The organism is Actinoplanes sp. NPDC051851, assembly GCF_040681165.1.
Lineage (GTDB): Bacteria > Actinomycetota > Actinomycetes > Mycobacteriales > Micromonosporaceae > Actinoplanes.
Window position 1 is genome coordinate 1 of sequence record NZ_JBFAYF010000038.1, and the last position, 99,470, is coordinate 99,470.

Consider the following 99,470-nt stretch of genomic DNA (forward strand, 5'->3'; position numbering starts at 1 on the left):
CGACCAGGTGCACCTACAGGTCACCTGCGACCCGCAATACGGCATCCACCGGCTGGTCAAGCAGATCAAGGGCCGTTCCTCCCGCCTGCTGCGCAGCGAGTTCCCGCACCTCAAATCGCGGATGCCGACCCTGTGGACCAACTCGTACTTCGTCGCCACCGTCGGCGGCGCAACCCTGGAGATCGTGAAGAGATATGTGGAGAACCAGCGCAACGTCTGACCAGACACCCAACCGCCTTGACGGCGAATGGGCTGCCCCTGACCTGCTCGGCAGGGAATCCGATTCCTCCCCACGGCTAAAGCCGGGGGTTTCCACGGAGGCTTCTCGATGAACGTGTTGGAGCAGGCGGCCGCGGCCCGGATCGCCGCCATCGACCTGGCCGGTGCGACCCGCGCGGAGAAGGATCGGGCGCTCCTGCTGATGGCGGACCGGCTGGTCGAGCGGGCCGACGACATCGTCGCCGCGAACGAGGTGGACGTCCGCAACGCCCGGGAGAACGGCATCACCGAAGCGATGATCGACCGGCTGGCCCTGACGCCCGCGCGGATCGCCGCGATGGCCGACGGGCTGCGCCAGCTCGCCGCCCTGCCCGACCCGATCGGCGACGTGGTGCGCGGCTCGACGCTCGCCAACGGGCTGGAGCTGCGCCAGGTCCGGGTGCCGTTCGGCGTGGTCGGCATGATCTACGAGGGCCGGCCGAACGTGACCGCCGACGCCGCCGGCATCTGCCTGAAGTCCGGTAACGCGGCCCTGCTGCGCGGCTCCGGCTCGGCGTTCTCGTCGAACGCGGCGATCGTGTCGGTGCTGCGCAAGGCGGTCGCCGACGCCGATCTGCCCGCCGACACGATCCAACTGCTCGACGCCACCACCCGCGATTCGGTCAAGGAGCTGATGCGGGCCCGCGGCCTGGTCGACGTGCTGATCCCGCGCGGCGGCGCCGACCTGATCAAGACGGTGGTCGAGCAGTCCACGGTCCCGGTGATCGAGACCGGCGTGGGCAACTGCCACGTGTACGTGGACGCGGCCGCCGACCTGGAGAAGGCGCTCGCCATCACGGTCAACGCGAAGACCCAGCGCAACTCGGTCTGCAACGCCGCCGAGTCGCTGCTGGTGCACGCCGAGGTGGCCGAGACGTTCCTGCCGCTGGTCCTCTCCGCGCTGGGCGATGCCGGGGTCACCGTGCACGGGGACGCCCGGGTGGCCGGGTACGCCGACGAGGTGGTCGCCGCGACCGAGGAGGACTGGGGCACCGAGTACCTCTCCGCCGACATCTCGGTGGCCGTGGTCGACTCGCTGGACGACGCTCTCGACCACATCCGGCGCTTCGGCACCGGGCACACCGAGGCGATCGTCAGCGAGTCGGTGACCGCGACCCGCCGGTTCGTCGCCGGGGTCGACGCGGCCGCCGTGATGGTGAACGCCTCCACCCGGTTCACCGACGGCGGCGAGTTCGGGTTCGGGGCCGAGATCGGCATCAGCACCCAGAAGCTGCACGCCCGGGGGCCGATGGGCCTGCCCGAGCTGACCTCAACCAAGTACGTGGTGACCGGAAACGGCCACATCCGGGACTGATCCGCGGGTGTTGACCTTTCGGGGTGACCACGCACGCGGGTCGCCCCGGAGGGTCTCGCGCTCTGGACGCGTCAGCGGCCAGCGAGACCCGCAGGGGCCCTCGGCGGGAGCGACGGTCTGTACCCCGCAGCTAGATGCGACAAAAGGCTCTTAGCCCGCGTTTCGGAACCCGGGCTAACGACAGGCTCGAAGAGCCGTCAGGGTGATGTTGACGTCGAAGACCGGGCCCTCGTTGGAGTCCCAGCCGCCGTCGGTGCGCTGGGTCTCGGCCAGGCGCTTGCGGGCGTTGCGCAGCAGCCAGTCGTCGCCCAGATTGACCCGGCGCAGCGCGGCCGCCATCGAGGCGACGTCGGCCGGCGCCATGTCGGGCAGGCGCTCGCCCAGCACCTGCTGCACGCGGGCCGACTCGTAGAAGTACTGCTGCTGGTGGAGCAGGCCGGCGGCGTGCCAGCCGGCGGCCAGGAAGGACGGCCAGGTGCCGTCCGGCCGCAGCTGGGAGACGACGAAGCCGGCCGCGTTGGCGAGCACCTCGCCGTAGGAGGAACGTGTCTGATAGGGATCAGACTCGACGGCCGCCGCGGTCAGCCAGAAGCCGGCCACCGAGGTCAGGTAGAGGGTCGCCTCGGGATCGCCGGGCATCGCCCAGGCCGGGGCCTGATCCTTCAGCGCCTCGTGCTCCTGCCAGGTGCCGTCCGCGCGCTGGGCACCGGCCAGCCAGTTCAGCGCGCTCTCCACCACCGGGCCCTGGAGGCTGCCCAGGTCGTCGAGCTCGGCGAGCCGGAAACAGGTGGCGTCGACGGACGGGACCTCGCCCTCCGCCGAGGCCGGCCAGCCACCCTCCGGCATCTGCCCCTCGGCGATGCGCTCGACCGTCTCCTGAGACGCCGGCTGACCGGTCCGGAGGTAGGAGAGCCGGGCGCGTTCCACCGGGTCTCCGTGGGCCACCACGTACCCGATCGCCGCATCGATATCGACCACGGTGGAGACGCTACCTGCGAAAGCTGTGTCGCGCGCGGCCGTTCGGCCATCTGTCGCAATGGTCCGATTCAGTCACGCCACTGTCACACTGAGGAGCCAAGATCGCGACTCCCCAGTGTGAACGTGTCCGTCAGAATCCCTTACTCAGTACGACGGATATCCCTTACTCAGTACGACGGATTCAGTACGACGGCAGCGACTCAGTACGACGGCAGCGACGGGTCGACCGTGTTGACCCAGGAGACGATGCCGCCCTGGACGTGCACGGCGTCCTTGAAGCCCGCCGCCTTGAGAGCGGCCAGCGCCTCGGCCGAGCGCACGCCCGACTTGCAGTGCAGGACGATCTGACGGTCCTGCGGGAACTGCGCCAGCGCCGAGCCGTTGAGGATCTCGCCCTTGGGGATCAGGGTCGCACCCGGAATCCGGTTGATCTCCCACTCGGCCTGCTCGCGGACGTCGACCAGGAAGATGTCCTTGCCGGAGTCCTGCCAGTCCTTCAGCTCGCGGGCCGTGATGGTCGCGTTGAGGGTGGCCTCCTGCGCCTCCTCGGAGACCGCGCCGCAGAAGTCCTCGTAGTCGTCCATCAGGTCGGTGAGGGTCGGGTTGTCCCCGCAGAGCACGCAGTTCGGGTCCTTGCGAACCTTGATCTTGCGGTACTCCATCTCCAGGGCGTCGTAAACCATCAGCCGGCCGACGAGCGGCTCACCGATGCCGGTGATCAGCTTGATCGCCTCGTTGACCTGGATCGAGCCGATCGACGCGCAGAGCACGCCGAGGACGCCGCCCTCGGCGCAGCTCGGGACCATGCCGGGCGGCGGGGGCTCCGGGTAGAGGCAGCGGTAGCAGGGACCGTGCTCCTCCCAGAAGACCGAGGCCTGGCCGTCGAAGCGGTAGATCGAACCCCACACGTACGGCTTGCCGAGCAGCACGGCGGCGTCGTTCACCATGTACCGCGTGGCGAAGTTGTCGGTGCCGTCGACGATCAGGTCGTACTGGCTGAAGATCTCCTTGACGTTGTCGCGGTCCAGCGCGGTGTTGTGGATGACCACGTTCACCAGCGGGTTGACCTCGGCGATGCTCCGGGCCGCCGACTCCGCCTTGGGCGTGCCGATGTCCGAGACACCGTGGATGATCTGGCGCTGCAGGTTGGACTCGTCGACCGTGTCGAAGTCGATGATGCCGAGCGTGCCCACCCCGGCCGCGGCCAGGTAGAGCAGCGTCGGCGAGCCGAGGCCGCCCGCGCCGACCGCGAGCACCTTGGCGTTCTTCAGCCGCTTCTGCCCGTCCATCCCGACGTCGGGGATGATCAGGTGACGCGAATAGCGGCGGATCTCGTCGATGCTCAGCTCGGCGGCCGGCTCGACGAGCGGGGGCAGAGCCACATTCACTCCCCGGGTTAGGTGGTAAGGATCGCCGCCTATTCTCGCTCGTTCGGCGTACGAATGCCCATGACGTCGGACACCGGCCCGACATGCGGGATCAGGAATAACTCACGAGACCGGCTCTCCCTGGTACCGCTTCCCGTCCCGGAAGGGCCACGAGTTCGGGGTGCACTCCTCGAGCCCGTACGTCTGCTGCATCATCACCGGCGCCGGCCTACCCTTGCCGGGGCAGGTCTCGTGACCGTGCCCGAGCTGGTGACCGACCTCGTGGTTGATCGCGTACCGCCGGTAGTCGTCGAGCTTGCCGTCGTAGTCCGGGATCGCGTCCGCCCAGCGCTCGGCGTTGATCACCACCTTGCCCGGCACCCGGCACGAGGTGAAGCCCTCGGTCTGCAGGCCACCGGCGGCGCACATCCGCTCGGAGGTGGCCGCGCTGGCGAGGTAGACGGTGAACTCCGCGTTGGACGCCCCGTCCGGCACCCGCCGCAGCTCCAGCCGCCCGCCGTGGATCCAGCTCCGCTGATCCCCGAGGGTGTCGTCGATCATGTCGGCGAAGTCGGCGGGCTTGACGTCGGGCACGGTCTCCTCGACCGCCACCTTGAACCGGTGCAGGCTTCCGGCGGTGCCGAGCAGGGGGCCGCGGGACTTGGCGTACCGGAACTCGCCCGCCTCGCCGGTCTCCTCCTGTTCGACGCCCTCCGCCTTGCCGATCTTCTCGTCGTCGGGCTGTTCCGCCGCGGGCTGCTCGGCGATCGGCTGCTCGGGCTGCGCGGGTTGCGCGGCCCGCTGGGCGGCCTGGCGGTCCGCCGCGGTCGGCCGCTGCTGCTGTTCGCGCAGCTGGTGGCCGACGACCAGGACCAGGGCGACGATCATCAGGTACGCCATCACCGTGGTCCGCCGCCGCTGCCGCAGGGTACGGCGCTTCTTGGTCTCGGGCTCCGGCTCGAACTCGAAGGAGTCGTCCTCCTCGGGCTCGGTCGCCACGGACTGCTCGGGACGGATCAGCTCGATGCCGGCCGGGCGGTACGCGGACGCCCCGGCGCGGGCCTGGGCGTGCGCGAACCGTTCCGCCAGGGGGAGGCCGTAGTCCTCGCTCCGCACCGGTTCCTCGGCGACCGGCAGCGGCTCCGGAATCCGCGGCGCCTCCTGAACCGGAAGGGCTTCCCGGATCGGCGGCTCCTCCTGGATCGGTGGGGCCTCCTGGATCGGCGGCTCCTCCTGGATCGGCGGGGCCTCTATCGCGATCGGCTCGGGATGGACCGGTGCGTGCACCGGCACCGCGAGCACGGGCTCCTCCATGGCCGGGTGCCAGCGGTCGTCGGGCAGGCCGGTCGGGAGCCGCAGCGTCGCCGGGAGGCCGGCCACCTGGCGCTCCCCCGGCGTCCAGAACCAGTTGTCCGGGGCCTCGGGGACCTCCTCGATCTCCGGGTCTGCCTCCGGTCGGGCCGAGGGCTCGGCCGCCCTCGGCAGCTCGGCCGGGGACTCGGTCACCCTCGGCAGCTCGGCGGTCCGTGCCGCGGGCTCCTCCTGCCAGGCCGACGGTGCCGGCACCACCTGGGTGACCTCGGCCGGTGCCACTCGCCGCGGTTCCAGCTCGGTGCCGCGCCGGGGCCGGGTCTCCTTCCCGGCCAGCCGGTTCAGCTCGGTACCCCAGACCGCCCCGACACTCTCCCGGCGCGGCTCCTCCACGGTCTGCTGCCGGTCGGCCCCGGCACCGAGCCATCCGGCCACGGCATCGCGCCCGGCCCGGCGTTCCGGTTCGGCCTCCGCTCCGGACAGCCAGCCCGCCTCGTTCTCCACCGCCGTCCCGCCGTCCCATCCCCGGGGCGGCACCTCTCCGACCGACATCTCTTCGACAGGCGGCGCCTCGTCGACAGGCGCGTCATCGACCCAGCCGGCGTTCGCCTGCGCCTCTTCCGTCCACTCGGCGTAGTTCTGCGGTTCGGCGCTCCACTCGGCGTAGTTCTGCGGTTCGGCGTCCCACCCGGCGTAGGTCTGTGCTCCGTCGTCCCACTCGGCGGCGGGTGGTGCCGGTTCGGCGACGTGGGCCACGTGTTCGGCGCCTGCGGACCGTGCGGCCCGCGGCCGCCTGCGGATCTCCCGCGCGGGCTCGATCTCGGCGACCGGTTCGGGCTCCGGGATCGGTTCCTCTTCCACTTCCCGGGTACGCGCAATCGCCGCGGCCGCCAACCTCTCCGCCGCGAGTTCGAGGATGCCCCGGGTCATCCCCAGCGGCAGCCCGGTGTTCTCATCGATCTCGGTCGGCGCGGTGTAGACCCGCTCCTCGACCGGGTACCGGTGCGCCGGCGAGATCATCATCGGATCCACGGCCTGATGCGCCGGCGCCGCGCCGGTGTCGGCCCGATGCCGCGCCGCCTCACCGATCTCCGGTCCTCCCGGTCGACGGTGCTTCCCCGCAGCGCCGCCCGGAATGGCCGCCTCAGCACTCCGCCGATGCCGCCCCCGGTTCACCGTCTCCTGATCAACGGCGGACAACACGGCCTTCCGCGGACGCTCCGCCACCGAAGCCGCGTCATCCTCCGGCCGCTGCGAACCGCCGAGGCTCTTCCGCGCCCGGCTTCCCCCGACCGTTTTCGCCCCGACGGCCTCACCCACCGCCGGGTTACCCGCCGACTTGGCCGCACTCGCCGTCTTGGCCGCACTCGCCGTCTTGGCCGCACTCGCCGTCTTGGCCGAGCCCGCCGTCTTCGCTAGGCCCGCCGTCTTCGCCGAGCCCGCCGTCTTCGCGCTGCCGGAGGCCGCCGCCGTAGCCGACTTGGCCACAGCCGATCCCGGCTTGGCCGCGGCGGAGGCCGGCTTGGCCGCCGCGGGCTTTGCGGACGCCGTGGACCGGCCCGTCGCCGACTTCTTGGCAGCCGGTGCCGACTTCTTGGTCTCCGGTTCGGCGGGGGCCGGCGTGACCGATCTCGATCGGCGTGCCGGTGTCGCGGCCGGTTCGGGTGCCGGCCTGGCTCGGGTAGTCGCCTTCGCCTCGGTCGAGGCCGTGACGACACTCTTGGTCGCCGTCGCACTCGCCGCAGCGGTCGTCTTGCCGGTAGCCCTGGACCGATTCGTCCCGGCACGAGCCCGGCGGCCGCCGGCCGATGTCTCAGCTCCGGCCGCGGGATCAGAGGCATTTGTCGCGTTTGCCATAACATGGGCCAGCCTGCCATGACTCGACGCCTGTCACAGCTGATTCAGAGTTCCCGGCCACAACGCAAACCGGCCCTGACCCCGCCCGACGCACCTCCCGCGACACACGAGTGCCCCATGGTGCGGAAGTGACGAAACCCCATCTCCATCACACACCCCCCCGCACCCCACCAGCGCCATCCGGGCTACGCGACGACACGATCCGAGCGGAAGGGGCTGCCAGCGGAAACACGTCGCCTTGACCGTTGACGGGGCCCCAGCCGCACACGATCAGGGCGGATCGGGGCGGCGGCGATGCACGAGAGGTGTTCGTTGTGCGCGGGCGGCCCGCAGGAGGACCGCGCGAGGGCACCGCCCGGCTTCGTGGCTGGCCGGGCGGTGCCCGCGGGTGATCGGCTGGCGATCCGGGGTGTCTCAGACCCGTCGAGTGACCCCCGAATACCAGCCGCGCCGGGAAAGCTGGCGCTCACGGGTCACTCAAGCCCGCCGACACACCCCTGACCACCAGCCACCAAGATCAAACCCGTAGTCGATCATGACCGAGAACGCCCACCCCGCGACCCCGCCGGCGGCGACGATCCCGCCGGAATCGACCAGCGGGGTCAGGGACGTCGTGAGGGGTCAGCGGGAGAGGGCCGGGCCGGAGAAGGAGTGGTCGTTGCGGCGGGGCCAGGCGTACGGGACGCAACCGCGCAGGGTCAACGTCTGCTGGACCATCACCGGGGCCGGGCCACCCGACTTCGGGCAGCCCTCGTGGTGGTGGCCGAGCTCGTGGCCCACCTCGTGGTTGATGACGTAGTTGCGGTAGATCGCCAGCGGGACCTTCGCCTCGATGTACGGTGTGGCGGACTTGCGGTAGCGGTCCAGGTTGATGATGGCCTTGCCGGGGGTGCGGCAGGACGTGTACGGCACGCCGCCGATGCGGATGTTGGTGCCGCCGCGCTGGCACATCTCCCCGGCGGTGTTGCGGGTGGCCAGGTAGACGGTGAAGTCCGCGCTGTCCGAGCCGCCGACCATCTGCAGGCGGAGGTTGCCGTTGCCGATCCAGCTGCGGTCGTCCCCGAGGGTGCTCACCACCTGGTCGGCGAAGGCGTCCACGTCCTCGCCACTGCCCTTCTCCACCGCCACGCGAAAACGGCGCAGGGTGCCCTTGGTGCCCATGATCGTCCCGCGCTTGGTGGCGTACGTGAAGGAACCCGAAGCGTGCGTGGGCACCGAGCCGGAGAGTTGCAGCACGTCTCCGTCGATCAGCGACGAAGCCTGCTCGGTCGCGGGAGCGGAGGTGGCGACCGCGGAATCGGCGGGGGCGGACGTCGCGGGGGCCGAGGTGGCCGGCGCGGGGGCGGCGGAGGCCGGGAGCGGCGCGGGGGCGACGGACGGGAGCGGCGCGGCGGCGACCGGCTGCCTACCCGTGTTGTACTCCACCACGCTCACCACCGTGAGCAACACCATCGCCACGGACAGCAGGTAGAGCCACCACTGACGCCACCGGTCAGGTTCACGGGCGGAAAGGTCAGGGGTGATCATCCGTCTCAGGGTTACACATGGGAGCCGTTCACACCCAGTCGAGCCGGACCGGTGCGGCGCGGCCCACTATCGGGTGACGGTCGCCAACTCGTCGAGCAGGGCCACGACACCTCGGGCCACCAGCCGCGGGACCTCCATCTGGGCCACGTGGCCGACGCCGGGCAGGATCAGCAGACGGGAGTCGGGCACCACCTTCGCCACCTGGGCGGGCACCCGCGGGTCGACCAGCCTGTCGTTGAGGCCGCCGATCACCAGGGTGGGCGCCTCGACCCGGGCGGCGAGCCGCCACTGCGAGTTGACCCCCGGGAGGTACGCCCGCAGGAAGCTCCCCACCAGTCCGCGCAACGTGCCCAGGTACGCCCGGGGATAGTGGTCCACGGTGTACCGCAGCTGGATCTCCGCCATCGCTTCGGCCCGGCGCTGCGGGTGGACCTTGGCGGTGTCCCCGAAGCAGGCGGCCAGGACCTGTTCGGCCATCTGCTCGGCGGTGATCCGGGTCAGCGCCCAGGCCATCAGCCGTTCCGCGCCGGGCAGGGCGAGCAGGGGGAGCACCGGGCCCTGTGCCGTACGCCTCGGGTCCAGGAACGGCATCGCCGGGGAGATCAGCGTGAGGCTGCGGACCAGGTCGGGGCGGAGCGCCGCGACCCGGACCGAGATGGAGCCGCCGAGCGAGTTGCCGATCAGGTGGACCGGGCCGCGGCCGGAGTCCTCCAGGTAGCCGATCAGCGTGGTCGCGAACGAGGAGATCGAGTACCGCCGGCTGGGGTCGCTGTAGCCGAAGCCGGGCAGGTCGACCGCCTGGCCGTCGAGGCGGTCGGCGAGCAGGCCGGCCAGATCGGTGAAGTTCTGCGAGGAGCCGCCGAGGCCGTGCACGTAGACGGCCGGCTCGGCACCCGGGCGCAGCGCCGGGGTGTCGCGCACGTGGAGCATCGCGCCGCCGACCGTGACCCGGCGCGCGGGCCACGGGGGCGGAACCTCACCATCCGGCAACAGCGTGCTGTCGTCGGCCAGAAGCGCACCCTTCATCACGCCAAGAGTGCCTCGAGTCGGCGGTTGACCGCGGCGAGTGTGGCGCGAACCATGGCGTGCCGCTCGTCACCGGTGACCACGGCCGAGCCGGCCAGCTGCTCGACCCAGCCACCGCTGGACGAGAGCAGCAGCACCACCACGGCCACCTGGGACTGCCCGAAGGAGACCGCGGCCGCGTGCTCGACGAAGCAGCGGGCCGGTCCCTCCTCGTGCCGGGACGTGGAGAGCAGCTCGTCGATCGCGCCCCCGGTCGCCGTCGCGCAGAGCCGGAGGAGGTAGCCGTCGACCGCCGGGCCGGTGGCCGTGCCGGACGCCGTACGCGACCCGGCCCGCAGCCGGACCTCGACGGTGGCGTCCGCGCCGGACGTGTTGACGTGCACGTTCTCGATGATCACGCGCGGGCCGGGGTGATCGCCCGGGTCGAGCGGCCGAGGCTTGGTCAGGTCCGCCGGCGAGAGGATCGTCGGGGCGGGCGCGGCCTTCGGCTCGGGCTTCGCCTCGGCGGGCCGGGTCGGCAGCGGGCTCGTCGATGGCACCGGGCCCGTCGAGTGCGGCGGGCCTGGCGCGTACAGCGGGGTCGGCGAGTGCAGTGGTCCGCCCGGGGCGAGCAGTGGGCCGCCCGGCGAGAGCAACGGTCCGCCCGGGGAGTGCAGCGGCGCCGAGGGGTGCAGCGGCGCCGCGGAGACCGGAGCGGCCGAGACCGGGGCGGTCGCCGGCGGGGCGGAGGCCGGGGTGACCGGCGGGGCCGAAGCGGAGGCGATCGGCGGCGCCGAGGCGGGCGCGATCGGGGTGATCGGCTTCACCGTGGCACGACCGGCCCGGGTCGCCTGGCCCGGCACGAACGGCGGGGGCGGCGCGTCCATCGGCGGCGCCGCGTCCAGGCCCATCCGGTCCTGCAGGAGACGGGCCACCTGGCGGCTCACCTCGGCCGGGTCCGCGCCGTCCGAGAGGTCCAGCCGGAGGCTGTGCGCACCCGCCGGGGTGGCCCGCAGCGACGCGTCCCGGACCCCGGCGACCTCGCGGACGGCGGCGAGGATGGCCTGCACGTCGAAGCCCTCCTCGCGCTCCTGCGCGGGCACCACGTCACCGCGGCGCAGATGCGTCGCGATGCGCGCCAGTGCGGGCGCTTCGGCCGATGGCTCCACGGAGGGCGGCTCCGGAACTCGGGGCACGTCCGGCTGGGCCGGTACGCGCTGGGGCAGTGCTCCGCTCGGCTCGCTGAGCGCGGGCGGCGGAGGACCGTCCAGGGGTGATGGCGGGAAGGAGACCGGCGCCGGCGGTTCGTAGCCGCGACGCGGGAAGCCTGGTGAATCGTACTTCGCCGCCGCCGGTCCGGGCTCGTTGTCCACCGATCGCTGGTCCCCCACGGGTGCCGGGGAGACCTGGGGTAGGCCCTGCGCCAGCACGTCGTTGACCAGGGCGTGCCGCGAGCGGATGGGCTCCTCCGGACGGCCGGGCCGGCTCATCGGCACCGAGGCCCGCTGGGACACCACCGGTGGTTTGTCGCGGTACGTGTCGTCCAGGTCCCCTTCGTACGGGAAAGGGGGTGCACTGCTCGGTGACGGACCGTCGAAGCCGCGCGAGCCGGAGCCGGAGGTCGGCGTGGCGACCGGACCCGGATCCGTCGGAGTCTGCCGCCGGTGGCCCAGAATGTCGGCTAGGCGGCTGCGCTCGGGGTTCCACGGCGAGGGCTGCTCGGAAGGGGGAACGTCATCAGTGGACTGCTGCGCCGGGGGGAAACGTCGCCACGGCGGTACCTCTGTCTCCTGTTCGCGCGTCGCGCCCGCGTGGGACCACGGATTGTCGGCAGCGTTGCCCCACCCGTTCACCCGTACGCGGTCACGCGAGTCGGCACCGTTGCCGCTACCCGCGGCTCCGGTGTCTCCGGAATGCCCTGTTTCATCCACCGCGTGCTCCTCGCTCGCCCCCGCTGAGGCTACCGTGTGGTGGGAGTGGCGATAAGTTGCAGCGTCGCGACAATTGCCCGCACGACCGCGACAAGCGCCGATACGGGCAGTCCGTGACGACGAACCGCGGGGACCGACCCCCTGGAGGTACACAGAAATGACCGCCGCGTCCAGCGGGGCGGCACCGGCCGCACGCCCCACTCGCCTGCCGCGATCGGCACGCCGCAAGCAGTTGCTGGCCGCCGCGCAGCAGATCTTCGTCGCCCACGGCTACCACGCCGCGGCGATGGACGACATCGCGGAGCGCGCCGGCGTCTCCAAGCCGGTGTTGTACCAGCACTTCCCCGGCAAACTGGAGCTCTACCTGGCCCTGCTGGACACGCACTGTGACGCGATAATCGCCAAGGTGCGCACCGCGATGGCGGCCACGCAGGACAACAAGGAGCGGGTCAAGGGCGCCGTCCGGGCGTACTTCGACTTCATGGACCACGAAAGCGAGGCGTTCCGCCTGGTCTTCGAGTCCGACCTGCGCAACGATCCGCAGGTCCGCGAGCGGGTGGAGCGGGTCGAGAAGGGCTGCACCGAGGCGCTGACCGAGACCATCATCTCGGATACCGGCCTCCGCCCGGACCAGGCTCAGCTGCTCGCGGCCGGGCTCGCGGGCGCCTCCGGAGGGGCCGCCCAGCACTGGCTGGCGAACGGCCGGCGTACGCCGAAAGCTGAAGCCGAGTCGCTCGTAGCCGCTCTGATCTGGCGCGGGATCGCGAGCTTCCCCTTGCAGGGTGGTTCAACGGCAGGTACGCCCCCGGAAATCGGATAGCCTTTCGATCGGTAGACGGTTGACAGAGGAGGACTCCGTGGAGGTCAAGATCGGCGTGCAGCATTCGCCGCGTGAGCTGGTGCTGGAGAGCGCCCAGACCCCGTCGGAGGTCGAGCAGGCCGTGTCCGAGGCCCTCGCCAAGGACGGCGTCCTGTCGCTCACGGACGAGAAGGGCCGCAAGGTGATCATCCCGGTCGCCAAGCTGGCGTACGTGGAGATCGCCGAAGCTTCGCACCGGCCGTTCGGTTTCACGACTCGCTGAAAATCCGAGGTATCAGGAGGGCACCCTGCTCACAGGGTGCCCTCCAATAACTGCTCATGGGTGCGTCTGGTAGAGGGTCAGGTAGAGTGGCCCTTGTCGCCGTCGACGTCGATTTGTCAACTCGACGGCCCCGCGTGTGGCCCGCCTTCGGGCGTGCGGCCCGCGCTTTATTCAGACCGCGCCCTTAGAGACTCCAACGGGCGCACCACGAGAGGGCACCCGTAAAACTTCATGACCGACAATGAGCAAGCACTGATCCCCGTAACGAATCGCGCCCCCGTCCGTCCGGACAGCCCCACCTTCGCTGAGCTGGGTGTCCGTCCGGAGACCGTCGAGGCGCTGGCGACGGCGGGCATCACGCACGCCTTCGCGATCCAGGAGTACGCACTTCCGATCGCCCTGCGCGGCACCGACCTGATCGGCCAGGCCCCGACCGGCACCGGCAAGACCCTCGGCTTCGGCCTCCCCCTGCTGGAGCGGGTCACCTCCCCCGCCGAGGGCGCCGACGGCAAGCCGCAGGCCCTGATCGTCGTGCCCACCCGGGAGCTGGGCCTCCAGGTGGCACGCGACCTCGCCGCCGCGGGCAGCACGCGGGGCGTCCGGGTGCTGCCGATCTACGGCGGCGTCGCGTACGAGCCGCAGGTCGACACCCTGAAGAAGGGCGTCGAGATCCTGGTCGGCACCCCCGGCCGCCTGCTCGACCTGGCCAAGCAGAAGCATCTGAAGCTGAACTCGGTCACCGCACTGGTGCTCGACGAGGCCGACCGGATGCTCGACCTCGGGTTCCTCGACGACGTCGAGAAGATCCTGGCGATGCTCCCCGAGAAGCGGCAGACCATGCTCTTCTCGGCGACCATGCCGGACCCGATCGTCGCGCTCTCCCGGCGCTTCCTGCACAACCCGGTCACCATCCACGCCGGTCACACCACGGAGAGCGGCCCCTCGCCGCTCACCAAGCAGGTCGTCTACCGCACCCACCCGCTGAACAAGCTGGAGATGGTGGCGCGCATCCTGCAGGCCCGCGGCCGGAGCCTCACGATGATCTTCACGCGGACCAAGCGGGCCGCCGACCGGGTCGCCGAGGACCTCGACTTCCGCGGGTTCGCGGTCGCCGCCGTCCACGGTGACCTGGGCCAGGGCGCTCGCGAGCGCGCCCTGCGGGCGTTCCGCGGCGGCAAGATCGACGTGCTGGTCGCCACCGACGTCGCGGCCCGCGGTCTCGACGTCTCCGGCGTCACGCACGTGATCAACTACGACTGCCCGGAGGACCCGGAGACCTACACGCACCGGATCGGGCGTACCGGCCGGGCCGGCGCCACCGGCTGCGCGGTCACCTTCGTCGACTGGGAGGACATGCCGCGCTGGGTCCTGATCGACAAGTCGCTCGGCCTGTCGATGCCGGAGCCGCCGGAGACCTACCACACCTCGCCGGCCCTCTACGCCGACCTGGACATCCCGACCGACATCTCGGGCACGCTGCCGACCGCGGAACGCAGCCGGGCCGGGCTCTCCGCCGAGATCGAGGAGGACCTGGGCGGCACCGGTCGCCGGCCGGGTGGCCGTAACGGCCGTGGTGGCCGCACCGGTGGCGGCGGCCGGACCCGCGGTGGTTCCGCTCCGTCCGACACCACCGGGCCGTCCTCCGATTCCTCCTCCGCGGAGGAGGGGACCGAGCGTCCCAAGCGCCAGCGTCGTCGCCGCCGGGTCTCCGAAGACCTTTCCCCGAGTACGCCCGAGACCCCCACCGAGGTCGCTCAAGAGGCGGACCCGGCACCGCGCGCCCGGACCCGGCGCCGCCGCACGTCCGCTCCCGCGACGTCGCTGCTCTTCTCGGACACCGCCGAGGCCGGGCCCTCCCCGGACGGGGCGCCCACGGCCCCGGACGCCGTCGTGGCGGCTCCCGCCGTCGCGGACGTCGTCGTGGCGGACGCCGGTGCGGCGGCTCCCGCCGACGGTGAGGCCGCGGCACCGCGTCGCCGGCGGCGGCGCACCACGGCTCGCAGCACCGAGGCGGCCGACAGCGGCGCGGAGGCCTGACCGCTTCTGATCTGGCTGTAGATGGCACGGGACCGTTTCAGGTCCCGTGCCGTTCTCGTTCCCGGGCCGTTCTCGTTCCCGGGCCGCTTTCGTCAGGTCCAGCGGGATTCCAGCTCGGCCAGGACGGCGATGTTCAGCTGGAAGGCGGCGTCCACCTCGTCCAGGAACGCGTCCTGCTCCGACCGGCTCCAGGGCGTGGTGTTGAGCAGGTCCCGATACCGCGCCCGGATCCGCTCCGGCTCGACCCCTTCGAAGACGAAGAACCGGTAGCCCTCCCGCCGGAACAGGTACGCCCCGACCACCTTCGCGCCCAGCCACTGGCCACCGGCGAGATCGCCCAGGTACCGCGTAGCGTGATGTGCGACATACCCGGTCGCCCGGTCGAAGGCCGCCTCCCGGATCCGCGTGCAGTACGTCCCGGTGGTCGGCAGCGCCACGATCCGGTCGTGCCACATCGGGCCCTGCATGAACGTGAGGTCGGCCTCCAGCGACGGCAGCCGGAACAGCTCCGGGAAGACGAACCGCCCGGCCACCGGATCGTCGGCCATCGCCTCGCTCGCCAGCTCGAGAGACTCGTAGATGAACCAGTGCTGAGCAGCCAATTCGGCGTACGCCGCCAGCGGCAACCGCCCCTGAGCGAGCCCGTCGATGAACCGGCTCCGCTGCGCACGGGCGTTCGCCTCCCGGGTGCGCTCCCGCAACCGGTCGGCGAGCCGCGCCGTCTGCGTCGGATGGGCCAGGAACGACATCGGACGACACCTCGTCTCTCACCGCTGACGATCAGTCAACATATCGCTGCCGCGCGATATCCACATCCCTGAAGGAGCATTCCTTCGGGGTGATTAACCGGCACGGCAGAATGAAGCCATGCCACAACCGCTCGACCAAGCCCTCGCCGAGGTCCGGGAGCTCCTGCTCGCCCCCGGCCTGACCCGCGCCGTCGCCGCCGGCCGCCGCCGCGGGCACTCCCCCTCGGTGACCCGGGCCCAACTGCGCCCGGTGACCTTGAAGAGTGGTCCGCACCTGCAGATCGTGACGGATGACGGCGCCCGCCCGTTCACCCGCAATGTCGAGCCGGGTGCCGAGGCGGCCGCCGCGATCGACGAACTGCTCGCCGAGCCGTTCGGCAACTGGCACGTGGAGACCGACGCGGCCACCGTCCAGGTCCGCATCACCAAGAAGGGTGACGCCCAGATCCACCGCGCCGCGGCCACCGCACCCGCGCCCTCGGCGCCGCAGCAGCACGACCGCGCCAAGCAGTGGCTGCTCGACCCGGGCGACCCGCTCTTCACCGTGATCGGCGGCAACGCGGCCAAGCGCCGCCAGATCGACGCCTTCCTGCGCGCGCTGGCCGCCACGCTCCCCGACACCCTGCCGTCCCCGCTGCGCGTGGTCGACCTGGGCTGCGGCAACGCGTACCTGACCTTCGCGGCGTACCGCTATCTCGCCGCCCGTGGCGCCACCGTCCAGGTGGTCGGCGTCGACGTCCGCGAGGACCAGCGCGTCCGCAACACCGCGGTGGCCGAGGAGCTCGGCTGCGCGGCCGACGTCACGTTCGTGGCCGGCACGATCGAGGACGCGGACCTGCCGTTCTCCCCCGATCTGGTACTGGCCCTGCACGCCTGCGACACGGCGACCGACCAGGCGCTGGCCCGCGCGGTCCGCTGGGAGGCCGACTGGGTGCTGGCCGCGCCGTGCTGCCACCACGACATCGCCGCCCAGCTCAAGGCGGGTGGCGCTCCCGCTCCGTACGGCGAGTTCGTCAAGCACGCCATCCTGCGCGAACGCTTCGCCGACGTGCTCACCGACTCGCTCCGGGCCGCCCTGCTCCGCCTGCGCGGCTACCGGGTCGACGTCGTCGAGTTCATCGACTCGGCACACACCCCACGCAACCTGATGCTGCGCGCTCGCCTGACCGGTGGCGCGCCGACCGAGGCCCAGCGCGCCGAGTACGCGTCCCTGACCGCTCAGTGGAGCGTGACGCCGGCGCTCTCCCGGATGCTCAGCTGACGGTCAGCGTCCACTCGGCGGTGTGGACCCGGCCCGCGACCTGGAAGTCGAAGTACAAGCGGTACGCGCCGGGGCTCGGAGCGGTGATCCAGAACTTGACCTTGCCGTCGATCAGCTGCTGTTCCGGGTGGATGTGGACGTAGGCGAGATCGCCCTGGCGGAGGGCCACCAGGTGGCCGTAGGCGCCGAGGTACGGCTCGACGGCGGCCGGCTCCCCACCGGGGCCGGTGACGGTCATCAGGACCGGCTGGACTGCGGTCGTGGTGGGCGTTCCCTCGTACGTGACGGTGAAGCCGGAGACGGACGCGGAGCGGGACGGGGCAGGCAGGGTGACCGGCGCATAGCCGCCCGCGACCGTCAGGTCGGTGCCGAGCGCGACGGCCAGCTGTGCTCCGCCGACGAGCGCGGTGAAGTCGGCGATCATCCGGTAGACGCCGGGCTCGCCGAGCGTGAGGTCGATGCCCCACGTGCCGTCGGCGGACATCGTCGGATGCAGATGCTGGAAGCCGGTGAGGTCGCGGCGGGCCACGATCAGGTGCAGCGGTTTGTCGTGGACGATCGCGTACGTGGTGACCGGGGCGCCACCGGGGCCCTGGATGGTGAACTCCAGCCGCTGCTCCCTGCCGGCCTGCAGGATCGTGGTCTTCGGGGTGAGGGTGAGGCCGCCGTCGGAGAGGGAGAGGCCACCGACCGCGGCGCCGGCGGTCGTGGTCAGGCCGGTGCCGGTGGTGCCGTGCGTGTGCGGCTTGCTCTCGTCGACCACCGTGCTCGCGCCGGACGAGGCCGCGGTGGCGACCGGGGCGGCGGCGGACGGGGACGACGTGCCGTTGTTGAGACGGCCGAGGCCGTAGCCCGCGAAGAGGACCACGATCAGCAGCGCGCCGGTCGCGGCGAAGCGGAACCCGGGCCCCTGCGGAGTGCCCGGCAGCGCGTGGCCGAAGATCTCCTCATCGGTGGGATCGGCGGAGGTGGCGGTGGTTGGGCTTTCCGGCTGGCTGGACATCCGTGGGCCCCTTCAGGAGCGGATCAGGCGGGCGATCGCGTCGGACGCCTCCTTGACCTTGGCGGTCGGGTCGCCGGCGCGGGCCGCGTCCACCACGCAGTGCGCGAGATGGTCCTCGAGCAGGCCGACGGCGACCGCCTGGAGGGCGCTCTTCGCCGCCGAGATCTGGGTCAGCACATCGATGCAGTACGTGTCCTCGTCGACCATCCGCTGCAGGCCACGGATCTGCCCCTCGATCCGGCGCAGGCGGCTGAGCAGGGCGGCCTTGTCGCCGGAATAGCCGTGTGGCCCGGCATGCGAATCGTCCGACACGCCGTCCAGCGTACCCCCGGCAGGTATCGGCGGAAGTTTGTCGTACCCCGGCGCTAGCGTGCGCGGGTGTGGAGGGTGACGAGGCTCGGCGATCGGCGCTGGATCATGTGCTCCGGTTGATCTGCGAGTCGCATCTCGGGGACGTCCTGGTGCTGCGGGGCAGCGCGACGATGGCGGCCTGGGTCGGCGACCTCGCGCGGCCGCCGCGCGATCTGGATTTCGTGGTCCGCCCGGCGCCTCTGGTGCCCGTCGTCCGGCACTGGCCGTACCCGTACTTCGCACGCATCCGCCCAGTGCAGCACTGGCCGGAGATCGTGCACGGCGGCCGGCGGAACGAGATCTGGGAGTTCGAGGAGTTCGACACCTGCGGGCAGCGCGCGTTCGTGCCGCCGGACGGCCTGCACTGGCTCACCGACCGGGATCTCGAGGGCGTGCTCGACCCGGTGCACCACGAGGTCCGGGCCGTGATCGAAAAGCACCCGCGGACTCCGGAGGGGGTGCGGCTGCACGTGGCGAGGATCGGCTACCGGCGGATCGGGGAGTCGGAGAGCGACTACGACTTCTACACCGGCGGCGGTACCCGGGTGACGGTGCCGTACGGGGAGGATGACGGGGTCGTGCAGGTGGACCTCGCGTATGACGAGCCGCTCCCCGAGGCGCCGGTGCTGACCCTGCTGCCGGGGCGGGACGGGCGGGAGCCGATCGCGGCGTGGACGGCCGGCCGCGACCTGTCCCTGCGGTGGAAGCTGCACTGGCTCGCCGACGACCAGTCCCGCCGGGGCGCCTCGGCGGCGAAGGACCTGTACGACGCGGTCCTGCTCGCCGAGGCGGGCGCGGTCGGCACCGTGCCGAACCCGGAGCTGCTCAGCGGCTGGCGAATCGACGGCGACCCGACAAGCCACGGACCGACGCACGGCGACCGGACACACGGCGACCGGACACGCGACGAGCCGACGGGCGCCGGGCTGGACGGTGGCGGGCTGGACGGTGGCGCCGAAGCATGGCTGGCCCGGCTCGCGGCGGCGGTGACGCGGGAACCGCCGGAGTCCCGAGCGGCTCGATGACGCGGATGGCACGGTGACGTGAATGGCTCGGTGACCGGGACGGTGCGGTGACCGGGACGGTGCGGTGACCGGGACGGTGCGGTGACGCTGGTCCTGCCGGACTCCTGACCGGCTGTGGCACCATGCGGCTGTGACAGATCAGGAACGGGACGGATACGTACTCACGAGTGACGCCACACGGGTCGACATCGCGCGGGTGCACAGTTGGCTCTCCGAGGAGTCGTACTGGGCCAAGGGCCGCGCGCTCGACGTGACCACCCGGGCGATCGAGGGCTCGCTGCCCTTCTCGGTGTTCCAGGGCGACCGTCAGGTGGCCTTCGCCCGCGCGGTCACCGACGGCGCCACCTTCGTCTGGATCTGCGACGTCTTCGTCGACCGGGAGCACCGCGGCCACGGCCTGGGCACCTGGCTGGTCGACACCATCGTGGCGCGCCTCTCCGAGACCGGCGTCCAGCGTTTCCTGCTGGCCACCCGCGACGCGCACGGCGTGTACCGCAAGTCCGGCTTCGCCCCGCTGGAGGGCGCCCAGCGTTTCATGGAGATCGACAACCGCCCGACCAAGGCCGCCATCCTCGCCGAACTGTCCTGACACCACCACCCGCAACCAGCCCAGCCCGCCCTGCACGGCGCGCCGCGGTCCATCGCTCCTGGGGCAACGGGTGCACACGAACAGCACCAACGGGGCGGCGGGGCTGCGGGGCTGCGGGGCTGCGGGGCTGCGGGGCTGCGGGGCTGCGGGGCTGCGGGGCTGCGGGTACACGATCAGCGCGGGCCGGGCCGTGGGCGTACACGAACAGCGCGGACCGGGCCGTGGGCGTACACGAACAGCCGGATTCAGGGGCGTCGGGCGCACACGATCCATGATCGTGTGCGCGCGCAGCCGCCAGAGGGGCGCAGGAAGGGCACGGGCGGCGAAAGTGGATCCCCAGCGCCCCGTCAGCCGGCCACTGCCAGGGCCAACGGCAGGACGGCGGAGGCGCCCGCGCGGCGCAGGGCGCGGCCGGCCAGCGTCATCGTCCAGCCGGAGTCGACCAGGTCGTCGACGAGCAGGATCGGGCCGGCCGGAAGCGCCTCGGTGATCTCGGGCGGTACGCCGAAGGTGTCGTGCAGGGCCCGGACCCGCTGCGCGCTGTTGCCCCGCAGGTCGCCGGGGCCGGTGGCCGACGAGGTCAGCGAGCCCAGCAACGGCAGGCGGCCGACCCGGGCGATGTGCTCGGCGAGGCTGTGGACAAGTTGTGGATGACGGTGCGAACCGACCGCGACCACGGCGGCCGGGCGTTCGCGCCACGCGTCCTCGCCGTGCGCCCAGGACTTCAGCACCTCGACCACCGCGCCGGCCAGGTCGTCCGGGATCGGGGCGTCCGGGGCGTCGAGGGCGACCAGGCCGCGTAGCCGGGCACCCCAGCCCAGGTCGGAGAGGCGGCCGACGGATCGGCCCGGCTCGATCTGCTCGGACGGGCCGATTTTACCCTTCAGCGTGATGCCGATCGCGGCCATCCCGGTCGGCCACATCTTCTTCGGCGCGATCTCCACCCCGGGACGGCCCAGGAACGCCCCGGCCGAGGAGAGCGCCGTGGTCGACACGTCGGCGCCGAAGAGCGGGCCGGCACAGTTGTCGCAGCGTCCGCAGGGGACCGCCTCGGGATCGTCCAGGCAGCGGCGGAGGAACTCCATCCGGCAGGTGGCCGTCGTCGCGTACTCCACCATGGTCTTCTGCTCGTTCGCCCGGGCCTCGGCGACCCGGCGCAGGCGGGCGGTGTCATACGTCCACGACTCGCCGGTGGAAAGCCAGCCGCCCCGGGTCCGCCGGACGGCGCCGTCCACGTCGAGCACCTTGAGCATCAGCTCCAGCCGGTTGCGGCGCAGGTCGACCAGCGGCTCCAGGGCCTGGGTGGAGAGCGGGCGCTCCGGCGAGAGCTGGGCCAGCACGGCGCGCACCTGCTCCTCGGGCGGGAACGCGAGCGAGGCGAAGTAACGCCAGATCGCGGCGTCCTCCGGGCCCGGGAGTAGCACCACCTCGGCGTGCTCGACGGCGCGCCCGGCCCGGCCGACCTGCTGGTAATACGCGATCGGAGAGGGTGGCGCACCGAGGTGCACGACGAAGCCGAGGTCGGGCTTGTCGAAGCCCATCCCGAGCGCCGAGGTCGCCACCAGCGCCTTGATCTTGTTGTCCAGCAGGTCCTGCTCGGCGGCGCGGCGCTCCGCGTCCTCCACCTGTCCCGTGTACGACGCCACGGCGAACCCGCGCGACCGCAGGAAGTCGGCCGTCTCGCTGGCCGCCGCGACGGTGAGCGTGTAGACGATGCCGGAGCCGGGCAGCCGTTCCAGGTGGTCGGCGAGCCAGGCCAGCCGGGTGGCCGGATCGGGCAGCCGCAGCACGGCGAGGCGCAGCGAGTCACGGTCCAGCGGCCCGCGCAGCACGAGCGCGTCGCCCAGCTGGTCGGCGACGTCGGCGGTGACCCGCGCGTTCGCCGTGGCGGTGGTGGCCAGCACCGGGGTGCGGCCCGGCAGCCCGGCCAGGAACGTGCGCAGGCGGCGGTAGTCGGGACGGAAGTCGTGTCCCCAGTCCGAGACGCAGTGCGCCTCGTCGACCACGAGCAGGCCGGTGCCGTGCGCCAGGCCGGGCAGCACGTTGTCGCGGAAGTCCGGATTGTTCAGCCGCTCGGGGCTGATCAGCAGCACGTCGACCTCGCCGGCCCGGATCTCCGCCTCGATCAGCGACCACTCGTCGAGGTTGGCCGAGTTGATCGTGCGGGCCCGGATGCCGGCCCGGGCCGCCGCCTCCACCTGGTTGCGCATCAGCGCGAGCAGCGGCGACACGATCACCGTGGGGCCGGCCGAGCCGCCCGCCCGGAGCAGCGCGGTGGCGACGAAGTAGACCGCCGACTTGCCCCAGCCGGTGCGCTGCACGCAGAGCACCCGCCGCCGGTCCACGACGAGCGCCTCGATGGCCCGCCACTGGTCCTCGCGCAGCCTCGCGTGCTCACCGGCCAGCCGGCGCAGCACCGCCTCGGCGCGCTCCCGCACTTGCTCCCGTTCCTCGTCCACCCGGCATGTCTACCAGCCACCACCGACAGAACCCGCGTCATCCACAGACCGGCCGTCGCGGACCGAACCGGAGTTATCCACAGCCGGGATCCCCGGGAGATGAAAGGCTCGGCGGCATGGGCACAACGATCGCCGAGAAGTTGCTGATCAAGCCGAACTCCACCGTCTGGCTCAACGAGCCGGCCCGGTTGCCGCTGCTCACGCCGATGCCGGAGGGCGTACGGGAGACCGGAACGCTGGCCACCGCCGGTACCGCGGTGCTCTTCGTGGAGAGCGCGGACGGCGTACGCCGGCAGCTCACCGAGCACCGGGCCGACCTGGACAAGCCGGGCGCCTTCTGGATCGCCTATCCGAAGGGCAACCAGGCGGACGTCAACCGGGACACGCTGTGGCCGATCGTGGCCGATTTCGACATGCGCCCGTGCGGCCAGGTCGCCATCGACGACCGCTGGTCGGGCCTGCGTTTCCGCACCAACCGCCCCGGCGAGGGCCCCTTCACCGGAGCCGGCGCCTGAAAACCGGCGCCTCATCAAGCCGGCGCCTCACCAGAGCCCGCGTCTCACCAGAGCCGGTGTCTCACAGAGCCAGCGAGAAGCCGCCCGACCGTTTCGCCGGCGGGGTGGCCTGGCGGCCCAGCGGAGGCGGGGTCTTCCGGACGTTCTCCCCCGGTCTGCCGGGAGCCGTACGCTTCGGCTTGCGGGCCGGCCTGCGCTCCTCGGCCGAGGCCGCGGTCCTGCGCTCCTCCGCCGAGGCCGCCGATCCCCGTTCCTCGGCCGCCGCGGCGCTGACCGAGGAGTCGGTCTTCACCAGCGGCGGACTCGTCGTGCCGAGCACCTCGGCCCGGCACGGGTGACCGTCGAGCCGGAAGCTCAGCGGCAGCGGGTTCCGTTGGCGGTACCCGCCGCGGAGCAGGACCGTACGCCCACCACCCCGACCGTGCACCACGATCCGCCGTCCGTGCTGGGTGACCGATTTCGGCGACCGGGAGAGCCGCTGCGACCCGGGGTAGGCGAACTCCATCCGCCAGCCCTCCGGCACCCCGGTCGCGGCGACCGTCAGCCGTGCCTCGAAGGCCGTGCCGGAGTCCCGCTCCACCTGGTACCGCACCTCGCAGCGCACCCGCTGGACCGTCTCCCCGACCGGACCCGGATCGGCGGCGGCCGCGCGGGCCCGGTCGCCCTCCTCGACCTCCCGCTTGGCCGACCAGCTCAGCGCGGTCGCGGCGGCCAGGATGACGGTGACGACGGCGGCGTACGTGGAGAGACCGCGCCGCGCACGAGCGGAGGGTGACCGACTCGCCATACGGCGACCCACGAAGAGGCCGCCGCCGAGTGGCCGGACCGCGCCGAGCCGCAGCGCCGAGCCGAGTCTGAGCCCGGCCCGGAGCCGCGCCGAGCCGATCCGGGTGGTCGACTCGGTCCCCCGGCGCCGGCCCCAGCGACCGCGTCCGCCCCAACGACCGCGTCCGCCCATCGAGGCGAGGACCGGCACGACGCCCCGGGCGGCCGGGATCGACGGGCTCTCGTCCGGCCGCAGTGGCGGGATGATCGCCCGGAGCCCGATGGTGGCGGCCATCGAACGCGCGATCTCGGCGGCGGGCGGGCGCGCGGCCGGGTCCTTGTCCAGGCAGCGCAGGCAGAGTTCGCCCACCGCGGGCGGCATCCCGGGCAGCTCCGGGATCGGCGCGGGATCGGCGTAGAGGTGCGCGCGCAGCGCCTCGGCTGTGCTCTCGGCGGGCCACGGCATCCGGCCGGTGAGGGCGCGGTAGAGGAGCAGCCCGAGCGCGTAGACGTCGGTGGCGGGCGAGACCGGGGCGCCGCCGAGGCGTTCCGGCGCGAGGTACGCGGGCGTGCCGAGCAGGCTGCCGTCCGGCCCGGCGTCGCGCTGCCCGACCACCGCGGAGATCCCGAAGTCGACGACCTTGGCACCGGCCCCGGTCAGCATCACGTTCGCCGGGGTGACGTCGCGGTGCACCAGGCCGCGCGCGTGCGCGGTGGCCAGCGCGGACGCCACCTCCGCGGCGACCAGCACGGCCTCCCGCCAGTCGAGCGAGCCCTGCCGGCCGATCCGCGCGCCGACCGACTCGCCGTCGTTCAGCTCCATGACGACGTACGGAACGGTGAGTTCGTCGGTGAGCCGGGTCTCCCCGAAATCGTATATTCCGGTTATATGAGGATGGCAGAGCCGGGCAGCCGCCAGCGCCTCCTGCCGCAGCCGATCCCGGAACGTGCGGTCCTCGGCCAGCTCCGGCGAGAGCACCTTGACGGCCACGTCCCGCCCCAGCGTCTCGTCGTATCCGCGCCAGACCACCGACATGCCCCCGGTGCCCAGCTTCTCGACGAGCCGGTACCGCCCGGCGATGCGGAGCGATCCGTCCTGACCGTTTCGCGCCGTCCGCCCCATACGCCGATTCTCGCCCGCCCGGCTCACCCACCGATGCCGCACCCGAAAATCTCTTCTCCGGTACGCGCTCCCCCGCCCCACCCGCACATCCCCGCCCCGCCTCCGCGCAGCGCGAGCTGCCCTGCCCACTCCCCCACCTGCCGCGCCACCAGCCCTTGGCTGGCGCTGAGGGGTGTCTAAGCGGAGCGAGACACCCCTCAGCGCCAGCCAGAACCGGGAGCGCGGCACTACGGTGAGTAGGCACGGGCCTCGCGGCGACGTCGCGTGGGCACGCCCGGGGACGACGGGGTCAGCCGGCGAGGAGCTGGTCGACCGGGGCGTAGTCGTCGGTGAGGACGTGGGCGGAGCCGACGAACGCGGTCAGGGCGGCGTCGGTGATCAGCTCGGCGGGCGAGGTGAGGCCGGTGAGGGCGGTACGGATCGCGGAGACCGGCAGCGGCGACCGGGAGGCGACGATGACGAAGTTGGAGCCGGCCGCACCGGCCAGCGCGTCGGGCGGGGCGATCAGCGCGACGTGCGGGAAGACCGCCGCGACCGTGGCCACCTCGGCGCGGATGAAGCGGTTCGGCGGGTAGTCGATCACGTTCTGGGTGTAGACCCCGGACGGGCGCAGCACCCGGGACACGTCCGCCGCCATCTCCCGGGTGGCCAGGTGCCACGGGACCACCAGATAGCCGAACGCGTCGCCGATCACCAGGTCGTACGCCGCCGAGGGCTGCGCCGCCACGCCGACCCGCGCGTCGCCCACCCGGACCCGTAGGTCGTCGCCGGTGACCAGGCCGAGCGAGCGCCGGTCCAGCTCGACCAGCCCGCCGTCCAGCTCCAGGACCAGCTGGTCGCTGCCGGGACGGGTGGCCCGCAGGTACCCCGGCATGGTGAACCCGCCGCCGCCCACGTGCAGCGCGTCCACCGGTTCGCCCGCCGGCCGGAACGCGTCGGCGATCGCGCCGAGCCACTGGACGTACTCGAACTCCAGGTACCGCGGGTCGTTCAGGTCGACGTACGAGTGCCGGGCCGAGTTCAGGATCAGCGTCCGTCCGCCGGCCCGCGCAGGGTCGGACTGCACCTGGGCGCAGTGGTACGCCGTCTCCACGTCGCACGGCGTCGGGGCGGTGACCGCCAGTCCGGAACCGATCAGCCCGACGACGCTCAGCGTGGCCCGTACCCGAAAAGATCTGAAGGAACTCGCGAAAGCCAGGCCGGAGATCGCGAGCAACCCCGCCAGACTGAGAATGATCACGCTGCTCGGCATCGCCGCGACGAGGACGAAGCCGGTGATCAGGGTCGCGGTGATCGCGCCGAGGGTGCCGACGCTGGAGAGCCAGCCGACCACGGTCCCCGCCTCACGCAGGTCGCTGAGCTGTAGCTTGACCACCATCGGCGGGATCGCGGCGAGCACGAACGCGGGCGGGAAGACGGCCATCGCCGCGAGCAGCAGGACCGCCGGGGCCGCGCCGCCGCGCAGGAACTCCCCACCCCAGCGGACCAGCGGCAGTGTCAGGGCGGTGCCGATCGCCGCGATGATCAGCGCCGGGCCGATCAGCCGTCGCGGGTCCACTCTGTCCGCCAGGCGCCCGCCGAGCCAGGCACCGTACGCGATCGCCGCGAGCGAGACCCCGATGACCGAGCTGCTCACCTGCAGGGTGACCCCGACATACGGTCCGACCAGGCGCAGCGCCACGATCTCCAGGACCAGCACGGCGCCGCTGGAGCCGAAGGCGAGGGCGCAGGCCAGAGTGGGCGACAGTGGCTTCACCGCGCCAGGCTAACCGGGCTCAGAGCATCGAGAGGTGCACGTGGTTGGTGTGCACCACGGACGGGCCACCGCTCGCGCTGTACGCCTTCCAGCCGGTGCTCGGCATCCAGATCTGCTTGTACCAGATCACGTACATCACGCCGAGGGCGTCCGCGTTCTTGACGAAGTACGCCGCGAGCGCGTTGCCGTACGACTTGTCCCCGCCGGTCGCCGCCACGTTCTGGAAGCCGCTCGCGTTGGCCGAGAAGTCGCAGGCCCGGCCCTTGGGGTGCTCGCCGGAGGAGCGGGAACTCCAGCAGACCGTGTAGCGCTTGAAGCCGTCCGCCCGGGCCTCCTGGTACGCGTGCAGCGTCCGCGGCGTGATGCACCCGGTGGAGGTCGGGTCGTTGATCGAGCAGGACTCCTTGGGCCAGGAGCCGTCCGAGTTACGCTCGGCGGGCTCCGCGGCCGGCGAGTCCGGGTCGATGAAGCCGGTGGCCGAACCGCCGCCCACCTCGGCGAGCGCGAGCTCGGCCTCCTTCTTCTTCCGGGCCATCGCGGAGACCTGCTTGCTCTGCTCGTTGATCTCGGCCTTCAGCGCGGACTGGGCCCGCTGCGTGGTGCCGATCAGATCCCTGTACTCGGCGAGCGTGCCGCTGTCCACCTGGGAGAGCATGTCCAGGCTCTGCACCCGCGCCATGAAGCTGTCCGGCGAGGCGCTGTTGAGCAGCAGGCTCAGCGAGGTGACCCGGCCCATCTGGTACGACCGGTTCGCCACCTCGCTCACCCGCGCGGTCAGCGTGGTCGCCTTGCCCTGGGTGGTCTTGAGCGCCGCGGTGAGCTGGGTCTGCCGCTTCTTGGAGGCGGCCAGCTTGGTCTTCGCGGTGTCGTAGCCCTTGGCCGCGGTCTCCAGAGCGGCACGCAGCTTCTTGGTGCCGCCCTCGGGGTCGGCCGCCGAGGCGGGTGACGAGGACACCACGAGAGCCGTCGTCACCACCGCGACGACGAGCGCGAGCAGGGCGGTGCACCGGCGCGGAAGATCGGCCGCCACGGAAACCTCCAAGTCGTGAGCGCCGGTACTTTACCGTGCCGGACCTGGAGTTCGGGAGATCGATCAGGTGGCCGAATATCCACCGTCGACGAAGAGTGTCTGACCGGTTACTGCCTGACTTGCCGAACTCGCCAGATAAACGACACATCCGGCGAAGTCCTCGGGAACCCCATTGCGGCCGATCATGGTCCGGGCGGCGTGTGCGGCCACCTTCGCGGGATCACCGAAGACCGGTTCGGTGAGCGGGGTGTGCACCACGCCCGGCGCGATCGCGTTGCAGCAGACTCCCCGTGACGACCAGGCTTCGGCCTGCGACCGGGTGAGCCCGACCAGCCCGGCCTTGGCCGCACCGTAGGCACCGCTGTTGCCGTACGCCCGGAACGCCTGCTGCGAGACCACGTTGACGATCCGGCCCCAGCCGCGCTCGGCCATCGCCGGCCCGAACGCCTGCCCGAGCACGAACGGGGCGGTCAGGTTCGCCGCGAGTGTGATGTCCCACACATCGTCGCCGAGTTCGTCCATCGGAGGGCGCAGGTTCACCGCCGCGGAGTTCACCAGGATGTCGGGGTGCCCGTACCCGGAGACGATCGCATCGACCGCGGCGTTCGTCGCTGCCCGGTCCGCGAGATCGGCGGTGATCGCGCCGGCCTCGGCACCGTATCCGCGCAGCTCCTTGACCACCTCGGCCAGCGGGGCCGCGCGCCGGGCGACCAGGACGACGCGCGCCCCGGCCCGGCCCAGCGCCAGGGCCATCTCCCGGCCGATCCCGGAGCTGCCGCCGGTCACCACCGCGGTGCGGCCGCTCAGACCGAAGAGCTCATCGAGGTACGACGTCACTGCGGCGGCCCCTCCGGGAAAACGGTGTCACGGACGGTTCGCCAGATCTCCTCGTTCGCGGCGACCAGCAGGCCACGCTGATGATCGACCGGCTGGTAGTCGGCGCCGTCGAAGTGCTTGGAGACGCCGCCGGACTCGCGGACGATCAGCGATCCGGGCGCGTGGTCCCAGGGCAGGATCCGCCAGAACATCGCGAACTGCTGCTCGTCGGTGGCGACCGCCGGATACTCGTAACCCGCGCAGTGCCGGCCCGCCGTGTACCCGCCCAGCGCCGACCCGTGCGCGTGGACCTGGTCGCGCACGTCCGCCGGGAAGTACCGGTGGGCGATCACACCCTGCAGGCCGGCCGCGCCGGGATCGTCGGTCCGGGTCTTCACCCGCAGCCCGTTCCTATACGCCCCCGAACCGAGCTCGGCCACCGTCAGGGCGTCCGCGATCACGTCGAGGATCCAGGCGGCCGTGGTCTCGCCGTCCTGGACCAGGGCGACCATCACGCAGAACGGCGCGCGGCCGGCGGCGAAGTTGTTCGTCCCGTCCACCGGGTCGACGATCCACACCGCACCGCCCTCGCCGATCCGGTCACGCAGCGCGGGATCGGCGGCGACACCCTCCTCGCCGACCACCGCCGAGCCGGGCAGCAACGCGGTGAGTCCCCGGGTCAGCGCCCGCTCGGACTCCTGGTCGGCGATGGTGACCGTGTCACCGGGGCCCTTCTGGTGCACCTCGTCGGCGGCGAGACGCTGGTAGCGCGGGAGGATGACGGTCTGCGCGACCTCACGGATCAGATCCGATACTTGATCAAGCACGCGGCGGCAGCTTCACGACGCTGACGAAGAACTCGTCGATCTGGCGGATCACGGCGATGAAGCGCTCGAAGTCCACCGGCTTGGTCACGTACGCGTTCGCGTGCAGCTGGTAGCTGCGCAGGATGTCCTCGTCGGCCGAGGAGGTGGTGAGCACCACCACCGGGATCCGGCCCAGGTCGTCGTCCTTCTTGATCTCCTCGAGCACCTCGCGCCCGTCGCGGCGCGGCAGGTTGAGGTCGAGCAGGATCAGGTCGGGGCGGACCGCGCTCGCGTACTGGCCCTCGCGGCGCAGGTAGGCCAGCGCCTCGGCTCCGTCGGAGACGACGTTGAGCTTGTTGCGGACCTTGTGCTCCTCGAACGCTTCCTGAGTCATCAGGACGTCACCGGGGTCGTCCTCGACCAGCAGCACCTCGATCGGAGTACCACTCTCGCGCTCGATGCTCATGCCCCCACCACCTCTCGCTTCTCGTGCTCCTCGCCGGGCTCGTCCACTCCGACCAGCACCGGGAGCGTGAACCAGATGGACGCTCCCGGAGAGACGTCGACGTCCAGCCAGATCCGCCCGCCATGGTATTCGACGATCTTCTTGACGATCGCGAGTCCGATCCCGGTCCCCTCGTACGCGTCCCGAGCGTGCAATCGCTGGAAGATCACGAATACCTTGTCGGCGAACTCGGCCTCGATCCCGATGCCGTTGTCCCGGACGTTGAACTTCCACTCCTTGCCGTCGCGCTCCGCGGTGATCGTCACCTGCGGTGGCACGTCCGGTCGGCGGAACTTCAGCGAGTTGCCGACCAGGTTGACGAAGAGCGCACTGAGCAGCGGCTCCTCGCCCTCCACAGTGGGCAGGCCGGCCCAGGTGATGGTGGCGTCATCGCCGGCCCGGGACTCCAGCTGCGACGTCACGTCGGTCAGCAGCCGGTCGAGGTCCACCTCGGTGAACCCGGCCGTGAGACGCCCGATCCGGGAGAACGCGAGCAGATCGTTGATCAGCCGCTGCATGCGCTGGGCGCCGTCGACCGCGAACGCGATGTACTGGTCGGCGCGCTCGTCCATCTGTCCGGCGTACCGGCGCTGGAGCAGCTGGCAGAAGCTGGCCACCTTGCGCAACGGCTCCTGCAGGTCGTGCGAGGCGACGTAGGCGAACTGCTCCAGGTCCCGGTTGGAACGGGTCAGCTCCTCGGCCTGGCTCTTCAGCTGATCGTTGATCCACTCCACCTGCTGCCGGGCGTCCCGGACCTCGGAGAGCTCGTTGGCGATCTGCCGGCGCATCCCGTCGACGTCCCCGGCGAGCCCGACCAGCTCGGGCGAGCCGCTGAGGCTCTCGATGTGCCGCTCGTAGTCGCCGTCCGCGACCTTGCGCACCTCGGCGGCGAGCGTCACGATCGGGCGGCTGACCAGCCGGTCCAGCAGGATCAGCAGGAACGCGCCGGCCAGCACGATGATCACCGCGGCCACGATCAGGATGACCACCAGGGTCTGGCTGGAGTCCTTGGCCGCGTCCGCGCTCGCCTGCCGCAACGTCGAGATGTGCGTCTGCATCACGTCGATCGCGGCGCGCAGCCGGTCGAACTCGCCGGTGTCACCGGCCGCCACCTCGGCCCGCCCGGCCTCCGCGCCCTCGGTCCGGATGGTGGTGATCACCGGCTCGGCGACGTCCCGGTGCCAGGCGTCGATCCGGCTCTTCACGTCCTCCAGCGAGGTCCGGATGTCGGTGTCGTCCGACGTCAGGAAACCCTCGATCCGGGCGATCTGCGTGTTCTCGTCGATCAGGCCGTCGTTGTACGGCGTGAGGTTGTCCTCGCGCCCGGTGATCGCGAAGCCGCGGATGCCGGTCTCCTGATCGACCAGTGCGGTCTTCAGCTGCTCGCCCGCGGCCCGCATCGGGCTCGCCCGGTTGAGCACGTCGTCGAGCTGACGGTTGTGCGCGGCCGCGGTGACCGCGGCGAAGACACCGAGGCCGCCGAGCACGACGCCGAGCACGGCGCAGAGGGCGGCGATCCGGCCACGCAGACTCCAGGACCGGACGCTCAGGGCGCTCACCGGCCACTCCCCCGGGAGATCAGCAGCATCGCCACGTCGTCGGTGAGCGGGCCGCCGTTGTCCTGGTCGGCACGGGCCACCAGCCACGGCGGCAGATCGGGCAGCGGCACCCGGCGGGCGGCCGGCTCGTCCAGCAGCTTGCAGAGGCCGTCGACGTCGAGGCGCTCCTCGCCGACGCCGGTGTGTCCTTCGATCAGGCCGTCGGTATACATCAACAGGGACCAGTCATGGCCGGTGAACTCCAGCTCGGTAGCGGGTGTAGGGGTGGGACGTACCCCGAGCACGATCCCGGTACGCGCGCGGACGGGAGCCGCGTGGCCACCGGCGAGCAGAACGGGCGGCGGATGGCCGGCCAGGCGGACGGTCGCGCGGTTGCCGGGCAGGTCGATGGTGACCGCAGCGACCGTGGCGAAGACCTCACGCGCCCGCCGCTCCGACATCAACACCTGTTCCAGCGCGGACAGCACCTGCTCCTCGGGCACGCCGGCCAGCACGAGAGCACGCCAGGCGACGCGGAGCTCGACCCCGAGCGCCGCCTCGTCCACACCGTGTCCACAGACGTCGCCGACGATCACGTGCAGCCGGTCCTCGCCGATCTGCACCACGTCGAAGAAGTCGCCGCCGAGCAGGCCGAGCGCCCGTCCCGAGCGGTAGAACGTCTCCACCGTCACCTGATCGGTCTGCATCAGCGGCTTCGGCAGCAGGCCGCGCTCCAGGCGGGCCGACTCCGCCTGGCGCAACTCCACCTCGCGCAGCCGGCGGCCGGCCTCGTCGGCCCGCTTCCGCTCGACCGCGTAGCGCAGCGCGCGGGTCAGCAGGACGCCGTCGACCTGGCCCTTGACCAGGTAGTCCTGCGCACCCTCGGCGACCGCCTGGACACCCAGGTGCTCGTCGGAGCGGCCGGTGAGCACGCAGACCGCGGCATTGTCCGCGACCGCGAGCAGCTTGCGGAGCCCGTCGATGCCCTCGGCGTCCGGCAGACCCAGGTCGAGCAGCACGCACTCGATGCCGGCCAGCTGCTGCTGCGCCTCACGCAGCGTGCTCGCCACGGTCAGCTCGAACGGCGCGTCGGCCTCGCTGAGCAGTTCACGGACCAGGAACGCGTCACCCTCGTCGTCCTCGACCAGCAGGATGCGCAGCCGCTGCAGCCGGTTGAGCTCATGCGTGTGGGATGCGAGCGAGCGCTCCGTCATGCCGTTTCCCCACTCGTCGCAGAGGTGACGGGGAAATCGTGTACCACGCGACGCGGTGGCACAACTCCGGTCACCACCTCGTAACCAGGGCTCACGCCGGTCCCTGGTCCCCGTTCGAGGCGACCCGCCGGGCGTGATCAGCGATCACCTGGCCGAGGATGCCGTGCAGGCGTCCGCAGTCCTGACAGTGCAGGTTCTCATCGAGGTGGCGGCCGCCACAACCGACACAGTTCCCGCGATCCTCGGGGTCCCGATAGGACGCCAGGGCCTTGCACATCGCCCGGATCAGATGATCACTGAGCGGGAAGACCTCGTCACCGTGCGCGGTGCGCAAACCGAGCAGGGCGACGGGCTTGGCGTCCGGCTGTGGATCATACGGGGACACCGCGTCGATGAACTCGGCGATGACGGCGGCCGGGTCGAGCGAGGTAGTCACCCCGTCAAGGTTATCCCTCACCGAACCGCGATCTCTCCGGTACCCGCCCGGCGTCCCCCGTGCGATTGAATGGCGTCCATGCGTGACGCCGCACTCACCCGTCCGGTCCGTCGCGGGCTCACCGCGGCGGCGGTCCTCGCCGTCCTCGCTCTTCTCGGCTTCGCCGCGATCAACGCCATCCGGCCGCCGTCTGCCGTCCCCACCTCGGCTCCGGCCTCGGCCTTCAGCGCTTCTCGCGCCTTCTCCCACGTACGCGTGATCGCGGCGCGCCCGCACCCGGTGGGAAGCCCGGCGAACGACGAGGTCCGCGCGTACCTGGTCGACACGCTGCGCGGATTCGGACTCGGCCCCCAGGTGCAGGACACCGTCTCGGCGCAGGGCGGTGAGCTCTCGGCCAGCGCGGGCGGCGTCGGGCTGGCGCACGTGCGCAACGTGATCACGGTGATCCCGGGCAGCGCCTCCACCGGCCGGATCTTCCTGGTCGCGCACTACGACTCGGCGCAGACCGGCCCGGGCGGCAACGACGACGCCGCCGGGGTGGCCGCGATCCTGGAGACCGCCCGCGCGCTGACCAGCGGCGGGAAGCTCCGCAACGACGTGGTGCTGGTGCTCACCGACGCCGAGGAGGCCTGCCTCTGCGGCGCCCAGGCGTTCGTGACGCAGAGCCCGCTCGCGAAGGACGGCGGGGTGGTGCTCAACCTGGAGGCGCGGGGCAGCAGCGGTCCGGCGATCATGTTCGAGACCTCGGACCGGAACGGGAGGCTGGTCGAGGCGTACTCGCACGCGCCCGATCCGGTCGGCACCTCGTTCGCGGTGGAGATCTACCGGCTGCTGCCGAACGACACCGACTTCTCCGCGTTCCGGGCGGCCGCGTTCACCGGGCTGAACTCGGCGTACATCGACGGCGCGGCGGTGTACCACGCCCCGGCCGACACCCCGGAGTCGATGGATCAGGACAGCCTGCAGCACCACGGCGGGAACGCCCTCGCGGTCACCCGGGAGCTGGGCGGCCGGGACCTCTCGGCGCTGCGCGGCGGCGGGGACGCCACCTACTTCCCGGTGCCGGGCCTGCTGGTGCGCTATCCGGGGGCGCTGGTCCGCCCGCTCGCGGTGATCGCGCTGCTCGCGGTCGCCCTGCTGGCCCTCCTGGCCCGGCGGCGGGGCCGGCTGCGCCTGCGGCGGCTCGCGGTCGCCGGGGCCACCGCGCTGATCCCGATCGTCGCCGGGGCGGCGTTCGCGCAGGGTCTCTGGGCACTGCTGACGATCGTCCGGCCGGAGTACGCCGCGCTGCCGATCGACCCGTACCGTCCACTGTGGTACCGCCTCGCCGTGATCGCGCTGGCCGCCCTCGCCGTCCTGCTCTGGTACGCCCTCCTCCGCCGCCGGCTGGGCCCGGTCACCATGGCCACGGCGGGCCTCGGGTGGCTGGCCGTGCTCGGCGCGGTGCTCTCCGCGGTCACGCCCGGTGGGGCGTACCTGGCCACGCTGCCCGCGCTGGCCGGCGCCCTCACCGGGCTGCTCGCGCTCCATCTGCGCGGCCCCGTCGCGGCTGTAGCGATCACGCTGGGCTCGGCGGTGGCCGTGGTGATCCTGGTGCCGACGGTCTGGATGCTCTTCCCGGCGCTCGGCATGAAGCTGGCGGCCGCCGGTGCGTTCCTGACCGTGCTGCTCGGCTTCGCGACACTGCCGGTGATCGACCTGATCCACCCGTCGGCCGAGCCGGTCCAGGGTCTCGGGGCGGCCCGGGCCCGCCGTCGCGGGGTGTTCCCCTCGCTGGTGGCCGCGCTGACCGCGCTCGCCTGCACGATCGCCGGACTCGCCGTGGACCGTTCCGACGCGGCCCACCCGTCGCTGACCCACCTCATGTACGCCCTGGACGCCGACACGAACACCGCCCGCTGGCTGAGCGCCGAGGCGAGCACCCAGGAGTGGACCTCGCAGTACGTCTCCGGCGGCCCGGTCGCGGTCGGCGACACACTGCCCGCCTTCGGCGACGAGAAGCTGCGGGTCGGCCCGGCCCAGGCCGCGGCCCTCCCGGCACCGGTGATCACCGTCGTCTCGGACCACGTCACGCCCGAGGGCCGGGAGCTGAAGCTACTGCTCACCCCGCAGCGCACGGTCCGGTTCGTCACCCTGCACGTGGCCGCCACGAGTACGGTCAGTAGGGCCGTGGTCGGCGGGCAGAGCGTGCCGGCCGACCGGAGCGCCGGTCACGGCTGGGGCTTCGGGTTCGTCTTCCACGCCCCGCCCACGACCGGCGTCGAGATCACGCTGGTCGTCGACGGCAGCGCCCCGGTGGAGTTCCGGACCATGGACGCCAGCGACGACGTGACCGCCATGCCCGGTTTCCAGGCCCGGCCGCCCGGCGTCGGCGTCCTCGGCTCGCACAGCAGCGAGATGGTCGCCGTGGCGAAGACGTACACCCTCTGACGCACGGGCTAGCGTCCCCGGCCGCGGCGGCCCTGCGGTGCGTCGAAGCGGAAGTGGATGAAGAGACGGCCCCAGTTGTCGCCGTCCTTCTCCACCCGGTGGTAGAGCTGCTTGATCTCCTTCTGGTCGAGGAAGCGGAGCACCTTCTTCTTCAGGGCGCCGCTCCCCTTCCCGGGGATGATCTCGACGAGCGTGGCCTTCTTCTGCACGGCCTCGTCGATGATCCCGCGCAGCGCGCGGTCGATCTCGTGGCCCTTGTTGAAGATGTCGTGCAGGTCCAGCTTCAGCTTCATGCCGGAACCCTATGCCGCGCCGGACTTGCCGAGCCAGGTCTCCACCCGGCGCAGCGCGTCCTGATAGTCGGGCTGCTGCTTCATCGCGACGGCCAGCCGCAGATGCGGCAGCGCCTCACGGAACCGGCCGGCCCGCTCCAGGGTCCGGCCGAGCACGTGGTGCGCGTAGTGGTCCGAGGGATCGTGGTCGATCAGCACCCGGAGCTGCGCCTCCGCGCCGTTCAGCTGGGCCGAGTTGAAGTAGGCCCGGGCCAGCAGCTGCCGGACCGCGGTGTTGTGCGGCTCGGCCTCGACTATCGGCTCGAGCATGCGAGCGGCACCGAGCGGGTCGCCGGACTCGAAGGTGAAAGTGGCCCTGCGGTACTCCTCGAGAAGATCCACGTGCAGCTCCCCACGCTCGCGCCGCCGACAATGACCAACGCTTGCACAACATCGAGCCGACAGCGAGTGTTCCGTCACCTCAAGGTTGGCGACAAACCTCCGCAAACCGCAACCAGCTCGACAGAGAATGCCGGGGTGGGGGACTTCCCGATCAACCTGGTGTCCGCTCCGGCCCGCTTCCGGGTCGGCCGCTTCCGCGCCTCGTTCGCCGGGATCGTCACGCTCGCCGCCTGCCTGACCCTCGCCGGGCCGCACGCGCCGGAACGGCCCGAGCCCGCCGCCTCCGCGATCGCCGGGTTCGCCGGGGTCCCGTCGCCGCCCGAGGTCACGTCCTGGGCGCCCGCACCGATCACCCGGCACGGGCTGCGAACCCTGGCCACCACCGACGGCACCACGTTCGCCCTGCACACGGTCGGCGGCGAACGCACCTTCCTGCCCGGCATCAACCTGGGCAGCACCACCCCGGGCTTCCAGCCGGGCGAGTTCTCGATCACCGCGGAGCAGTACCGGCGCTGGCTGGCCGCGATCGGCCGGCTGGGCATCCGCGTGGTGCGGATCTACACGATCCATCCCCCGGCGTTCTACCGGGAGCTGGCCCGGTACGACCGGGGCCACCCGGACAGCCCTCTCTACCTCTTCCAAGGCGTGTCTCCCGACGGCGCGTACGGAAGGAAGGGTGTGAACGGAACGTTCCGCGGCGAACTCAGGGACGCGTCGGCCGCGGTCATGGGCGACCTGCGCCGCGAGCCCACCGCGGGCCGCGCGAGCGGGGTGTGGGACACCGACGTCACGCCCTGGCTGGCCGGCTGGATCATCGGCCTCGAGCTGAGCCCCGGCCAGGAGGTGACCGCTGCGACCGCCGTGACCGGTGAGTACTTCCGGTCGGCGGAGGAGGCCACACCCACCGAGCGGTGGCTCGCCGCCCGGATGGACGACCTCACCGGTGCCTCGCTGGTCGTACGGATCCCCTGGGCACTCCTCGGGTTCGCGGACCCGTCCGCGCACCGGGTGCTCGTGCCGGAACCTGCTGACGATGGCCTGTCCCGGCCCGGCACCCGGTACACAGCCGGGCTGTCCCTATCCCTGTCGGCGACCGCCACGACCCAGCGGCTGGGCGCGGTGACCTGGCCGTCGTGGAACCGTGCCGACTACACCGAGCGCTTGAAGCCCGGCGTCCTGGAGTTCCGCGACGCCGCCCTGGAGACCGTCGACTAGGTCTCCCGGAGTCGCGCCGGGACGTCGGCGAGGATGGCCGAGCTCCACATCGTGTCGACGGCGCTCACCGTGGCGAAACCCACAGACTCGCTGGCGCCCAGTCGCGTGGCGGCCGGAGTGCCCGGGCCCAGCACGGTGGCCATCGCGAGAGCCGCCGCGACGGCGCCCAGGCCGGCCCGCCTGCCCCAGATGATCGAGCGCTTGTTCCAGGTCGTAGAGTGGTCGGTCCGCGCCGCTGGACGAGTCGTACCGGCGAATGCCTCAACAGCCATAACAGTCATGCCGATGACACTGACGGTGCAAAGTGTCAGGCTCCTGTGCGGCGAACTTGACGTTCCTGTGCGCCATAGTCACAGCTGCCGCACAGGAAACGAAAAGCGGGCGCAGAGCGTCGCCCAGCACAGTGGGGGCATGACGATGGCGAACGCAGACTCCAGCACCGAACTCCGGCGGCCCGACGGGACGCCGGTCCGCGTACTTGTCGTGGACGACGAGCCGACGCTGGCCGAGCTGCTCTCGATGGCACTGCGCTACGAGGGCTGGGAGGTCAAGAGCGCGGGCGACGGGCTCACCGCGGTGCGTACGGCCCGGGACTTCCGCCCGGACGCCGTCATCCTGGACATGATGCTCCCGGACATCGACGGGCTGGAGGTGCTGCGGCGGCTTCGTGGCGAGGCGCCCGAGGTGCCGGTGCTCTTCCTGACCGCGAAGGACTCGGTCGAGGACCGGATCACCGGTCTGACCGCGGGCGGCGACGACTACGTGACGAAGCCGTTCAGCCTGGAGGAGGTGGTGGCCCGGCTGCGCGGTCTGATGCGCCGGATGGGGCACGCGCCGATGCGTACCGAGTCGCAGCTCGTCGTCGGCGACCTGACCCTGGACGAGGACTCGCACGAGGTGCGCCGCGGCGGTGACCTGGTCACGCTGACCGCTACCGAGTTCGAGCTGCTGCGCTACCTGATGCGCAACCCGCGCCGGGTGCTGAGCAAGCCGCAGATCCTGGACCGGGTCTGGAACTACGACTTCGGCGGACAGGCCAACGTCGTGGAGTTGTACATCTCGTATCTGCGGAAGAAGATCGATGCAGGCCGCGCGCCGATGATCCACACCATGCGCGGGGCCGGCTACGTCCTCAAGCCCGCGGACTGAAGGCAGCGTCGTCGACATGGCCCTGAAACACCGAGCCCGCTGGCGGAGCCCCGCGGGCTGGTCGCTGCGCGCCCGGCTGGTCGCCAGCATGATCGCCCTGCTCGCTGTGCTGGGCCTCGTCGTCGGCGGCACCGCCGAGCTCTACCTGCGCCAATCCCTGTACGGCCAGCTGAACGACAAGCTGGCCGAGGCCCGCATACAGTTCACCGAGGGCCGGAACAGCAAGCAGGGCCCGAGTCAGGAACCCGGTAACAGCCAGGGCGGTCCGTCCGGCTTCTCCGGGAGCTTCCTGAAGTCGAAGAACCCGCCGCCGAACGTTCCGCTCTACTCGATCATGGTGGCGCTCGACTCGTCGGGCACCGTGGTCTCCGGTGGCATGGTCGACTACCCGGACGAGACGACCACCTCCGACGACGGGCCACCGGCCAACAACGAGTACCAGGATCTGACCGCGGCCCAGCTCACCGCGCTGAAGGAAGCCACGGTCAACGGCGACGAGACCGACATCACCGTGGACGACCTCGGCGACTACCGGGTCATCGCCGTGAACGCCACCTCCGGTGGCAGCAACTACACCGTCTACGCGGCGCTGCCGCTGACCGACGTGCACTCCACCCTGCTGCGGGTCGCGCTCTTCACCGGGTGCGTCATCGTCGGTTCGCTGCTGATCGCGGGTTGGGCGGGGGCGCTCATCGTCCGCCGTACGCTCAAACCGCTGAATCGCGTGGCAGCGACCGCGAGCCGGGTCGCCGAGCTGAAGCTGGACCGGGGTGAGGTGCAACTCGCACAGCGAGTGCCCGCCCAGGACACCGACCCGAACACCGAGGTCGGGCAGGTCGGCTCGGCACTGAACCGGATGCTGGACCACATCGGCAGCGCGCTGGAGGCCCGGCACGCCAGCGAGATGCAGGTCCGCCAGTTCGTCGCGGACGCCAGCCACGAGCTGCGCACGCCGCTCGCCGCCATCCGCGGCTACGCCGAGCTGAGCCGCCGCAGCCGCCAGCCGATCCCGGACGAGATCGCCCACGTGCTGGGCCGGGTGGAGTCCGAGGCGAAGCGGATGACCGCGCTCGTCGAGGACCTGCTGCTGCTGGCCCGCCTGGACGCCGGCCGCCCGCTGGCACACGACCCGGTCGACCTGACCATGCTCGCCGTCGACGTGACCAGCGACGCGCACGCCGCCGGGCCGCGCCACTACTGGCAGCTCGACCTGCCGGAGGAGCCGGTCACGGTGATCGGCGACGGCGCCCGCCTGCACCAGGTGGTGGCGAACCTGCTGGCCAACGCGCGAACGCACACCCCGGAGGGCACGACCGTCACGGTCAAGGTCGGCACGGTCCCGAACGCCGCGGTGGTCCAGGTGATCGATAACGGTCCGGGCATCCAGCAGGACCTGGTGCCACACATCTTCGAGCGGTTCGCCCGGGGCGACAGCTCACGGTCCCGTGCCGCGGGCAGCACCGGCCTGGGCCTGTCGATCGTGCACGCGGTGGTCACCTCGCACCGCGGCAAGGTCGGCGTGCAGAGCCGCCCGGGTCAGACGATCTTCACGGTGATGCTGCCCCTCGCACCGCCGCCGGCCGTCCCAACAGTTGAACATCACGCGCCATACATGCCACGGGTGGGCTGATCCGGCTATGCTGGCGGGCGTGTCTCAGACCTGGTCGTTCTATTGGTTTACGAGGCCGGCTCAAGCCGGTGCCTCGGCCATGACCGCATGACCTGAGACACCCCGCCAGAGCCGGCTGAGGCAGCGACATCACGTCGCTGCCTTTTTGTTTGCCCCCAGCAAACCGGCTCTCGTCCAGGGCCGGTGATGAAGGAGAGATCACCATGACCGCCCCTGAGGTACAGCGCGTCCGCGACCAGCGCATCGAGAAGGTCGTCCCGCTGATGAGCCCGGCGCTGCTGCACCACGAGCTGCCGCTCACCGCAGAGCTCCACGACACCGTCCTGGCCGGCCGCAAGCAGGTCGAGGACGTCCTGAACGGCCGAGATCAACGGCTGATCGCCGTGGTCGGCCCGTGTTCGGTGCACGACCCGGAGGCCGCCGCCGAGTACGCCGCCCTGCTGCAGAAGGAGGCCGAGCGGCTCAGCCAGGACCTGCTGATCGTGATGCGGGTGTACTTCGAGAAGCCGCGCTCCACGGTCGGATGGAAGGGCCTGATCATGGACCCGGGCCTGGACGGCACCGGCGATGTCGGTGCCGGCCTGCGGATCGCCCGCAAGCTGCTGCTCGAGGTGGTCGGCCGGGGCCTGCCGGTCGCCGTCGAGTTCCTCGACCCGATCACCCCGCAGTACATCGCGGACACCGTGGCCTGGGGTGCGATCGGCGCCCGTACGGTCGAGTCCCAGGTGCACCGCCAGCTCTCCTCCGGGCTGTCGATGCCGATCGGCATGAAGAACCGCCCCGACGGCAGCGTCTCCACCGCGGTCGACGCGATCCAGGCCGCCTCGGTGCCGCACGTCTTCCCCGGCATCGACTACTCCGGCACCCCGGCGATCCTGCACACCACCGGCAACCCGGACTGCCACCTGGTGCTGCGCGGCGGTGGCGGCCGGCCGAACTACAGCGCCGCGGACGTGGAGGCGTCGATGGCGCTGCTGCGCAAGGCCGGGCTGCCCGAGCGCCTGGTGATCGACTGTTCGCACGGCAACAGCGGCAAGGACCACAACCGGCAGCCGATCGTGGCCGAGGACATCGCCCAGCAGATGGAGGCCGGGCAGCACGGGATCAGCGGCGTGATGCTGGAGAGCTTCCTGGTTCCCGGGCGGCAGGAGCTGGGCGACGATCTCACGTACGGCCAGTCGGTCACCGACGCGTGCATGGGCTGGGACGCGACCGTCTCGGTGCTGGAGCGGCTCGCCACCGCCTCGGCCAAGCGCCGCGCTCTCTGACGACCCCTTCAGGTACTGCTGCGCCACTGTTAACCCGGGCGCAGCAGTACTCACAGGGACCACACAGCGACGACACAAGAGTGCGACAGGACTGGTGTAAATAGTTCATCCAGTACGATTCCGCCAGCTCTGTGGGAGACCCTCGATGACCTCGAAGTCGTCAGCTGCGGAGAACGAGCCGCCGGAGTCGACGGACAGCTCCACACCCGTCGCCTCCACCGGCTCCGCCTCCCCCGAGCCGCTCGCCGCGGCCGAACCGGCCACCGCTGCCACCGACTCGGCCACTGCCGTCGCTCTCGCCGAGCGCCCCGTGGTCATCGAGAAGGCGGCCGCGGTCGACGCGGAGCACCCGGTCGAGACCACTCCTCCCCCGCCGGACCGCACCGGCTACCGGCGCTGGCTGCTCGGGCGCAACGACAAGCCCTGGGTACGCCCCTCCCTCCTCGCCCTCCTGCTGCTCACCGGCATCCTCTACATCTGGGGCCTCGGCGAGTCCGGCTGGGCCAACGCGTTCTACTCGGCCGCCGCGCAGGCCGGCTCGGCGAGCTGGAAGGCGTTCTTCTACGGCTCCTCGGACGCGGCGAACGCGATCACCGTCGACAAGACGCCCGCCGCTCTCTGGATCATGGCGATCTCGGTCCGGATCTTCGGGCTCAGCTCCTGGAGCATCCTGGTCCCGCAGGCACTGCTCGGCGTCGCCACCACCGGCCTGCTCTTCGCGACCGTACGCCGCGCGTTCGGCCCGGCCGCCGGTCTGCTCGCCGGCGCGATCTCGGCGCTGACCCCGGTCGCCGTGCTGATGTTCCGGTTCAACAACCCGGACGCGCTCCTGGTCCTGCTGATGGTGGCCGGTGTCTACGCCACCCTGCGGGCCGTGGAGACCGGCTCGACCCGGTGGATCGTCCTGGTCGGCGTCTTCGTCGGCTTCGGCTTCCTCACCAAGATGCTGCAGGCCCTGCTGGTCGTCCCGGCGTACGGCCTGGCCTACCTGATCGCCGGCCCGCCGAAGCTGGGCAAACGGATCTGGCAGCTGCTCCTCGCCCTCGTCGCCCTGATCGTCTCGGCCGGGTGGTACATCGCGATCGTCGAGCTGGTGCCCGCCTCGGCACGGCCGTACATCGGTGGCTCGCAGAACAACAGCCTGCTGGAGCTCGCCCTCGGCTACAACGGTCTCGGCCGGCTCAACGGCGAGGAGACCGGCAGCGTCGGCGGCGGCGGCGGTAACGGCGGCGGCACCTGGGGCTCGACCGGCATCGGCCGGCTCTTCGAGAGCGAGCAGGGCGGTCAGATCGCCTGGCTGCTCCCGGCCGCGCTGATCGTGCTGGTCGCCGGCCTGGTGATCACGGCGCGCCGGACGCGTACCGACCTGCAGCGGGCCGGCCTGATCGTCTGGGGCTCCTGGCTGCTGATCACCGGACTGGTCTTCAGCTTCATGCAGGGCATCTTCCACGCGTACTACACGGTGGCGCTGGCTCCGGCGATCGGCGCGACGGTCGCGATGGGCGTCGCCCTGCTCTGGAAGCACCGCGGCAACATCGTCGCGTCGCTCACCCTGGGTGCGACGATCGCGGTCACCGCCTATTGGTCGTACGTCCTCCTCGGCCGCAGTTCGGACTTCCTGCCCTGGCTGCGACTGCCGGTTCTGATCGTCGGCATCGTCGCGGCGGTCGCCGTGGTCGCCTCGTTCCGGCTCTCGCTGCGGCTGGCCACGGTCGCCGCGACGGTGGCGCTCGGCGCGACCCTCGCGGGGCCGGCGGCGTACGCGGTGCAGACCGCGTCCGAAGCGCACACCGGCTCGATCCCGACGGCCGGTCCCAGCACCGGCGGCTTCGGCCGCGGCGGTGGCGGCGGCATGGGCGGCGGCGGTCGCGGCAACCGGGGCGGTGGCGGCGTCCCCGGCGGCGGCCAGAACGGCGGCGGCGGTTTCGGCGGCGGCAACAACCAGGGCGGTGGCGGTTTCCCCGGCGGCGGTGCCCCTGGCGGCAACAACACCCAGAACAACAACACCCAGAACAACAACGCTCAGGGCAACAGCACCCAGGGCAACAGCACCCAGGGCAACAACCAGGGTGGCCCGGGCGGTGGCGGCATGGGTGACGGTGGCGGCATGCGCGGCGGCGGTGGCGGCGGCGCGAGTGGCCTGCTCAACGCCTCGACGGTCAGCGACGAGATGAAGGCGCTGCTGCTCGTGGACGCCGACAGGTACACCTGGGTGGCGGCCGCGGTCGGCTCGCAGAACGCCTCGGGCTACCAGCTCGCCACCGAGAAGCCGGTGATGGCGGTTGGCGGCTTCAACGGCACCGACCCGGCACCGACCCTGGAGCAGTTCAAGCAGTACGTGGCCGACGGAAAGATCCACTACTTCATCGGCAGCAGCGGTGGCGGCATGGGCGGCGGCAACTCCTCGGGCAGCAACGACAGCTCCGAGATCGCCTCCTGGGTCGCGCAGAACTTCACCGCGCAGACGGTCGGCGGCACCACGGTCTACGACCTGACGGCGGCGGCCACCACGTCCTGACCCCGGTCCACCACTCAACACCCCCAAGAAGACAGCGGGCGGCTCCTGGCGGAGCCGCCCGCTGTCCTGTGCCACTCCACGCGAGCCCATATTAAATCCATGATTATCAATATAGACTTCCATGGATTGATTGGCCTCATCCAAGGAGAACTCGCGTGCGAACCACCCCTCTCTCCGGCCGTCGTCGGATGATCACCCTCATCGCCCCGGCGGTCCTGCTCGGCGCCTTCCTGGCGAGCCCCGCCCAGGCCACGCCCGGCGCGGCCGCGGACGCCGCCGCCACCCGCGCGACCGCGCTCAGCGAGAAGCTCGGCACCGGCGCGACCGCCGGCGCCTACTACGACAGCGCCACCGGCAGCATGGTGGTCACCGTGACCACCGCCGCCGCCGCGGCCAAGGTGCGCGCCATCGGCGCCGTCGCGAAGCTGGTCAGGAACAGCGGCGCGGACCTGGACGCCGCCATGGACACCGTCGAGGCCGCCGCCGCGCCCGGCACCTCGTGGGCCACCGACACGGTCGCCAACCAGGTGGTGGTGACCGTGGACAGCACCGTCACCGGCGCCAAGCTCGCCGCCCTGCGCGCCGCGGTCGCCGCGACCCGGGGCGCGGCCCGCCTGGAGCAGGTGGACGGCACCGTCTCCCCGCTCATCGCGGGCGGCGAGGCGATCTACGGCGGCTCGTACCGCTGCTCGCTCGGCTTCAACGTGAAGAGCGGCAGCACCTACTACTTCATCACCGCCGGCCACTGCGCCGACGTCGCCACCACCTGGTACAGCAACTCGGCGAAGACCACCCTGCTGGGCACGAACTACGACTACAGCTTCCCCGGCGACGACTACGGCGTCGTCCAGTACACCAACTCCAGCGTGGCCCACCCGAGCAGCGTCTACACGTACAGCGGGAGCCAGACCATCTCCTCGATCGGCTCCGCGTACGTCGGCGAGTCGGTCAGCCGCAGCGGCAGCACCACCGGCGTGCACACCGGCTCGGTGACCGCGCTCGACGCCCGGGTCTACTACGCCGGTGACGGCATCGTCCGCGGCCTGATCAAGACGGACGTCTGCGCCGAGTCCGGCGACAGCGGCGGCTCGCTCTACTCCGGCAGCATCGCCCTCGGTATCACCTCCGGCGGTAGCGGCGACTGCGACAGCGGCGGCATCACCTACTTCCAGCCGGTCGACGAGGTCGCCGACCTGTTCGGCCTGACCCTGCCCTGACCCTCCCTCTCCTCCACCCCTCCCCTTCGGTACGTCGCGGCGTCATCGGTCTCCGGTGACGCCGCGCGACGTCTCCTCGGCGCTCCGCGCCCTTAAGCAAACTGCACGTAACATGCCGATAAACTCCATCAAAACCGGCAGACAGACTCTCAGCGCCCACACAGTGGGGCCATAAACCCGGCAAAGCCCGGCGGCGGAGCTTTATCGGCATGAGCCTTTCGACGCAGCCTTCGCTGGACGCCGACCAGAACCGCGTCACTGCCCCGGTGCTCGACGTGGTCATCCCGGTCTACAACGAGGAGATCGACCTCGAACCGTGCGTGCGGCGGCTGCACGCGTACCTCGCGGCGAACTTCCCGTACCGGTTCCGGATCACCATCGCGGACAACGCGAGCATCGACGGGACCGCGCTGGTGGCTCAGCGTCTCAAGGCGACGTTCAACGAGGTCGAGGCGGTGCACCTGGCCGAGAAGGGCCGGGGGCGGGCTCTGAAGTACGTCTGGACCCACTCCAACGCGGCCGTCCTGTCCTACATGGACGTGGACCTCTCCACCGACCTGGGTGCGCTGCTGCCGTTGGTGGCGCCGCTCATCTCCGGGCACTCGGACCTGGCGATCGGCTCACGCCTGGCCCGCGGCTCGCGGGTGGTCCGGGGCGCCAAGCGGGAGTTCATCTCGCGCAGCTACAACCTGATCCTGCGGACCACGATGGCGGCCCGCTTCTCCGACGCGCAGTGCGGGTTCAAGGCGATCCGGGCGGACGTGGCCCGCCGCCTGCTGCCGATGGTCGAGGACACCGGCTGGTTCTTCGACACCGAGATGCTGGTCCTCGCCGAACGGTCCGGCCTACGGATCCACGAGGTACCGGTGGACTGGGTGGACGACCCGGACAGCCGGGTGGACATCGTCTCGACCGCGATGGAGGACCTCAAGGGCATCGTCCGGATCACCCGGGGCCTGAGCAACGGAAAGCTCCCGGTGAGCGCGCTCCGGGCTCAGCTGGGGCGCAACCCGCTGCCGGTGGACGGGGTGCCCAGCGGGCTGACCGGGCAGCTGATCCGCTTCGCCGGGGTGGGCGTGGCCAGCACGCTCGCGTACCTGCTGCTCTTCGCCCTGCTCCGCGGCGGTTTCGGCCCGCAGGCGGCCAACCTCATCGCCCTCCTGGTCACCGCGGTGGCCAACACCGCGGTCAACCGGCGGGTCACCTTCGGCGTACGCGGTTCCGAGGGCGCACTCCTCCACCAGCTCCAGGGCCTGATCGTCTTCGCCGTCGGCCTGGGCCTGACCAGCGGATCGCTCGCCCTGCTCCACTCGTCGGCGACCGAGCCGTCCCGCTTCGTCGAGCTGGTGGTGCTGGTCCTGGCCAACCTGCTGGCGACCGCGGTCCGCTTCCTGATGCTGCGGATCTGGGTGTTCCGCGCCGCACGACCCTGAGTTCTCATCGACGGCCCCCGGGCCGGAGGCGGCGCCCGTCAGCCCGGGCGCCGCCTTTTTGCACCATCTGACCGGGACCCATCCGTGATCTTCGTGCTTCGGCCGTCATCGAAACACAGCAAAGCCGTTGTACCGGCTAGTGAATGCCTTTCCCGGCATCCCGCCCAATGCACCCATCCCGTCCCTCGTAGGGGTAGTCCCATCCGGAAGGTCGGGAAAATTCGGCACACGCAGACGTATCACGAAAGCAACTCAGAGGTAACAATGGGCGGTGATCGGGATAGCCGACTCTCGATCGATGCGTACCGGCGCGGCGGACCGGGAGGTGCACGATGCTGAACAAAGAGGACAGCAGGCGGCTCGCACAGTTGGAGCGCCAGCTACTCCGCGACGACCCCGACTTCTGCGCCCGGATGGGCGGCGGCAACTTCAGCGTGCCGACCCGCCGGCGCCCCCCGTTAGCGTTGTTCCTGGTCGCAACCGTCATCGCGGTCGGCGCCGCGGTACTCATCGCGCTCGGCTGGTGGATCCCGGCGACGATCGCCGCCCTCTGGTCCGCCTTCACCCTGGGCGCCGCCGCCTACCGCCTCCGGCGCCACCACTCCGGTGCGGAGATCCGCCCCTTCTGAGACAACCTCCTCCGCCCGCGGGCCCGTGCCGTCCTCCAACGGCGCGGGCCCGTCCCATTCCCCGCCCCAGTCCTCGTAGGGCCGGCGCCGAGAGGCGTCTCGGGCATCCGGACACACCGGTGACGGTGGTGACCTTGCGGGCGCCGGAGGTCGGCTGGCGCCCAGAGGCGTCTCGGGCGTCCGGACACACCCTTCAGCGCCAGCCAGAACCCGGCGGGCGGCGCAGGGCGGGCAGGGCGGGGCGGGCGGCGCGGGGCAGGGTGGGCGGGCAGGGTGGGCGGGCAGGGTGGGGGTGGTTCAGGGTGGGGGTGGTTCAGGGGCGGCGGCCGTAGCGGCGGGCGGCCACGTTGCGCAGGCGCTGGCGGCGGGGGCCGGGGAGACCCTCCACGTACTCCCAGGTGTCCAGGCTGGTCGGGCCGTACGGTCCCGCCTGCGCGATCGGGGGCTCGCCGGTCAGGCGGTAACCACAGCGGCGCGCCACCGACGTGCTGGCGGTGTTGCACGGGTCGATCCGGAGCAGCAGGCGGCCGAGGCCGAGCGTGCCGCACGCATACCCGGAGAGCAGGGTGAGCGCGGCCGTCGCCAGGCCCCGCCGCCGGTGCCGCGCGCCGACCAGGTAGCCCAGCTCCGCCTCGCGCCGATCGCCGGTCACCCCGAAGAGCAGCATCTCGCCGAGCGGTTCGCCGCCGTCGACGGTGATGGCGAGCTGGATCCGGCGTCCGCTGAGCCGGCCGGTCTGTGCGCGTTTCAGGTACGCCAGGCCCGCCTCGATGTCGAACGGCGACGGCATCGGTGTCCAGCGCGCGATCGCCGGCTCGTCCAGCATCGTCACGAGATCCTCCAGGTCGTCCGGCTGCCATTCGCGCAGGACGATGCCGGATCCCTGCAACCTCAGCGGATAGGGCAGAGCGTCGGCGGCCACCTTGAAATCCTGCCCGTATGGACCCGTTCGATGCCAGTAGCGATCGATATGAAAGGGGTAAGGGATTCCGGACGGTCCATCCGTCGGATTACCGCTTTCGCTTCCCGCCGGTCATCCGGACGGCGCGGCAGAATCGGTGCGGTGACACGACATGATGACGGGCACTGGGAGACGTACAACGCCCGGCAGCGGGACCGCCCGGTGCGCGACCTCTGCCGCAGGGCCCTGACGCTGACCGGTCCCGGTGCCGGCCGGACCGCCGTCGACCTGGGCTGCGGCGCGGGCCGGGAGACCGAGGCGCTGCTCCGGGCCGGCTGGCGGGTGCTCGCCGTGGATCGCGGCCCGGCCCTCGACATCCCGGCGAACGACCTGCTCACGGTACTCGCGGCCGGGTTCGAGGAGTTGGACGGGCTGCCGCCCGCCGATCTGGTCTACGCCGGTTACGCCCTCCCCTACCAGACCAGGGAGAGCTTCGATCGCCTGTGGACGGTGATCCGCTCGGCGCTGCGCCCGGGTGGCCGGGTGGCCGTCGACGTCTTCGGCGTGCACGACTCGTGGGCCGGCGACCCCACCGGCACCTACCTCACCGCCGACGAGGCACGCGCCCTCGCCGACGGCCTCACCATCGAGCACTGGCACGAGGTGGACGCCCCCGGCCCGGCGTTCAGCGGCCCCAAGCACTGGCACACCTTCGAGCTGATCGCCCGCCGCCCGCAGTGAGAAAGCCGATCGCAGTAAGAAAGCCGATCGCAGCGCGGAAGCTTGAGCTCAGAGCTTGCGGGCGCCGATCTCCACGCCGGCCGCCCGCAGCCGGGTGACCAGCGCGTCCCCGATCCCGGTCGCCGGGGTCAGCACCCCGCCGCCGTGCTCCGGCAGCGCCTCCCGGTCCAGCGCGAGTGCCAGCGCCGACTCGCCAAGCATCACCGCCGTCGCCGCGTACCCCGGGTCGCCCTTGGCCCTGACCCGGGCCGTGTAGCGCGCCCCGGACGTGGTGGTGGTGAAGATGTCCATGGTGAAGTGACCGTTGCGGCGGCTCTGCTCGTCCGGACCGGTACCGGGCGCGGGCAGCACCCGGTCGAGCACGAACCGCACCGGCGGCACCGCCAGCCCGAGGAAGACCCCCATCATGCCCGCCTTGGTGAGGGTCGCGATCACCGGCGAGAGCGGCGAGGTGCCCACGCTCATCGCCTCGCGGTAGCGGAACCGTTTCCCGTACGCCCAATCCCGCAACGCGTTGCTGCGCCGCACCACCCGGGTGTTGTAGGACGCCATCACGAACGGCGCGAGGTGCCCGCGCAGCCGGGGATCGACCTGCTCGGCGGGGAACGTCTCCATGTCGTTCTGCCGCCCGAAGTCCGGCTCCGCCTTGCGATCGGGACTGAGCGAATACGGACTCCCCGCCACCCGCCGCAGTTTCGGGTCACGCTTCATCACGTCGACCTGGTTGCGCATCGAGTCGATGGTGCCGCCGCTGAACCCGCCGCGCATCTTGGTGACCACGAGCGTGGTGTCGGTGAGCTCACCCGCGCCGTCCCGCTCGGCGAGCTGGTGCAGCACGTGAACGCCCAGATCGGACGGGATCGAGTCGAATCCGCAGGAGTGCACGATCCGCGCGCCGGTGCTCTTCGCCAGCTCGTGGTTCGCGTCGATGCTGTCCCGGGCGAAGAGCACCTCGCCGGTGAGGTCAACGTAGTCGGTGCCCGCCGCGGCACAGGCGTTCACCAGCGGAAGGCCGAACTTCGCGTACGGCCCCACGGTGCTGACCACGACACGCGCACGGGCGGCCAGTGCGGCCAGCGCCTCCACGTCGGCGGCGTCGGCCACGAGCACCGGCCAGTCGACGCCGAGCGACGCCCTGGCCGCCTCCAGTTTCGCCGGTGAGCGACCGGCCAGCGCGATCCTGGTCCCCTCCGGGGCATGCTCGGCGAGATGCCCCGCCACCAGCACACCGACGAAGCCGGTGGCCCCGAAGATGACCACGTCGAAGTCGCGCTCACGATCGCTCATGGTCGGAGATTGTGCACTGCCACTGCACTAGCTGGATACAGAATGCGGGCTTCCTCTTTCAGGTGGTGCTGGACAACATGGTGACTTATCCGCACAAAGGAAGGTCAAACCAATTAATTTGGGGTAACAGCCAGCGGCCTGGTGCCCGGAATACGGACGCCACGCCACCGACCAGTAGTCCGCACAGCCGCGGACTCCGTGACCGGAACGCCGAGTCCATGCCTCGGTCACGGACGACAACCCACAGGCATGGAGCGGGGGACCCACAGTTCCTCGGCGCGCCGCCGCGCGCGCCTCGGGGTGAAGCCGTCTCGCGACGGCCGGGCACCTCTGCCCGAACCCGACAGCTCACCTCGTAGGCGTTGAGGAGAACAATTTCATGGTTCAGATCCAAAAGAGGGCCCGTCGCGTCCTCGGCGCCGCCGTGTGCGGAATCGCCGGCTCCGTGGCCCTGCTCGGCGCCAGCACGCCCGCCCAGGCCGACGCGGCCGACGTCAACTGGGACGCCGTCGCCCAGTGCGAATCCGGCGGGAATTGGCGCATCAACACCGGCAACGGGTATTACGGCGGTCTCCAGTTCAGCCGCAGCACCTGGCGCTCCTACGGCGGTACGAAATACGCGTCCACCGCCAACCAAGCTTCCAAGGGCGAACAGGTCGCCGTCGCCGAAAAGGTTCTGCGCGGCCAGGGCATCGGAGCATGGCCCACCTGCGGAAGGCGGGGCATGACCCGCGCGTACCGGACGGCCTCGGTGCACAAGCGGGCGAACGTGCGGATGCGCCTGGTCTCCAACGTCACCAGGACCCGCAAAGCCACCGGACACACCTACGTGGTGCGGCCCGGTGACACGCTGAGCGGAATCGCCCACAGGTATCACGTCGCGGGCGGCTGGAAGCACATCTACCAGGCCAATCGCGCCCGGCTGAGCAGCCCGAACAAGCTCTACCCGGGCCAGCGCCTCGCCATCTGACACGCCTCGCGCGGCAGGCCGTCTCGAACCGAGCCGTCTCGAACCGAGCCGCCTCGAACCGAGCCGCCTGGAACCGAGCCGTCTGGAACCGAGCCGCCTGGAACCGCGCAGGGATCCTCCTAGGTGGTCCGGCGGAACTCCGGCTGGTCGAGCACCCGCAGCCAGGTGCCGTCCGGCTGGCGTCGTGCCACCTGAGCCCGGGCGCCCGCGCCGTCTCTCGGCGGCGTGGAGGTGAGAGCCAGGTCGCCGCTGATCAGTGTCGGCAGCGGCGGCTCCGGCTCGAACCGGGGCGACTCGGGCAGGATCCCGGCCCAGAGCTTCTCGATGGCGGTGCGGCCCACCGTCTGCGAGCCGGGCGGCCAGGCCATCACCGCGTCCTCCTCGTAGAGCGCGGCGATGCCGGCCGCGTCCTTGGCGTTGGCCCGCTCGACGAAGAGGCGGGTCAGGTCTTCGGGCTTGTTGGCGACTTCGGTCATGCCTCCACCCTGCCCGTCACCCCACCACAAGTCCAACAGATGGTTCTTCTAGCACCTACAATCCCCACTCATGGATCTGCGGCAGCTGGAGTACTTCGTCGCGGTGGCCGAGACGGGGAACTTCACCCGGGCCGCGGAGCGCGTGCACATCACCCAGTCCGGGGTGAGCGCCCAGGTCAAGGCCCTGGAGCAGGAGCTGGGCACGGAGCTGTTCGACCGTGGCACCCGGACCGCCCGGCTGACCGAGGCCGGCTCGGCGGCGCTCCGGCACGCCCGCGAGGCCCTGGACGCGGTCGAGGGGCTGCGTGAGGCGATCGACGACGTGCGCGGACTGGTCCGTGGCCGGTTGACGCTCGGCATGGTGACCGGCTGCGAGATCGCGCCGCTCTTCGACGCGCTCGCCGCCTTCCACCGCGATCACCCCGGCATCGAGGTCGAGCTGGTCGAGGCGAACTCCGACCAGCTCGTCGCCCAGGTGCGCACCGGCGCGCTGGACATCGCCCTGGCCGGGCTCCCGGGACTGCCGGAGCACCTGGCCACGCGGGTGATCGCGAGTGAACGCCTGGTCGCGCTCGCTCCCGCCGACGGCGAGTTCGCCGGGCTGACCCGGATCTCCCTCGGGCGGCTCTCGACGTACGGGATAATCGCTCTCCCGCAGGGGACCGGCATCCGTGACGTGCTCGATCAAGCGCGCGTGGCAGCGGGTCTGGCGACCTCGGTCGCCCTGGTGGCGACCTCCCCGGAGACGGTCGCCGGGCTCGCGCGGCGCGGACTCGGCGTCGCGGTGCTGAGCGAGTCGATGGCCGCCGCGCACCCCGATCTGGTCGCCGTGCCGATCGACGACGTGCCGATCCCGGCGCTGCTCGCCCTGGTCTGGCAGGACCGCCCCAGCCCGGCCCGCGCCGCCTTCCTGCGACACTGCGCGGCGGCCTTCGGATAGCGGCGGCCTTCGGATGGACGGATGCCCCCGCCACTGACGTGACGGGGGCATCCGGAGAAGATGCTGTTACTTGGTCAGCTTCTGCGTGTAGACCTTGGTCGCCGAGCTGTTGCCCGCCTTGTCCTTGGCCCAGTAGCCGACGCGCAGCGTGCCCTTCTTGAGGCCGGAGACCTTCACCGACCAGGAGCCGCCGCTCACCTTCGCGGTCAGCGTCTCCGCCTTGGCGAGGGCCTTCGACTTCGAGGAAGCCTTGGTCCACTTGCCGTGGCTGTAGTAGTACCACTTGCCGGAGCGCTGCTCGACCAGCTTCACCTTGACGCTGTCGACGCCCAGACCCTTGTCACTGACCTTGCCGGTGATCGTCTTCCAGGACGACACCTTGGCCGGGTAGTGCGGGGCCTTCAGGCTGATCGACGGCTTGTAGGTGTCCTTGGTGACCTTGACCGAGCCGACCGTCACGGCCGTACCGGAACCGAGCGCGTTGACCGGAGTCACCGTGACCTTGAACGTGCCGGCCTTGGTGTACTTGTGCGACACCGCGATGTTCGGCGACGCCGTGGTGGTGGCGCCGTCACCCCAGCTGATCTTCACCGAGGTGGCGTTGGTGACGCTGCCGACCTTGAGCGTGACGCTCTGACCGGTCCAGATCGACTTCGTGCTCAGGGTGTAGGCGCCGGTCTGCGCCTTGACCGCGACGGTGGCGGCGATGACGTCGGCCGCGTTGCCGGCCTCGTCGGTGACCGTCACCTTGATCGAGTAGCTGCCCGCCGTGGCGAACTTGTGGGTCGCCGTGGTCTTGCCGGCGGCCAGGGTCTCGGTCGAGCCGTCGCCCCAGCTGATCACGCGGGTGAGCTTGTCAGCGGCGCTGACGTCGTCGCTCAGCGCGGTCTCGGTCAGCGTCACCGACTGGCCGGGCCAGAGGGTGGTGGCGTTGACCTTGTACGCCGCGGTCGGCGAGGTGGTGTCCGGGTTGGTCGGGGTGACCGGGTCGCTGACCACCACGGAACCGGCGCCGACGGTGACGGCGTTGCCGGCCTCGTCGGTGACGGTCACCTGGACGGTGTAGGTGCCGGCCACGGTGTACGCGTGCGTCACCGAGGTGCTGCCGGCGGCGAGGGTCTCGGCGGCCGAGCCGTCGCCCCAGTTGACCACCTGCGAGATCGCCGAGGCGTCGCTGACGTCGTCGGAGAGCGCCGACTGGGTCAGCGTCACCGCCGCGCCGGTCTCGGCCGTGGTGTCCACCGTGTACGAACCGGTCGGCGCGGTGATGTCCAGCACGCCGGGGACCGCCCGGTCGCCGGTGTCCGCGGTGATCGGCGTGTACTTGGCGAAGTAGTTCACCAGCATGGTCAGGTCGTTGTCACCGGTGGTGACGCGGTTCGTGCCCAGGGCCAGGGTGGTGAAGTTGTCGCCACCCGCGGCGAGGAACGAGTTGCTGGTCACGCGGTAGGAGCCGGCCGGGTCGATGGTGACCCCGTTCAGCTTCATCGACGAGGCGATGATCCGCGAGCCCGCCGCCTGGCTCTCGTCGTACGCGTAGGTGAAGCCCTTCGACGAGCCCAGGTGCAGGATCGGCCGGGACGCGGTGGCCGGCTGCCACTGCTGCTCCAGCACCTCCTTGAGCTGAGCGCCGGTGAGCGTCTGGGTGACCACGTCGTTGGCGAACGGCTGCACCGCATACGCCTCGGAGTAGGTGACCACGCCGTCGTCGCCGGTGAGCAGGTCGGCACGGAGGCCGCCCGGGTTCATCAGCGCGATCTGCGCCCCACCACGACCGGCGTCGCTGGTCTGGTCGAGCTGCACGTCGGCGATGAAGTTGCCCATCACCGACTCGGAGCCACGGTCCTCGGTGCCGGTGGCGCTGTAGGCCCGCTTGATGTCCGTGGTGATCGTGCCGAGCTGCTCCGCGCCGAGCACGGCCGAGTTCGCCTTGGCCGCGGTCACGATGGCGGCGACGGTCGCGTCCGGCGCCGTCGAGGTGGTGGTGTTGACGTCGATCAGCTCGGCCGTCGACGCGGTGACCTCCTTGGTCGCCGGGTCGATGGTGAGGACCGCGCGACCCAGCTTCAGGCCGTAGTCCTCGGCCTGGAGCACCGGCCGGGTCTTACCGGTGGTGCTGCCGGGAACCGGGATCTCGAAGGCGTACGGCTGGTGGGTGTGACCGGAGAGGATGGCCTCGTACTCGGCGCTCACCCGGGTGAAGGGACCGAAGACCGGGTCGGCCTGCAGCGCCTCGGCGGAGGTGATGTTCTCGGTCGCCGCACCCTCGTGGGCCAGCAGCACCAGAACGTCCGCCTCGCCGTTCGACTCGTCGCCGTCGGTGAGCTGGGTGGCCAGCGCGTTCGCCTCGGCCACCGGGTCGCGGAACTCCACGCCCACGATGCCGGCCGGACTGACCATCGCGCTGGTCTCCTGGGTCACCACGCCGACGTAGCCGACGCGGATGCCCGCGACCTCCTTGATCGCGTAGGGCTGCAACGCCCGCACGCCGTCCTTGTAGACGTTGGCGCCCAGGTAGTCGAAGTCCGCCCGCTCCTCGAGGTGACCGGTGAGGTCGTCGATGCCCTTGTCGAACTCGTGGTTACCGACCGCCGAGACGTCCAGGCCGCCCGCGTTCAGGGCGTCGATCGTCGGGTTGTCCGAGTCGATCGAGGAGATGAAGGTCGAGGCGCCGACGTTGTCGCCGTCCGAGCTCCACAGGGTGTACGGGTTCGCCGCCCGCAGCTTGTCGACCAGGCCGACCAGCCAGGCGGCACCACCGGTGTTGGTGGCCGGCTGCTCGAGGCGGCCGTGGAAGTCGTTGATGCTCAGCAGCTGCAGGTCGATCGGGTCGGTGTCGAGGCCGACGACGACCGGGTCGTGGTCACTGGCCCGGTACGGGTCGGCGCTGTAGAACGGCGCGTACCCGTCGTACTCGTAGGCGTACGACTCGACCGAGTTGATGTTCCAGATGTCGACGCCGGTGACCCGGTCGGTCAGCGACTCCGAGGTGAGCGCGTGGTCGAGGGAGCCCGACTCGCCGCCGTAGACGTACGACGACTTGCCGTTCGTCTTGGTGGTGTGCACGTCGGTGTAGCCCGCGCCGTAGAGGACCTGCATCGGGTCCTCCTGGGTGTAGGAGTTGAAGTCACCCAGCAGGATCACGTTGTCGGTGCCGCTGTCCGCCTTGACGTCCTCGACGAAGTCCACCAGGGACTGCGCCTGCCGCTTGCGGTCGCCGGTGTAGGCGCCCTGCCCGTCGCCGGCGTCCACGTTGTCGCCGGTCGGGGTGACCGAGGTGCTCTTCGACTTCAGGTGGTTCGCGACCACGGTGAAGTCGATCGAGCCGGCGTGGAAGGTCTGCGCGATCGGCTCACGAGCGTTCGACCAGACGGTCTCGTCGTTGATCGACCGGGACGCGCCGACCGGGGTGGCCTTGGCCGGCTTGTAGATGATCGCGCTGGTGATCACGTCCTGCTCGGCGGCCGACGGGAGCTCCGCGGGCGACCGGACGTAGTCCCAGGTGCCGGCGCCGTCGACCTCGTTCAGCGCGCCGACCAGGGTCTGGAGGGCGAGCTGCGGGTTGGCGGTGTCGAACTTGACCGAGTTCTCGATCTCCATCAGCGAGATCACGTCGGCGTCCAGGGCGGTGATCGCCGCGACGATCTTCGCCTGCTGCTTCGCCAGCCCGGCCGCGTCGTCCGCGCCGCGGGCGTCGCCACCGAAGTGGACGAAGTAGTTCAGCACGTTGAAGCTGGCGACCTTGATGTCCCCGCCGACCTCGGCCGGGGCGCTGGTCCGCGGGTTCGAGGCGGTGAAGGAGGTGCGGTTCGCCTCGTTGGTGTCCGCGCTGATCGGCGTGGTCGGCTCGAGAAGCCAGTCGCCGTACGAGTAGTCCAGCACGAGCGACCCGAAGGACTTGACCGTGTCACCGGCCCGGATCGGGGCGTCCTTGGTGATGTACGGCGGCGCGGTCTGCGGGTCGGTGCCGGACAGGTTGGTGGTCCGGGCGTCGTCCAGCAGGATCCGGCTCGCCCGGTTGGCGGCCTTGAGCGCCAGCGCCTCGGTGCTGCCCGCCTTGTACAGGTCGGTCGGCACCTTCGCGACCGAGCTGCCGGCGTTGAGGACCACCTCGCCGTACGTGGTCAGGTAGTACGGGTCCGAGACGGTGTAGGTGCCGGTCGGCGCGACCAGCATGCCCTCGACCGACTCGCGGGCCGCGTCGGTGGCCGGGAGGGCCAGCGGCGTCGCGGTCGGCACGGTCTGGCCGGTGGCACAGATCTCGGTCGCGGTCTTGGCGCCGACGGTCAGCTCGGTGAGGCCGTTGTACTCACTCACCACGCCGGTGACCCGCACCTGGTCGCCGATCGCGACGGTGGGCAGGTTCGCGGCGCTGCCGTACACGAAGATCGCGTCGGACGCGACGCCCTCGGCCACCGCGTGGCTGTCGCCGCCGCTGCCCGCGGTCTGGACGTAGAAGCCGTTGAAGCCGCCGGTGGTGTGGTCGGCCGTGACGATGCCCTCGACGGTGACCGTGCTGCCGGTCAGCGTCGAGGCGGTCCCGGTGCCCTGCACCTCGGCGATGGTGTTGGTGACCGTGGTGGTGCAGCCCGTGGTGGGCTCCTCCGGCTCGGTCGGCGTGGTGGTGGCGGAGTTCAGCGTGCCGAAGGTGCTGGTGGCCTCGCCCTTCCAGACGCCGTCGACCTTCTGCAGCGAGTAGCCGACCGGGGTGGCGGAGGTCTCCGCGACCCCGATGTCGGTGCTGGTCAGGCCGACCGCCGGGCCGTTCGTCGCGGTGAAGGTGCCCTCGTAGCTGAGGAATTCGGCAACCGTGCCGTCCGGCTTGACGAGCGCCACACCGTCCGGGGAGCCGGTCTGCGTGGTGGAGCCGTTCTGGATGCCGTTGCTGGCGTAGGTCTGGACGACGACACCGGCGTCCGGAACCTGGCCGCTGAGCGTCGTGGTGCCGTAGGTGGCCCCGCTGGAGCTGTCCCCGTTGTAGAGGACGATCTGCCAGCCGGAGAGGTCGAACCCGACGGGGGCCTCGATCTCGATGGCCTCGCCGCTGTCGGTACCGACGTTGTCGTAGTGGATCTCGCTGATGAACGGCGTGTCCGTTGCCGCGTACGCCGAGGCAGTGAAACTCAGCCCGATGACGGTCGCCAGGGCGGCGGCACCGATCGCTCGTAGCTGGTTCGCCCTCGCCGCAGAGCTAACGCTGCGTGAATATGGACGCATCGAAATTGGTCCTCCGATGGGGTTGATCCGGCGGATCGTAGGGAGGTTCGATGACATCTATTTCTCGTCCAGGTAACGGATAGGGGTTCACCCATCTAAAGACAAGGGCGAATCCCCCCTTTACGACCGCTGACTTTGTTCACTTCTGTTCGGCTGGCCACACAGCACGGAGAGTCACCTGTCGGCTGTCTATACAGCGTGTAATGACACGGAACCGTAACGACGCAACGATCACGACTCGTCGAGCACGGGAACGGGCCCGGTTCAGGTCCCCCGGAGAGCTGCCGATGGACACCCCGTGGCAACCCTTCTCTACCGATTCGGCCGGTTCTCGTACCGGCGGCGCTGGCTCACGCTCTCCGCGTGGCTGGTGATCTTGACCCTGTTCGGCATCGGCGCGGCCACCCTCAGCGGACCGACCAGCAGCGCCTTCTCCATCCCCGGTACGGAGTCCTCCCGTGCCCTGGAGGTGATCGCGGAGAAGTTCGGCACCAGCGAGGACGCCGCCTCCGCCAAGGTCGTCTTCCACAGCGAGGACGGCACCCTGCCGAAGACCGCGGTGCAGAGCGCGGTCGCCGCACTGGCGAAGGCCCCGCAGGTCGCCTCGGTGGCCGACCCGTACACCGCGCAGACGGTCTCCGAGGACGGGCAGACCGCGTACGCCACCGTCACCTACTCGGTCGCCGCGGCCGACGTGACCGACGCCGCCAAGGACGCGCTCTACGCGGCCGGGGACACCGCGGAGAGCGCCGGCGTCGAGGTCGAGTACTCCGGCGAGGTGACCCAGGCCGCCTCCGAGGCGGGCGCCACCGAGGGCATCGGCGTGGTGATCGCCGCGGTGGTCCTGCTGGTCACCTTCGGGGCGCTGGTCGCCGCCGGGCTGCCGCTGCTCACCGCGCTGATCGGGGTCGGCCTCGGGATGGCCGGCATCCAGATCGCCACCGGCTTCTTCGACCTCTCCTCCTCCACCTCCGCGCTCGCCACCATGCTCGGCCTCGCGGTCGGCATCGACTACGCGCTCTTCGTCGTCTCCCGATACCGCCACGAGCTCCAGGAGGGCCGCGAGGGCGAGGAGGCCGCCGGTCGCGCGGTCGGCACCGCCGGATCAGCGGTGGTCTTCGCCGGCCTGACCGTGGTGATCGCCCTCGCCGCGCTCAGCGTCACCGGCATCCCGTTCCTCACCGCGATGGGCCTGGCCGCCGCGGGCACCGTCGCCGGCGCCGTGGTCGTCACGCTCAGCCTGGTCCCCGCGATCCTCGGCTTCGCCGGCCGCCGGGTACTGCCGAAGAAGCAGCGCGCCGCCGGGTACGTCGACACCGACCGGGCCAGCCGGGTGCCGTTCGGCGAGCGCTGGGCCCGCAACGTGCTGAAGCACCGCTGGATCGCGCTGATCGTCTCGCTCGGCGTGATCGCCGTGGTCGCGCTGCCCGCCCTGAACCTGCGCCTGGCCCTGCCGGACGACAGCACCGCCGCGGTCGACTCCACCCAGCGCAAGGCGTACGACCTGCTCGCCGAGGGCTTCGGCGCCGGCTTCAACGGCCCGCTGATCGTGGTGGTGGAGAACGACGCCGCCACCGTCGCACCCGGGGCGCAGACGGCGATCACCGCGCTCGACGACGTCGTGCTGGTCTCCTCGCCCGTCTTCAACCAGGCCGGCGACACCGCCATGCTCACCGTCATCCCGAAGAGCGCGCCGACCAGCGACGCCACCAAGAACCTGGTCCAGTCGATCCGCGACCTGGACCTGGACCTCGCGGTCACCGGCACCACGGCCGTCAACATCGACGTCTCGGCCAAGCTGACCGCCGCGCTCATCCCGTACCTGGCGATCGTGGTGGGTCTGGCGTTCGTCCTGCTCATGCTGGTGTTCCGGAGCATCCTGGTGCCGCTGAAGGCGACCGTGGGCTTCCTGCTCAGCGTGGGCGCCTCGTTCGGCGCGCTCACCTTCGTCTTCCAGGAGGGCCACCTCGGCAGCCTGCTCGGCCTGAACGCCACCGGCCCGATCGTCAGCATCCTGCCGATCTTCCTGATCGGCATCCTCTTCGGCCTGGCCATGGACTACGAGGTCTTCCTGGTCACCCGGACCCGCGAGGAGTTCGTGCACGGAGCCGCTCCGAACGACGCGGTGATCAGCGGCATGAAGCACGGCGCCCGGGTGGTCACCGCCGCCGCCCTCATCATGATCGGCGTCTTCTCCGGCTTCATCCTGGCCGACGACAGCATCATCAAGTCGCTCGGCTTCGCCCTGGCCTTCGGCGTCGCCGTCGACGCCTTCCTGGTCCGGATGACCATCGTCCCTGCGGTCCTGGCCCTGCTCGGCCGCTCGGCCTGGTGGCTCCCCCGCTGGCTCGACCGCCTGCTCCCGAACGTCGACGTCGAGGGCGAGCAGCTCACGAAGCAGCTGGCCGCGCGCGAGCCCGGCCCACACGAGCTCCAGCCCGCCGCCTGACACCGTCGACACCCCGCGTGGGCAGGTCTTCGCGACCTGCCCACGCTCCTTTCTCCGGTACGGCCATCGCCGGGTCAGAGTCCCGGCTGATGCCCCCGCGCCGGTGGCGCCGGGTTCGACGGCTGGTCACGGGCCACCCCGCGCCGCCCGTTGCGCGGCGCGTTGACGCTGGTGACCTGTGCCCCCGCCGTCGCGGGGTTGCGCTGCGCCCGTTCCCGCATCATCTCGGCGGCCTCCCACGGCTCCAGGAGCCCCTGCGCCATGACGCTGGAGTACGGATCGCGCCCCTGGCTCACCAGCATCTCGTTCGACGGCCCGGTGTACCGCGGCGCCGGCTCCCCGATATGCCGGTTGACCTGGGTGAGCTTCCCGTCCTGCCACAGCTTGCCGAGATTCGGGTCCCGCAGGATGTCCCGCGCCTGCACCGCCACCGTCTCCCGCGGCAGGGCGCCGAGCTGCCTGTCGGCCTCCGCCGGGCTGATGCTCGTCGAGGAGAGCCGCTGACCGAGCCGGGACACCAGCCCCGGCGACTCCCCGGCCGCCTGCGCCCGCATCTCCCGCCCGGACTCCCTGGTGACCGCCTTGGCGGCCGCGAGAGCGGGCGCGATCTCCGGAATCCGGCTCCCGGAGTTCTTGAGCCTGGTGAGATCGTCGGCCACCAGGACGGCGAGCGCCCGCCGCGTATGGGCCGCCGAGGCGACCGGCATCGTGGCGTCAGCGGTGTAGGACGGCGGGCCGCCCACCTCGGGCATCTGCTGTGACATGGAGAGCTCCCCGGATCGAGTCACTGCCGGCACCGCCATGGCCGGCTCCCGCTCTACGCCCGCTCCCCGCCCCCGGTTCAGCGCCCCGCCCTCTTTCCGGACTCCTCGGCGCGCTGGGCGCTGAACGACGACGACGGCTACACCGACTACCGTGACATCGCCGAGGGGTACGCCCGCTGCGTGAGCTGACCAGGCTTTTCCCAGGTGAGATAAGACACTGCCCTGCTTGTTGAAGTTTCAAGAGCAACCGGCGAATAGTGTTGGTGAAACTTCAACAACCATGGGGGCTGCGATGACGGTGACGATCGGCGCGACGGAGGCTCGGATAAGCCCTCCGGCGGCACGGATCCGTACCCGGGTGACGGTGCCGCTGGAGTTCCCGGACGGCTACCGCACCACCGCCGAGGTGTTCACCTTCATCGGCCTGGCCGACGGGCGCGAGCACCTGGCGCTCGGCCTCGGCGACTGGGAGAACGCGGAGAACCCGCTGGTCCGCCCGCACAGCGAGTGCCTCACCGGCGACGTCTTCGGCAGCCAGCGCTGCGACTGCGGTCCGCAGCTGCGCGAGGCCGCCGAGCGGATCACCGAGGCCGGCGGCGTTCTGCTCTACCTGCGCCAGGAGGGCCGCGGGATCGGCCTCTACGCCAAGCTGGACGCGTACGCGCTGCAGGACACCGGCCTGGACACCTACGAGGCGAACCTGGCGCTCGGCCACGGCGAGGACGAGCGGGACTACACGGCAGCTGCTCAAATGCTGCTCGCTCTCGGCGCGGACCGCATCCGCCTGCTCAGCAATAATCCCGACAAAGCATCGCAACTCAGTGATCTGGGTGTCCAGGTGACTGATCAGATCCGGACCGGCGTACACCTCTCGGACGCCAACGCCCGGTACCTTGCAGCCAAGCGCGACCACACCGCACACACCATCGACCTGACCGGTGCCGCATGACAACCTTCACCGAGGCCGACCGCTTCTGGACCCGGTCCGCCATCGACCTGTCCCGGCTCTCCCCGCCGTCGCCGAGCCACTACGCCGTCGGCGCGGTGGTGGTCGGCCCGTCCGGCAACCCGATGGCCACCGGGTTCACCGGGGAGACCGACCCGCACTACCACGCCGAGGAGGCCGCGCTCGCCAAACTGGCCGGCCGCGGGCTGGACCTGAGCGGGGCCACCGTCTACACCTCGCTGGAGCCGTGCACCACCCGCAAGTCCCGGCCCACCTCGTGCACCGAGCTGATCCGGGCCTCCGGGATCCGCCGCGTGGTCCTGGCCCTGCGCGAGCCGTCGCTCTTCGCCGACTGCCACGGCGTCGAGACGCTGCTCGCCGACGGCATCGAGGTGCTCGAGATCGCCGACCTCGGCGAGGCCGTCCGCGCCATCAACGCCCACGTTCTGGGGATGCAGACGACATGACCCAGATGACCGAGCCGCGCTGGCTCACCGACCCCGAGATGGCCGCCTGGCTGAACGTCACCCAGATGCTCATGCTGATGCCCAGCGCACTCGATCGTCAGCTGCGCGACGAGGCGGGCATCCCGCACGCGTACTACCAGATCCTCGCGACGCTGAGCGCCGCACCGGAGCGGGCCATGCGGATGACCGATCTGGCCCGCCTGGTCGGCACCACCACCAGCCGGCTGTCGCACGCCGTCGCCAGCCTGGAACAGCGCGGCTGGGTGAACCGGCAGGCCTGCGCCTTCGACAAGCGCGGCCAGATCGCCTCGCTCACCGACATCGGCATGACCGCCCTGGCGACGGCCGCGCCCGGCCACGTCGCCGAGGTCCGCCGACTGATCTTCGACAACCTCTCCGACGCCGAGATCGATCAGCTCCGCACGATAATCGGCAAGATACTCCCCGCGCTCGCCTAGCCGACCTGCCCACCACCTCGTTCCCGGCCACCCGGACGGAGCCGGCGCCGCCGTGCGAGAGCCCCGGCCGCTTCGACGCGCGGTCACCCGCTCCGCAACCCGAAGACCCCGGCCGGCCCCCGGCGTACCGGGTCCGGGCGTACCGATTCCCGGCGTACCGGCCGGGCCGTTCGCTGGGCGGTGGTCGCCATCAGCAGGGCCGTCGAACCCAGCGCGAGCCAGCCGAGCGTCAGGCCGACGCCGGTGCCGCCCAGGCCGGCGTGCGCGGTCAGCGCACGGACGGCCAGGACCGGGCCGTGTGTCGGCAGGTAGGAACCGGCCGTCGCGACCGCGCCCGGCACGCCGGAGACCACCGCGTTGGCGAGCGCGACCGCCGGCACCAGCCCGCAGATCAACCGGCCGAGGTCGCCGAACGCGGTCACCAGCGCGGTCGTGACCACCACGAAGACCACGCTGATCAGGCCGTCCACGGCGAGCAGGGCCAGCGCGTGCACCGGGCCGAGCCGCAGGAACGCCTCGGCGGTCGCGGTGATCACCACGGCCTGGGCGAGGCCGAGGAGGACCGGGCGGCGCAGTCCGGCCAGGACCAGCCGCCAGGTGGCCCCGCGCCAGGTCAGCGGGTTCGCCCCCGCCGGGTTGGTCAGCAGGATCGCGAGGGCTCCGAGCCAGAGGGTGATCACGATGATCGGGGCCGCGGCGAGGCCGCCGACGTCGCCGAAACCGTGCTCGGTGGCGGCGACCGGGGTGGCCGCGATGTCGGTCAGGTGCTCCCGTTCCTCGTCGGTGTAGGTGGGCACCTGGTCACGGCCGTCCGCCAGCCCGCCGGCCAGGTCGTCCGCGCCGTCGGCGAGCGTGCGGGAGCCGTCCGCGAGCTGCCTGCCCGCATCGTCCGCCCGGCCGGCACCGTCACTCAACTGCTCCGCGCCCTCCGCGGCCTGGGCGGCACCGTCGGCCAGCTGGTCCGCGCCCTTCGTCAACTGCCGGGTTCCGTCGCGCAGCGCGGCGGCACCGGACGCGGCCTGGTCGGCACCGGTGCTCAGGTCGCCGGCACCGTCGGCCAGCCTCCCGGCCGCGGTGTCCAGCGTGGACGCGCCGGTCGCCGCTTGGTCGATCGCGGACACCAGCGCCGGGGTCTGGTCGGCCAGCTCGGCGGTGCCGTCGGCGACCTGGCGGCTGCCGACGGCCAGGTCCGCGATGCCGTCCCGCACCTCGATCACCTGGCCGCGCACGTCGTCCCTGGCGCTCTCGCCCCGTTCGGCGGCCTCGACCAGACGATCGGCCCGGTCCCGGAGCCGCTGACAGACCTCCACCGGGGTCTCGCACTGTTCAGCCAGGTCACGGGCGTTTTCGGCCTGCTCGGTGAGGTCGGGCAGCGCGTCGATGCCGGTCACCACCCGGTTCGCGAGGGGGACCACGGTGTCGGCGAGCTGCTCGTTGCCGTCGGCCACCTGATCGGCGCCGTCGGCCAGCCGCCGGGTCTGTCCGGGGAGGTCGGCGGTGCTCTTCCGCAGGGCGCTCAGGCCGGTCGAAAGCTGGCCGGTGCCATCGGCGAGCTGATCAGCACCGGTCGCGAGCTGGTCGGCACCGGTGGCCAGGCTCGCCGTTCCGGTGGCGAGCTGGGAAGCGCCGTCGCTCAGGTCGGCGGTGCCGCGGGCGAGTCGGCCGGCACCGCTGCGGAGACTCGCCGTACCGTCGGAAAGCGCGACACTGCCGTCGGCGAGCTGACCGAGGCCGACCACCAACCGGCTGTTGCCGTCGGCGAGCTGATCGGCACCGCCGGCGAGGTCGCCGGCGCCGTCGGCCGCCTCGCCGAGCCGGTCGTGCAGGGTGGTGAAGCCCAGGTACACATTGTCCAGATACGTCGCGACGACGGTGTGGTTGAGCGCGGTGACGGCGGCGTCGGTGATCGTCCGGCTGACCACGGGATCCACGCCGGCGGCGGTCCGCGAGGCGGTGACGTCGACGCGGGCCCGCTCGGCGGCCGAGGGGTCGTCGTCGCCGGTGGAGATGGCGGCCTTCGAGAAGTTCGCCGGGATCGTGACCGTCACCCGATACGCCCCGGACGCGAGCCCCGCCCGCGCGTCCGCCGCGTCGGTGAGGATCCAGTGGTAGCCGTCCCCCTCGTGGGCGACCAGCTCGGCCGCGAGTTCCCGGCCGAGCGGAATCGTCTGCCCATCCCGCTCGACGGGTTCGTCCCCGTTGACCACGGCCGCGGTCACTGTCTGGAGCTGATCAGCCGGCGCGTGGAAGGCCGCGAGCAGCACCCCCACCGCCAGCACCGGAACCAGCAGAACAGCACTCATCGTCCTCATTGCGCGACCGCCTCCGCGTGCCCGAGCGTCAGCTCTTCGGTGACCGGGAAGTCCGGATCGTGGTCGTGACCGGTGACGATCACCGTGGTGCCGCGCGCCGCGACGGCCTCGAGGCTCGCTCGCACGGCACGCTTCGCATCACCGTCGAGGACGTGATCCACGCCCTCCACCAGCAGCAGTTCCGGCTCGAGGGCCGCCGCCTCGACGATGGCCGGGCCGGGTTCGGCGAGCTCCGCGCATCTGACCAGCACGGCTCTCGCGCGCACGCCCGCCGCCCGCTGCGGCAGCACGTGCCCGAGGGTCTTCGCCCGCCCCCGGATTCCGGTCGCCCGTCCGCCGACGGCGTACAGCAGTGCGCTCGTGACCCGGGGATCTCCCGTGATCCGTACCGTCGCACCCGGCTCGATCCGCAGCCGGCACGGCGCGAAGAGCGGCCGCCCCGCCCGGTCGGTGACGGTGAAGTCGTCGGCCGCCACGACCGTTCGTGATCGCTCCTCCGGCCAGTCGGCGAGGGCCAGTTCGCGGGTGATCCCCTCGCCCTCGACGTCGAACGAGGGCAGGGCCCGGTCCCAGCTCGCCGGCAGTCGCCAGGCCCGGTCGCCGAGCAGCGCGAGCACCGCCGGGACCAGGGTCATCCGCACCAGGAACGCGTCCACGAAGACCCCGGCCGCCAGGCTCAGCGCGATCGGCTTCACGGTCGCCCCGCTCTCCGGTACGAATGCCGCGAAGACCGCGAACATGATCACCGCGGCCGCGACCACGACCGGCGCGGAGGCCCGGAAACCGGCGTCGATCGCGTGCCGGGCGTCGCCGGTGTGCACGTACTCCTCGCGGATCCGGGAGACCAGGAAGACCTCGTAATCCATCGCCAGGCCGAAGAGGACGCCCATCAGGATGATCGGCAGGAAGCTGATCACGCTCCCGGTGTGGGTGACGTGGAGGGCGCCGGCCAGCCAGCCCCGCTGGAAGACCAGGGCGGTCACCCCGAACGCCGCGCCCACCGAGAGCAGGTAGCCCGCCGTCGCCTTGATCGGCACCGCCACCGACCGGAACACCATGGTCAACAGCACCAGCGACAACCCGACCACCAGCAGGCCGAACGGGATCAGCGCCCCGCCGAGCCGCGCCGAGACGTCCACGCCGACCGCGGTGATGCCGGTGACCGCGGTGTGCACGTGATACTCCGCGTAGAGGTGCGGCTCCAGCGCCCGCAGCCGCGCGACCAGGTCCGCGGTCGCCTGCGAGTCCGGCGAGCTGTCCGGAATGACCTGGACGATCCCTATCTCGGCCTGTGGATCGGGTGTGGATATCGGCACCAGCGCCACACCGGGCACGTCCGCGATCTCCGCACCGAGCCGATCCATCAGCCCCACCGGATCGTGTGACCCGATGATCTCCACGGTGACCAGCAGCGGACCGTTGTACCCGGCCCCGAACTCCCGCGTGATGACGTCGTACGTCTCCCGGGCCTGACTACCCGCCACCTCGCTGGCCCCGTCCGGGAGCGCCAACCTCAGCTCCCCGGCCGGAATCGCCAGCACCCCCAGTCCGACCAGCACCAGAACGATGGTGACCACGGGCTTCCGGGTCGCTGCCCGCACCCAGAACCCGGCCCACCCATCGCCTCCAGGTCTGCCCGATTTCTCAGTTTTTAAGCGCATTTGTCGACCGACAGAGTGGGTGCGCAGGCGCAGGCGGGGCCACAGGCGGGGACGCAGGCGCAGGCGGGGACGCAGGCGCTCACCCGAGATCGCCAGCAGGGCCGGGATCAGCGTGATGGCGATCAGGACCGCGACGGCGACCGCGAACGCCGCGCACAGACCCATCGTGGTGAGGAACGGAATACCCGCCACCACCAGGCCGACCAGGGCGATCACCACCGTGAGACCGGCGAAGACCACGGCGGAACCGGCCGTGGCGACCGCTCGCGCGATGGAGTCCCCGATCGCCAGGCCGGCGCGCAACTGGTCACGGTGACGGGAGAGGATGAAGAGCGCGTAGTCGATGCCCACCGCCAGGCCGAGCATCATCGCCAGGGTCACCGCCGTGGACGGGACCGTGCCGACCGCCGTGGCGCCGTAGAGCAGGCCGACCGACAGGCCGACGCCGAGCACCGCGGTCAGCAGCGGGATCCCCGCCGCGATCAGTGAGCCGAACGTCACCAGCAGCACCATCAGGGCGACCAGGAGCCCCAGCCCCTCTGTCGGGGTCGGTTTCGGCACCCGGTCGGCGTACGCGTCACCCCCGACCTGGACCCGGGCGGCCGGAAGGCGCTCCGCCAGGGCGGAACCGAGCTCGTCGACCGCGGCCTTGGTCGTCGCGGTGACGTCCATGAAAGCGACGTCGAACTGCACCGTGATCAGCGCCGCCCGCGCGGTGACGTTCCCCCGGAAGCGGTCGTCGAACGGGGAGATCACCCCGATCACCTGGTCGAGCGTCGCCGCGCGGGTGACGGCGTCCTCGATCGCGCTCCTCGCCGCCGCGCCGCGCGGGTTCACGCCGGTGACGACGATCTGCGCCGAGGAGCCGCTGACCTCGGGGAAGACACGTTTCAGGGTGTCCAGGGCGGTCTGCGACCCGGAGCCGGGGATGGTGAACGCGTCGTCGGTGCCGCGGGAGATCAGCAGCCCGCCGCCGGCCAGCAGGACCACGGCGAGCAGCCAGGCGGTGAGGGTACGGCCGGGGTGGCGTACGACGGAGACGGCCAGACGATGGAGAGCGGAAGACACGGGGGTGCCCCCTTCGAGGTGGCGCCACGGCACGCGGCGCCACTAGCCAAACTGCACAAGCGTGTGCACGTTAGCTATCTACTCATCCATGTGCAACTTACGAAGTCTTTTTGGCCTGCTCTACGGCTGTTTCGGCATCTTCGGGCGGCAGGCCCGCCGCGATCAGCACGGCCGCCGCGGCCCTCGTGCCGTCGTCCGGCCAGAGCCCGTCGTTCACCGACTGGACCAGCGACAGGGTCAGCCCCTGCAGCGCCGACGTGAGCACCTCGGGCGGCAGATGCGTGGCGAACCGGCCGGTCGCCCGCCCCCGCCGCAGCAACTCCAGCGCCTGCGCACGGATCGGCGCGAGCAGCTCCCGCAGCCCGGCCGCGCCCAGATCCGCCTCGGCCAGCGTCATGAGCAGGCGATACTCCGCCCCGACGGCCCAGACGGTGAGCGCGAAGTCGGCGAGGGCCACCTCAGGGTCCAAAGCCGATCTATCGGTACGCCCGAGCGCGCCGAGCAGGTGCGCCGAGACCTGATCGGCCAGCCCGTCGAGCAGCGCGTCCCGGGTCGGGAAGTGGGCGTAGACCGTGCGCCGGACGACACCGGCGGCCTGGGCCACGTCGTCCATGCTGGCCGTGGGCTGACGGGCCAGCAGGTCACGCGCGGCGCGGAGGATCCGCTCCCGGTTCTCCTCGGCATCCCGGCGTCTGGCGGTCATGCCGAAACCTTAGTGCGAAGAGCCCGGAAAAATATTTGGGCGCGCTCCCAAGCAACCTTTCCGCCTTCCCGCGACACTGAAGAAGTCGCATGAACCCCCCACCATGCGGAAGGGCCAGACATGTCCTCACTCCACCGGCGGCCACCCTCGCCGACGAAGCGGCGCCTCCTCTGGATCGGCGCCTGCATGCTGGCCGCGACCTCGACCGTCGCCGTACTCAAGCCGGCGCTCGCCGCGACCGGCTGCGGCGTCGACTACCGGGTGACCAACGAGTGGTCCGGCGGTTTTCAGGGCTCGGTCACGCTGACCAACCTGGGTGACCCGATCACGGCGTGGAGCCTGGTCTTCGACTTCCCCGCCGCCGACCAGAAGCTGACCCAGGGCTGGAGCGGCACCTGGACGCAGAGCGGCACCACGGTCACCGCGACCAACGCGGCGTGGAACGGGTCGATCGCGACCGGCGCCAAGGTCGACGTCGGCTTCACCGGGACCGTGGGCGCCGGCAACCCGGTGCCGACGTCGTTCTCGATCAACGGCACGAAGTGCACCGGAAGCACCGTCACGCCGTCGTCATCCGCATCGGCGTCCACGTCCGCTTCGGCTTCGGCCTCCGCGTCGGCATCGGCGTCGGCATCGGCGTCGGCGTCGGCGTCGGCGTCGGCGTCGGCGTCGGCGTCGGCGTCGGCTTCCACGAGTGCCGACCCGTGGAATCCACCGTCCACCCTGGTCGAGCCGCTCGCCGCGGTCTGGGAGCACGAGGAGTCGACGTACAGCGACCTCTACGGCTTCAAGAACTACGGCTGGGACCAGATCATGGCGAACGGCGGCACGATCAACTACTGCGTGCGCTGGGACGACGACGGTCAGGTCACCGCAACGCAGCGGGACGCCGTACAGACCGCGCTGCAGAAGCAGTACCAGAAGTGGATGGACGCCATGCTCGACGACGGGCAGGGCTGGGACGGCTGGCCGTACCGGGACGTCGCGGTGAAGGTGGTCGGCTGGGCCGTCCGCGACCGCTCCCAGCTGGAGTGGACCGACGACTCGGTGGACGTCTACGTCAACGACATCAACGAGGACGCCCCGCAGTGCGGCGAACCGTGCGGTCGCTTCTTCCACCAGGACGCCGACTACTCCGGATGCCCGGGCGGCGCGTCGCACCACTACGACAACTCGCTCTGGCTCACCGAGGGCTTCGAGGGCGGCGCCGGCGGCGACTGGGGTCAGCGGATCGGCTCGGAGTACTTCATGAGCAACCTGACCACCGAGAACATCCACATCCTGCTGCACGAGATGGGTCACACGTACGGTCTGGACGACTTCTACGACTGGGACCCGCTGAACGGCACGGCCGGCTTCCTGATGATGGCCGGCAGCGCCACCCAGATCACCGACTTCGACAAGTGGATGTTCCGCGACTTCTGGCGTCACCTGAAGAGCCGATACGGGCTCTGATCGCCCCGGGCGCGCGGTCACGACCAGGGTGGCCACGCGCCCGGCCCGTCACCCGGGTGCCTGAAAGTTCGGCCGAGCCCGCCCGGCCCGAAATGCCGCGATAGTAGAAAACGGCTATGAGACAGGCGGTCGTCACCGGCGCGAGCATCGGCGGGCTCCTCGCCGCCCGCGCCCTGCACTCCTCGTTCGACCGGGTCCTCGTCCTCGACCGGGACATCCTGCCGGAGACCGCGAAGGCGCGCCGGGGCGTACCGCAGAGCCGTCAGGCACACGCGCTCCTGGCCCGCGGCGGGGCGGCACTCGACGAACTCTTCCCCGGTTTCCTCGACGAGATGCGCACGGCCGGGGTGCCGGAGGACGACGCGCACGACGGCTGCCAGTGGTACCTCGACGGCTACCCGATGCGCCGGGCGCCATCGCCGATCTCGGTCTTCGGCCCGACCCGCCCGCTGCTCGAACACCTGATCCGCGAACGGGTCCGCGCCCTGCCCAACGTCCGGATCGCCGCCGGCAGCGAGGTCGTCGGCCTGCTGCACGACGGCCGGGTGCGCGGCGTCCGCACGCGACGGGGTGAGATCGCGGCCGACATCGTGGTCGACGCCGGCGGGCGCGCGTCGCGCTTCCCACTCTGGCTTCGCGATTTCGGGTACGGCGAGGTGCCCACCAGCACCATCCGGACCGACGTCGTCTACATGACACGCCACTACCGCGCCGCACCCGGCGTGGACGTGTTCGCGGTCGTCGTCACGCCGTACCCCACGATGCCGCGCAGTGGCGTGATCATCAGGCAGGAGGGTGACCGGATCGTGGTCCTCCTCGCCGGCATGCTCGGTGACGAGCCGCCGACCGACGACGCCGGCATCCTCGCGTTCGCCGAGTCGCTGCCCGGCACCGAGATCGCGGACTTCCTGCGAACCGCGGAGCCGCTCGACGAACCGGTGCGGATGCGGTACCCGGCGAGCGTCCGGTACCACTACGAGCGGCTGCCCCGGCTCCCCGAGGGATTCCTGGCGATCGGCGACGCGCTCTGCAGCTTCAATCCGATCTACGGCCAGGGCGTCACCGTCGCGGCGCTGGAGGCGCAGGTCATGGCCGGTATCACCGCGACCGACGCGAAGCGGTACTTCGCCGAGGCGGCCCGGCTGCTGCGGACTCCGTGGTCGCTGGCGGTCGGCGGCGATCTCCGTTTCCCCGAGGTGGTGGGCCGCCGTGGGGTGCTGGACCGGGTGCTCAACGGCTATCTGACCCGGTACAGGGCGGCCGCCTCGGTGGACCCGGCGCTCGGCGCGGCCTTCCTCCGGGTGTCCAACATGCTCGCCGAGCCGACCCACCTGCTCGCGCCGGGCCGTCTGCTGCGGGTCCTGCGGGCCGCACCACGCGCGACACCCGCGCCCTTTGGCACGGCTCACATTCCGTACGGGCCGGGATGCGAGATCAACGAGAGTCGGTAGACTGCACCGCATGGCAACGATCATCGTGCGCGGTTTGCTGCGCCGGACGCTGCCGACCCTGCTCGCGTTGCTGCTCTCCGGCTTCGCCGTGCTGCCCTTCACCGCCGGCTCCGCGGAGCCCGCCACCAGCCGCGCCTCGATCGCGGCGGCACACATCGGACAGACCGCCACCCCGTCACCGGACGAGGTGGCCGAGCCCGACCCTGACCCGGTCCCGCCCGTCGACGACGTGGCGGGCGCACCCGCGGTCTCCGACACCACCCAGGCGGCGCCCGCTCAGGCGACCGTGCGGGCCAGCGGGTCCCGCGCTCCCCCGGCCAGTCTCGCGTGATCTGAGCCCGTCTCCTCCCGGACGGCAGCCAGCACCTGTTCGGAGCCCCCCGGGCCCGAAACGGATCACCCCTCGGCCACCGCGTGGCCACTCCACGAGACTCGTTGGGAAGACTCTGTCATGAACACGTTCTTCGACCAGTCCGCCGCCGGCACCGCGATCTGGGCCCTCCTCCTGCTCCTCGCCGTCCCCGCCGTCGTCGTCCTCGCCAGCCCGTACGGCGTACGCCACCCGCGCCTGACCGTCAAGCAGGCGATGACCATGGCCCGCCGCATCGGCGAGCAGCGCCGGGAGCGCCAGGCCGCCGCCGAGGAGCAGGTCCGGTACGCGGCCGAGCTGCACGTGGTCGCCGAGCGCGCGCACCACGCGGCCGACCGCTGGCAGCAGCGCTGGGAGGAGGCCGGGCGCGAGGTCGAGTCCCGCTGGCAGGACTGGCAGGACGCGCAGGACCGGCTGGACCGGGCGCACGGAGCCGCCGCGTACGCCAAGCCCCGCACCGCGCAGAGCCCGACCGAGTACGCCGACCGCGAGCGCTGGATGCACCGCGCGGTGGCCGAGGCCGTCGAGCGCGGCGAGCTGGGCTTCCCGGCCATCACCGACGCGGCCGCCGGGCGCGGCTGGGACCCCCGCCTGCACCCGTTCGACCAGCAGCTCGCCGTCCTGCGCGCCAGCATCGCGTACCTGGGCGACCGCTACCACCGCGCCGTCGCCGCCGAGCAGGCCGCCTGGCACGACGCCCAGCTGGCCCGCCGTACCCGCGACGACCTCGGCTGGGAACTCGCCGACGCCACGGCCCACGCCGCCGACCTGACCGGCGGCCTCCCCACCCCGGCCACCACAGCCCACACCGCAGTCAAGGTCCGCGCCGCCTGAGCCCGCGTCAGGGGACGATCACGGCGCGGCCGCGCAGGGTGCCCTTCTGCATCCTCTGGTAGGCGCCGAGGGCCTCGTCCAGGGTGAACGTCTCCATCTCCGGGGTGACCAGGCCGCGGGCGCCCAGGTCCAGGACCTCGGCGAGTTCGCTGCGGGAGCCCCAGTACGTGGTCTGCAGGCTGGCCTCGTACGGGATGGAGAAGAACGACACCGCGAGCGTGCCGCCGCCGATGCCGACGACGGTCACGTCGCCGACCTGGCGGACCACCGACGCGGCCAGGGCCATCGTCGGGTCCGCGCCGACGAAGTCCAGGACCACGTCGGCACCGTGGCCGTCCGTGGCCTTGCGGATCTCGTCGGCGGCGCCGCTGCCCGCGGGGACCATCAGGTCGGCGCCGTACTTCTCGGCCAGCTCGAGCGCCTCCTTGCGGTTGTCGACGGCGATGATCCGGGCGGCCGTGGTGGCCTTGAGGATCTGCACGCCGACGTGGCCCAGGCCGCCGACCCCGATCACCACGGCGGTGCTACCCGGCGCGAGCTTCGGCCAGGACCGCCGGATCGCGTGGTACGGCGTCAGACCCGCGTCGGTCAGCGGAGCCGCCTTGACGGGGTCCAGTCCGGCCGGCAGCGGCACCAGGTGCCGGACGTGGTGGACCAGCATGAACTCGGCCATGCCGCCGTCCACGCCGAGTCCGCCGCCACCGCCCGGCGCGGGCGCGGCGCCCGGGTTCTCGCAGTACGGCTCGACACCCTGCCGGCAGCGTGGGCAGTCGCCGCAGCCCCACGGCCCGTAGACGGCGACCGGCGCCCCGATCGACAGCCCGGTCACCCCGTCGCCGACCGCGTGCACCCAGCCGGCGTTCTCGTGCCCGAGCGTGAACGGCGGGCCCCAGCCGAGTGCGCCCTCCTCGAAGTCGTGCATCAGGTGCAGGTCGGAGTGGCACGCCCCGGCACCACCGATCTTGACCACGACCTGCCCGGGCCCGGGGACCGGCGGTTCGACCTCGGTCAGCACCGGCTCGGACTTCCACGACATCAAACGCAAAGCACGCACAGCTGCACTCCCTCCGACGGTCGGCCCACCCCCTCATCGTCGCCGCCGGCCGGTGCCCGCACCCCGCTTATGGACGGATCTGGAACGTACGCCGATAGTGCTGCGGGGTGACCCCCAGGACCGCGTGCATGTGCTGGCGCAGCAGCGTGGCGCTGCCGAACCCGGACTCGGTGGCGATCCGCTCCACCGGCAGGTCGCTGGTCTCCAGCAGGGTGCGCGCCCGGTCGACGCGCTGCGCGATCAGCCACTGCAGCGGGGTCACGCCCACCTCGGCGACGAAGCGGCGGCTGAAGGTCCGCTTGGTCATGGTCGCGTGCCCGGCCAGGTCGGCCAGGGTGAGCGGCCGGTCCAGCCGGGTCAGCGCCCACGCCCGGGTCGGCCCGGTACCGACCGACGAGTCCGGCGGGGTCGGGTGCGCGATGAACTGGGCCTGCCCGCCGTCCCGCCAGGGCGCCACCACGCAGCGGCGGGCGGCGTCGTTGGCGATCGTCGCACCGTGGTCGGTCCGGACGATGTGGACGAACAGGTCGATGCCGGCCGCCGCCCCGGCCGAGGTGAGGATCCGCCCGGCGTCGACGAAGAGCACGTCGGGGCGGACCTCGACGGCCGGGAAGAGCTCGGCGAGCCGGTCGCTCAACGACCAGTGCGTGGTGGCCGCGTGCCCGTCCAGCAGGCCGGCCGCGGCGAGGATGAACGCCGAGGTGCAGGTGCTGACCACCCGGGTGGCCTCGGGCAGCGAGCGCAGCGCCGCGATCGCCCCGGCGTCGAACTCCCCGGTGGCGAGGGCGGCCGCGGACGGCTCCTGGGTGGCGACCACGACGGTGTCGGCCCCGGCGAGCGCCTCCCGCCCGTACGGCACCTGGATCGAGAAGCCCGCGTTGGTGCGCACCGGCCCGCCGTCGAGGGAGCAGGTCACCACCGTGTAGAGCGGCTCGCCGCCGGGGGCGTACGCCTCGTTGAGCACTCGGGCCGGGATGCCGAGGTCGAACGGCATGACCCCGTCCAGGGCGAGGACGACCACGCGATGAACCATGGCACGAATCTTACGCACAATGTCATTCGAGCCACTGTTCGCCGATCGGCGCTCGATCGAGACTCGTTGTCATGAGCGAGAACGACACCATGACCGCGGTACGCCAGCACGCCTTCGGTGGCCCGGAGGTGCTCACCGTCGAACGCGTTCCCCGGCCGGCGCCGCTCCCCACCGAGGTGCTGGTCCGGGTGCACGCCGCGGGCGTCAACCCGGTCGACTGGAAGACCCGCGGCGGCACCGGGATGGCCGGCGTGCTCGGCGAGCCGCCGTTCGTCCTGGGCTGGGACGTGGCCGGGGTGGTCGAGGAGGTCGGCTTCGGCGTCACCACCCTCTCCCCCGGCGACCGGGTCTACGGGATGCCCTGGTTCCCGCGGGCCGGCGGCGGGTACGCCGAGTACGTCACCGCCCCCTCCCGCCACTTCACCCGGATGCCCGCGGGCAGCACGTTCGAGCAGGCCGCCGCGGTTCCCCTGGCCGGGCTGACCGCGTGGCAGGCGCTGGTCGACACCGCGGCCGTCGGGCCCGGACAGCGTGTGCTGATCACCGCGGCGGCCGGCGGCGTGGGGCATCTCGCGGTCCAGTTCGCCAAGGGCCTCGGTGCGTACGTGATCGGTGTGGCCGGCCCCCGCAACCAGGAGTGGCTCGCCGGGCTGGGCGCCGACGAGGTCCTCGACTACACGACCGGGCACGTCGAGAAGGCGGTCGCCGACGTCGACGTGGTGCTCGACCTGGTCGGCGACGGCGCCCCACTGCTGGGGACGCTGCGGCCGGGCGGTCTGCTGATCGCGGTGCCGGCCGGAGTCTCCCCGGAGCTGGCGACCGCCGCCGCGGCGGCCGGAGTCCGGGTGACGCCGTTCCTGGTGGAGCCGGACGGTCCGGCGCTGGCCCGGATCGCCGCGCTGATCGAGAGCGGTGCGGTCACCGTCGAGGTCGCCGAGGTGGTGCCGCTCGCCGAGGTCGCGGAGGCGCACCGGGAGGCCGAGCGGGGCCACACGCGCGGCAAGGTCGTGCTGCGGGTCGCCTGACCGACCGCGTTAGGGTCGGGCGCGATGGACATCATCGACGCCGTGGTGGGCGGGCTGCGGGCGGGGCACGCCTACGGGCGGCGGATCGGCCGGCGCGGGGCCTGGGGAGTCCGTTTCCCGCCCTTCAGCGGTACGGGTTTCCACGTCGTGCTCTCCGGCGACGGCTGGGTCACCGCCGCGGGCACCGCGCCGACGGCCGTCCACCCCGGCGACGTCGTGCTCGTCCCACACGGCGCCGAGCACACCCTCAGCCACGCGCCCGGCCAGTCCGGCGTCCTCCACGACGTCACGGAGATCCCCGACCCGGACGGATCGCCGGTCGACTTCGCGTTCCTCTGCGGCGTCTACCGGCTGGGCCGGGTGCCGCCGCACCCGCTCCTGGAACGGCTACCCGACGTCGTCGTGGTCCGCCCGCACCGCGACGACCAGCTCCGCGGTCTCGCGTCCCTCCTCGCGCAGGACGTGGACCGGGCCCGGCCCGGCGACGGGGTGACCCGCGCGGCCCTGATCGACCTGATCGTGGTGCACCTGCTGCGCCGGGTGGACGCGTGGCCGGCGGTGGGTGACCCGGCGATCGCCCCGGCGCTGGACGCCCTGCACGGCGCGCCGCAGCGGGTGTGGACCACGGCGGGACTCGGCGCGACCTGCGGGATGTCGCGGGGTGCGTTCAGCCGCCGGTTCACGGCCGCGGTCGGCGCGCCGCCGATGACGTACCTGACCCGGCTGCGCCTGGCGACCGGCGCCCGGCTGCTCCGGGAGACCGACCAGCCGCTGGACGCCGTCGCCCGCCGGGTCGGCTACTCCACGGGCGTCGCCTTCGCGCACGCCTTCCGCCGCGAGTACGGCCTGGCACCCGGCCACTTCCGCCGGGACGGCCGCATGCCCGAGCACGGCCCGGAACCCGGTCACCTCCGCCGGGACGGCGGCACGTCCGAGCATGGAACGGGCACTCTGGATCATGGTGGTCGGGCGCGCCCGCTGATTCCGTAGTGCCATGACCACCACCGTTCGCTACCGGAACCCGCGGCAGGACAGCGCTCGCTGGGACGCCCTGAACCTGCGGCCCGACGACATCGTCGTCACCGCGCCGATCAAGTCGGGGACCACCTGGCTCCAGACGATCTGCGCGCTGCTGATCTTCCGGACCGCCGAGCTCCCCGAGCGGCTGGGCGAGCTGTCGCCGTGGGTCGACGCGACGTTCACGCCGATCGAGACGGTCCGGGAACGCCTCGACGGCCAGCGGCACCGGCGCATCCTCAAGACGCACACACCACTGGACGGACTTCCCGAGAAGACCGGTCTCCGGTACGTCGCCGGAGCGCGTGACCCGCTCGACGTGGCCGTGTCGTTCTACCACCAGACGAGGAACCTGGACGCCGTCGCGCTCTCCCGGCTGCTCTCGGTCGACGTACCGGAGCCGGTCCTGCCCCCGCTTCCCGACTGGGTGGCGGCCTGGGCCGGGGAGCGGGTGGACGACGTACACGGCCGGAACGAGACCCTGCAGGGGGTGCTCCACCACGTCACCCGGTCCTGGGAACGGCGTACCCGGCCGGACGTCCTGCTGGTCCACTACGCCGATCTCGTCGCGGACCTCGACGGCGGGATGCGCCGGATCGCCACGCACCTCGGCATCACGATCCCGGAGGACGCCTGGCCCGGGCTGGTCGAGGCGGCGAGCTTCTCCCGGGTCAAGGAGCGGGCGGACGTGTTCGCCCCGGTCGGGCCGCTGCGCGATCGGGCCGCGTTCTTCCACCGCGGTGTGAACGGGAGCGGGAGCGAGGTGCTCGGTGAGAGCGGGCTGGAATCGTACCGGAAAAGGCTTTTGGGCCTTGCGAAGCCGGATCTGGTCGAATGGCTGCGGGGTGGGAGCGCTTCCATTCCCGAGTGGATTGGCGCGCATTTGTGAGGCGATGTCCGGACGGCGGTCTCACGAACGCCCGGCGCCATTGTTAGGAGACCTCGGGAACCTCAAAGATCCCTTGGAGACGGGCCATTCCATTCGCTCTCCAAGGGGGACACTTTGTCCGCGAAACGCAGTTCGGTCATCATCAGCGCCATCGCCGCCGTCGGGCTCGGGATAGCCGGGATCACGCTCATTCCGTCGGCGAGCGCGGCGACCACGGCGTACCCGAAGGGCCCGGCGCCGACCACCAGCAGCATCGAGGCGAGCACCGGGCCGTTCGCGATCTCGCAGACCTCGGTGTCGCGGCTGACGGTCAGCGGCTTCGGCGGTGGCGACGTCTACTACCCGACCAGCACCAGCTCGGGCACCTTCGGCGCGGTGGTGATCGCGCCGGGCTTCACCGCCTACAAGTCGAGCATGGCCTGGCTGGCGCCGCGGCTCGCCTCGCAGGGCTTCGTCGTGTTCAACATCGACACTCTGACCACTTCGGATCAGCCGGACAGCCGGGGCCGCCAGCTGCTGGCCGCCGCCGACTACCTGACCGGGCAGAGCAGCGTGCGCACCCGGATCGACGCCACCCGGGTCGCGGTGATCGGCCACTCGATGGGCGGCGGCGGCACCCTGGAGGCGTCCCGCAGCCGACCGTCACTGCAGGCGGCGATCGCGCTGACCCCGTGGAACCTGACCAAGTCGTGGACCGGGAACGCCGTTCCGACCCTGGTGGTGGGCGCGGACGGGGACACCGTGGCGCCGGTCGCGACGCACGCCGAGCCGTTCTACACCAGCCTGCCGGCCAGCCCGGGGAAGGCGTACCTGGAGCTGAACAACGCGACGCACTTCTCGCCGAACAGCTCGAACACCACGATCGCGAAGTACACCATCTCCTGGGTCAAGCTCTTCGTCGACAACGACACCCGCTACCAGCAGTTCGTCTGCCCCGGGCCGAGCGCGAGCCTGACCGTCGAGGAGTACCGGAGCAGCTGCGCCAACTTCGTGATCTGACCGCTTTTGCACTGACGTCTCACGGTCGCCTCACTGCCGTCTCGCGGCCGACTTACGGACGGCTTACGGCCGACTCGCGAACGGCTCGCGGACGGCTCACGCCGGGAGCAGGGCCCGCAGCGCCGGTTCGGCCACCTCGAAGTCGATCTCCTCCATACCGAGGACGCGGCTGTAGACGACCGACTCCATCAGCCGGACGTACAGGTAGGCGCGCCGGCGAAGGTCCTGCTCCCCGGCGGTGACGCCACAGCTCAGAAAGATCTCCACCTGAGCGTCGACAGCCCTCTGATGTACGTCGGTGGCCGCGGTGATCAGTACCCGGGCCGCGGTCTGCGGCTCCTCGGCCACGAACCGCTCGAGCTGCTGCGCGGTGCCGACGAGCTCGGCGAAGCGGCGGGACAGGTCGATCACCCGGTCCGCGCCGGCGCCGACCGCCTCACCGCCGGCCTCCTCGATGAAGAGCCGCCCGATCGCCCAGAACACCTCCCCGAGGAGGGCATCCCGGCTGCCGACCGCCCGATAGAGCGTGGCCCGGCTGATCGTCATCTCCGCCGCGAGCATTTCCATGTCGATGGTGGAGTTTTTTAGAAAATGCATCGCCGCCCCACGCAGAAGCGCCCCGGATTCGATGACGCGACGCGTGGCAGGCATATCGACTCCCTTCACCACGACACGAACAGCGACCGGAGAACGCATGTTAACCACACGAATACGAGCCGCCAACCCTCAACGAGTCCCCGGCGCTTTTCTTCTCGAGTGTCCCGCGAGACTCAGCGCGGCCGGGGCCGGGGATTCACGTCGCCGGCCGGAGCGGTCTGCGGGCCGGCGACCACCCCGTGAGGCGCCCCCTCACGGGGTGGTCAAGGCGTGGAGCTCGTCGGTGGCCCGCGTGATGAGCGCGGCGAGGCCGGTGGCGGTGGTGCCGTCCCATGCCCGGCTCGCGTACTCGAAGACGACGGCGCCGGCGCCCGCGGCCAGCCGGGCGGCGGGCTCGGCGACGCGGCGTTCCACGAGGGCCTGGATCAGCGCCTCGGTCAGCGTCGCCGACTTGGATTGGGCCCGCTCGCGGAGCGCGGGTGTGGTGGCGATGAGTCCGGCGCGGCGCTCGGCGGTCGGCCGGCCGGCGACGAACAGCGGGATGGCCGCCGTGTAGGCACCCAGGACGAGGGAGAGTGCGGAGACTTCGTCCGAGGCCGACGCGATGGCGCCGACCATGACGTCTCGCAGCTCCGTCTCGCCGTCGAACAGCACCTCGCGCTTGTCGGCGAAGTGCCGGAAGTACGTCCGCTCGGTGACGCCCGCCCGTGCGGCGATCTCGGCGGTGGTCGTGGCGTCGTAGCCACGCTCGCGGTACAGCTCCAACGCCGCTTCCCGCAGTCTCGCGCGCGCTGCGGCACCACTTCTCGGCATGACCACATGCTACTTGACGACAGTGACTGACACTTCCCATAATAACGTCAGTAACTGTCGCTACCTCGAGTGGAGTGATCATGTCTTCCGTCGCGTCCCGTGTCATCCGTTTCCACCGGACCGGAGAACCCATCGACGTCCTACGTGAGGAGCGCATCGAGATCGCCGACCCGCCGAGCGGGCAGGTCCGCGTGCGGGTGCTGGCCGCCGGCCTCAACCCGGCCGACTGGGAGTTGTGCCGGGGTTTCCTGCCCGGAACGCTGCCGCGCGGGATCGGCTGCGACGTGGCCGGCATCGTGGACGCCGTCGGCGCCGACCCCGGCCGGCCGGTGACGGTCGGTGACGTCGTCTTCGGTACGGCCGATTTCGTGGGCCACCCCAGCGCCGGCGCGGCCGACTACGCCATCCTGAACAACTGGTCCCCCGTCCCGGACGGCCTCGACCCGGTGCGGGCGGCCACGCTACCGATGGTCGTGCAGACGGCGGTGTGGACGCTCGAGATCCTGAATCCGCAGCCCGGGAGCACGCTCCTGATCCACGGCGCCGGCGGCATGGCCGGCTACGCCTCCGTGCAGGTCGCCCTCCGCCGGGGCCTCCACGTGATCGCCACCGCCGGTCCCACGTTCGCCACCGACCTGGAGAAGTTCGGTGCCCGCGTCACCGGCTACGGCGAGGGCATGCCCGAGCGCGTCCGCGAACTCAACGGCGGCAACGACGTCGACCTCGTGCTCGACACGCCGCGCCCCAGTCCCGGGACCCTGCCACACCTGATCACCCTGGCCGGCGGCGACCCGAAGCGGGTGATGACGATCAGCAACCACGAGGAGGCCCGGTCACTCGGCGCCCGCGTCAACATCGACGAGCTGACGGCACAGGTCACCCCGACGGCCGACCTCCTGCCCCGGTACGCCGCCCTCACCGCCGAAGGAGAGTTCCACCTGCCGATCGCCCGGACGTACCCGCTGGACGAATGGCGGAGCGCCGTCGAGCTCAGCCTGTCCGGCAACCCGCACGGCAAACTCGTACTCCGGCCGGGCGACCACCCGAATCAGGCCGGGAACCAGGCCATGCCGACCGGGCGTTGATGGCAGGCTCCGGCGGCGCGCCGGTGAGCACGGACGACGGTGGAGTCGATGCCGACGGTCCACAGTCGGGGTCGCCGGCCGCCGTTCAGGCGTAGCCGCTCAGCGACGTGTTGCCAGGTTCCGTCCAGTACCCAGCGGCGTTTGCACTGGTAGACAGCCTGCCAGTTACCGAAGCGGGGTGGGATGTCCCGCCGGCGAACACCGGCCCGTTCGCGACCAGGCCGCTCTTCTCGACCCCCGATGGTCCGAAACGACGCTGTGCGGCCGTCAGTGGGCGGTCATGGTCGGCGGTGACGGTGGAGTGGTCGGTCGCTATGACCGGACGGCGTTCGCGCCGACCTGTCGCCGTTGCCTCGCCCTCATCGACCGGCACTTCTCGAAGCCGGAGCCCGACGACCGGCTGGCCTTGGTAGCCCGACTCGCCTCCGACGTCGTCATCGACCTGCACGGGTACGCCGAGATTCACGGCGTACCCGGCGACCAGCAGGACCAGCTTCGCAAGGCCGTCCGCGCCCGCATCCGGCAAAGGACCGGCTTCGCCGTACGCACGCACCTGATCAACGGCGCGATCTACATCGAGTGCGACGAGGCCTACAAGAAGTACGCCGACCGGCACGGCAGAGACGCCGCAGAGGCGATGAGCGCGGTGCTCAGCGGCGAGCCCGTACCCGAGCGGGAACGCGATTGGGTGATTTACTGGTCTACCTGGGGTGTTGCGTAAAGCGCCGGTCGGCGATCGCGCGGCGCCTCGCGGTCAAGCGCTGGCCGGGCGCGGCTTCACCCCGATCGGCAACCTACCGAGCGCCGTACAACTGCCGTACACTCGTCGTGGAGGTGGCTGATGGCGACGAAGACTGAGCGCATTGAGATGCGGACAGATCGTGACAGTGGGGCAAAGATCGCTCAGGCAGCTGAGCGGGAGCAGAAATCGGTCTCCGCGTTCGTGCTGGACGCGGCGACGTCGGCAGCCGACCGGGTGCTGGCCCGCAGTGAGCACACCATCATGCCGGCCAAGCAGTTCGACGAGCTTCTTCAGTCGCTGGACGAACCGGCCGCCGCTCCGGCATTGACCAGACTGGCCCGCCGGGAACGGCGGTTCATCCGAGAGTGACTGTTTGGATCTCCCGTGAACTCGGGTCTCAGCACGACCTCAGCAGCTTCGACTGCGGCAAAGAACCATTGAACACCTGGCTGACAGGGCAGAGCCGCCGCGCCCACGACGCAGGCACAGCCAGGACATACGTCTGGACGGCCGAGAACTCCAACGTCGTACGCGCCTACTACTCGATCGCGCCGACGCAGGTTGTCCGGGAAGGGCTGACAAGGTCGCAGACTGGCGGCTACTCGGTGATCCCGGCCTACCTATTGGCGCGACTCGCCCTTGACCAGAGCCTGCGTGGTCAAGGGCTCGGCGCTGAATTGCTCTTCGACGCGATTGACAAGATCGTACGTGCGGCAGTCGTCGGCGGCGGACGCCTGATCGTGGTCGACGCGCTGGACGACGACGCTGCGAAGTTTTACCTGCATCACGACTTCACCCCGGTCAAGGACAACCCGCATCGGCTGGTCATGACCATCGCGACAGCGCGGGCTGCGCTGGGCATCGGCACGGTCTCTGTCAGCTCGGACCCGGCCAGCCGGCTGATCTCGCTGGTGTTCGACACCCCCGAAGGGACGACAGTTCCCGTCGTGCTCTCCGCGGCCGAACTCGGAACGGTGGCAACCGCGTTGGAATCGCTGAACGAGCCCGAACTCAGCGAGGACGGCTTGCGCGCAGCCATCATCGCAGCGATCGGCCGTGACCCCTTCCACGACAGCTGATCCCCGTCACCCGCGCGAGTGAAGCCGTCCAGGCCGGTCGATAAGGTTGCCCGCGTTTTGATCGGACTCATGGTGGGAGATGCGCCCGATGGCGGATACCGCGATCTTGGATCGTGCTGGCGAGCTCAAGGGTGATCTGGTGAAGTTCTCCCAGCAGCCCCGATATGACCGGGCCGCGTCCGAGTTCCTCGACCACTACGGCAACGGTATCGAGGAACTCGACGAGCAGCGGCGGATGTTGCTGTGGGACTGCTTCATCCTGGAGCACAAGCTGGCCAACGGCCGGACCGTGGTGGAGCAGTTCGTCGCCGCCCGCACGGAGCTGCCCGAGACGGAGCGGGAGATGCTGTTGGGCTGGCAGGATGTCGTCCAGGGCCCGTTCGAGGTGATCCGCCGCGACGGGCCGGCGCTGATCGTGGAGAGCCTGGTCGACGAGCTGACCTACCGGGTGCGCTCGAACATGGGACCGAGCATCTTCCGGCACACCCCGCGCGGGTCATTCCTGATCGCCCGGCTCGTGAGAGTCGGCGACGAGTGGATGCTCTCGGGCCCGATCACCCCGCTGCGAAAGTCCGACCGGAACATCGCCTACCGGCTGGCGATGGACATGGCGTTGCGCACACCGGAGGCGGTGTTCCGCAACCCGGAGAAGCTGGACCTGGCGTGGAAGCAGCAGCGCACCGACCGGGACCGGTTCATCAAGCATTTCGGAGCCGATCTGGTCGTGTTTCCCGGTGACCAGGCGCAAGATCGGTTGAACGGCTTCTACGCGTTCTGCCGCGAGGAGATCCTCGGCCGCCCCGAACCTGACGGCCCGCCGGCCGAAGTCGCGGTGACCCTACCGGAGGACATGGTCTACTCCGAGACGGTCGCGTTGATCTACGACAAGACGGACGGGATCGGCTTCTACGCCGAGTTCGGGCTCGTCGAGCAGGCGTTCGCCAACCCGGACCTGCTCCGGCGCCGGCTCTGGCGTGAGCACACCCTGGAATATCTGCACGACGACAGCGTCGAACCCATGGTCATACGGCGGCTGGCCGAGCGGGACCCGGACAAGGCGACCACCGTCATCCGGCGGCTGCTGAAGCGACCGAAGTTCGACTGGAACCGCGACGGCGAGACGCTGCTGCGCGAGGTCAAACCCGGCTACTACGCCCGCCCGCCGCGCCCCCGGGTCAGCCCCGTCAGCGAACGACTCGCCGCATTCGTCACCCGGCAATGAATGCGACCGAGAAGACAAGATCCGGCCTCAACCTGCTCCTTCACGTTGCGTCTGTCGATCGCCGCCGGCCCGGGAACAGGGCGACCGTCCCGGGGTTCAGTCCGGCCAGGTCCAGTCCGGGCGCGGGGTGGCGGGGAACGGCTGAAGTCCCAGGTAGCGGCGGTAGGCGGCGTGGATCCACGCGGTTTCGGTGTCCGGAGGAAAGGCGAGGTCGGCCAGGGCAACGTCGCCGGTCTCTTTCGGTGACTGGCAGGTGGCGGTCAGGCCGCGCGCCTCGTTGTCGTAGTCGAGCCGGTGACGGTGACGGGAATGCCGGAACGTGTCAAGGGAATGGGGCCGACGGGAGTTAAACGGCCTGGAGTTCGGGCTGGGTTTGCTGGTCGGGCCGGTTGATCCAGACCTGGTCGGGCAGGTCGAGGATCTTGGATAGTGGCCGGCTGGTGGCAAACCGTTCCGGATGCGCGGCGCGGGCCGCGGCGAGGGTGTCCTCGCGGCCGGCGCGGACCTGGTGGTGGCCGTGGTGGACGTCGGCGGGGGTGTGCAGTCCGATGCCGGAGTGCCGGTGAGCGTGGTTGTACCAGGTCACGAACTCGGTCATGAAGGTCCGGGCGTCGGCAAGGGACGCGAAGCGGTCTGGGAAGACCGGCGCGTACGCCCGCACGCGCATCCGTTGGCAACTGTCGCACCAACCGACCCACGGAGCACACATGCGGGTTTTGCGACCACCCGCATACGTGCGTCTACCTGAATATATGCAGGTCAGGACGGTGCCCCCGGTAGGAATCGAACCTACGACACACGGTTTAGGAAACCGATGCTCTATCCCCTGAGCTACGAGGGCGCGAAGGCACATGCTACCCGACTCGCCGCTGACCACGGGTGACCACCAGTGCCCAACACTGCCCACCAGTAACCAGCAACAACGTCCGACCCACGTGTTCGACCCATGGAGCAGATCCCGAGCACGCGGATCACGTGGCAGCACGACGATGACCGATAGTGCCCACCAGTGACCACGGCTGCCCAGGAGTACTCATCGGTGACCACGACTCCCCGAGCATTTCTGGAGCACGCAAGGCGAAGGTCGACATCGGAACTTCAGCCTGCCCGGGCAGTCAGACTGGCCGTTCCTACCCATCACCAGTGCCGAACGCGGGGCGCGGGGCCGGGCGGCCCCGAAGACACCTCTCGAGGCGGCGCGGCAGGATCGTGAAAGTTGCGGTCGGCCACGCCTCGGGGCCGCGGCGCTCCGCGTGCGGATGGCGCGGCGGAGCCCGTCGGCGCGAAGCCCGCCCCGCGCTCGGCGCGTTCCGATAGCGCTGGCCAAGATCTCCATCGGGCAGGAGGCCATGTCGGCTCGCCACTACGATGACGCAGTCATCCTGCTGGAGCAGATGCGCCGCCACAACAAGGTGAGATCCTCGCCAACGGCGGACCGCCGGCGCTGGCACCGAGGACGTGCTGGTCGACGTGGCCCTGGCCGACGTTGAGATCCGCGCCGACGGCGTTCCGTCGGCGCGGGTCAGGTCCTGCCACACCGCGTCGCGTGCCTCATACGTTGAGATCCTCGCCGACGGCGGACCGCTGGCGCTGGGGGTCGCCGTCGGCTGGGTCGAGCGTGCGGGCATGGTTGAGATCCTCGCTGACGGCGGACCGCTGGCGCTGGCCGTCTGCGCAAGCTGGAGCAGGCGCGGTGGCCGATGGCGTTGAGATCCTCGCCGACGGCGGACCACCGACGCTGGTCTTGAGGACGGTGCCGACCAGGCCGGGGGCCTGCTGGTTGAGATCCTCGCCGACGGCGGACCACCGGCGCTGGCCCGGCAAAACACACAACCGGATCCGCGCATGACAAAGTTGAGATCCTCGCCGACGGCGGACCGTCGACGCTGGCGGTTTCACCGACACGTCCGTCCCGGTCAGAAACCATGGTTGAGATCCTCGCCGACGGCGGACCGCCGACGCTGGATGCGCACCTGGCGGAGGACCTGACCTCCGAGGTGTTCCTGTTGAGATCCTCGCCGACGGCGGACCGCCAGCGCTGGACATCCGGGACGCGGCGACGAGGGAGTCGTGGCCGTTGTTGAGATCCTCGCCGACGGCGGACCACCGGCGCTGGCCACCTGCGAACCGAGCCGGTCCAGTGCGCCGAACGCGTTGAGATCCTCGCCCACGACGGACCGCCGGCGCTGGCGGTGACCGAGTAGGCGACCCGGTTGAACATCGCGTTGAGATCCTCGCCGACGGCGGACCGTCCTGGTGAGACCCAGCGCCGACGGCCGTCCGTCGGCGCTGGGTGCACGAGAGGCCACGCGCGAGCCGCACATCACGGTAGTTGAGATCCTCGCCGACGGCGGTCCGTCGACGCTGGCGTACCGGCCGATCTTCTCCACGGTCAGGTGCAGGTTGAGATCCTCGCCGACGGCGGCCCGGCGGCGCTGGGCGCGTGCCGAGGTGCACCCGCCAGGACGCGTGGTGGTTGAGATCCTCGCCGACGGCGGTCCGGCGGCGATGGAGACCGTCGAGGACTGGCTCGACTACTGGGTGGAGTTGAGATCCTCGCCGACGGCAGTCCGTCGACGCTGGCACTGCACGCACCTCGACATCACGACCGACCAGATGGTTGAGATCCTCGCCGGCGGCGGAGCGCTGGCGCTGGGTGGCGACGGCAGCTCCTCCGATGCCACAGCGAACTCGTTAGCTATGTCGGTGGTGACGTTGACGGCCCAGCACACCGCCCGGCCCGTGGCGGAGACCTCAGCCATCGCGGCGAGCAGAGCGCGTTCGTCGTTGACGACCCGATGGGAGTAGACGAGTCGGCCTCCGACATCGATCACGGCGATGTGGTGGTGTTCCTTGCCTATGTCCACGCCGACCCAGATCTTAACCACCGAGACTGCCCCTCTTCGCTGCTGACGTCGTGTCCTGCGGTCGGCGTCCAGGGCCGGCTCACCTGGGTACCCGCACCTTCGTGCTCAGCGATCAACGTCGCAGGTTCCCATCAGCGTCTCTTCCCCATGTACCTGCCCATGAACGAGGGGAAGTGCGGGCGGCATCTCCTACCGTCAGTCGTGACCATCGACGAAACCATCACCGCCATACCGGCTCCCCTGTAGACCGATCAAAAGACACCGTGTCCCGCCGATGCGATACGCCCCGAGACTGCTTTCAGCGAGTTCCGAGTAGCTGCGCGCAATGGCTAACATCGTCGATGGATGGTTGTCGACGGCCCAAGGAGCGTTGTGGTCGAGCCAGAATCGGGTCTTTCAGCGGTGTGCGACGTGTGCAACCGGATCGTTGCACCCAGCAAGGGGACCCTGTGGGTGGACGATCGTGAGATCGAAGCAGTGCGGGGCGGTGTCACGGCGTGGGAGACAAATCATCCCTCCGACGAGCTGGCCTCGGCTGGCGACCTTGCTAAGCGTCCGAGTCCTGCCCGATGGCGGGTTACCCATACTGCCTGCGATCCCGGCGCGCCCGGTGACATCTACGCCATCGAGTTGAAGCGGATCCAGTCCTTCCGTGACCTAGCCGGCTGGACGACTCACCTCATGGGTACGAGCTGGTTGCAGTACACCGACTGGGACGCCCTCGTCACCGGGGCGCTCGGCGGGGGCAAGCGACGCCTCAGGTCGAAACATAAAGATCCCTGGATGGCCTGATCTCATCCAGCTCGAAAACCACCTGGCCCTGCACCGCCGTCGGCGGGGCACTCGACGGATGTGAGTTGACTGGAGGGGTGCGATGGCCGAGAACCCGGTATTTCTCGATCCGGAACCACATTCGTGGCGCAGCCGCAGGATCGAGGTTCAGTCTGGACGCCGCCATGCGGTCATCACGCTCAACCGCGACGGCTACGTCGACACTCACCACGACGAGAGCGGGGAGCTATCGCCCGAATTCCAGGAGACGGTAGACCGGCTGCGGATGGTGTTCATCGACCGGCTCGTCCTTGACGGGAACACGGGCAGTTTCGCCTGGGGCGGTGGCGGCAGGTACATCACACTGCATGTGCCGTACCCATGTGTTGATGAGGTCGTCGATGCCCTGCGCATCGCCGAAGTCGACAAGGACGTCTCCGGCCTGAAGACCATCGCCGACAGGCTCGCCTTACCTATCGACCAGTGGCTGGAGCCGGGGGAGCGGCTCCTGCGCCGGGGAGTCGACTTCGACGCCCGGCCATCGACCTTCCTACGATTTCTTCGGTTGGAGGCACGTCACCAAGGGCTGCGCCTCAACGGCCGAGCCACCGCCGTAGGCGTATGGATTAGGCCGCAGCTCTCCGCCACGGAAAAGCTGAGCCGGGCCGTGTTTCCCGAGCGATATCAGGACCGCCCGGACCGATGGACCGGCGCACGGCAGCCGGACGGCCCATGGCGACCGGACGAGGACCGCATCCGGGATCCGAACAACGGAACGGTCGTCCCTGTGGCGTTCCGCGAAGTACCGGCTCGGCCGCGCTCGAACTGCCCGTGCGGGGTCCAGAACGCGTTTGGCACGTTCGACCTCGAAGGCCACGAGGAGCAACATCAGCTCTGGTCCCTCGGCGTACGAGTGCCGAGGAACGTCTCCTGGGATTTCGGCAACGTCGCCGTGGTCACCACCGAGTCCAACCTGGCGTGGCGCCGGCTCGCCGCGAAAATCGCGGTGGCGCCGAAACGGGAGAACCACTACGACTTCACCTCCTGGGAAGCCGGCACCCACCCGAAGCCCAGCAGTACGAACCGGCGGGCATACCTACTGCGCGGGGAAAGTACGTCATCGGCTACCTGGTCGCCGCCGACCTCGACCATCACCGCCGCTGGGATCTCCACCCGGACAGCCAATACACCAGTGACGACACCACGATCCGACCTTCGATCGATCTCATCTGGGTCGCAGCCATCCACCGCCAGAAAGGCCTCGGGCGCGCTCTCGTTCACGCGCTCGCCGAGGACTCCGGATGCCTGGTAACCGACGTATCGTGGTCGACACCTGTCAGCGAAACCGGACGACATCTGGCCCGCAGGCTCTCGCCCCAGGGCATCTGGGTGCACTGAATGCGCCACTCGATCAAGTTCGAGGTCTCGGGATGGCGGGTCCCGCCGCTCGGCACGTTCCCGACTACACAAGACAACGAGCGGAGACGATGTAGGCCGCGGGAAGGCGCACAGGGTCGGGGCGCCAAACATTCGATCGAGTGACGCCGATGAGCATCCCCTTCGTGGGCGCGGGACGGGCGGCACCTCGGAATTAGCCCAACCTAAGCTCAGCACGCGCAGCCATACCCGCCCCGCCACCCACTTATAGGTCACAACGAATCGAAGCCTCTGGCGGTGACGCGGCCGACCACCTTCGTCGGCAGCCCGGCCCAGCGACCGGCAACTCCCCGCCGCCCGCTACGCCGCCCGGCGCCTCTACCCACCAGGCCATCGGCGCCGGCGGCGGACCGCCGGCGCTGGCTGATCACCGCGCGCGGGTTGGTGGACGCCGTCGAGTCGTAGTTGAGATCCTCGCCGACGACGGGACCGCCAGCGTTGGTGGCCTTGACCGCGATCGCGATGGACTGCTTGTCACGGTTGAGATCCTCGCCGACGGCCGAGCGCTGGCGCTGGTCGCGGTGGTCACTTCGGCACCCCTGTTAGGTGACGTGTTGAGATCCTCGCCGACGACAGACCGCCGGCGCTGGCAGGTAGACGTTGTTCCACCAGTCCCGAAAGTTCTGGATGTTGAGATCCTCGCCGACGGCCGTCCGTCGGCGCTGGCACGCTGCTGTTCGGGCTGCTGCTGATGTTCGCCGTGTTGAGATCCTCGCCGACGACAGACCGCCTACGCTGGCGCCCAGCAACGCGCGGTCTTCGGGCTGGACCACCTCGTTGAGATCCTCGCCGACGGCGCACCGCCAGCGCTGGCGAGCAGCAGGGTGCTCGGAGCGTCACCGTCACCGAAGTTGAGATCCTCGCCGACAGCGGTCTGTCGGCGCTGGAGCAGGCCGGTCTGGTCGAGGCGGAGGACCGGGAGTTGAGATCCTCGCCGGCGGCGGACCGCCGGTGCTGGGGGGGGTCAGCGCGGTGGTGGTGGTCGGCACGCCGAGCACGTTGAGATCCTCGCCGACGGCGGACCGCCGGTGCTGGTGGTCGGAGCGCAGTCCTGATGCCCGACTACACCGTGTTGAGATCCTCGCCGACGGCGGACCGCCGGTGCTGGTTGACGATCGGGAAGACGTCGCCGAGCTTTCTGAACGCGTTGAGATCCTCGCCGACGGCGGACCGCCGGTGCTGGTTTCAGGTTCGAGTCCTGACGTCGCCTCTCCTGGTTGAGATCCTCGCCGACGGCGGACCGCCGGTGCTGGGGCGGCTGTCGAAGGACCTGAAAGACAAGGTCGAGTTGAGATCCTCGCCGACGGCGGACCGCCGGTGCTGGTCGGCGCCTCGGCGGCGTGCACCACGCACGTGTTGTAGTTGAGATCCTCGCCGACGGCGGACCGCCGGTGCTGGCGGAGCCCAGGCCGGCTTTCTGCTGCACGGCTACTGGCTGTTGAGATCCTCGCCGACGGCGGACCGCCGGTGCTGGCCGTCGGCGGTATCGGTGATCGCCGGGGTCTCGGAGCCGTTGAGATCCTCGCCGACGGCGGACCGCCGGTGCTGGGCTTCGTGAACAGGGAAGGTGTGCATAGAAGGTGTGGATCTTGATGTGCTGATCTGCTCGTTATCCGTTTTGCACACTTTCCCGGTTAGGAACCTCCCGGCTTTTTAAGTCAGGCTTGGGGTTCCTAGATCATTTCTTAGAGGATGTGGTCGCCGTGGTGGGGTGCGAGTTCGGCTCGGCCGAGGCGTTCGACGTTTTGTAGGGTGCCTTGGGGGAGACGGTATAGGCGGATATCGTCGCAGGTGTGATCGATGATGTCGGTCAGTTTCTGTTTGAGTGCGGGAAGTTGGGCTGCGGTGCAGGCGACCTCGAAGACGGATTTTTGGACGCGAATGCCGTAGCCTTCGCAGGTTTTCGCTACCTGGCGTAGGCGGCGTCGTCCTTCGGGTGTGGTGGTGTCGACGTCGTAGGTGAGTAGGTATTCCATCAGGCGGGATTCCACGGGGTGTAGTTATTGGTGTCGCCGCGGAGGTGTCGTGCCAGGAGCCGGGCTTGCAGGAGAGGTAGGAGTCCTGCGGGGACTTCGCGGCCGAGTTGCCGGTGTGGCCAGGTACGGGCGCGGGCTTGGCTCCATAGTGTGAGGTAGGTTCGCCGTCCTTCTTCGTTGAGTTCGCAGGCTCCGCCGGGGCGCTGGGTGAAGTGGCTGGGTTGGAGCTGGCGACGGTTGACTGCGGTGAAGACCATCCGGTCGACCATCAGGTGTCGCATCTCTTCCATGAGGTCCAGAGCGAGCGCGGGTTTGCCGGGGCGGATGCCGTGTAGGTAGCCGATGTAGGGGTCGAGGCCGACGTGTTCTAGGGCGCCGTGGACGGCGATGCGCAGCATTCCGTAGCCGAAGGACAGGGCGGCGTTGATGGGATCGGTGGGTGGTCGGCTGACGCGACGTGTGGGTGCGTTGATGTCGGCGCGGGCGGCGGTCAGGTGCTGCCAGGTGGCTACGTACCGTTTCGCGGCTTGTCCTTCGATGCCGAGGATCACGTTGATGTTGTCGGTGCCGGGTAGGCCGGTCAGGTCGTCGCCGATGGCGGTCGCGGTGGTTCGCAACTTTTGCTGGCGGGTGCCGGTGGCGTCGGCTGCGGCTTTGAGATGCGCTGCTTAAGCGCCTCGGCAAGGCCTGACGCTACGCCTCGGTCCCTGCTCTCGCCATAGACCACTTCGAGGGCCACAGACGTCCACTCCCCTAGTTCAAAAATGCACCTTTATTCGATTTGCCTAGATTCGAGTCATCGGACTTTCTTCACCCTAGCGGCGGGCTACGACAAGTCACGCGATTGAGGTCGCGTTGGTGCCACGCGCGCGGCTTCGTGGCCAGGCGATGCCTGGAGGGTGATCCGGCCCATCAATGCCGGAAACGTCGTGCGGCTAGTCGCGGTGTCTCGCACGGCCGACTCCCCGTCGATCACGATGCTCGGCGGGCGGCCTTCTCACGCAACCGCGGTGACGACGTCTGGAGGATTCAAGACCCTAGCCGACGGCGGACCGCCAGCGCTGGCGGAGGGAGGTTCTTGCCGCTCACACCGCCTCCAGCTTGTTGAGATCCTTGCCGACGGCGGTCCGTCGACGCTGGCGTACCGGCCGATCTTCTCCACGGTCAGGTGCAGGTTGAGATCCTCGCCGACGGCGGTCCGTCAGCGCTGGTGGCGACCGGTACGCGTCCGTCACCACCCGCTATCCCGTTGAGATCCTCGCCGACGGCGGTCCGTCGGCGCTGGATCCGTTCGAGCGCGTCGGCGTGCGGGTCCAGATACATGTTGAGATCCTCGCCGACGGCGGACCGTCGGCGCTGGCTCGTCAGGAGGCCCGATGAGCGACTCGGAAAGACTGTGGTTGAGATCCTCGCCGACGGCGGTCCGTCGGCGCTGGCCAGCGCGTTGGGCTCCCGCCCGAACTTCGCGGTGTTGAGATCCTCGCCGACGGCGGTCCGTCGGCGCTGGTAGAGGGTCCCGGTGGAGCGTACGAACTCCTCCGGGACGTTGAGATCCTCGCCGACGGTGGACCGCCGGCGCTGGGGAGCTCGCCTACCAGGCACTGGCCACGATCACGCTGTTGAGATCCTCGCCGACGGCGGTCCGTCGGCGCTGGCGCTCGGACGTCGAGGGCCAGCCCACCGGGCCGGTGCCGTTGAGATCCTCGCCGATGGTGGACGTCGGCGCTGGAGCCGCTCTCCCGGCCCGGTCGGTGCAGGACCGGCACGCGTTGAGATCCTCGCCGACGGCGGGCCGCCGGTGCCGGCAGCGGTCAAGATGGAAGCACCGTCACCAGGAGCTCTGGTTGAGATCCTGGTGACGGCGGGCATCCGGCGCTGGCGAGGTAGATCTCGCCATCCTCGATTTCGTCGACGTTGAGATCCTCGTTGACGGCTGACCGTCGACGCTTGCGTTCGATCAATTCATGGTTCTGGTTATTGATGGAGGACGTCGTGGGTGACGCCGGCAGGAAGATTGTCCAGGTCGGTACTGATCTTGTAGTCGGTGAAGTTGCGGGGCGTGTCGGTATCGGTGACGCGTTCGACCTTGATGCGGTCGAGTAGTGGTTGGGCGGGGGCGTTACCGAAGGCGTCGCTGTGGGAGAAGACGTGCAGGCTGCGCAGGGTGAGGATGCCGCGGGTGGCGGTGCGGTCGTGGTCGAGCATGAACAGCAGGGTGCGGTAGAGGGCGGTGAGGTCGTCGGTGGTGACGCCGGTTTTGCCGGCTAGGGCGGCAGAGTAGTGGAATTGGGCGCGGTAGAGACCGTAGGGGACGGTCCACTTGCTGCCCATCTCGGTTTTCTCGCCGCCGTCGATGTCCTGTTGGCGTGTCTGGGTGACGCGGGTGATGGCGTGCGAGACGGGTTGGATGGGGTCGATTGAGCGGGCCATCCCGAATTGCAGGGGGCCGCGGATCTGTCCGAGGGCGCGGGTTTCGCCGGTGGACAGCACGGCGCCGAAGAGTCGGATGTCGATGTATCGGTCGCACAGCCATTGGCGGGCGGTGTTGGCGTCTTGTTCGGTGAGTTTCTTGGTGCCGAGGGTGAGGCCGGTGGCGGTGTAGGAGGCGGCGGTGCGGGTGTTGAGGGCGTGGCCGGCTTCGACGAAGATCTGGTAGCGGTCGGTGTCGAGGGCGAGGTTGGTGGCGGTCGCGCCGATGGTGTCGCGGATTTTGCGTTTGATGGCGACGTCGGTGACCAGGCCGTGGCCGGTGGCTTCGTCGATGCGTGGCCGGTTGCCGCTGTCGGGGTCGCCATTCGGGTTGCCGTCGACGACGTCGAAGAGCAGGACGCCGTCGTGGCGTACGGCGGGGTTGGTGGTCTCGGTCTTCATGCTTGCGGTTCTCCTTCGTTGTCGTCGGGTTCGGTGGGCAGGGCCTCGGTCGGGACTTCGGGGGCTTTGCCTGCTCGGGCCATGCGGATGTCGTGGGCTTGCTGGTGGAAGTAGCCCAGGACGAACCAGGATTGGCTTTCGGTGTCGGTCAGTGGCCGGGTCGGCTGGCTGAGACGTTCATGCAGGTGGTGGAGCCGGGCGCGGAAGGCGTAGGCGGCACGGCGGGCCTTGTCGGTGTGGGCCAGTGCAGCGGGTTCTTTGCTGTCGGTGCGGCCGGTGTTCTCGAGCTTTTTCAGCCAGGCGGGGTACATCTGGATGCCTTGCAGGTGTGCGATGCGGGGGTTGGCTACCGCGCCGGCGAAGTAGCGGTGGAAGAACGTCGTGTTGGGCATGTCGTCGCGGCCGTACGCGCGCAGTTGGAGTGATTCGAGGACGGCGAAGAGGCGGCCGTAGAGGTAGGCGGGGTGGTCTTGTTTCTCGTCGAGCACGGCGGTGGGTCCCTCCCCGGTGCGGTGTGGGTGGCGGTTCAGGGCGACCCTTAGCAGCGCGATACGCGGGCCGTCGATGTGTAGGTCGGTGCGGATGCGGCGGACGATGTGCCCGAGCAGGTGCGGGCCGAGGGTGTCGCCGTGCAGGGCTGCGTGCAGCAGGGTGTGTGCGAGATCGTCGGGGCGGTCGGCTGCCTTGGCTCCCATCGGGATGTAGCGGCCTTGGCTGGGGGTGTCGTTGGGTAGCCATTGGCCTGCGGACAGGGCGAGGAGCCAGATCGGGTAGCCGGTGGGGTCGTTGTGGCCGCGGCCGTTGATGCACGACTGCTGGAGCCATGCGTCCACGTGTTCTTCGGCCTGGTTCAGGGGCATTTCGAGCCATTGGTGGACGACGAGTCGGGCTACGTTGCCCGATACCGTCATGGAGCAGAAGTCGTGGCTGCTGGGGGGCTTGCTGCGGCGGCCTTCGGCGGCGGAGCGCAGGTAGTCACGGATCGCGGTCGGATTGCGGTCGAGCAGTCTGATGGTTGGGCTGTCGGCGCCGTCGGTGATCCACCAGGCCAGCCGGGTGCGCTGGCCTGGGTAGCTGAAGGTGTAGGTGTCGCGGGACAGGATGGTGTGCAGGTTCGCTACTGCGGCTTGGCCGCATCCGACGCAGATGGGTGAGTTCGACAGGCCTTCGGTGAAGTCGAAGGTGTGGATGCGCCGGTTCGCGGAGATCAGCGCGACTTCCTGCTCCGCGCCGGGGACCAGGGCTTTGGGCAGGGCTTGGGGCATCCGGTCGAGTAGTTGCCCGGGTTCACCGCAGACCAGGCATATTCCGCGGCGGCCGGCTCCTGCGGCGCCGCTCTTTCGTTCCTGCACGATGGTTTCCCACAGCGACCACAAGGTGTCGCGCTCGGTGACCTCCTGCCCGTCGACGACGAGCAGGACGAGGTCTTTCGAGCTCCACTTCTGATCCGGACCCGGCTGTGGCAGCTCGCCGCGGTCGTAGAAATTGACCAGGACGGCGGCGGCGGATTCGTCGGGGTAGGTCTCATGCCACCGTCGGCACAGTTGCACGAACGCGGCATGGGCGGCCTCGGCCCGTTCGGGTTTTGTCTTCGTGTCGGTCCAGCCGAGCACGTATTGCAGGTCATCGGCGCCCAGACACGGTGCGATACCCGAGGTTCGGCCTATGTTGGGGACCAGGACCTCACGGCCGAACCTGGTCGATGCCTGGGAGCTGTCGGCGAGGTCGATCAGGGCGGCCTGCCCGGTACGGCCGTCGATGTCGAGTTCCCATCGTGCTTTTCGGTACCGGCTGTAGGGGCGGGTGGTGGGGTCAAGATCTGTGGTTGCCGGCCGGAACCGGGTGAGTTGGCGCAGCATCAGGCGACTCCGGCGACCATGGCCGCGTCACCGGGGATGCCCTGTGCTGGGATGTGCAGCACGCCCGCGGTGAGCTGGGCGGTGAAGAAGTCGAACCGGGCGGGCGGCCCGTAATGGATGCGATGCAGCATCACACCGAGGTCCATGTTCACCGTGATCGGGGCGCGATCGTCGCGGTCGAAGAAGTCGGCGGAGAACTCCCGCGTTCCTAGGAACGGCTGCTGGAAGCAGGAGCCGCGGGTCACCCTCCGCCGGAACTGGTCTCGGTAGGCAGCGGCCGGCTTCGTCGCGTGCCGGGCCAGCTCGACCTGCGCGTGAATCCGGTACTCGACGTCACGCAGGCACAGGGCACTGCGCTGGTCCCGGTTGGCGACTGTGTCGATCCGTTTGCCCTTGCCGACCGCGTCGGCCAGCGACGGCAAATCATGGGTCTCATTACGGAAGATCGAGAACTGCTGAATCGGCCGCAGGACCTCGATCCGTTCTGGCACCCACCGGAACTCGGGACGCCAATAGATTGATTCCAGGACGCCCACCGCAGCGCTCGGTGTCATCACCGGGTAGCTGACCCGCTCCACCCGCTGCTCCGGGCGGGTGAACAACGCGCCCTCGCCACGAACCTGCACCACCACAGGCGGCAACGGACGATTCGGCGCACCAGTACTCGCCATCGGTCTTCCTCCTTCCATGTCGTGTTCGAACACAGACCTCCGCTATCGGTCGAACTACTGGTAGCGGCAGCCCACGGGACCTTTCGGGCAGTAACCCGGCACAGCACATCGTTACGATCCACAGGAGGCGGAATGCGTCCCGCTCGGCTCGAGAAGCGCGAGTGAGCCTCGCGATGAGAGTGACCCTTCTATGTCCTGTGGCGCCGGACCGGTAGTACGTTTCGACTTCGGCCGTGGTGGCCGGTGCCAATTTCAGGGGAGGAGGCCGTTACCGCCGGGTTCGAGAACCATGCCGTAGTCGTCGTCGTACTCCCCGTCCCACTGGTGCAGGTCACCGGCGACCTTCGTCAGCCGCCGCGCTGTTTCCGGCCGCTGCGCGGTGGCACGGCGGATCGTGGTCAGGTACGGCTGTAACCCCCGCAGTGCCGACATGTCCGGGCTCGATCCGGTCAGCCGGCGCAGGCAGTCCGCGATCACCTGTGGTGCCGGGTCTGCGCGGTAGGGAACGATGACCGGGATGGTGTCGTCGAGCATCATCTGGAATGCGAGCTCACGATCTCGGCGGGTCGTGTCGCCCCGCCGGAACGGCCCGTCAGTGACGGCTTCGAAGTCCCGGACGATCCGGTTGAGGCGGATCGTTTCGCTCGCCCCGCCCCGCTGTTCCACGCGCAGTCTCCGGTAGAGCTCCTGGAAGTAGTCAGCGAGCTCGTCCACATCCTCAGGGTCTGCCTTGCCGGTTTCCGGTGGCCCGAAGTACTTGCTGGCCGTCTCGATCTGCGTCTTATACGACGGCGGCATCCCACCGTCCACCGGGTCGAAGATCACCACCAGGCCGCCATGCTCACCCAGCCGCTTGCCCCGGTTACAGCGCCCGGCGGCCTGCGCCATCGCATCCGGCGGCGCGATCGCCCGGAACACTGCGGGAAAGTCCACGTCCACGCCCGCCTCGACCAGCGACGTGCTGATCAGCAAGAGCGGTGCATCGTCCTTCAGCAGCTGTTTGACCTCGTCAAGAACGGCCTGACGGTGAGCGGCGCACATACCCGTCGACAGGTGCCGGACCGCTACACGGTCGCCGAACTCGCGCCGGGCGTAGGCGAACGCGGTGCGGGCGTCTTTCACCGTGTTGACCACGACCAGCGCTTGAGCGTGCCCAACGGCCTCGGTCACCGTCTGCGCCAACGTCGGTCTCGGCCACAACCGCCACTGGTAACGCACCCGCGAGCACTCCGCGAAGAACGTCTTCGGATCCGGGGTGATCTCCACTGGGCTGGGGAGGTTGCGCAGCGGACTCAGGCGTTGCAATTCCGGCTGGGTCGCCGAGGACAACACCACGGTAGCTCCGAAGTGCTCGGTAAGAATCCGGATCGCGTCCGCTACTTGTGGCAGCAGCCGATGCGGCAATGCCTGGACCTCGTCCAGAACGATCACCGAGTCAGCCAGGCGGTGCAATTTGCGCATCCGCGACGGCTTGCGCCCGAACAGCGACTCGAACAGCTGAACCGTCGTCGTCACGACGAACGGTGCGCTCCAGTTCTCGGTCGCTGCACGCCGCCAGCGGTTCAGCGGATCCGAGGGATCACCGAACTCGACGTGGCTGTGGTGCTCCAAGACGACAGGCTCGATCCCACCCCCTGCCGGGTCGAGCAGCTGTCGATAGACGCCGGCGTTCTGCTCGGTGACCGTAATGAAGGGAACGGCCACGATCACCCGACGCAGTTCATGCTTTCGCGCATGCTGTAACGCGAAGCCCGCTGCAGCGATCGTCTTCGCCGCGCCAGTGGGCGCGGTCATCCGAAAGATGCCTCGCCTGTCGTCCGCCACCGTGACCGCTGCATCGAACAACTGCTCCCGCCACGGGTCCATCGGCTCCGCCCGACGCTGCGACAGGAACTCCGCTCGACGCTTCATAAACCGATCGAACAGCACCGACGCGTCCAGATCAGAGCCCAAGACCGGCACCGAACCCCAACGATGCGCCTGCGTATCCAGCACGTCAGCATCGACCAGGCACGAGAACAAGAAACGGATGTAGAAGTCCGCCACCAGCGGGTCGGCGGTATCCGCGAATACCGCCGGCAGAGCTGGCACCTGTTCGAACAACTCCGGAACCACCGGCCGCAGACGCCGTTCAACATCCGGCCACTGAATCGACCTCAGCCGCTCCTCATGCTGCTCATCGGCGCCGAACAGACGCTCAAGCTCGCTACGACAACTCAACCCGCCGTGGTGACCTGCCACCACCCACTCCACGGGCTCCAAGCCGTGGCACCGGGCCAGCTGAACACCAAACGACCTGTGATCAAGCCCAACAGGAGCGCCTGACTGCTCGACCAGCAGCAACTTCTGCTGCCAGTCACACCAGGCTTTACCTGCGTCATGGGCAAGGCCCGCCCAATGCCCCAGATCACCGAGACCGAACGGCTTCGCGAACCCACCGGCCAGTACCGCCGTACCCCGAAGATGGTCCTCAAGCGAATGCCGACTCCCCTTTGAGTTAGCACTGTGCGCCCACACCGCAGGTCTCCTCCCGCAACATGACTCCGGCGAGAACTCAAGCACGGGGGTACGACAAAAAGGCCCAGGCATCATCTCCATGGCCGGTTGGATACCGCCGCGGCGTCGAGGTCCCTCGCCGACAACGAACCGTCGACGCTGGTTGTAGACCGTGTCCGTGCCATCCTGCTTCGCGTTGAGATCCTCGCCGACGGCGGTCCGTCGGCGCTGGGAGCCGTCCGCCTGGCCGAGTCCTTGGCGTTCCTCGTTGAGATCCTCGCCGATGACGGACCCCCAGCGCTGGTCCTCGCCGGGGGCGAACATGGTGGTCGTCTCGATGTTGAGATCCTCGCCGACGGCAGTCCGTCGGCGCTGGGCGTGTCTGCCTCGGTGTCGCTGTCGTACCGCGCGATGTTGAGATCCTCACCGACGGCGGACCGCCGACGCTGGACCTGATTGGCCAGCCAGTCGCTGAACGACTTCTCGTTGAGATCCTCGCCGACGGCGGGCCGCCGGTGCCGGCAACGGTCAAGATGGAAGCACCGTCACCAGGAGCTCTGGTTGAGATCCTGGTGACGGCGGGCACCCGACGCTGGCGATGTAGATCTCGCCATCCTCGATTTCATAGACGTTGAGATCCTCGCCGACGACGGACCGCCGACGCTGGGCGCGGGCACTGGCGACAGTACTGGTACCCGTCCCTGTGGAGATCGTCGCCGACGGCG

Annotated in this window: 84 protein-coding genes, 1 tRNA gene, 1 pseudogene, 3 CRISPR repeat arrays and 1 riboswitch; of the genes and pseudogenes, 42 read left to right on the plus strand and 44 right to left on the minus strand. The window is 70.5% G+C overall.

Annotated features, from left to right (window positions below):
• The coding region (gene tnpA / locus AB0M08_RS30320; protein ID WP_364500485.1) for an IS200/IS605 family transposase at positions 1-220 on the plus strand (220 nt) is incomplete at its 5' end.
• A 108-nt stretch (positions 221-328) separates the two neighbouring features.
• The gene (locus AB0M08_RS30325; protein ID WP_364500487.1) at positions 329-1,573 is read left to right on the plus strand and encodes a glutamate-5-semialdehyde dehydrogenase; all 1,245 of its coding nucleotides are present in this window, start codon (positions 329-331) and stop codon (positions 1,571-1,573) included.
• Positions 1,574-1,747: 174 nt separating this feature from the next.
• Here AB0M08_RS30325 and AB0M08_RS30330 read toward each other — a convergent pair whose 3' ends face one another.
• The 3 genes from AB0M08_RS30330 to AB0M08_RS30340 all read right to left on the minus strand — a co-directional run bounded on the left by AB0M08_RS30330 (position 1,748) and on the right by AB0M08_RS30340 (position 6,252).
• Entirely contained in the window at positions 1,748-2,551 is an 804-nt protein-coding gene (locus AB0M08_RS30330; protein WP_364500489.1) for a prenyltransferase/squalene oxidase repeat-containing protein, read from the minus strand.
• A 200-nt stretch (positions 2,552-2,751) separates the two neighbouring features.
• Complete coding sequence (gene moeZ, locus AB0M08_RS30335; RefSeq protein WP_364500492.1) at positions 2,752-3,933, minus strand: adenylyltransferase/sulfurtransferase MoeZ; 1,182 nt, start codon at positions 3,931-3,933, stop codon at positions 2,752-2,754.
• A gap of 108 nt (positions 3,934-4,041) precedes the next feature.
• On the minus strand, positions 4,042-6,252 hold the full coding sequence (locus AB0M08_RS30340; protein ID WP_364500697.1) for a DUF3152 domain-containing protein: 2,211 nt from the start codon (positions 6,250-6,252) through the stop codon (positions 4,042-4,044).
• A 316-nt stretch (positions 6,253-6,568) separates the two neighbouring features.
• Between AB0M08_RS30340 and AB0M08_RS30345 the strand changes: the two genes are divergently transcribed.
• The gene (locus AB0M08_RS30345) at positions 6,569-7,108 is read left to right on the plus strand and encodes a hypothetical protein (RefSeq protein ID WP_364500494.1); all 540 of its coding nucleotides are present in this window, start codon (positions 6,569-6,571) and stop codon (positions 7,106-7,108) included.
• Positions 7,109-7,707: 599 nt separating this feature from the next.
• On the opposite strand, the gene AB0M08_RS30350 is transcribed toward AB0M08_RS30345, so the two are convergent.
• From AB0M08_RS30350 to AB0M08_RS30360, 3 genes are all read right to left on the minus strand, one after another.
• On the minus strand, positions 7,708-8,613 hold the full coding sequence (locus AB0M08_RS30350; RefSeq protein ID WP_364500497.1) for a DUF3152 domain-containing protein: 906 nt from the start codon (positions 8,611-8,613) through the stop codon (positions 7,708-7,710).
• A gap of 66 nt (positions 8,614-8,679) precedes the next feature.
• A complete protein-coding gene (locus tag AB0M08_RS30355) occupies positions 8,680-9,639 on the minus strand; it encodes an alpha/beta hydrolase (protein WP_364500500.1) in 960 nt (319 codons plus the stop codon).
• Positions 9,639-11,135, minus strand: coding sequence for a Daple (locus AB0M08_RS30360; RefSeq protein WP_364500503.1), 1,497 nt, complete (start codon positions 11,133-11,135; stop codon positions 9,639-9,641). Before AB0M08_RS30360 ends, AB0M08_RS30355 begins: the two co-directional genes overlap by 1 nt.
• A gap of 571 nt (positions 11,136-11,706) precedes the next feature.
• On the opposite strand from AB0M08_RS30360, the gene AB0M08_RS30365 reads away from it, so the two are divergent.
• The 3 genes from AB0M08_RS30365 (at position 11,707) to AB0M08_RS30375 (ending at position 14,668) form a co-directional block, all read left to right on the plus strand.
• The gene (locus AB0M08_RS30365; RefSeq protein WP_364500506.1) at positions 11,707-12,369 is read left to right on the plus strand and encodes a TetR/AcrR family transcriptional regulator; all 663 of its coding nucleotides are present in this window, start codon (positions 11,707-11,709) and stop codon (positions 12,367-12,369) included.
• Positions 12,370-12,406: 37 nt separating this feature from the next.
• Positions 12,407-12,631, plus strand: coding sequence for a DUF3107 domain-containing protein (locus tag AB0M08_RS30370; protein ID WP_364500508.1), 225 nt, complete (start codon positions 12,407-12,409; stop codon positions 12,629-12,631).
• Between the two features lie 231 nt (positions 12,632-12,862).
• A complete protein-coding gene (locus AB0M08_RS30375; RefSeq protein ID WP_364500511.1) occupies positions 12,863-14,668 on the plus strand; it encodes a DEAD/DEAH box helicase in 1,806 nt (601 codons plus the stop codon).
• Positions 14,669-14,760: 92 nt separating this feature from the next.
• Here the strand turns inward: AB0M08_RS30375 and AB0M08_RS30380 are convergent, their stop codons facing one another.
• Positions 14,761-15,417, minus strand: a complete 657-nt coding sequence (locus tag AB0M08_RS30380; protein ID WP_364500514.1) for a biliverdin-producing heme oxygenase — start codon at positions 15,415-15,417, stop codon at positions 14,761-14,763.
• Positions 15,418-15,535: 118 nt separating this feature from the next.
• Between AB0M08_RS30380 and AB0M08_RS30385 the strand changes: the two genes are divergently transcribed.
• A complete protein-coding gene (locus AB0M08_RS30385) occupies positions 15,536-16,678 on the plus strand; it encodes an SAM-dependent methyltransferase (protein ID WP_364500517.1) in 1,143 nt (380 codons plus the stop codon).
• Here AB0M08_RS30385 and AB0M08_RS30390 read toward each other — a convergent pair.
• Together AB0M08_RS30390 and AB0M08_RS30395 are read right to left on the minus strand one after the other, a co-directional pair.
• Positions 16,671-17,681, minus strand: coding sequence for a hypothetical protein (locus tag AB0M08_RS30390; protein WP_364500520.1), 1,011 nt, complete (start codon positions 17,679-17,681; stop codon positions 16,671-16,673). The genes AB0M08_RS30385 and AB0M08_RS30390 overlap by 8 nt on opposite strands.
• 12 nt (positions 17,682-17,693) lie before the next feature.
• A complete protein-coding gene (locus AB0M08_RS30395) occupies positions 17,694-17,993 on the minus strand; it encodes a metal-sensitive transcriptional regulator (protein WP_364500522.1) in 300 nt (99 codons plus the stop codon).
• Positions 17,994-18,061: 68 nt separating this feature from the next.
• Here AB0M08_RS30395 and AB0M08_RS30400 point away from each other — a divergent pair, with 68 nt between their 5' ends.
• On the plus strand, positions 18,062-19,057 hold the full coding sequence (locus AB0M08_RS30400; protein WP_364500525.1) for a hypothetical protein: 996 nt from the start codon (positions 18,062-18,064) through the stop codon (positions 19,055-19,057).
• Positions 19,058-19,187: 130 nt separating this feature from the next.
• The gene (locus AB0M08_RS30405) at positions 19,188-19,646 is read left to right on the plus strand and encodes a GNAT family N-acetyltransferase (RefSeq protein ID WP_364500527.1); all 459 of its coding nucleotides are present in this window, start codon (positions 19,188-19,190) and stop codon (positions 19,644-19,646) included.
• Positions 19,647-19,993: 347 nt separating this feature from the next.
• Here AB0M08_RS30405 and AB0M08_RS30410 read toward each other — a convergent pair whose 3' ends face one another.
• Positions 19,994-22,105 (minus strand): RecQ family ATP-dependent DNA helicase, encoded by a 2,112-nt coding sequence (locus tag AB0M08_RS30410; RefSeq protein ID WP_364500530.1) that lies wholly within the window; start codon positions 22,103-22,105, stop codon positions 19,994-19,996.
• A 116-nt stretch (positions 22,106-22,221) separates the two neighbouring features.
• Between AB0M08_RS30410 and AB0M08_RS30415 the strand changes: the two genes are divergently transcribed.
• Positions 22,222-22,620, plus strand: coding sequence for a hypothetical protein (locus AB0M08_RS30415; RefSeq protein WP_364500533.1), 399 nt, complete (start codon positions 22,222-22,224; stop codon positions 22,618-22,620).
• A 61-nt stretch (positions 22,621-22,681) separates the two neighbouring features.
• Here the strand turns inward: AB0M08_RS30415 and AB0M08_RS30420 are convergent, their stop codons facing one another.
• The 9 genes from AB0M08_RS30420 to AB0M08_RS30460 all read right to left on the minus strand — a co-directional run bounded on the left by AB0M08_RS30420 (position 22,682) and on the right by AB0M08_RS30460 (position 32,609).
• The gene (locus tag AB0M08_RS30420) at positions 22,682-24,508 is read right to left on the minus strand and encodes a serine/threonine-protein kinase (protein WP_364500535.1); all 1,827 of its coding nucleotides are present in this window, start codon (positions 24,506-24,508) and stop codon (positions 22,682-22,684) included.
• Between the two features lie 289 nt (positions 24,509-24,797).
• Entirely contained in the window at positions 24,798-26,264 is a 1,467-nt protein-coding gene (locus AB0M08_RS30425; RefSeq protein WP_364500537.1) for a fused MFS/spermidine synthase, read from the minus strand.
• Between the two features lie 19 nt (positions 26,265-26,283).
• Positions 26,284-27,294: a hypothetical protein gene (locus AB0M08_RS30430; RefSeq protein ID WP_364500540.1), complete on the minus strand. Its 1,011-nt coding sequence runs from the start codon at positions 27,292-27,294 to the stop codon at positions 26,284-26,286.
• 63 nt (positions 27,295-27,357) lie between these two features.
• Complete coding sequence (locus AB0M08_RS30435) at positions 27,358-28,131, minus strand: SDR family oxidoreductase (protein ID WP_364500543.1); 774 nt, start codon at positions 28,129-28,131, stop codon at positions 27,358-27,360.
• On the minus strand, positions 28,128-28,937 hold the full coding sequence (locus AB0M08_RS30440) for an inositol monophosphatase family protein (RefSeq protein ID WP_364500546.1): 810 nt from the start codon (positions 28,935-28,937) through the stop codon (positions 28,128-28,130). The genes AB0M08_RS30435 and AB0M08_RS30440 overlap by 4 nt, the downstream gene beginning before the upstream one ends.
• Complete coding sequence (locus AB0M08_RS30445) at positions 28,930-29,382, minus strand: response regulator (RefSeq protein ID WP_364500549.1); 453 nt, start codon at positions 29,380-29,382, stop codon at positions 28,930-28,932. Before AB0M08_RS30445 ends, AB0M08_RS30440 begins: the two co-directional genes overlap by 8 nt.
• Positions 29,379-30,980 (minus strand): CHASE3 domain-containing protein, encoded by a 1,602-nt coding sequence (locus AB0M08_RS30450; protein WP_364500552.1) that lies wholly within the window; start codon positions 30,978-30,980, stop codon positions 29,379-29,381. Before AB0M08_RS30450 ends, AB0M08_RS30445 begins: the two co-directional genes overlap by 4 nt.
• Entirely contained in the window at positions 30,977-32,173 is a 1,197-nt protein-coding gene (locus AB0M08_RS30455) for a fused response regulator/phosphatase (RefSeq protein ID WP_364500554.1), read from the minus strand. The genes AB0M08_RS30450 and AB0M08_RS30455 overlap by 4 nt, the downstream gene beginning before the upstream one ends.
• A gap of 91 nt (positions 32,174-32,264) precedes the next feature.
• On the minus strand, positions 32,265-32,609 hold the full coding sequence (locus AB0M08_RS30460) for a hypothetical protein (RefSeq protein ID WP_364500557.1): 345 nt from the start codon (positions 32,607-32,609) through the stop codon (positions 32,265-32,267).
• Between the two features lie 78 nt (positions 32,610-32,687).
• Between AB0M08_RS30460 and AB0M08_RS30465 the strand changes: the two genes are divergently transcribed.
• Positions 32,688-35,039, plus strand: coding sequence for a M28 family peptidase (locus tag AB0M08_RS30465; RefSeq protein WP_364500560.1), 2,352 nt, complete (start codon positions 32,688-32,690; stop codon positions 35,037-35,039).
• An 8-nt stretch (positions 35,040-35,047) separates the two neighbouring features.
• Here AB0M08_RS30465 and AB0M08_RS30470 read toward each other — a convergent pair whose 3' ends face one another.
• A complete protein-coding gene (locus AB0M08_RS30470; RefSeq protein ID WP_364500562.1) occupies positions 35,048-35,332 on the minus strand; it encodes a Smr/MutS family protein in 285 nt (94 codons plus the stop codon).
• 9 nt (positions 35,333-35,341) lie between these two features.
• Positions 35,342-35,713: a tetratricopeptide repeat protein gene (locus AB0M08_RS30475; protein ID WP_364500565.1), complete on the minus strand. Its 372-nt coding sequence runs from the start codon at positions 35,711-35,713 to the stop codon at positions 35,342-35,344.
• Positions 35,714-35,848: 135 nt separating this feature from the next.
• Here AB0M08_RS30475 and AB0M08_RS30480 point away from each other — a divergent pair, with 135 nt between their 5' ends.
• Complete coding sequence (locus tag AB0M08_RS30480) at positions 35,849-36,928, plus strand: hypothetical protein (RefSeq protein ID WP_364500567.1); 1,080 nt, start codon at positions 35,849-35,851, stop codon at positions 36,926-36,928.
• Here AB0M08_RS30480 and AB0M08_RS30485 read toward each other — a convergent pair.
• Entirely contained in the window at positions 36,925-37,200 is a 276-nt protein-coding gene (locus tag AB0M08_RS30485; RefSeq protein WP_364500570.1) for a hypothetical protein, read from the minus strand. The two genes, AB0M08_RS30480 and AB0M08_RS30485, sit on opposite strands and share 4 nt — an antisense overlap.
• 139 nt (positions 37,201-37,339) lie before the next feature.
• Between AB0M08_RS30485 and AB0M08_RS30490 the strand changes: the two genes are divergently transcribed.
• From AB0M08_RS30490 to AB0M08_RS30520, 7 genes are all read left to right on the plus strand, one after another.
• Positions 37,340-38,077: a response regulator transcription factor gene (locus tag AB0M08_RS30490; RefSeq protein ID WP_364500572.1), complete on the plus strand. Its 738-nt coding sequence runs from the start codon at positions 37,340-37,342 to the stop codon at positions 38,075-38,077.
• Positions 38,078-38,093: 16 nt separating this feature from the next.
• On the plus strand, positions 38,094-39,707 hold the full coding sequence (locus tag AB0M08_RS30495) for a HAMP domain-containing sensor histidine kinase (protein ID WP_364500575.1): 1,614 nt from the start codon (positions 38,094-38,096) through the stop codon (positions 39,705-39,707).
• Positions 39,708-39,910: 203 nt separating this feature from the next.
• A complete protein-coding gene (locus AB0M08_RS30500; RefSeq protein ID WP_364500578.1) occupies positions 39,911-40,975 on the plus strand; it encodes a 3-deoxy-7-phosphoheptulonate synthase in 1,065 nt (354 codons plus the stop codon).
• A 145-nt stretch (positions 40,976-41,120) separates the two neighbouring features.
• Entirely contained in the window at positions 41,121-43,493 is a 2,373-nt protein-coding gene (locus AB0M08_RS30505) for a glycosyltransferase family 39 protein (protein ID WP_364500580.1), read from the plus strand.
• Positions 43,494-43,648: 155 nt separating this feature from the next.
• Positions 43,649-44,710 (plus strand): S1 family peptidase, encoded by a 1,062-nt coding sequence (locus AB0M08_RS30510; RefSeq protein ID WP_364500583.1) that lies wholly within the window; start codon positions 43,649-43,651, stop codon positions 44,708-44,710.
• Between the two features lie 209 nt (positions 44,711-44,919).
• Positions 44,920-46,143, plus strand: coding sequence for a glycosyltransferase (locus AB0M08_RS30515; protein WP_364500585.1), 1,224 nt, complete (start codon positions 44,920-44,922; stop codon positions 46,141-46,143).
• Positions 46,144-46,475: 332 nt separating this feature from the next.
• Entirely contained in the window at positions 46,476-46,772 is a 297-nt protein-coding gene (locus AB0M08_RS30520) for a DUF3040 domain-containing protein (protein WP_364500588.1), read from the plus strand.
• Positions 46,773-47,085: 313 nt separating this feature from the next.
• On the opposite strand, the gene AB0M08_RS30525 is transcribed toward AB0M08_RS30520, so the two are convergent.
• The gene (locus AB0M08_RS30525; RefSeq protein ID WP_364500590.1) at positions 47,086-47,694 is read right to left on the minus strand and encodes a GNAT family N-acetyltransferase; all 609 of its coding nucleotides are present in this window, start codon (positions 47,692-47,694) and stop codon (positions 47,086-47,088) included.
• A 141-nt stretch (positions 47,695-47,835) separates the two neighbouring features.
• Here AB0M08_RS30525 and AB0M08_RS30530 point away from each other — a divergent pair, with 141 nt between their 5' ends.
• The gene (locus AB0M08_RS30530) at positions 47,836-48,414 is read left to right on the plus strand and encodes a class I SAM-dependent methyltransferase (protein ID WP_364500593.1); all 579 of its coding nucleotides are present in this window, start codon (positions 47,836-47,838) and stop codon (positions 48,412-48,414) included.
• A 48-nt stretch (positions 48,415-48,462) separates the two neighbouring features.
• Here the strand turns inward: AB0M08_RS30530 and AB0M08_RS30535 are convergent, their stop codons facing one another.
• Positions 48,463-49,701 carry a saccharopine dehydrogenase NADP-binding domain-containing protein gene (locus tag AB0M08_RS30535; RefSeq protein WP_364500596.1) on the minus strand — a complete coding sequence of 413 codons (1,239 nt, stop codon included), beginning with the start codon at positions 49,699-49,701 and terminating at the stop codon, positions 48,463-48,465.
• A gap of 198 nt (positions 49,702-49,899) precedes the next feature.
• A riboswitch (cyclic di-AMP (ydaO/yuaA leader) is annotated at positions 49,900-50,078 on the plus strand.
• Between the two features lie 2 nt (positions 50,079-50,080).
• Between AB0M08_RS30535 and AB0M08_RS30540 the strand changes: the two genes are divergently transcribed.
• A complete protein-coding gene (locus AB0M08_RS30540; protein WP_364500598.1) occupies positions 50,081-50,671 on the plus strand; it encodes a transglycosylase family protein in 591 nt (196 codons plus the stop codon).
• Positions 50,672-50,790: 119 nt separating this feature from the next.
• Here AB0M08_RS30540 and AB0M08_RS30545 read toward each other — a convergent pair whose 3' ends face one another.
• Positions 50,791-51,147 (minus strand): nuclear transport factor 2 family protein, encoded by a 357-nt coding sequence (locus AB0M08_RS30545; RefSeq protein ID WP_364500601.1) that lies wholly within the window; start codon positions 51,145-51,147, stop codon positions 50,791-50,793.
• Between the two features lie 70 nt (positions 51,148-51,217).
• Between AB0M08_RS30545 and AB0M08_RS30550 the strand changes: the two genes are divergently transcribed.
• Positions 51,218-52,087, plus strand: coding sequence for a LysR family transcriptional regulator (locus AB0M08_RS30550; protein WP_364500604.1), 870 nt, complete (start codon positions 51,218-51,220; stop codon positions 52,085-52,087).
• 66 nt (positions 52,088-52,153) lie between these two features.
• Here the strand turns inward: AB0M08_RS30550 and AB0M08_RS30555 are convergent, their stop codons facing one another.
• A complete protein-coding gene (locus tag AB0M08_RS30555) occupies positions 52,154-57,304 on the minus strand; it encodes an ExeM/NucH family extracellular endonuclease (RefSeq protein ID WP_364500606.1) in 5,151 nt (1,716 codons plus the stop codon).
• A gap of 298 nt (positions 57,305-57,602) precedes the next feature.
• On the opposite strand from AB0M08_RS30555, the gene AB0M08_RS30560 reads away from it, so the two are divergent.
• Entirely contained in the window at positions 57,603-59,753 is a 2,151-nt protein-coding gene (locus tag AB0M08_RS30560) for an MMPL family transporter (protein ID WP_364500609.1), read from the plus strand.
• A gap of 74 nt (positions 59,754-59,827) precedes the next feature.
• Here the strand turns inward: AB0M08_RS30560 and AB0M08_RS30565 are convergent, their stop codons facing one another.
• Positions 59,828-60,517 carry a hypothetical protein gene (locus AB0M08_RS30565; RefSeq protein ID WP_364500612.1) on the minus strand — a complete coding sequence of 230 codons (690 nt, stop codon included), beginning with the start codon at positions 60,515-60,517 and terminating at the stop codon, positions 59,828-59,830.
• A gap of 292 nt (positions 60,518-60,809) precedes the next feature.
• On the opposite strand from AB0M08_RS30565, the gene ribA reads away from it, so the two are divergent.
• Genes ribA through AB0M08_RS30580 form a run of 3 tightly spaced genes read left to right on the plus strand, consistent with a single transcriptional unit; the run spans position 60,810 to position 62,388 of the window.
• Positions 60,810-61,466 (plus strand): GTP cyclohydrolase II, encoded by a 657-nt coding sequence (ribA, locus tag AB0M08_RS30570; RefSeq protein ID WP_364500615.1) that lies wholly within the window; start codon positions 60,810-60,812, stop codon positions 61,464-61,466.
• Positions 61,463-61,930 carry a dCMP deaminase gene (locus AB0M08_RS30575; RefSeq protein WP_364500618.1) on the plus strand — a complete coding sequence of 156 codons (468 nt, stop codon included), beginning with the start codon at positions 61,463-61,465 and terminating at the stop codon, positions 61,928-61,930. Before ribA ends, AB0M08_RS30575 begins: the two co-directional genes overlap by 4 nt.
• Complete coding sequence (locus tag AB0M08_RS30580) at positions 61,927-62,388, plus strand: MarR family transcriptional regulator (RefSeq protein ID WP_364500620.1); 462 nt, start codon at positions 61,927-61,929, stop codon at positions 62,386-62,388. Before AB0M08_RS30575 ends, AB0M08_RS30580 begins: the two co-directional genes overlap by 4 nt.
• An 83-nt stretch (positions 62,389-62,471) precedes the next feature.
• On the opposite strand, the gene AB0M08_RS30585 is transcribed toward AB0M08_RS30580, so the two are convergent.
• From AB0M08_RS30585 to AB0M08_RS30595, 3 genes are all read right to left on the minus strand, one after another.
• Positions 62,472-64,691 (minus strand): YhgE/Pip domain-containing protein, encoded by a 2,220-nt coding sequence (locus AB0M08_RS30585; RefSeq protein WP_364500622.1) that lies wholly within the window; start codon positions 64,689-64,691, stop codon positions 62,472-62,474.
• A gap of 5 nt (positions 64,692-64,696) precedes the next feature.
• Positions 64,697-67,429: an MMPL family transporter gene (locus AB0M08_RS30590; protein WP_364500625.1), complete on the minus strand. Its 2,733-nt coding sequence runs from the start codon at positions 67,427-67,429 to the stop codon at positions 64,697-64,699.
• Between the two features lie 97 nt (positions 67,430-67,526).
• Positions 67,527-68,132 carry a TetR/AcrR family transcriptional regulator gene (locus AB0M08_RS30595; RefSeq protein ID WP_364500627.1) on the minus strand — a complete coding sequence of 202 codons (606 nt, stop codon included), beginning with the start codon at positions 68,130-68,132 and terminating at the stop codon, positions 67,527-67,529.
• Positions 68,133-68,252: 120 nt separating this feature from the next.
• On the opposite strand from AB0M08_RS30595, the gene AB0M08_RS30600 reads away from it, so the two are divergent.
• The 4 genes from AB0M08_RS30600 to AB0M08_RS30615 all read left to right on the plus strand — a co-directional run bounded on the left by AB0M08_RS30600 (position 68,253) and on the right by AB0M08_RS30615 (position 72,242).
• Positions 68,253-69,587, plus strand: a complete 1,335-nt coding sequence (locus AB0M08_RS30600; RefSeq protein ID WP_364500630.1) for a cellulose-binding domain-containing protein — start codon at positions 68,253-68,255, stop codon at positions 69,585-69,587.
• A gap of 116 nt (positions 69,588-69,703) precedes the next feature.
• Positions 69,704-71,038, plus strand: coding sequence for a squalene monooxygenase (locus AB0M08_RS30605; protein WP_364500633.1), 1,335 nt, complete (start codon positions 69,704-69,706; stop codon positions 71,036-71,038).
• Between the two features lie 10 nt (positions 71,039-71,048).
• The gene (locus tag AB0M08_RS30610) at positions 71,049-71,369 is read left to right on the plus strand and encodes a hypothetical protein (protein ID WP_364500635.1); all 321 of its coding nucleotides are present in this window, start codon (positions 71,049-71,051) and stop codon (positions 71,367-71,369) included.
• 120 nt (positions 71,370-71,489) lie between these two features.
• Positions 71,490-72,242, plus strand: a complete 753-nt coding sequence (locus tag AB0M08_RS30615; RefSeq protein WP_364500638.1) for a hypothetical protein — start codon at positions 71,490-71,492, stop codon at positions 72,240-72,242.
• Between the two features lie 7 nt (positions 72,243-72,249).
• On the opposite strand, the gene AB0M08_RS30620 is transcribed toward AB0M08_RS30615, so the two are convergent.
• Both AB0M08_RS30620 and AB0M08_RS30625 read right to left on the minus strand, forming a co-directional pair.
• Positions 72,250-73,296, minus strand: coding sequence for an NAD(P)-dependent alcohol dehydrogenase (locus AB0M08_RS30620; protein WP_364500641.1), 1,047 nt, complete (start codon positions 73,294-73,296; stop codon positions 72,250-72,252).
• Between the two features lie 67 nt (positions 73,297-73,363).
• Positions 73,364-74,329: a helix-turn-helix domain-containing protein gene (locus tag AB0M08_RS30625; RefSeq protein WP_364500644.1), complete on the minus strand. Its 966-nt coding sequence runs from the start codon at positions 74,327-74,329 to the stop codon at positions 73,364-73,366.
• 71 nt (positions 74,330-74,400) lie between these two features.
• Here AB0M08_RS30625 and AB0M08_RS30630 point away from each other — a divergent pair, with 71 nt between their 5' ends.
• The 4 genes from AB0M08_RS30630 (at position 74,401) to AB0M08_RS30645 (ending at position 78,259) form a co-directional block, all read left to right on the plus strand.
• Complete coding sequence (locus AB0M08_RS30630) at positions 74,401-75,354, plus strand: NADP-dependent oxidoreductase (protein WP_364500646.1); 954 nt, start codon at positions 74,401-74,403, stop codon at positions 75,352-75,354.
• A 24-nt stretch (positions 75,355-75,378) separates the two neighbouring features.
• A complete protein-coding gene (locus AB0M08_RS30635; protein WP_364500648.1) occupies positions 75,379-76,344 on the plus strand; it encodes an AraC family transcriptional regulator in 966 nt (321 codons plus the stop codon).
• A 4-nt stretch (positions 76,345-76,348) separates the two neighbouring features.
• Positions 76,349-77,260, plus strand: coding sequence for a sulfotransferase domain-containing protein (locus AB0M08_RS30640; RefSeq protein WP_364500651.1), 912 nt, complete (start codon positions 76,349-76,351; stop codon positions 77,258-77,260).
• Positions 77,261-77,398: 138 nt separating this feature from the next.
• The gene (locus AB0M08_RS30645; protein WP_364500700.1) at positions 77,399-78,259 is read left to right on the plus strand and encodes an alpha/beta hydrolase; all 861 of its coding nucleotides are present in this window, start codon (positions 77,399-77,401) and stop codon (positions 78,257-78,259) included.
• Between the two features lie 96 nt (positions 78,260-78,355).
• Here the strand turns inward: AB0M08_RS30645 and AB0M08_RS30650 are convergent, their stop codons facing one another.
• Both AB0M08_RS30650 and AB0M08_RS30655 read right to left on the minus strand, forming a co-directional pair.
• Positions 78,356-78,826 carry a QsdR family transcriptional regulator gene (locus AB0M08_RS30650; protein ID WP_364500654.1) on the minus strand — a complete coding sequence of 157 codons (471 nt, stop codon included), beginning with the start codon at positions 78,824-78,826 and terminating at the stop codon, positions 78,356-78,358.
• Positions 78,827-79,108: 282 nt separating this feature from the next.
• Positions 79,109-79,669, minus strand: coding sequence for a helix-turn-helix domain-containing protein (locus tag AB0M08_RS30655; RefSeq protein WP_364500656.1), 561 nt, complete (start codon positions 79,667-79,669; stop codon positions 79,109-79,111).
• An 80-nt stretch (positions 79,670-79,749) separates the two neighbouring features.
• On the opposite strand from AB0M08_RS30655, the gene AB0M08_RS30660 reads away from it, so the two are divergent.
• The 5 genes from AB0M08_RS30660 to AB0M08_RS30680 all read left to right on the plus strand — a co-directional run bounded on the left by AB0M08_RS30660 (position 79,750) and on the right by AB0M08_RS30680 (position 83,797).
• Positions 79,750-80,754 (plus strand): NADP-dependent oxidoreductase, encoded by a 1,005-nt coding sequence (locus AB0M08_RS30660; protein WP_364500659.1) that lies wholly within the window; start codon positions 79,750-79,752, stop codon positions 80,752-80,754.
• 301 nt (positions 80,755-81,055) lie between these two features.
• Positions 81,056-81,475 carry a hypothetical protein gene (locus AB0M08_RS30665; RefSeq protein ID WP_364500661.1) on the plus strand — a complete coding sequence of 140 codons (420 nt, stop codon included), beginning with the start codon at positions 81,056-81,058 and terminating at the stop codon, positions 81,473-81,475.
• A 120-nt stretch (positions 81,476-81,595) separates the two neighbouring features.
• Positions 81,596-81,865, plus strand: coding sequence for a DUF1778 domain-containing protein (locus tag AB0M08_RS30670; protein WP_364500664.1), 270 nt, complete (start codon positions 81,596-81,598; stop codon positions 81,863-81,865).
• Positions 81,862-82,575, plus strand: a complete 714-nt coding sequence (locus AB0M08_RS30675) for a hypothetical protein (RefSeq protein WP_364500666.1) — start codon at positions 81,862-81,864, stop codon at positions 82,573-82,575. Before AB0M08_RS30670 ends, AB0M08_RS30675 begins: the two co-directional genes overlap by 4 nt.
• Before the next feature lie 88 nt (positions 82,576-82,663).
• Positions 82,664-83,797, plus strand: a complete 1,134-nt coding sequence (locus AB0M08_RS30680) for a hypothetical protein (protein ID WP_364500669.1) — start codon at positions 82,664-82,666, stop codon at positions 83,795-83,797.
• Between the two features lie 346 nt (positions 83,798-84,143).
• Here AB0M08_RS30680 and AB0M08_RS30685 read toward each other — a convergent pair whose 3' ends face one another.
• From AB0M08_RS30685 to AB0M08_RS30695, 3 genes are all read right to left on the minus strand, one after another.
• Complete coding sequence (locus AB0M08_RS30685) at positions 84,144-84,464, minus strand: integrase core domain-containing protein (RefSeq protein ID WP_364500671.1); 321 nt, start codon at positions 84,462-84,464, stop codon at positions 84,144-84,146.
• Between the two features lie 101 nt (positions 84,465-84,565).
• Positions 84,566-84,638, minus strand: a tRNA-Arg gene (locus AB0M08_RS30690).
• A gap of 570 nt (positions 84,639-85,208) precedes the next feature.
• Positions 85,209-86,047: a CRISPR direct-repeat array (repeat unit 26 nt; unit sequence GTTGAGATCCTCGCCGACGGCGGACC).
• A gap of 284 nt (positions 86,048-86,331) precedes the next feature.
• Positions 86,332-86,685, minus strand: a complete 354-nt coding sequence (locus AB0M08_RS30695; protein ID WP_364500674.1) for a transposase — start codon at positions 86,683-86,685, stop codon at positions 86,332-86,334.
• A 324-nt stretch (positions 86,686-87,009) separates the two neighbouring features.
• Between AB0M08_RS30695 and AB0M08_RS30700 the strand changes: the two genes are divergently transcribed.
• A complete protein-coding gene (locus AB0M08_RS30700) occupies positions 87,010-87,456 on the plus strand; it encodes a hypothetical protein (RefSeq protein ID WP_364500677.1) in 447 nt (148 codons plus the stop codon).
• An 82-nt stretch (positions 87,457-87,538) separates the two neighbouring features.
• Positions 87,539-88,747 (plus strand): hypothetical protein, encoded by a 1,209-nt coding sequence (locus tag AB0M08_RS30705; protein WP_364500679.1) that lies wholly within the window; start codon positions 87,539-87,541, stop codon positions 88,745-88,747.
• A 529-nt stretch (positions 88,748-89,276) separates the two neighbouring features.
• Positions 89,277-90,421: a CRISPR direct-repeat array (repeat unit 37 nt; unit sequence GTTGAGATCCTCGCCGACGGCGGACCGCCGGTGCTGG).
• Between the two features lie 136 nt (positions 90,422-90,557).
• On the opposite strand, the gene cas2 is transcribed toward AB0M08_RS30705, so the two are convergent.
• The 6 genes and pseudogenes from cas2 to AB0M08_RS30735 form a co-directional block, all read right to left on the minus strand.
• Positions 90,558-90,863 carry a CRISPR-associated endonuclease Cas2 gene (gene cas2, locus AB0M08_RS30710; RefSeq protein ID WP_364500681.1) on the minus strand — a complete coding sequence of 102 codons (306 nt, stop codon included), beginning with the start codon at positions 90,861-90,863 and terminating at the stop codon, positions 90,558-90,560.
• Positions 90,848-91,468: pseudogene (gene cas1, locus AB0M08_RS30715) on the minus strand (CRISPR-associated endonuclease Cas1); the annotation flags it as partial. The pseudogene cas1 and the gene cas2, both read right to left, overlap by 16 nt.
• 408 nt (positions 91,469-91,876) lie before the next feature.
• Positions 91,877-92,784: direct repeats of the CRISPR family, unit length 23 nt; unit sequence GTTGAGATCCTCGCCGACGGCGG.
• Between the two features lie 38 nt (positions 92,785-92,822).
• Positions 92,823-93,719, minus strand: a complete 897-nt coding sequence (cas7c, locus tag AB0M08_RS30720) for a type I-C CRISPR-associated protein Cas7/Csd2 (RefSeq protein ID WP_364500684.1) — start codon at positions 93,717-93,719, stop codon at positions 92,823-92,825.
• Entirely contained in the window at positions 93,716-95,578 is a 1,863-nt protein-coding gene (locus AB0M08_RS30725) for a type I-C CRISPR-associated protein Cas8c/Csd1 (RefSeq protein ID WP_364500686.1), read from the minus strand. The genes cas7c and AB0M08_RS30725 overlap by 4 nt, the downstream gene beginning before the upstream one ends.
• Positions 95,578-96,249: a type I-C CRISPR-associated protein Cas5c gene (gene cas5c / locus AB0M08_RS30730; RefSeq protein WP_364500702.1), complete on the minus strand. Its 672-nt coding sequence runs from the start codon at positions 96,247-96,249 to the stop codon at positions 95,578-95,580. Before cas5c ends, AB0M08_RS30725 begins: the two co-directional genes overlap by 1 nt.
• A 252-nt stretch (positions 96,250-96,501) precedes the next feature.
• Positions 96,502-98,766, minus strand: coding sequence for a CRISPR-associated endonuclease Cas3'' (locus AB0M08_RS30735; protein ID WP_364500689.1), 2,265 nt, complete (start codon positions 98,764-98,766; stop codon positions 96,502-96,504).
• A gap of 87 nt (positions 98,767-98,853) precedes the next feature.
• Here AB0M08_RS30735 and AB0M08_RS30740 point away from each other — a divergent pair, with 87 nt between their 5' ends.
• Positions 98,854-99,201 carry a hypothetical protein gene (locus AB0M08_RS30740; RefSeq protein WP_364500691.1) on the plus strand — a complete coding sequence of 116 codons (348 nt, stop codon included), beginning with the start codon at positions 98,854-98,856 and terminating at the stop codon, positions 99,199-99,201.
• A 72-nt stretch (positions 99,202-99,273) separates the two neighbouring features.
• Here AB0M08_RS30740 and AB0M08_RS30745 read toward each other — a convergent pair.
• Positions 99,274-99,470: hypothetical protein (locus tag AB0M08_RS30745; protein ID WP_364500694.1), on the minus strand; the 197-nt coding region annotated here is incomplete at its 5' end.

Excerpts from the sequence above, each read along its gene's own strand:
- AB0M08_RS30325 (WP_364500487.1), top strand. The coding sequence starts at position 329 with ATGAACGTGTTGGAGCAGGCGGCCGCGGCCCGGATCGCCGCCATCGAC.
- AB0M08_RS30340 (WP_364500697.1), bottom strand. The coding sequence starts at position 6,252 with ATGATGATCTCGCCGGCGCACCGGTACCCGGTCGAGGAGCGGGTCTAC.
- AB0M08_RS30350 (WP_364500497.1), bottom strand. The coding sequence starts at position 8,613 with ATGATCACCCCTGACCTTTCCGCCCGTGAACCTGACCGGTGGCGTCAG.
- AB0M08_RS30355 (WP_364500500.1), bottom strand. The coding sequence starts at position 9,639 with ATGAAGGGTGCGCTTCTGGCCGACGACAGCACGCTGTTGCCGGATGGT.
- AB0M08_RS30365 (WP_364500506.1), top strand. The coding sequence starts at position 11,707 with ATGACCGCCGCGTCCAGCGGGGCGGCACCGGCCGCACGCCCCACTCGC.
- AB0M08_RS30375 (WP_364500511.1), top strand. The coding sequence starts at position 12,863 with ATGACCGACAATGAGCAAGCACTGATCCCCGTAACGAATCGCGCCCCC.
- AB0M08_RS30380 (WP_364500514.1), bottom strand. The coding sequence starts at position 15,417 with ATGTCGTTCCTGGCCCATCCGACGCAGACGGCGCGGCTCGCCGACCGG.
- AB0M08_RS30385 (WP_364500517.1), top strand. The coding sequence starts at position 15,536 with ATGCCACAACCGCTCGACCAAGCCCTCGCCGAGGTCCGGGAGCTCCTG.
- AB0M08_RS30390 (WP_364500520.1), bottom strand. The coding sequence starts at position 17,681 with ATGTCCAGCCAGCCGGAAAGCCCAACCACCGCCACCTCCGCCGATCCC.
- AB0M08_RS30415 (WP_364500533.1), top strand. The coding sequence starts at position 22,222 with ATGGGCACAACGATCGCCGAGAAGTTGCTGATCAAGCCGAACTCCACC.
- AB0M08_RS30420 (WP_364500535.1), bottom strand. The coding sequence starts at position 24,508 with ATGGGGCGGACGGCGCGAAACGGTCAGGACGGATCGCTCCGCATCGCC.
- AB0M08_RS30445 (WP_364500549.1), bottom strand. The coding sequence starts at position 29,382 with ATGAGCATCGAGCGCGAGAGTGGTACTCCGATCGAGGTGCTGCTGGTC.
- AB0M08_RS30455 (WP_364500554.1), bottom strand. The coding sequence starts at position 32,173 with ATGACGGAGCGCTCGCTCGCATCCCACACGCATGAGCTCAACCGGCTG.
- AB0M08_RS30465 (WP_364500560.1), top strand. The coding sequence starts at position 32,688 with ATGCGTGACGCCGCACTCACCCGTCCGGTCCGTCGCGGGCTCACCGCG.
- AB0M08_RS30470 (WP_364500562.1), bottom strand. The coding sequence starts at position 35,332 with ATGAAGCTGAAGCTGGACCTGCACGACATCTTCAACAAGGGCCACGAG.
- AB0M08_RS30485 (WP_364500570.1), bottom strand. The coding sequence starts at position 37,200 with ATGGCTGTTGAGGCATTCGCCGGTACGACTCGTCCAGCGGCGCGGACC.
- AB0M08_RS30490 (WP_364500572.1), top strand. The coding sequence starts at position 37,340 with ATGACGATGGCGAACGCAGACTCCAGCACCGAACTCCGGCGGCCCGAC.
- AB0M08_RS30495 (WP_364500575.1), top strand. The coding sequence starts at position 38,094 with ATGGCCCTGAAACACCGAGCCCGCTGGCGGAGCCCCGCGGGCTGGTCG.
- AB0M08_RS30500 (WP_364500578.1), top strand. The coding sequence starts at position 39,911 with ATGACCGCCCCTGAGGTACAGCGCGTCCGCGACCAGCGCATCGAGAAG.
- AB0M08_RS30505 (WP_364500580.1), top strand. The coding sequence starts at position 41,121 with ATGACCTCGAAGTCGTCAGCTGCGGAGAACGAGCCGCCGGAGTCGACG.
- AB0M08_RS30515 (WP_364500585.1), top strand. The coding sequence starts at position 44,920 with ATGAGCCTTTCGACGCAGCCTTCGCTGGACGCCGACCAGAACCGCGTC.
- AB0M08_RS30520 (WP_364500588.1), top strand. The coding sequence starts at position 46,476 with ATGCTGAACAAAGAGGACAGCAGGCGGCTCGCACAGTTGGAGCGCCAG.
- AB0M08_RS30535 (WP_364500596.1), bottom strand. The coding sequence starts at position 49,701 with ATGAGCGATCGTGAGCGCGACTTCGACGTGGTCATCTTCGGGGCCACC.
- AB0M08_RS30540 (WP_364500598.1), top strand. The coding sequence starts at position 50,081 with ATGGTTCAGATCCAAAAGAGGGCCCGTCGCGTCCTCGGCGCCGCCGTG.
- AB0M08_RS30545 (WP_364500601.1), bottom strand. The coding sequence starts at position 51,147 with ATGACCGAAGTCGCCAACAAGCCCGAAGACCTGACCCGCCTCTTCGTC.
- AB0M08_RS30550 (WP_364500604.1), top strand. The coding sequence starts at position 51,218 with ATGGATCTGCGGCAGCTGGAGTACTTCGTCGCGGTGGCCGAGACGGGG.
- AB0M08_RS30555 (WP_364500606.1), bottom strand. The coding sequence starts at position 57,304 with ATGCGTCCATATTCACGCAGCGTTAGCTCTGCGGCGAGGGCGAACCAG.
- AB0M08_RS30565 (WP_364500612.1), bottom strand. The coding sequence starts at position 60,517 with ATGTCACAGCAGATGCCCGAGGTGGGCGGCCCGCCGTCCTACACCGCT.
- ribA (WP_364500615.1), top strand. The coding sequence starts at position 60,810 with ATGACGGTGACGATCGGCGCGACGGAGGCTCGGATAAGCCCTCCGGCG.
- AB0M08_RS30575 (WP_364500618.1), top strand. The coding sequence starts at position 61,463 with ATGACAACCTTCACCGAGGCCGACCGCTTCTGGACCCGGTCCGCCATC.
- AB0M08_RS30580 (WP_364500620.1), top strand. The coding sequence starts at position 61,927 with ATGACCCAGATGACCGAGCCGCGCTGGCTCACCGACCCCGAGATGGCC.
- AB0M08_RS30585 (WP_364500622.1), bottom strand. The coding sequence starts at position 64,691 with ATGAGTGCTGTTCTGCTGGTTCCGGTGCTGGCGGTGGGGGTGCTGCTC.
- AB0M08_RS30595 (WP_364500627.1), bottom strand. The coding sequence starts at position 68,132 with ATGACCGCCAGACGCCGGGATGCCGAGGAGAACCGGGAGCGGATCCTC.
- AB0M08_RS30600 (WP_364500630.1), top strand. The coding sequence starts at position 68,253 with ATGTCCTCACTCCACCGGCGGCCACCCTCGCCGACGAAGCGGCGCCTC.
- AB0M08_RS30605 (WP_364500633.1), top strand. The coding sequence starts at position 69,704 with ATGAGACAGGCGGTCGTCACCGGCGCGAGCATCGGCGGGCTCCTCGCC.
- AB0M08_RS30610 (WP_364500635.1), top strand. The coding sequence starts at position 71,049 with ATGGCAACGATCATCGTGCGCGGTTTGCTGCGCCGGACGCTGCCGACC.
- AB0M08_RS30615 (WP_364500638.1), top strand. The coding sequence starts at position 71,490 with ATGAACACGTTCTTCGACCAGTCCGCCGCCGGCACCGCGATCTGGGCC.
- AB0M08_RS30625 (WP_364500644.1), bottom strand. The coding sequence starts at position 74,329 with ATGGTTCATCGCGTGGTCGTCCTCGCCCTGGACGGGGTCATGCCGTTC.
- AB0M08_RS30630 (WP_364500646.1), top strand. The coding sequence starts at position 74,401 with ATGAGCGAGAACGACACCATGACCGCGGTACGCCAGCACGCCTTCGGT.
- AB0M08_RS30635 (WP_364500648.1), top strand. The coding sequence starts at position 75,379 with ATGGACATCATCGACGCCGTGGTGGGCGGGCTGCGGGCGGGGCACGCC.
- AB0M08_RS30640 (WP_364500651.1), top strand. The coding sequence starts at position 76,349 with ATGACCACCACCGTTCGCTACCGGAACCCGCGGCAGGACAGCGCTCGC.
- AB0M08_RS30650 (WP_364500654.1), bottom strand. The coding sequence starts at position 78,826 with ATGGAAATGCTCGCGGCGGAGATGACGATCAGCCGGGCCACGCTCTAT.
- AB0M08_RS30655 (WP_364500656.1), bottom strand. The coding sequence starts at position 79,669 with ATGCCGAGAAGTGGTGCCGCAGCGCGCGCGAGACTGCGGGAAGCGGCG.
- AB0M08_RS30660 (WP_364500659.1), top strand. The coding sequence starts at position 79,750 with ATGTCTTCCGTCGCGTCCCGTGTCATCCGTTTCCACCGGACCGGAGAA.
- AB0M08_RS30670 (WP_364500664.1), top strand. The coding sequence starts at position 81,596 with ATGGCGACGAAGACTGAGCGCATTGAGATGCGGACAGATCGTGACAGT.
- AB0M08_RS30680 (WP_364500669.1), top strand. The coding sequence starts at position 82,664 with ATGGCGGATACCGCGATCTTGGATCGTGCTGGCGAGCTCAAGGGTGAT.
- AB0M08_RS30685 (WP_364500671.1), bottom strand. The coding sequence starts at position 84,464 with ATGCGCGTGCGGGCGTACGCGCCGGTCTTCCCAGACCGCTTCGCGTCC.
- AB0M08_RS30700 (WP_364500677.1), top strand. The coding sequence starts at position 87,010 with ATGGTTGTCGACGGCCCAAGGAGCGTTGTGGTCGAGCCAGAATCGGGT.
- AB0M08_RS30705 (WP_364500679.1), top strand. The coding sequence starts at position 87,539 with ATGGCCGAGAACCCGGTATTTCTCGATCCGGAACCACATTCGTGGCGC.
- cas7c (WP_364500684.1), bottom strand. The coding sequence starts at position 93,719 with ATGAAGACCGAGACCACCAACCCCGCCGTACGCCACGACGGCGTCCTG.
- AB0M08_RS30725 (WP_364500686.1), bottom strand. The coding sequence starts at position 95,578 with ATGCTGCGCCAACTCACCCGGTTCCGGCCGGCAACCACAGATCTTGAC.
- cas5c (WP_364500702.1), bottom strand. The coding sequence starts at position 96,249 with ATGGCGAGTACTGGTGCGCCGAATCGTCCGTTGCCGCCTGTGGTGGTG.